Raw genomic sequence first — 115,343 nt, 5'->3', positions numbered from 1 at the left:
AATGGCTCCTGCACCGGCAGCTTCCAGCTTTGCGTTTTTAGCGGCACTGTTAGTAAGTCCCGAACTACTGATAATTACAGGATTTTTCAAAGTCAATCCCGCAAAAGTTGTTTTTAAGTCGGCCATGGTAATTATTGTTAATGGTTTTTTCAATGAATCTGTTACTTCATTGATTCAATTATTAATAAACTCTTTCCCCGAAGATTTTACTTCCTACTCTTACCAATGTACTGCCCTCTTTAATGGCCAGATGATAGTCATGGGACATTCCCATTGAAAGTTCGCAAAAAGTCGGTTCGTTGGCAAAATATTGTTTTTTCACCTCATGGAAAAAACAATTTAAAGAACGGAATTCCCGTTCGATTTGTTCTTTCGAATCTGTGTTGGTAGCCATTCCCATCAGTCCGCATATCTGTATGTTTGCCAATGCTTTCCATTCGGCGGCATTCAACATCTCTTTGCATTCGTCAAAACTGAAACCAAACTTGGTTTCTTCTTGAGCGATGTGTATTTGCAGTAAACAGCGAATAACTTTTTCTGCCTTTATGGCTTGTTTGTTCACTTCTGCCAGCAGTTTGTAAGAGTCGATTCCGTGTATCATGGACACATAAGGCGCCATATACTTGATCTTGTTTGTCTGCAAGTGCCCGATAAAATGCCACTCAATGTCTTTGGGCAGGCTTTCATACTTGCCTGTCATCTCCTGCACTTTGCTTTCTCCGAAAATTCTCTGTCCCGCGCGATAGGCTTCTTCAATGGCTTCGTTCGGATGGAATTTCGAGACTGCAACCAGTCGAACGCCGGATGGCAATTCGGCCAGGACCTGCTTTAAGTTATCAGTAACATTCATTTTTATACTGTTTTGAGTTCATTTCACCACAGATTACACGGATTTTCACAGATTGATAATTTTTTATTTCATTGAAAATTAGATTAAAACATCTGTGTTAATCTGTGTCAATCTGTGGTGAACTTAGTTCATTTCCTTATATAATATTATACTTCCGGTTTATCATTAGGCTCAGAACTATATGGATATACATCCATGATTGCTGTTTCAGCAACAGAACCTATCTGATAATCAGCCATTGTACCTTTCATGCCTTCGTCCAGCTTTTTTACAGCATCGCGCAGGTCGGCTGCCTGTACCAGAACTTGTGTCGACGTTTTTTTCTCAGCACCACTTTTTTCGTCTAGTGTGATAAAAATCAGTTTACACTTAAACCAGCGGTCAGCAGCTTCTTCTTCGCTGGGGAAAAGTTCACTATAGTTGGCTCGTTTGATATCCGATACGGTAAATTCTCCTGTAATGAACGGGGTCATCTCCTCAATAATGCGTGCTTCTGCTTCTGTAAAGCTGAGTGCATCCACGAGATAAGGTTCAGTAACTTTCTTGTTCATTCCGTTTTCCATCAATTTCTCGTAACGGATCTTACACTCAAACCAAGTATGCATTGACATATTCTCTTTTGATTTTTAAGTAGTTAATATATGATTTTCTATATAGATCTGCCTATATGCTAATCTATTCTACTACAAAGATAAAGAGAAAATCTGAAAGGTTGAGAAAATGGAGAAAGATAATTGTGAATAAGGATTTTAAAAGGAATGTGGTGATTGTAGGCAAAAACAACTAAAAATATATTTTCCATGTGAATAAGAATAAAATGTTATCTCTCTACATCTTTAATTATAGATGTGGTTTGGTGATATTTTTATGTATTTTTTTACTTGGATAATAATATCAAATACCTACTGATTTCAATATGCCAGCCTCTTATAAAATAGACCAGTTTACCAGTGTTTTTATGAAATAACATACACTTGTAAAGTAATACTTAATGGTGTTAAATATTATGGGGTGCGTAGGGACAAATCGAAGTTTCATGTTCTTAATTATAATATATGGTTACTTGTTTATTTATTGTATGAAAGTAAGGAAATGCAATACATGATTGATTATTCTTAATTAATGGCAAAGTGTTGATGAGATTCATTTTATTTATCATATTTTCTTTATGTTTGCCTTTGGTCATGCAAGGACAAGAACAAAATGTGTGGACACAAAATGACTCTTTGATGTTAAAGAAAATATTAGCAGGACAAGCTGAAATCCGAATTAACCGGGAGGCATTAAGAGAACTCGACAGAGCTTTTTCTTCTCCACGACGCTTATTTAAATCTCAATCTCGTTCTGCCATTTTACTAATCAAAGATTTCCTATTGTACAGACCTAACGTCTTTACAGGTAAATACCATATATCCACTTTTAAAGTTAATGAGTTGAATATCCGGCAAGATTCGCTCTTCATGAATGTCCACATGTTGGGCAATAAACAGTTATTTGTAAAATCCCAGTTGGATATAGGGGATCCCCGAGTATTGATAAAGAGGAAAACTGATATACAGTTTAAGTTTACAGACCATTTGGCGTATCGTGTTTATGGTGGCTATACTATTGATAAGAACCGAACAATAATATTGCCAACTACAGCTACTCCATATTATGTGGGTATAGGCTTTTCTTATAGTCTCAATAAGAAATTACAGTTAAAAACAGGGATAGAGTATCAGTACAATGTTATTTATAAGCGTTGGGAATGGGTTTGGAATTCCGGTATCCGTTTTAACTTTTAATGATTTCAGGCTAGATTCTCTACTTGTGTTGAACTATGGAATAAACCTTTATATGCTTTACTATATAAATTGGAAGATTTCGTTAAAATAGAGTGGTCTCTCTGATACAAGAAAGTATTTTTATAAATACAGTTTGTTATCCTTATAATTAACATTGTTAACTCCCTTTCTCAGCCATTTTTATTCTTGTGTGCAAATAACAAGCCTTTTGCATTTAAAACACTTGTTATTTGCATCCAAAGAATAAACTTTAACTCTGTGTTAAAACAAAGCTTTTACTGACAGATGTTTTGAACTTTGAATGGTTTGTATTTCAGTTTGTTAAGTCTGATCTTTACTTCTTAGGCCTACTGAAGATCTCTGTAGACTAAAACCGATATACTTGCTTTTTTGTCAACTATGAAAAGAGGGGCTGTACTGTTCCCTCTCTTTCATAATCTGACAGTCTGAGAATGGCATTTACTTCGTTCACCTCGTTAATGCCTAATCTTTTCAGGATATCTGCCAGACCCAGATAATTGTGGGCCATTGTATTAAAGGCGTATCCTGGTATTGGTAGAGGAACAGAATCCTCTTTCCCCTCGGGGGAGGGGAACTGCAGTTACGGATGCTCTATTCTATGGGAATGGTACGAGTGAACGTTTATTTAATATCGGTCTGTGTCTGCCTTCGGGACCTACATTGACAGATGAGGATATCAGGAGAGTGGTGGATACGATCAGGAAGATGTAGTGAAACTATAATATTCATTACAAAGAGAATCGGCTGGAATGTTCTAAATGTTTCAGCAGATTTTTTGTATTCAGTTTACCGTTCCGGTTGTTTGCTCGTATAACTTTTATTTGTGGTGCGTTGCTTTTGGATATATTTTTTTTACCTTTGTGGAAAATAAATAAAAGAATATACTTATGGAAAAATTGCATATCCGGAAGATTGCTTCATTGGGGTTGATGCTTTGCTTTTTTACGGGGGGAGGAGCACAGACACCTGTCAAAGTGGAAAAAAGGAAAGAGCATAAATCGAATACTGTAATACCTGTTGTCAAGGGAAATGTGACAGATACCTTGTCACTTGTATCATTTAACGATTTTCATGGAGCCTTTGCCTGCGATAAGGGTGTTCCCGGAGCCGGCCAACTGGTACAAACAGTGTTGACACAGAAAGAGAAAAATAAAAATACCATCGTGCTTTCTGTCGGAGATAATTTCAGCGGAAGTTATTTCTCAAGAATAACCAGAGGCAATCCGTTACCGGAAATGTTTCAGGAAATGGATGTAAGAATGTCCGCTGTAGGTAATCACGAGTTTGATTGGGGATTACCCTATCTGACGGATACGGCGAAGGTATATATGAATTTTGTGGCAGCCAATATTATAACGGATCGGGGAGATACGTTGGAGTGGGCTAAACCTTACCGGATTGTGACTCTGAATCTGAAGAATGGAGGAACGGTGCGGGTGGCTTTCGTAGGGTTGACAACGACTGATACGGCACATAAAACGAGTCCGGAAAATATAAAGGGACTGGCTTTTGTGCATCCTGTATATGCAGCCCGTGTCGAGACTGCCTGTCGGTTGAAGAAAGAAGGCAAAGTGGATATGGTAGTCCTCTTGATGCATATCGGCACTAACATGAAGAATAGAGATATTATAGAAGAGGAGAATGCTAAATTGCTGCCTTTCCTGAAAGGAGTGGACGCAATCATTTCCGGGCATTCTCACGAAGTTGTTCTTAGTAAGGTGAACGATGTACCCATTATCCAGGCAGGGGTAAACGGTACTCATATCGGTAAGTTGGATTTTAGAGTAGTGAAAGAAGAGGGCGGCAATCGCATCTCTTATATAGGAGGCGATACAATTCGGACAGAGGGGCCGTCTAATGCACATATCGATTCGTTGGTCGATAAAGTATTGGCGGTATACGGACTGTCGGAAAAGCTGATTTTGGCAAAAGATGCCCTGATCCACGATCGTACCATTAATAAATGGGAGTACACTCCGGTGGGAGCTTATGTGACAGCTGCCTACGTCCGGAGTTTCTTAGAGAATGAAAAAGTGCCTGCCGAATTGAAAGTGTTGCCTGTCATTGGGGTAAATCATTTTGGTGGTTTACGTGCCAGTATTCCGGCGGGTGAGGTCACAAGGTTGCGTGCCGGCAATGTGCTTCCATTCGGTGGTAACGTGGTGGCTTATGAATTTACGGGTGAACGGTTGAAGCAATTATTGGACGATGGACGCAGGAATAAAAACGGTTTTCTGCAAACTTCTTATTTAAAACTACATTTGAATTCGAAAGGAAATGTTGAAACGATAACCGACTGCCGTACCAATAAGATAATCCGTGATGACGATAAATGTATCGTTGTATTGGATGCTTTCATCACCTCGGGTGGCGACGGTTATGACAGCAAATTATTTTCAGGTTATGAAATAGGAGATTTTAATAGTCAGAATCTTGAAACAACTGTGGCTTTTATCGATTATTTGAAGAGTCTGAAAGGGTTTGTCTCCTCTGAGGCTGCGCCGATACCCATAGTACAAAAGTAAAAAATCAGAGCTAAGACAAAAGCGATCAGGCGGCTCAAAATGTATAATTACATTTTGAGCCGCCTGATCGCTTTTGTGTTTTTTAAGTTTTTTATCTTTCACTTATTAATAAATTATTGCTAAATTCGAACGATTTTTTGCAAATCGACATTGTTTACTAATAATTTAATTATATGGAAAATTTGGAAACAGCGCTCCTACTGATGGTAGTCGGGATGGCAACTGTCTTTGCTATCCTCCTCATTGTGATCTATTTAGGAAAGTTACTTATCTCGTTGGTTAATAAATATGCTCCTGAAGAACAGCTTCCTGCAAAGCAAGGTGCCCAATCACCGGTTCCTATTCCCGGAAATATTGTTGCAGCCATTACGGCGGCCGTTAATGTGGTGACTCAGGGAAAAGGGAAAGTGGCTAAAATCGAGAAAATCTGAAAATTAATCTTATAGAATAATACCGAAAACGGAAATGAAAAGAGAAGTAAAATTTAGTCTGGTTTTTAGAGACATGTGGCAGTCTGCCGGTAAATATGTGCCTCGGGTAGACCAGTTGGTGAAGGTAGCACCTGCTATTGTTGAAATGGGATGTTTTGCCCGGGTAGAAACAAACGGCGGTGGTTTTGAACAGGTAAATTTATTGTTTGGTGAAAACCCGAATAAATCGGTGCGTGCATGGACAAAGCCTTTCCATGAAGCCGGGATACAGACACACATGTTGGATCGTGCTCTCAACGGGCTTCGTATGAGTCCTGTTCCGGCCGATGTGCGTAAGTTGTTTTATAAAGTAAAGAAAGCACAGGGGACGGATATCACCCGTACATTCTGTGGGCTGAATGATGTACGCAATATCGCTCCTTCTATCACTTATGCCAAAGATGCAGGAATGATTTCGCAATGTTCGCTTTGTATCACCCATTCGCCAATCCATACGGTGGAATATTACACCAATATGGCACTGGAACTGATAAAACTGGGGGCGGACGAGATTTGCATTAAAGACATGGCAGGTATCGGACGCCCCGTTTCTTTGGGCAAGATTGTGGCAAATGTCAAAGCTGCGCATCCCGATATTCCTATTCAATATCACAGCCATGCAGGACCGGGCTTTAACATGGCCAGCATTTTGGAAGTATGTGAAGCCGGGTGTGATTATGTAGATGTCGGAATGGAACCGTTGTCGTGGGGCACAGGACATGCCGATTTATTGAGTGTACAGGCCATGTTGAAAGATGCGGGATTCCAGGTACCTGAGATTAATATGGAGGCCTATATGAAGGTGCGTGCCCTGATTCAGGAATTCATGGACGACTTTCTGGGACTGTATATCAGTCCGAAAAACCGGTTGATGAATTCATTGTTGATAGCTCCGGGACTTCCGGGCGGAATGATGGGAAGCCTGATGGCAGATTTGGAAACGAACCTGGAATCTATTAATAAGTATAAGGCAAAACACAATCTTCCTTTTATGACACAAGATCAGCTTCTGATCAAGTTGTTCAATGAAGTGGCTTATGTATGGCCCCGCGTCGGATATCCTCCTTTGGTTACTCCTTTCAGCCAGTATGTGAAAAATCTTTCGATGATGAACGTTATCGCGATGGAGAAAGGAAAAGAGCGTTGGGGAATGATCGCTGATGATATTTGGGATATGATTCTGGGCAAAGCCGGACGTCTGCCGGGCAAGCTCGCTCCTGAAATTATAGAGAAAGCCGAGAGAGAAGGACGGAAATTCTTTGAGGGAAATCCGCAGGATAACTATCCGGATGATCTTGAGAAATATCGCAAACTAATGAAAGAAAAGAAGTGGGAGACAGGCGAGGACGATGAAGAACTCTTTGAATATGCGATGCATCCGGCTCAATATGAAGCTTATAAGAGCGGAAAAGCGAAAGAGGATTTTTTGGCTGATGTAGCAAAACGCAGGGCTGAGAAAGAGCAGGTGCCTACGGAAGAAGCGAAACCTAAAACACTTACGGTACAGGTAGACGGGCAAGCTTACCGGGTGACAGTTGCTTACGGAGACACGGAACTGCCTGTTGCACCGGCTTCACAACCGTCTGCTGCTGCAGGTGAAGGGAAAGAGGTACTTTCTCCGCTTGAAGGAAAATTCTTCCTGGTAAAGAATGCGCAAGAGACTCCGCTCAAGGTAGGCGATGCGGTGAAAGAAGGTGATGTGCTTTGCTACGTGGAAGCAATGAAAACCTATAATGCCATCCGCGCCGAATTTGGTGGAACGGTAACAGCTATTTCTGCAAATCCCGGTGATACGGTTTCTGAAGATGATGTATTAATGAAGATAGGATGATGAACGGAATATTTGAAAAATTATATGATATGACTGCCTTCAGCAATATTGTTGCCGAACCGCAGTTTCTGGTGATGTATGTCATTGCCTTCGTTCTCTTGTATCTGGGTATAAAGAAACAATACGAGCCTCTTTTATTGGTGCCGATTGCCTTTGGAGTGCTGTTGGCTAACTTCCCCGGCGGAGGAATGGGAGTGATACAGGCTGACGAGAATGGCATGATCCTGGTGAACGGAGTAATGAAGAATATCTGGGAGATGCCTCTCCATGATATTGCTCATGAATTGGGACTGATGAACTTTGTGTATTATATGCTTATAAAGACAGGGTTCCTTCCCCCGATCATTTTTATGGGAGTGGGGGCCTTGACGGACTTCGGACCGATGCTTCGCAATCTGCGTCTGTCTATATTCGGGGCTGCCGCTCAATTGGGTATCTTTACTGTGTTGTTGGTAGCTATCCTGATGGGATTTACACCCAGTGAAGCAGCTTCTTTGGGAATTATCGGTGGTGCGGACGGACCTACGGCCATCTTTACCACCATCAAGTTGGCTCCGCATCTATTGGGCCCGATCGCGATTGCCGCCTATTCTTATATGGCATTGGTTCCGGTTATCATTCCACTGGTCGTTCGTCTTTTGTGTACCAAGAAGGAACTGAGTATCAATATGAAAGAGCAGGAGAAGAAATATCCATCGAAAACGGAAATTAAAAACCTCCGTGTATTGAAAATTATTTTCCCGATTGTGGTGACTACGGTCGTGGCTCTGTTTGTACCGAGTGCAGTGCCCTTGATCGGTATGCTGATGTTCGGTAACCTGGTGAAAGAGATCGGTGCCAATACTTTCCGTCTGTTTGACGCAGCTTCGAATAGTATCATGAATGCGGCAACCATTTTCCTGGGTTTGTCGGTAGGAGCCACGATGACAAGTGAAGCTTTCCTGAACTGGACGACTATCGGTATTGTGGTAGGAGGATTCCTGGCTTTTGCTTTGTCGATAGCAGGAGGTATCTTCTTTGTGAAACTGGTGAATCTGTTTACGAAGAAAAAGATTAATCCGCTGATTGGTGCTACGGGACTTAGTGCGGTTCCTATGGCCAGCCGTGTAGCCAATGACATTGCTTTGAAATATGATCCTAAAAATCATGTATTGCAATATTGTATGGCCAGCAATATCTCGGGAGTGATCGGGTCTGCCGTAGCGGCAGGGGTGCTGATCTCTTTTCTGTCTTAATCCGGGCTGACCGGTTGCTATTTTGTTTGGCTATATTCTGTTGGCCTTTATTTCCTGGACCATAACAGATCAGGCTGAATCTTAAATAGGAATCTGCATAATTAATTTGTATAAAAGCTTCCGGTTCCTTTTTTTAAAAGAAGGACCGGAAGCTTTTTTTATACTTTATCGTTGAAACATTTGGTATGAATCTTTCATTTTAAGGTTGAGATTGGTGACTTGGACGAGATAGTCTTTAAAGAAATTTTCGGATTGGATCTTGAATCACAAGTTGTAGAATACGGGCATAAAAAAATGTTCCTCCGACCACGCCTGGCCGGAGGAACACACACAAACAAAACAAATAAAAGCAGTCACGATTCGCATCGGGACGCCCCTACACCCGGTATTATAACCGGGATTTATAAATATTGAAAGGGATCAACATTTATTCTTTTGAGAAATCTTTAATTCGTTGCTCTTCTGATAACTGGCATATTAATAATATATTGTCTTTTTCGGCTATGATGTAATCGTTCAGCCCTTGTATGACTACTCGTTTTTCCTGTGAGGCGTGCACCATGCAGTTTCGGCTTTCATACATCCGGATATCCGGTCCTACTGTTGCATTGCCTTCTTTATCTTTTGGCAACAAGGTGTGTAATGCTCCCCAGGTACCTAAGTCCGACCACCCCATTTGGGCAGGTAATACATAAATCTCTTCCGCTTTTTCCATCACTGCATAATCTATCGAGATACTTTCGGCAGTGGGGAATAGCTTCTTCACGCTTTCTTCCTCGCGTTCTGTATAAAAGTCGGGATATATCCGGTCGAAAATCTGAGCTATCCCCGGTGCATATACCCGCATTACGGCTGTGATCGTTCTCACATTCCAAACGAATATTCCTGCATTCCAGAAGTAGTTGCCTGCTGCCAGATATTTTTCAGCAGTTTCTTTATCAGGCTTTTCCTTGAATGCTTCTACGTGGAATATTTCTTTGTCTCTCGTTATCGGTTCACCTGCGGCGATATATCCATATCCGGTTTCCGGACGGGCAGGTTTTATTCCCAATGTGATGATGGCACTGCTTTTATCAGTGAACAAAAGCGCTTTCTCAATCACCCTGCGAAATTCAGTGGTATCGATTACCACTTGATCGGAAGGAGTCACGACAATGTTGGCTTCCGGATATTTCTTTTTTATTTTCCAGCAGGCATACGCAATGCAGGGAGCTGTATTTCTGGGACAGGGTTCTGCCAGTATATTACTTTCCGGGATACCCGGCAGTTGCTCCCGAATAGTATCTATATACTTTTCCGAAGTGACCACCCACATGTTCTCCTGTGGACAAACATTACCGAATCTCTCTACAGTTAGCTGAATCAGTGTTTTCCCACATCCCAATATATCTATGAATTGTTTGGGACATTCCGGTGTACTCATGGGCCAAAATCGACTTCCTATGCCACCGGCCATAATTACTACATGATTGTTCATTGTTAACCTCTTTCTTTATTTGTTACGTTTGCCGAGCAGTTTCTCTATCCAGCTTAAATCGCCGGTCGGTTTCTGCCTGTCACATAGAACAGGTTCGTATGGCTTTTGTTCATGGATCATCTGGTAGATGGTTCCCCAGTCAGGCAAACCTCCCAGGTTCCGGTCATCAATAAACAGGTCTGCTTTCAGTTTACGGGAGAATCCGTTATGACTCTTTTCTTCTTCCGGATAGTCCTTGTTGACAGAATAGAAAAAGACTCCCCGTTGGCGGCACCATTCAATCGCTTCTTCAAGCAATTCTCCTTCGCGTACGGTCCATAAGATAAGCTTATGTCGCTCCTGAGCCAATATTTTCAGGGTTTCTGTTGCGAATGGAATTTCTTCTCCGATCTTCGGATAGCGGTGTTCTACGATGGTACCATCAAAATCAACAGCAATCGTCATGTGATTAGTGTGTGTGAATTGTGATTATTATTTGTTTTCAGGAATGTATACAATCATTGCATTACATCCCGTTTTGTTTTCATATCCCATCGCTTCCGGTGTCGATTCCGAAATGCGTTCGGGAGAGATGTGATATTTCTCTATCAATATCTTCCGGATGGCTTCCGAACGACGTTTACGCAGCTCCTGATCCGCTTTTTTGTCGGTCAGGTTATCACTGAAAGCAATGATCCGGATACTTGCGTTATTATTCTTCATCCATTCGCCAATTCCGTCTATTTTCTGTCCCTGCTCTTCGCTAACGAATGAACTGAATTCGTCGAACATAATATCGATGGAGAGTGCATCCTTTGGCGGAACAATCATCAGGTTTTGCCCGTCTGTTATTTTCCGGCGTTCCTTTAATTCCTGCTTCATTTGCATTACCTCTTCACAGAGCATCCCTATTTTCTCCTTTATCTCCAGTAGATCCGCTTCCGGTAGATAGAGGGGGTGGATGCTGTTGTCCACGCTCTTCCGATATTTATCTCTGAAAGTATATGCAAGTCCTATTGTGAGGTTGCTTTGCATATAAATTTTGTTGTTCAGTTCTTTGCTGTAGTATTTGGGTAAAACCTTCAATCCCGGTTCTATAAATACGCTGAATTTTCTGTTTACATTGTACGAAGCCTGAATCGAGAAGTTACCCGAAATGGTGTTGACTCTTGTATATTTCGGATCATTGTCCCCAAAGTCATAATAGTTGAAACCGGCACCCAGAATAGCCGCCAGATTAAATCTTTTGAATCCATTGTTTCCTATCAGAGTCAACATATAATCCAGGTTTGCGCTGAGTTGCGTGGCTTCTGTGTCATTCCCTATCCGGTTCTTACCGATCTCCGCAGTGGCTCTGAATCCCGAAAGAGGCGTCAGATATACACCTCCGGAGATTTTGCCGCCTGCATATACGTTACCGATTGTCTTGGTCAGCCATTCTCCATTCAGGCCACCGGATACAAACCAATTTCCTCTTTCAAACTTTTCCCTGGCGTTTGGCTGTTCCTGTGCCTGTAAGTTACAGGTTGTCAGCAGCAGTACTGCCCCAACGATCCATCTGTTTTGTTTCAATCCCAATATATTTGTCATGGTTGTGTTATATTAATACGACATTGATTGATGCAATCTGTTTCTTTTTGTTTCCCGGACCGGTCACAACAATCGAAGTGATATAGAATTTATCTCCTTTCTCCAGTTGTCTGATCAGTTCCATTTGCCTGGCCGAGAATTTGTTCCCGGTGTTGGGTATTGAAGTTACCGCTTTACTGCTTCCTTTGATCAATACCATTTCAAAGCTGCTGATCTCGTAGTTGGCTTTCGGACCATCGCTGATTGAAGCTCCCAGCTGTGTCATGTTGGATACCAGCCGTTTGTTAATGGGCACATTTCCCCGGTATTGCACCGTTCTCCCGTTTTCATCCGTGCAGAGTATATAGGGTGTCGGATCGGGCAGTGCCTTTACGGTATACCGGTATTCGGCCAGTTGCCTTGCCACCCCGTTTTTTATCTGTGTGGCGGTAACTGTCGCTGTCTGTGCTTTTTCGTCGGGAACGGCTATGCAATGGTTTCCTCTTTTGAGTATCTTTCCGTTCGTCATCCGGAATGTCACCTCGTTGAACGGTATTCCCGCAGTCAGTATATTTAGCGGGTTTTCATAGTCGGTATACAAGATACTTGTTAAGGCGGGTGTGATCTGTACTACAGGCAGGTCCACCGTTCCATCTTTATTTACTATCATCTGGTCTTCATTGATGAATACAAAAGCTCCGCCTTTTCCATCTTCTGCCTCTTCGTACAGCAGTGACCGATATACTTCATTCACGCACAGCAACACCTCTTCCTGCATTTTATTGATAAATGTCACTCCACCGATGGCAGGAAGATAAGAGAAGGTTTCCTTTTCCCAGGATATTCCGGTACCCGGACTTTCCGTATTGAGGTAAGTGCCTACCAGTTGTCTGTGTGCATCATTCTTGATCAGCGATAAAGCGTCTTCTTTGAATGTATCCAGTGAGAGCCTGAGTGTTTTCCCTTTCCCCCCGGTGACCGACAGAAATACCTCCGGCACAGCGTTCAAGTCATCTTTTGCCTTTAGCTTGCCGGCTTCATATTTCTCTTTGTCCGCTTTCCGGGCGATATCTTCTTTCAGTTCCTCCAGTGTATCCATTAGTTTTCCTGCCGCCGCATCTATGTTCTGTGCAGATAAAGCCGCTTTATCATTTCGGCTGTTAATTCTTTCCAGTAAAGTCCGGTTATATTCTTCCAGCTTTTTTATTTGTGGAAGGTAGTCGTTGTTCATTTGTCCATACCCCTCTAAGACATCCGACGATATATTGATGGCCAGCATAGCAATCAATACCACGTACAGCAGGTTAATCATCTTTTGCCTTGGCGGCAATGTATATTTAGCCATGTCTCTTCGTCTTATTTCCCGGTTTTTACATTCATGGCATTCAGCATCTGACTATATTGCTTGTTCAGTAATTCTATGTATGCTGCCATTTTTTCTGTCTCCTTTTTCAGTTCCTCCGAATTCATCTCGTTCAACGACTTAGCGTGTTCCGTCATTCCCTTTATTTGCGCTTCGTACGTTTCATTGAGTTTACACACGTTGTTTTCCAGTCTTTTCAGCTGCTGTATGTACTTTTCTGTCATCAGTGTATCCGATACTCCTGTATGGGGATTTATGTTTGCGTTTTTATCATTCAATAGCGGAAACACCCTTTCCCATTTGTACTCTCTAGCCGGTTCGTCAAATCCGGAGATGAAGAAGATGAATACCTCCGTAAATAATCCGATCATTAAAAACAGATTATCATAAGGCATGTGAGCGATTTTGAATACGGCTCCCAAAATAACCAGACAGGCTCCCCAGCAATAACAGAGGTTATAGAAACGTTTTCCTGTTCTGCTCGATAAGAATTTACTTAATTTCATTGTAGTCAATCCGTTTTTTTGATTTCACCACGGAGTTTACACAGATCGTTTCACGGATTAGTCTCGTGGAATGATCTGTGCTAATCTGTGGTCAATTTTATGCTATTAGAATTTGTATATCACACCTACGGTCATCATTCCGCCGGCAAACACATCATCTTTGTTTTCGATGTCATAGAACTTGGTACTGATTTTGATTCCCGGTTCAGCAAAGATGCTCAGATGCGAATTCAGCCTGAAAGCAGCTTGCAGAGAGAAGTTACCGCTCATGGTATTCGTCTTTGACAGTCTGGGATAATCATCACCAAACGAATAGTAGTTGTACCCTAATCCGAAAATGGCGTTCAACCGGAATTTTCTGTCTTCGTCGGTATAATTCTTCATCAGGTTCACCAGGATATCCGCTCCGGCACCAACTGTCACGGCATTGTATCCGCCTTTCAGCCATACGTTGCCGGCTTCTGCATCGACGCGCAGACCGATGATCTTATTTAACCACACGCCGCCGGAGACTTTCCCTCCCAATATGTTGTTTGCCGAACCATTTAAAGCTGTGACCCCGTTAATACCTCCCGATACAAACCATTCCGGTTTGAATGGATTATCCTGTGCCTTTACATTTCCGAATAGCAGCAGCAATCCGGCCAACAGCAATCCTGTTTTTATATTATTCAGCTTCATGATTTATTTGTTTTTTAGTTAGTGTTTATCGGACAACTTTTAAATCTTACCTCCCGAGTGCTGGCTTGCTTCCACGTTGGTGTAAGTAATCTGCATTCCTGTATAGAATTTCAGGGTGATGGTCACTGTTCTTCCGCCACTGATTTTGAATGTATATGTCTTTTCGCAATATTTAGCCTGATTCAGGTAATAAAGGATATGGTTACCGCTGATACCCGCTATCAGTTCGTGAGCCACTTTATAAGTTCCCGTCGTTCCTTCCTGCGCTTCAATGGCACTGTTGATCGTCGTGGCCATGCCTTGGGCATCCGCAGCGTCTACGCCTGCATTCATCAGCGCCTTTTCCGGACTGACAGTATATTCCCATCCGGCCGTAGCCTCAAAGTTGATTTTGTATTCCGGAATGGCAGTCATATTGCCTTCATTGCTTTTTTTCTCTTCCTTGTTTGTCTCGCCTATCCGTTCTTTTCCTGTGGTCTTGCTACTCTTGACGCGCATCGAATATTTTCCGGACAGTGATGCGCCTGCGGGCAATGTGAACTTATAGCTGTTCGTTTCCGAGTCATAAATGGCATCTGCCACTTTGTTCCAGTTTTCTCCGGCCCTTGTGGTTGTTTTCTGATTGTACACTTCCACATTTTCGAACGTTGTATGTTCCGAAGCTTTGTTTATGATTGCCAGTGTTACCGGTTTGGCCAGAGTGACCTCTTTGGCTGTTTCCACTTCGATGTTTGCGATCGCTACCGGAGTCTCCACATTATTTCCCGGTGTCACGGTTGTTGTCACGGCAGCCGGTTCTTCATACGGGGTCACGCTTACGGTTGTAGTTGTTTCTATGGCTTTGGGAGGAATAATTACAGCTGCTTCTGCCTGAGAGATATTGCTGTCTCCTTTATCGGTTACCACCACTTCTTCTTCCGCATCGGCCTTCACTTCTTTTTCCGGAGCTTTCTTGCTTAATTTCACACTCAGACTCACCATACTGCGGTTTGCCGCATTGTCTGCGATGGTTGCCGTTGCATTGTCTATGCTCATATACCCTTCTTTGCTGAATGTCACGGTGTACATCTTCTTGCTGTCCACTGTCAGTTTATAAGCCCCTTCCGCATCCGTCGTAGCCGTTACTTCACCGGCTTTCACTTCTACACCGGACAGCGCGGTCGTTCCTTCCGTCACTTTACCTGCAATGTAGTATTCTATTGTTTTTTCGGCAGGATCCACTACAATTTCCGGTTTCTTCTCGTCTTCTCCGAAAGAGCATCCGGTTGTTCCCAAGGTCGTTGCCATCAGCAACACACCTATCTTAAATAAGTCACTCTTTTTCATAATCATTTTTGTCATTAAGAAAATATTAAAACTGTTTTTTGTTTCTCTCTTTTTCGATACTTTTTATCAGGAAATGCCGTATATATTCCGGCTGAAAGAATCCGCTGCTCCGGTTTTCTGCCGGTCGTGTCTGATAGGTATATCCCATTTTCCTATCGGCATACTCGCCCCACGACACCATGCTATATTCGGCGGCAAAAACCTCAGCCGGCTTCATCCTGACAGCATGATTCCGGTTCCATTTCTTTCCGGGCAGGGGGATGGCAAAATGAAATCCTCCGTTAACTTCTCCTTCCACATACATGGCATACACTCCTACGGCATACTCTCCGAAGTGGCGTGTGCAGTCTCCTCTCAGCCCATAGTCTCCATACAAATATCTTCCGGCCTGTAGGTCGAGTTGAGTATTGAATTGCGGTACATAGAGCGAACCTTTCACGGCTGCATTGATTCGTTGACGGGTACCGATATACCATCCATCGTCCGTGATGGCCGAGTATCCGGTTGTGCCTATCTGCGCTCCCAGCTCCACCCGTCCGTTGCCGGTACGATATTTCACTTCAGCCTGTGCTCCGATCCGATGATTGGTGAAGTTGCCTGCCACGATGCGGGCCAGAAAATTATTCCGGAACCTTATTTCCTGTGAAATCGTCATTACCCCCGGACGTATCTTTTTGTATTCGCCCTTCATATTGGTTGCGATGGGGAAGACCACCTGTGCCGTTGCTTTCGCTCCTTTCCACAAGTCCATTTCTACAGCCGGCGACAGATTGACTCTGTACGAATACAGTTTATCGAAAGTGGAGTTTTCCAGTGACACTTCCGGATACAGGACGATGTCCGCTTTCCATGCCGAGCGGTTGATCACCCCTGTGCTTCCTTTCAATAGTCCCATAGGGCGGTCGGTATCATAACTCATCTCCATCCGTTCGTACACCTCTTTCAATGAAATCCCACCGGATTTATAGCCCGCTATCAACGTATCCGGCAGACTGATGCTGAGTTGTGGAATACCGTTTCCGTCCAGTGCCACCAGTTCCAGGTTGCCGTTGCCCATCCCTTCCATTCCTGCGATGATTGCTTTTCCCACTCCGCGGTAGGTTCCTCTGTATACATTGTCCTCAAAGGCGGCAACAGTCGTTCCTCCCGTTTCAATGGTCCGGATATTTTCCATACCCAGCTCCCTGAGCTTTTGGGCGACCTGTGCATGGACAGTGATAGAGGAGGAGAGGAGCAGGCCGATTATTATTGTCAATTGTTTCTTCATACAGCTTAATGGATTAAGACACATTCATATCGTATTCCTCCGGAGATACATTTAAATTCGCGGGTAAACACGTTCAGTGAGAGATGTTTCCACAACTTTGCGGCTGCTCCTACATTGAATCCGTCGGAGTCATATTCGGCCATGATGGACAGTGGCTTGCAAAAAGAGGGAGTATAGCTGAGGCCGCCGAATATGCCGTCCTGCAAGGTATACTTGTCTTTACTTAATGGATAGTAATATCCTGCGGTTGCTGCCAGCCGGTGTTCGCCTATCATGAAACTTTTTGTGGCCACTCCATATACGGATGCGAAATAATTGTATCCTTTATCTTTGAACGGATCGTTACTGCCAATGACAATTGCCGGCCAGTATTTACCCTCCTTCAGCGGGCGGAGCCTTACAGATAACGATCTGTCTTGCTGATTGAATTTAGGCTTTTTAGCCATGTAGTCACTTTTCAGCAAGATGCAACGGTAATTCAATTCCAGGAATGAAAAGAAGGTGATGTTCACGAAATAGTTTCCGGAGTTGTATTTAAAAGGATTCAGTTCTTCAGGCAAATAGTTACCGCCGATCATGAAGGTACCTGTCTGTTGCATCTCGGCGGTCGGAATGTTCATCATTCCTGTTGTCCCCATGGTATACTGTGCCTTGATTCCTGATGTTATCATCATTACACAGACCGTTAATACTGCTTTTTTTAGCCTCATTGATTGATGTTATATAGAGAATTTTTCTTTGGTGATGTTCCACAGGAACAAGGCATTCCCGATGATATACCGGCGCCACATGCGCCTAGGCTCTTTGATCAAGCGATACAGCCATTCCAGTCCGTGCTCTTGCCACCGGACCGGAGCACGTTCCACCGTACCCGCAAAGAAGTCGAATACCGCTCCGATAGTTCCTATATGTCCGTTCACCTCCAGTGCATCCAGATGCGTATACGCCCATTTCTCTTGTTTGGGAGCCGTCATGCCTATCCACAATAAGTCCGGCTTTACCGCATTTATGGCATCTATCATCATTTGATTTTCTTCTTCTGTAAATTCCGGTTTGTAGGGTGGGGAGTAAGTCTCTATTCGAATATTCGGATATACGGTTTTAGCTTTTTCTTTGATCAGTTTAAGTGTATTTTTGCTGCTTCCCAGAAAGTAGCAAATACCTCCTTTCCGGTTCAGCCGTTCCATTTCATATTCAAAGAGATCCCATCCGGCAGTACGTTCTATGCTCTCTTTTCGGAGCCATCTAAACGCCAATACCATGCTTGCTCCGTCAGGAATCAGTGCTCCGCCTTTGAGTAAGGCTTCTGCAAACCCGGCATCTTTCAAGGCTGTATTATATGAATGGGCGTTAATTGTGTTTATCAATAATTTACCTTCGGGCAATATAGATAAGTCGCTCCTGTGCTTCAGGAGTGAAACTGTTTTGAGCTTCAACATGTTTCTGAGATGGAATGGGTAGTTATAAGTACGCTACGCTGCTACCTGTCACAAAGAGCAGGCTTTGGAATTATGGGGTAAGAATTTCTTTGCAAAGGTATGCTTTTTCCGATAAAGAGGAAAGTATTTATTAAAAAAGATATCATACATATTATTTTTATAGCTTGTATCTTTTACTCATTTTTGTGACAATACTTTTTTATATAGACTGACCATCTGTTTGGCTTTATTGTCCCACGATAGTTCCTCTTGACGGACTCTGCAATTTTCAGACATTTGCTTAAGTACGTCTCTATGGTTAAACAGATATGTTATCTTCTCCGCAAAATCGTTGATGGATTGTTGCGGAGTAGATAGGGGAATTTTTATCCCTACTTGTTCATTAATTGAGTCACCATGTCCACATATGTCGAAACAGATAACAGGAAGGTTATTGTTGATGGCTTCTAAAACAACATGTGGAGTTCCTTCAGCTATGCTGGTAAAAAAGAAAATATCTGCTTTCTGCATGAGTTCCTGAACTTCATTATGTGAGATAACCCCATGCCAGATACATTGATGTGATATGTTCAATTCCATCGCTAACTTTTGATAGGAATTATTGTTACCACCTACGATATGGAGTTTTATATGTGGATTAGCCAGTCGTGCTATGGCCTTTATCGCTAAAGGCAATTGTTTTCTGAAATCTAATTTACCTACCCAAAGCAAATTTAAATCACCTTTTTCTTTTGTACTGTTTATTATTGTTGTTTTAGGATAACACCCTGTTTCATTTAATAAGGGAGCGTCAATATGAAAATATTTCTTGAAACTCTTCTGAGATTCAGAAGATGCGGATGTTACTACAGAGGCTTTTTTTACAGCTTTTTTTACTCGTTGTGAATATCGTAACTGTAAACCGGTTATGTGATTTTTTAATCTGATGAATAAGTTTGCTTTTATCCCTGCATCTCTTAGATATGCTGTCGGAAATTTTTCTTTAGCATCTACCGGTCCCCAAACAAATGGCTTATCTAGTTTCCAAAGGTATCCGGGTTCTCTAAAGCCAATCATATTTAATTGGTGTACAATATCTATATGTTGTTTGACTATTATTTCCTGTGCCATCTCGTAAGTCTTCCATTGCCATTTCTTATAGTGTTTATAGAAACGCCAATCTCCTTGATTCCAACACATCTTCCGTACTTCTTCCGAAACCGGATTATAGTAAAAGTGCATGTGTTTCCCTTGAGGCAGGGTAGGGAGCACTGCCTCTATTTTGTCTCTGAATTCACCTTCAGTGATAATGTATAGTTCACAATGCCTGGCTAGGTTTATGCACCAGTTCCAGGCCATACCCGGTTCACTGCCCATGTTGGGAGAACAAGCGTAAGCGTTGATAAGGATACTTAGCATTTTTGTTCTTTATTCTCTATTATACTTTTGAGGTAATCTATTGAGTTGTTGACCAATAATCTCAAGTGATTGTTGGTCACTTCACTACATGCAGTCATTACATTTAATTCTGCTATGGAATCTTCGTATAGTATGCGATTACTCATATCTACTTTGTCCAGAAATGAAATCATCCGTCCATTGTTTTTCCTTTTACGGTTTAGTACGCAACAAAAAGGTGTTGCAAAATTCACAGAGAATGCAGTACCATGAAAAGAATTGGTCACCATACAAGTAGCGTTAGCTATCAGCCAAAGGAATTCTGAAGGACCGGCATCCAGGATATTGTTGATTCCGACAATTTTTTTCATTCCGTAAGCCCGTTTACAAATATTATATACTGGGAGATTTTTCTCTTTGCCTATTTTTAATGCTACATCTATTACTGTTTGTGATGGAAATAATTGGTAAATCAATATGTACTGGGTAGATATTTTTGCTAAAGGTTTCATATAAGGTTCCCAATCTGCTTTACTCAATAGTAGAGTGGGATCAACAACTAATTTTGCCTCACGTCCAGTCAGTTGTTTTACGAGTTCAACTCCGCTCTGTTCCCTTACTGCAATTGTGTCTAGATTGTTCAACAGCTTTGCATAGCGTTTGCTTAGATTAGGTGCTATTGATGCTACACCAAATGAAGAAGCATAAGTCACTTTAGGAGCATTTTTCGGAGCAAAAGTTAGAAAGTAAGGTTCAATAGAAGAAGAAGCTGAAGGATTCCATACTTGATCACTTCCTACCATATAAATGTCATACTTAGGGTAAGTCTTGTACAACTCATCCATTGATTTGTATTGAGCTGAAAAGCGCTCACTATCTATAAATGATTGATAGTTGTGTAACCTTCGTCTCATGTTCCCATTGAATATAGGTAATACCTTATTTACTACCCAACTCATTAGTCTGTATTTTATCCAGTAGCTTAGTTTACCTTTCATGTCTAAAGGTACAAATGGTTGTGATAGGGGAGTGTCTTTAAAATGCCAGTCTTTATAATAAAGGTAATTTATTATCTCTGCATTATGTCCCATTTGTTCCAATTTCTTCTGCGTTGCAAAAGCTTGTAGCTCTGCTCCATAGTTGTTTACTTTGCAAATAGTGATTATTCCAATTTTCATTTGTATATTTTTTTGTTATTGTAATTGGGCTTAGGCCATTTTACCCCCCCCCCTATTTGCATTATTTAACAATTTAAGTAGGTTATCATCTTTCTGAAATTTACTGATTAATTGTTTCTTTTGGTACTTAACCAGATATATTGTTCCCAATTTATAGAGTGCCCAAAATAGTTTGTATGGCATTCTGTTGGTTAATATCTTGAACCGTATTCGTTTAGGAAGAATCTTTCGGAAGAAGTCAGGCCACATCACTATTGGATGGAATTGAATTAGTTTGTACCCTGTAAATAAATGCGGATTTCCATTAATTGCTGTACGTAGTGATTCTTTGAAAGTATAAATCGCATCCGCTGCTTTTATCATGGTATCTGCTTTGTTATTGTTGGCTATGATAAGTGATACACCCTGTTTATAATAGTCTGGTACCTGTAATCCCCAAAAATCTGCTATTGTAATATCCGCTACCCTATTTATTTCCGCAAACTGGCAATTGCTACAACTCTTTCGGTCGAGCATCCATCCTGCATAAATAGCGTAAAACATGTCATCCTTCCGTTTCAATTTTATTTCTTCTCCATTCTGTTCAATAGTAGTACATTGCGACTGTTTCCAATCTTGTGTGCCGTGTCGTTTATCTCGAAAACGATATATACGTGAGGAGTTATAGTATTTTAAATGAAGATCAAGAGCTTCATAACTGGCAATACCGTGACATACAACCTCAATTGTTATAAGCCGTTCACTATCCCTCTTTTTACCTAAAAAGCCATATAATCCTGCTATTTGACATGGACACCCTGAAAATAATATCCAATATCCGGTTTTTAGTCTCTCTATAACTTCTTTATATATTCCTTGAGTATCGCTTTGTATATATTTGCTATTAGTTAATAACACAATATCCTTTTCCTGCTCTATTAATTGATGATATACTCTATTGTTTGCGAGTGTAGCTCCAATGACGGCAACTTTATCTTCTTTATGCAGGTGGAAAAAGCTTTGTGCTAAACCAGAAAAACCACCTCCGGAGGCTGCATCAATGCGGGTCTGTTCATCATTGGCCCAACCTCCATATACATTCATTTCTTCAGCTCTGTTCTTTTTTACAGGAGTTATTATCGGACATGCTTTTTCACACAAATGACAATTCATGCATTTATGGGTATCTACTTTCACAAATGGCATACAGTTCTTTTCCACAATCTTGATAGCATCATGTGTACATGCATCACTGCAAGCCATACATCCGGTGCAGTATTTTTCTTTTGCTAGGCGAGGACTACATGTTCTCATATATTTTTTCAATTTTATTGCAAATAGTGATGATATTAAAGTCGCTACATACCAATTTATCTGCTTCGTTTACTATACTATTCCTATAAGTCTCCGATTTTATTAATTGTTCTAATTTGTCAGCCAACATCTTTAAATCGTAAGTTTCATAAATCATAGCATCAATACCGTCGTGAAAAACTTTTTCTAATCCTCCTACAGGAGTTGTAATGACAGGAATTCCATAAGCAATTGCATCTATTACTCCCATGGGAAATCCTTCTCCCCAACTGGGCAAACAATAAATGGAAGCATGTTGAAATATACTCTCTTTTGTATTGCCGGCTATCCAACCCAGGAATTCAGTTTGTTGTTCTATACCAAATTTAACAGCCAAGGATTTACCTTTTTCAATTTCTCCATTTCCTGCGAATTTTATTTTCCAATCTGGATATTTTGCAGCAATTTTACTGAATGCTTCAATAAGTCGGTTGTAGCCTTTTCTGTCTGATAGAATCCCTGCATATAGAATATAATTTTCTCTTTGAATGCTTCGTTTCACACTCGGGCATGGATTATAAAGCACTTGTATATTATATTTATTCCCTCGGTATGCTTCGTTTATCCATTCTATCCATTTGGGAGATAGTACAAGAAGTTTATTAGATAGTTCGAATAAATACTTTATATTGCCACTAAACATAGGATCGAATAGATGCTTTTCCGTTGCTGGATGAAAGTGAACAATAATTTTCTTTCTAAACAGAAGAGCAATCCGTGCAAATATAAGTTTTCTATTGACTGATGTTCTTAATCCTACATGTATATGTACAATATCATAGAAAGGTAGAAGACAAATATATTCTATTAAGGCTGTAGCTAAATACCATAATTTTCTTACGCTATTTCCATCCCGATGTGTTTCAATCCATTTACAATGAAACTTTTTCCATTGTTCTCCTGTTTCATGTGCTTTTACTACAGAAGTGATTCCTCCTTTGGTTTTACGAGAGGTGGCCACTACTAAAACTTTAGGCATAGATAATAATGGTTTTATAGTATATTTATTTCTTTGAATCTTAATACTTTTGCTGGTATCCCACCAACTATGGCGTTATCTGGAATATCCTTTGTGACCACTGCATTTGCTCCTATGGTAACGTTGTTTCCTATTATAATGGAACCGAAAATTTTGGCTCCGAGTCCAAAGTAGCAATTGTTGCCTGCAATTATTTGTGTGTCAGTTGCTTTCTCATACTTGTTACCAAATACTACTCCAGGAAGTAGTGTGCAATTATGTCCTATATGACACTGTGCCCCAATATGAATAAAATCTCCCACATGATAGATCCTTAAACCTGCTCCAATAGTATTAGGATAAATAGTTATTTTTAGTTTGAAACCTAGTCGTTTATAACGGAAAAAATGGTAGAAAAATAGAATTTTATTTTTGTTGGTGTTTTTATAATATTCCACATAACGCAAATGACGAATATAGTGGAAGATATACCATATTTCATTGTGTAATAACCAGTCTTTTATATTAGGCTTATGATTATTGAAACGCTTCAGGTCCTCGGATAAATAATATTTTAAGTCTTTTTTTGATTGTATCATAATATTCTTATGTTAACTGTAAAGTTTGGTTACAGCCCGCCAGTCATAATCCCCATCTTTAAAAGTCTGACTCCATATTCGGGAAAGACAGCGGAGAAGGTAAGCTGTAACAAGAATAGTGGAAAATATTACTAATAGATTTAATGGGAAAATATTATTAAGTTTGTCAGTGAACAAGTTGTATTGTACTAAATATATCTCCAAGCAGAGCCCACTGATGAAACGAATGATAGGACCTGTCAGATGATGATGATATGCTTGGGTTAATAATTTTGTGTTGGACAATCTCCAAAAATAATATGTAGTGCCCAATAGAGGAATTAGTGATGATATTTGCAATAGTTCCCATCCTATACCTGTTTGGCACTTAAACCAACATAATCCAAAAAATAGAACTATACATATCAATAGTTTTAGAAAGATTGGGATAATATGGATGTGTTTGTCATATAATCCTTCGAAAAACGGATATGTTTTTTTATTCAGGTTTCTTTTTAATCCCATCATAGATCCTAAAAGCATAAATAAGAAATAATAGCACCATTTAAAGTAATTCCATCCATACATATTATTACCGCTTTTTTCACCAAAGCCTAGTACAAAGTACCACAGAAGCGTTATAGTTGCTGCCATGAAAAACACCCATTTAAGATGTTTCTTAAGAAATTTACGTATAAACCACAGTACTACATAATAAATCATGATGCAGCTTACAAACCAACCACCGCCTTTGATTAGTATTTCTGGCATATCATAACGCTGATCGAAAAATACCGCTGCAATTAGCGCCCATGTAAACACTGTCGGATAGATACGGTTTATTCTTCGTTTATACCAGTTAAAGAAATCCATATCCCGACCTAAAAATAAGGTGTAACCAGAGCAAAAAAAGAACAGTGCATCACCTATCGCCCCACCAGTGGCTAGATAGGAATAGTCTCCATATAGAATATCCATATGTGAGTTGGTTATCATAATAGCTGCGATACATTTTAGAATGTCAATGCTGATGTCTCTTGGGGGAGCCTTGTACATATGATTATTTCTTGATTTTTGCTAATACTAACAGTAATGAATAGAAATTATGACGCATAGCGAATGTAAATATTCTATGTGGTAAAGGCATTACTGACAGAGGATATGTTTTCCAAATGGGTTTCCAAATACCGTCTTTACATATTGAAGAAGTAATTTGTTTCTTCTCAATGTTTGTTATGCTAGAATTGAGTATGTTGCATATATAGTTGCGTGTGTAACCGAGGAACATTCTTTGTATCCGTAGTTGTACATTGTCTTCCACTCCTAATCGATGGCAACGGTCGGTTATCTCTATATATAATTGTTTAAAAAGGCTGAATTTATCTTTTTTTATTGTGTGCGAAATTGAGATCGGATTTGTCCGATAGTTATAGAAGGTTTGTGGTAGTACACATACAATATTACTATTAGCCAATACATCTACATTGAATATCAAGTCTTCGGAAGGTAATATACGTTCTGATACGAATCGTAGATGTTTTTTTTCTATCAAATTACGACGGTAGAGGACTACCTTAGCGGATACTTGAATAGCGCGCTCCTCGCGTGCATAAGGATCTGAAGCTATTAAATCTTTTAGAAGCGTATGAATTTCATTTTTATTTTTGTATAGTTTAAATTCTTTTTGATGAGTCACTGTTCCTGTAGGGATGCCAGCCATTGTTATTCGTTTTAAGCCTGTAAAAACAGCATCACAGGTATATTTTTGGGCTACATTATACATGGTCATATACATGTCAGAATCTACATAATCATCAGAGTCGCAAAATGCCACATACTCTCCCGTAGCTACATCTAAGCCACTGTTACAAGCCATACCCAGCCCTGCATTTTTTTTATGAATAACCTTTATGTTAGGGTATTGAGCGGCATAATCATCACATATCTTTGGACAATTGTCAGGAGACTCATCATCAATTAGAATAATTTCTATATCTGATAGTGTTTGTGCAAGAAGTGCCTGTACACATTGGTCTAGATATTTTTCTACATTATATATTGGTACTATAACTGAAACTTTAGGTATCATAGATTATGTTATTTTTGGGGGTACGTGGTATTTTCAGTGACTTATATAAATTTGAAAAAAGGATAATGGGTATCCCAGATGAACATAGTACGCCCACTGAAGAATAAGTATTTTACGTAGTAATAAACAAACCAAAGGAGACAGACATAGGCTACTTTTTGGATAGGTTTTAGTTTAATTGTTTTATAGGATACTACTATTGCTAAAGCAAAGTAACCTACAATATCTAGAGTTTGTCCTATACGATGCAAAATTTCTAGTTTTACGAATATAGACTCTATACACAAACCAATAATAAAGGTATTAAGCATTGTTATCAGAGCATAATGTTTGGGTAACTTTTCTATGATTAGTCTATATCCGAAATACATCAATGCAGAAGAGCCTATCACTTGAATAATTTCCACGATAAAATTTTTATCATACTGATCGTTCTCACCCTTTTCTGAAAACCAATAGTCAGCATTCTTCACATATTCTGCTGCACGTTCGTTTGTGTCTGCTGCAAAGCTTAAAATGGGTTCCAGCCAATTGAAATTAAATATATGTGGTAATATGTAGACACACGCAACATATATCGGTATGGCAAACTGTGGCTGGAAAGGTTTACGCCAAAATATATAGAGGGTGGTGATTACAAATAAGCTTATAATATTGCCAGTGTGTATGGCTAATGTTAGTATGGCAAATATTATGCAGTATATTAATTTTTTATGGTTATGCAATATATCCTTTGGCTTGTTAAATTTCAACTTAAAGAGATATTTCAAATATAGGAAGAAAAAAGAGTAGCTGAATGCCTGGCGTATCATGCTTTCTTCGAAGTTCATGAAGCCTATCAAGAATAGTGGGAACATATATCTGGCATACGTGCGATAGTCTTTCATAAAAATCATGGCGCACAATGCAAATGTGAACGCATACACCATAAAACAACTATACTCATTAATACCAACTATTCTGAGTAATTCATTAATGACTGAGAAAAATGGATTTTCGACATGCAGGCTACCTTCACGGAAAATTCTGGAGTACGCAAAGTAATCATTTCCTCTGGCAAATCGGCAGCCTTGTACAATAGAGAATAGGATTACGCACAATCCGGCATTATGCCAGTAATCCATGCTTTGCGAGATATTTCTACCGGCTTTCCAGAATGTATATAATAACAGTAAATTTAGTAATATGAAGTCAAGGTCCAAATTCATTATAATGCGCTTATTTGTCTCACAAACTTCTCAATAGTAAATTGTAATCCCATATTGGCTGCCGATTGTTGCATTGTATTCAATCGTATTCTATCTGTTTGTAATGCGGTTATAGCCTGAGAGAAGTCTTCTACATTAGAGTTATTACAAAATATAGTGTTACTATCATCACAATAGTCTTTGATGGAACCAACATTGCTACAAATCATAGCTAATCCCATAGCTAATGATGTGACAATTACATTACTACCTACGGTATCTTCCATGACATTTAGCGATATATCGGCATTAGCCATGTGCTGTCGTAACTCGGATTCCTCAACAAATGGGATGAGTTCGACATTTGTATTTTTCAGGAAATAGGATGACAAATCATTTACCCCTTGGCAAATGGTAAAATTGACATTAGGGTTATTATCAACGATTGTTTTTAGTAGTTTGAGGTTTCTCATCTGATTACCCATGGCTATTACACGGATATTCTTATGCAAACGTACAGGTCTTTTATTATGGTAATATTCATCCACATAATGAAAGGTGGTAACAACTTTATCTTCAGGTAGCCCTTTGGTAATAAGGAATTGGGTTAATGAATGGCCAAGGGTAAGAAATTTATCGATGCAGATTGTCCATTCATCAAATGTTTTCTTGTCTGAGAATCCTTTTTCCAACCGGCTTGGAACAAGGTGAACCATTGCGTAGAGAGGTATGTTGAATTTATATCTTTTCACTTTTTGTGCAAAATGGAGCATGGGAAAAAATTTCTCCATGTATTCCATAAGAATTATTTTATCTCCTTTTCGTAGCTTTGATATTATGTGATTGTACAACTTTTTCGTGTATAGTCTGTGCTTGTATCGAGCAAAGTGATATTGTAAACTTGCTATGATTCGAATGGGGGATTTTGACCTGTCATTCCAAAAGGCAGGAATAACGAAGGTTTTATAGCTTTCAGGATACATCTCCTGAATTTGGTTGCATAAGTATTTTATACCTGCATGATTATTGCTGGTATTTGACCAGTCCTGGCAAATGAGATATATCATATTTTCTTTATAATTTTTGCAGGTACACCCGCTACTATACAGTTGTTTGGTACGTCTTTTATTACAACAGCATTGGCTCCGATGATGACATTATTGCCAATAGTGACACCACCTATAACTTTGGCTCCACAACAAATTTCTACGTTGTCACCTATTATAGGAGCCTGCAAAGTATGGTCATACCCAATGGTAACTTGCTGATATATTTTGCAATTCTTTCCTATTTGTTTAGCTGATATAATAGTGGCAAAACCATGCTGTATGATAAGTCCGCTATCCACATCGGAGCGAGGAGTGGTAATATATAAATTTGTCATGCGGGGAAAAATCCACTCTATCAGATGGTGGAGATATCCTATGCGGTAATAGAATAGGTTGCGAAACTCCTTGAAACCTATAAATAAACTACACATGTTCCATAATGTGAAGTTCTTATGTTGCCACTGACACCAAGCTTGTCCATCAACTTGAATCTTGTGCATATCTTTGCTTACTTTGAAGAGTAGCCAAAAAAGCGGGAGAGCAAATGCTGTTTTTATTTTCTTCATATTAGTTATTCTCTTAATTCTTATACATCTTCTTCAATCTCGACAATAGTGGATAGAGTGAGTAATAAATTATAGGAAATGTTAGTGCAATTTGAAGGTGCGTCATTCGTTGCGTATAAGAGAGTGAGCGGATATATATTCTTATCTGATGATAATAAAACATATATTCTTTATATCCTAAACTAATAGCAGATTGTATTGCAAGTAGAGCCCATAATTGTAAACGCTTGGTTAGCACTGGAAGTAAATCGGAAAAGTCTTTATGCTTTTGACAAAAAAAGATTTGTTCCCGGCTGTTTAAACATCCATCTATGTAACTCTTAATGGCTTTGGAGGTATTTAGTTCAGAGGTAATGTTACCTTCACGTTCCAATTCATAAAAATAGAGGCAATCAGCGATACAATAGATTCTTTCACATTTGTGCGTAAGCTTGTATGTGGTAGCAGTGTCTTCGTAATGGCGACCTACAGGAAAACGAATTTCTTCAAAAAGGGATGATTCAAAGATTTTAGCACAAACGAAGTTAAAAGGAAAAACATCTTTTAATAGTTTTCGGGTTATATCGATGCCTGTAGAAAGTGTAGATGTTAGAGTTCTGCGATAATCATAAATTTGATTATTTTTATCAATTATATTCATTCCAGCAACTACCATATTACATTGATACAGTTTTACTGTTTCGATGAATTTCTCGATCATGTTGTCTGCGATATAGTCATCGCTATCTACGAAAGTGACATATTGTCCTGTCATTACATTTAGTGCAGCATTACGGGCATCAGAGAGGCCGCCATTGGATTTATGGATGACACGGATACGATTATCTTGCATTGCATATTTATCGCAAATGAAAGGACAATTATCTGGACTTCCGTCATCCACAAGGATAATTTCTAAATTATTATAAGTCTGACGTAATAAGCTGTCTATTGAACGGTGTATGTAGCGTTCTACTTTATAAACCGGTACTATGATTGATACTAAAGGATTGGTGTTGTTCATCTTTGGGGGTTATAGCATTCTTGTAATTTTATTTTTTATTTGTACTAGGAATTTGGCTACAAACATTCTTCTTCTTGCAGTTTTGAAATTGTAGCCACGAAGAACTAATGTTAGGCCATAGTAGTTGGATTTTTCATAATCATGTCCATATCTAGTTACATACCAATCATTGATTTCTGGAAAAAGAGAACGAATTGCTTGTTCATTAAGCAATTGGTTACGAAAGGCCGTGATAAGGGTTATACCTTTTAGTTCATTGAGTTCAGGCAGATACTCTGGTGATATTTTGGCCTGCATAAGTCTGCAGAAGTCTATCTGTGCCTGAAGACCACGCATATCAGTGTGGCGTACCATACTATTATCGTTTGTATAAAAGTCGTAGTGATATAATGCGTGGGGTACATAAGCTAATTTACATCCATGTAGCAGAATGGAACAGCAGATATAAAGATCTTCCCAACATATCATTTTTTCCGGGAAATGTAGTTGGTATTTATGGTAAAGTTCGGTACGTATAAGCTTGTTACATAAACTGCCATGGCGTTCCTGCTGAAGGAGTTGGTGCATGAAACTGCTGGAATCTAATAATTGTGGCTTTTGACAATTGTGTATCTGACGGTTAGGGTATTCCATCATAAAGTCGCATATGACCATGTCAGCTTGTTCTTTAACAGCTTGTTGGTAGAGTTCTTCTAGTGTATTACTGTCAATCCAATCATCTGGATCTACATGAATAGAGTATTCGCCTCGCGCCTGTTGCATACCAAATTCACGTGCGGAAGCAACGCCTCCGTTTGGTTTGTGGAAAGCTTTTATTCGGGACTTGTAGGCGGAAGCATATTTTTCACATAACTCACCGCTATGATCGGGACTTCCGTCATCCACCAAAAGGAGTTCCCAATCAGTAAATGTCTGGGTAATGATACTATCTACACATCGGTGTAGATAGGATTCTGCCATATAAACTGGTATGATAATAGATATTTTAGGCGAACTCATAAAGATTAATGCTTTAAGATTGAAAGGAATATTAAGAGCACATGGGCCATCGTGTAATGTTTGCTTTTTACCAAGTAATGTATCAAACGCATCTTGTAGGAATACGAGAGTAACTGATTGGTTGGTATAGTAAAAAAATGATGTAGACGTTGCATGAAGAGTTTACCTGCACAATATTCTTTGTCAACATAGAGCGTTTCCAGTTCCACGATACCCCAAAAAATATAACTAAGTTTATGGTTGGCAAAAAAATGCTCCGGTGGTAATACATCGTGTGTGCGGGTATACATCTCGAAGGTGTCGTAATCTCTGAATTTTTCATATAATCCTTTTAGCATGGCTACATGATAGCCACGATATGTCAGGTCTATCCGACAGTTAAAGTGTTGATTTATATCATGCAGCGTCGTAATTTCTGCTTTATCTAGATATTCTACTTCCTGTCGTGTTAGTACATACTTTTTATAGCCACCCCACACGCCGTCATAAAAGTAGCTGTTTGATGCCACTACCTTTATGGAAGAGCAATAGAGCAGGTACTTATAACAAAAAATAGTGTCCTCACCTAAACGAATTTCGGGATCAAAGCGGTGTTGGTGTTTTTGGATAATATCACGACGAAAGAGTTTGCACCAAGGGGAATAAAGTAAATAGTCATTCTCTACGATGGCTTGTATATTTTTACTAAGGTCATCTCCAATGAGGTATTGAGGTTCTGGTGTGAAGTCTATTCCCGTGGAACTACGAAAGCCACATAATACTAAGTCTGCTTCCTGGCCTTCTACCAATTTCTGAAGGTAGTCCGGCTTTACATAGTCATCTGAATCGATAAAAGTTATGAACTCTCCCTTAGCTATCTCAATTCCTGTATTTCTGGCTGAACTGACACCACCGTTTTCTTTGTGTACGGCATGAATATGAGCATTGTTCTTTGTAAAGCTATTGCAAATATCCCATGTGTTGTCTGTACTCCCATCATCTATTAAAATAAGTTCCCAGTCTGTGAAAGTTTGAGCCAATAGATTATGCACACATCGGGGTAGTTTTGATGCAACTGAGTAACAAGGAACTATAATGGAAACTTTCATGACTAAAAAAATGTCTTTTGGAAATATTGATGCTTATTGTTCTTGTCTTTCGTGTAATGACTGTCTTAAAAAATCACATGACTGTTTTCTCAAATGCTTCAGTCTTTTATTCGCTTGTTTGAAATCAATTAGACTTATTTCAAACTGTTCGTCGGGGCATACTAAACGCTCGGTGAGATTTACTGACTCAAGGAGGGAAGCTGAACGGGAGTCAAAATTATCTCCAAGAGAAAATGTGTAAAATGGACGATTGAAAATAAGTGAGAAAGCGGTTCCATGGAATGAGGTGGTGACTACATAGGTTGCATATCGGATGTAAGTGACAAAATCTGCAGGTGAGGCTGTTTGATACTTAGTGGAATAATGACAGTCGATACGTGCTGTCAGTTCTACTACTATGCCTCCAATAGATTGGGCTATTTCGAAAGCTTTCATCCGGACTGCTGGGTTTTCACGAACTTGATATAATACAACGTAAGGACGATTTTTAGGGCATTTGCCTATTAATGGATTCCAAGCTGTCGCATCTAATAAAAGTGTCGGGTCAAGTACTTGTTGGATGGGCTGGCTGACGAGAGGCTGTAGTATGGGAATAAGTGATGATTCACGTACAGAGAGAGCATCGAAACAGTTAAGAACACGAGTTAGGTATTCTGCTTCTTGTGTAGATAATCTGCTGATTTCCATACTGGGGGCATACGCAATGAACCGACTCTTTCCTTTAGGAAAACAAAAATCGCAGAAATAGACATCATGAAAGCCATTAGTGAGTTGGGGATTCCAAATCTGATCGCTGCCTACAATATAAGCATCATAGCTTTGTGGTATATTAGTACGAGTAGCCGGTATAGACATGTAGAGGTGGCGATTGTGAAAATCAGAGAATGCGGCACAACGTTTGTTGAAAAGATAATAATTATAATAGATACTTTTCATTGTGCGTACTGGATTTTTCCCTATCCACGGGCATAGACTGTGACGATGGTATTGCTTTTGATAGAATGCCGGTCTGTAGTCAATCACTTCTACGTTGTATCCTTTTTTAAAGAGGAACTGTTGGAGAGCGTAGCATTGTAGCATGGCACCATAGTTATGAGCATCATGAAAAGTAAGTATTCCTATTTTCATGTAAACCGTTTTTTGAGAGTTAGTAAAATCATATAAAAGCGATTTTTCAAGAGATCTTGATGTGTGATCCTATAGTATTTGTTCATTATTTGAAAGAAAGGCATTGAAGCATAATCCTGCCAGAATGTAGCTTTGTTGACTGGTTCGGGTACAGGATACTTTAGATTAGGTTGTATGCATTCTTTGATGTTGCTTTCTAGATAATTGAAGTCATCTTTTATATGATTCCATACGATTTCAGCTTTAGTATTATTAAGCATAATAAGTGAGATCCCTCTACTATCAGTGAACTGAGGATGATGTTTCTCGATTCCCCAAAAATCACCTATAGTGATATCGCCAGGGCGCAGATAGTTGGTAAAACGGCAGGCATGGCATGAAGGACGTGTTGTGAGATGGCTATAAAAGATGTCATTCCAAAGACGAGAAAGTACTGTATTGAACTGGCTGGCATTCTTGCCAAAGAAAAGGCGAGAATTCTGATATCCCCAACCAAAAGTCTTGTCTTTCATAAAAATACCTGTGAAGTGAAAATCTGAGTTTTGACGAATAAAATTGAGGTAGTCATGAAACACTCGGGGTGAGGGTACTCCATGACAGAGGATATCTACTGTGAGTAGGTTGTCGTAGGATCTCTGTAAGTATCCTTTGAGCCCTTCCACTTGGCAAGGAGTACCACTGAAGAGAACGAAACGTTGCTCTTGGAGATAAAACTTAACTTGTTGATAAATACCAGTTAAATTACTTTGCACATATTTGGAACCTCTGAATTTCAGTGTGTCTTCTTGGGTTTCTGCTCTGCGATGAACTACTACAAAATTGTCATCATATATAGCTCCGAATATTACACCGGCTTGCCGAAGGGCATAGTCTGTAAGGGAGGCAAATACACCACCACTAGAGGAGGATATCCAAGTTTTTTCATTATGATGATGAAGAGCGAGAATATGGGGATTTACATTTTTTTTATTGCTTATAACATCGTATCGGAACACAGGACAAACTTTATTACAAAGGCCACAATCGATGCATTGTGTAGTGTTGATATGTGGATAAAGGAATCCTTGTTCATCCTCCTGCATGATAATAGCACCCCTATTACAAGCGGAGGTACAGGCTGTACACCCGCAACAGTCGTATTTGGAAGTAAGTGTTATCACGTTAACTGATATATTTAGATACAAAATGGTTCCATATATAGAGACGTATCTTATCTATTAAAATAGCTGCTGTAAAGAATGTTAATAATAGACCCGTGATTACCAACAGGCATGATATACCATTGTAGGTAACTGCTAGTTGTTGGATGTGTGGTTTCATAAAGTATTCCCATATGAAGAAATGGAATAGATAAACAGCAAAACAGGACGCCGCAATCCAATTGATTCCTTTGTTTTGAAAAGCGAACCTATTAAAGAAAAGGAGCAGATAAAGTGCACCTGCTATCACTAATGGGCTCGTATAAGTCCAAAACATACAAAAATATCCAACTTTGTCAAAGTAGCATGTAATGATTAGCATTAGGGCTGTAAAAGTAGACAAACTTATGTACATAAGGAGATTCTTGCTTTTTGACCACTGTGTATAAGATGGTTGATAGATACGAACGTAGCGCGCTAAAAGATACAGCCCCATAAAAGAGAAGGCAGAATATCCTTTTTCAAAATAGGGGGCCCCATTGGAAAACCAGCCATATATTGTCTGGAAGATAAAAAAAGAGAGCAGCACTGTACTAAATGTTCTTTTGTCAGTTTTTTCAACGAAGGCATTGAGGATGGGAGCCATAATAAACATACCTAAATAACACTTCACAAACCAAACATTATTAGTGAGCATCAAACATCTTTTAATACCACTTATCGATAATGGTTCAATGCCAATCAATATTGTAAAAGTATAGATACCAATTAAAAAGAATGCACACTGAAAAAGCAGATTACATAGACTTTTAATGTGGAAGTTTATGCCAAACCAGCCTGATAATAAGACGAAAGAGTTGACACAGACGATAGCAAATGCTTCTATAATAATTCGAAATACAGAAAATAAAGGAAGAATTGTCATTTCTGTCCTGTCAGGCATACCAAGAGCCTGAAAATCGGCATGTACTACCAAAACGAAAAACATTGAAAGCAAACGTAACAACTCCAGATTGGAAGAACGAACTTTTTTAACTGTGAAGTTATTGACTAAGGACATATTATTTATAGCGTTTTGATACTTTGTTCACTATTACCTTAACTTTACTAAATACCATGACACGCTCTTCACTACTGCAACCAATATATAAAATAGAGAGAAGTGTACATGAAAATGAAACTACACTTATGAGAGTAAAAGTATAAATATTTTCTTCAAGTATAAAGTGTAGGTACAGAGGGAGTATAGAGGCTGTGATGGTGACAAATATTACATTGAAATATACCTTTTTAAGGAAGGAGCGAGCAGGAAAGTGTATCATATTACGTAACATAATAACACGGGCCATTTCGCATATCATAGATATGATAATAGCTATTATCACAACTGATTCTGGAATGCATCCTAAACGAAGGCAGATATAAGATAAAGGTAAATTGACCAGATTAAGTCCACCGACTATAATTTGAAATTTTTTGATCTTCCCAGTAGCCAGCATAGCGTTTATTAGAGGATTGGCTAAAGATTCACTCATAGTGAAGAATAGGACAAGCTGTACGAATAGTACAGTATGTTTTGGTACTTGCCCCAACCATAATTGAAGAATAAAATGGGTATTACTGATGATAGGTAAGGCAAGGATAAGTAAAATGTAATAAGAAAGTCGTGCACCTTGAAAGATGAGTTGCATCATGTAATCATAGTTGCCAGAAGCATAACTTTTTGTAATTTGTGGATTGAGTGCTGTCTGAAAGTTGGAAACAAAACCACTGACTGCATTGTTGACTTGCATGGCAACTCCACGAGCTGCATTTACGGCTGGTCCACAAAACATATTGATGACAATGTTTCCGCCTTGGTCACGGAGAATAGCTGCTATAGAGCCGATAAAATTCCAACCGGCGAAACCGAACATATTTTTGAGTAAAGACTTATCAAAAATGAAATGGTAAGTACATTCCTCAAAATGGCGTTTACAATAAAAAATATATATACTTTGTATGATGGTAGAATTGAATACAATGAAGCCTGCGAACCAAATTAGTTTATCTATTGGAGCTATAGAAATGGTTAGAGCGACAGCCAGTTTCCCTATGACATCAAAAATACTGATATAGGCAAAAGCTGACATTTTTTCGTGTGCTACTATTGTTCCGGTATAGGGAATACTCATTAACGAAAGTGCAAAAGATATAATAGAGAACTGATAAATGATATTGGCGGCAAGTATACGTTCTTCGGGTATTACCATTTTGTTATTTAGAAACCAAAGTCCAATGGTTTCGGCAAGAATAACCACGATGATAACCAGAAAAAACTGTATAGAAACAGCTGTTGAAAATACTTTTTTTAGTTTTTCTTTATTTTCTGTTCCAAGTTCAAAGGTGATAAATCTGCTGATGGATGACACCAGAGAGCCCGATATAATGGAGAACATAGCGACAAGGCCGCCTACTACGTTGTATATACCAAAATCCTCTATACCTAATGCATTTAGGTTGACACGGCTGGTATATAAGCTAACCAGCATTAAAAAGAGCATTCGAAAATACAATAACAGTGTATTTTGGGCTATGCGTTTGTTATTTTGAGAATCGCTTGGCATATGATATTAGTGCTCTTTACGTAGCTGAGTAAAATTTAGGCAGCCTCCATTGGGGATAGTTTTCCCATAAAATAGGGGTTGCCTAGCTGTATTAATAGGGGGAAGGCTTTTATTGAGGAGGCTACTGATCTATTCAAAATTTCAATATTGTATTTCAGTGGGTGGAACATGTTCATCTCACCGCCTCCATCTTTCCCACTCTCTCCACGAACCCCACCGGCATATCCACATGGGCGCAGCCCAGCATATCCAGCCTTACCGCCACCTTGCTTTTGCCGTCGATGGTCACCAGCTCGCCTTCCAGTCCGGCGAGGGGGCCTTTGATGACTCGCACCTGTTCGCCGGGGGCGAGGGGGGAGGAGCACACTTCGATGGCTTCTTCGGAGTAGTCGAGCATGAAGCGGAAGCGCTCCATCTGCTCGTCGGGGATGACGGCGGGGGTGCTTTGTCCGCGCAACACCATGTAGCGGCTGACGGACGAAAGGGTCAACACTTCGGCACGTTCTGCCGGGTCGACGTGTACGAAGATCATCATCGGGATGACTACGCGCTCGATCTTTTTGCGGCGGTCGCTCCATTGATGGATTTCTTCCTGCACGGGGAGGAAACTTTCGATGCCCATTGCCGTCAGGCGGTCACGGGTTTTCTTTTCGTGATAGAGACGGACATAGGCGGCAAGCCAGGATTTCATGTCTGATTGGGAGTATGGTTTGAGAAAGGGGAGGGAGGGTCGCTCCCGGATACGCTACGCGGTTACCTGTCACAGTTGCCTGCTGGGGTAAACCGAATCTTACGTTTGATTTTGCTGCAAAGATAGATATAATTTTACTAAATACAACAAATTGTTTATGAAAATAGAAAAAATAATGAATTTTTAATCTTTAGGTGTTACTTTTGTAAGTTTTAATAATTAACATATCTTTTAATTTTAATGATTATGGAAAAAAAACGACAAGTTTAAGAGTCCGAACGAATTGCTTAAAGAGTTGTCCGGACAGGTGTTTGCCCTGGTGCGTGAGCTTCCCAAACCGCTTTCGAGAGAAGAGATGCGGGAGTTGAAACGGTTGTGCCGCTTCCTGAACAATACGGTGAAGGATCAGGAGCGGAAACAGGAGGTGAGAAAATAAATCCGGGTGTTAAAAAGAACCGGGAAACGGATGGCGAAAGTGGGGTGCGGGTGGGTGTGGAGGCTTTCCGAAGAGACTTTTACGGCGGTTTTAACATTCGGAAGTGTAAAAAGTTTGTTGTTCTTTTGCATCATGGTTCATTGCAGAGGATGCGCAGTAGCAAGGGTTTTGCTTTGTGCGCTTGGCGGCGGATCGGGATTAAAAACATTAAAATTTAATACTCAATGAAAAAGAGAGAGTTTAAAATTTCCTTTTTCCTCCATGTGTGGGAAAAGAAAGCGGAAGAGATTTCGCTGGAAGAGTTTCATAATGACCTCAGGGGAGCACGCTGGAAGGTGCTTGCCGAGTCGTACCGGCGGTGGATGCGGACGGGCATGACCGAGGAGGGCAAAAGGCTGAAAGGGGCTCTGAATGCGGTGGTAGTGGCCGGCAAGTGCCGGGGCGGACATGCGGCGAACCAGGTGACCGAGCTGAACGGACTGGCGCTGTTCGACTTTGATCATTGCCTCGAGATGCTGGCCGGGATGAAGGAGAAGGCCGGGGCGCTGCCTTATGTGGTGGGGGCTTTTGTCAGTATCTCGGGTGAAGGGTTGAAGCTGATTGTGCGCATCGATGCCGAGAATGCCGGGCAATATGCGGTGGCTTATCCTGTCGTTGCCCGTGAGTTGGAGCGGGTGCTGGGGCATCCTTGCGATATGTCGTGCCGCGATCTGGGACGGGCGTGCTACGCTTCGTATGATCCGGAGGCGTACTATAATCCCGGTGCCGGGGTGTTTCCGTGGCGGGAGCAGGTGGACGGGCTGTTGCAGGCGGAAGGGGAGTGTTCCGCGCAGTCGGTGGGCAAGGCTTGTCTGGCGGGCGTTGCTTCCGAAGCGGGGGATGGCTTTATGCAGGTTTTCCTGAATGATTTTGATGCCCGGAATCCGTTTGTGGCGGGAGGGCGCCATGCGTTTGTGCTGAAGCTGGGACGTGTTGCCCGGTATAAAGGTTTTTCGCCGGAAGAAATGCGGCTGTTGCAAAAAGCAGTGGTTGAGAAATACGCGCAGGCTGATTTCGGGAGCGGAGAAATAGAGAAAACATTATCGTCTGGTTATCAGTATGTTTCTGCCAGGAGGGCGGACGCTATGACGACTGATTTGGGTCCAAAGGTCCAAGGTCCATTCTATGGGATGCCCGAGGAGGAGGAAGAAGAGGATTTGGAGGATATCTTGTTCGGAAAAAGTGAAGGATTTCGGCGGAGTGCACCTTATTTCCCCGACGAGGTGTTTGAGCATCTGCCTGCCTTGCTGGCCGAAGGGGTAAGGGTGGCGGGAAGTCCTCGTGAGCGGGACATGTTGCTGGCAGCCATGATTGTCAATATCAGTGCATGCCTGCCCGAGGTGCGTCTTTTGTACGACCAAATGTATTATTCTCCGCATCTGTACTATATGGTGATAGCCCATGCCGGGGGTGGAAAGGGAGTGGTGGGGCTTGCCGGAATGCTGCCTGCCGAGATTCATAAGTTTTATGAGAAACAGAATGATGAGGTGCGTCTGGTGTACGATAAAGCGTTTTTCGAATGGGAGCTGGAGCAGAAGAAGGCGCAGGCGGAGAAGCGTTCGCCGGACTTTGCGTTGCGTCCCCGGGAGCCGTTGAGAAAGTTGTTGATGCTTTCGCCCAATGTGTCGAAGAGCTTGATCATTAGCGCTTTGGAAGAGAGTGGAAAGCTGGGGTGCTGCATCAATGCTACGGAGCTGGACATGGTGTCGGGTGCTATCCGGAATGAGTGCGGAAAGCACGATGATGTATTCCGGGCTGCTTTTCAGCACGAAGTGGTATCGGCTGATTTCAAGGTGAACGGGCGCCAGGTGGTGGCTCGTCATCCGCGTCTGGCTTTGTGTCTGGCTGGCACTCCCAATCAGTTGGTGCGTTTTATTCCTTCATTGGAAAATGGGCTGTACAGTCGTTTTCTGATATATACGGGGCAGAGTGCCTGGGAGTGGCGTTCGGCTGCTCCGCGGGCAGGGTGCGAAGATCATCGTGCGGTTTTTGCCCGCCTGAGTGCCCGCCTGCTCGAGTTACATCAGTTTCTGCTTCAGTCTCCTACGGAGGTAACGTTTACTCCTGGGCAATGGGAGGAACATACATTGCGGTTTGCTTCTCACTTGTCTGAGGTGGTGAACGAGCGGGATGACTCACCAGGTGCGATCGTGCTCCGACACGGGTTGATGGCGAGCCGGATAGCCTGTGTGCTTACGGTGCTGCGGAAGGGGGAGTGTGCTTGGGCGATGCCCGAATATGCATGTTCTGACGAAGATTTCCATACCGCTATGTTGATGACGGATGTGTTGCTGGAGCATAGTTTGCTGCTGTCTACCTGTATGCAGAAAAGCGAGAGTAAGCCGAAGCCTTTAAAACCTTATTTCAGATTGCGTCCGGTGTTGCAGGTTCTTTCAGGAACTTTTACTTTTACTCAAGTGGTGGATAAGGCTGTGGAGATGGGGATTCCTAAAACCACTGCCAAACGGCTTTTCAGGAAGACGGTCGAGCTTAAACTCGTTGTAAAAGAGGGAGATGTGTGTCGAAAGACGACTCGGAGCTGGGGAGCGGGCATCCCATAGAATGGACCTTGGACCTTTGGACCCAAAAAGAGGGTGGAAGGGTGCCTGTCTTTGTATGAAAAAACTCTTAAGCCTTTTCCGAAAAGACTTAAGAGTTTAGAGGAAAAGACTTGGATGTTTCGAGGGAAACGTCTAAGTCTTTTTCGTGTTTTTCACCACAGAGGACACAGAGTCTCACAGAGAATCTATATTTTCATTGGATATGCTTTTAGAAAAAAAACTCTGTGAGACTCTGTGTCCCTCTGTGGTGAATTCCCCTCTGTGGTGAATTCAAGGTTCTCCCAGGTAATACACGATCAGCCGGACTTCCCGTTTAAGGAAGCTGTGGCGGTATTTGTTGTAATTGACATCGGACAGTGCCTGTGTCAGGGCGGTGTTTTTACGCATCCAGCGGTAGAGTTTCTGCAGGGCGAGCACGGGGTCGAGTCCCGGGCAGTAAAGCTGTGCAAGTTCGGCTTTGGTGTACGAGCGGATGATGAAATCGGCTTCGGTTGTGTCTTCTTCTTTTCTTTGATTCATGGCTTTGATTATCTGATTGTTACATACTGTAAATGTACGGAAAAATATCCGGAATGCAGTGTGTTTTTATATTCTTTTTTCCTCAAACTTTGTCATCGGTCCTCTTTCTTTGTCATTGGAGCATCGGGGGTGTCGTATCTTTGAAATGTGATTGAAAAACAGATGTTTAACTCTAAAAAGAAAGTACGATTATGAGTAAAGAAGTTACGTATTCGGTAGTGGCGCGCAAGAACATGCTGAAGAAGGATGATCCCGCCAAGTATTATGCCCAGGCACAGGCCAGCGGCGATGTGGGGCTGGACGAGATCTCGACCCGGGTGGAAAAGGCCTGTACGGTACATTCGGCGGATGTCGTGGCAGTGCTGAAGGCGCTGGAGGATGAAATGGTGGATGGCCTGTCGAGGGGAGAGATTGTCAGGCTGGGGAATATCGGCACCTTCCAGGTGGGCCTGCGAAGCAGGGGAGCGGAGAAGGCGGAGGATTTCAAAGCGGCGAATATCAGCAAGGCGAGAGTGAACTTCCGTCCGGGGCCTGTGCTGGCGGATGCGATGAAGACGCTCAATTTCAGTAAGGTGAGTACGCGGGCGGCGCAGAAAGGCGATGGCGGCGGGGACGGGGATATTGTGGATGACCCGACAGCATGACCCGACCACAGAGTGACACAGAGTCTCACAGAGGAGGAATTTCAACGACCTTTCTGTAAATCCGGAAATTAAAATTCTCTATACTATAGTCCCGGGGATTAAGATTCTATATCAGCTTGAAAATAAAGACTCTGTGTTGCTCTGTGTCCTCTGTGGTGTAAACGTAAAACAACTTAATATAGCAAAACAACGATGAAGAAGTTACAAAGAATCTTGGAATGGGTGATTGCATTCCTGATGTTTCTCAGTGGGAGGAATGTCGAAAAATGAAGGGGGAAGTATGAGGAAAATCGATTTGATTGTGATTCATTGCTCGGCAACGAGAGAAGACCGGTGTTTTACGGAGTTCGATCTGGATGTCTGCCATCGCAGGCGGGGATTCAACGGGCCGGGATACCACTTCTATATCCGGAAGGACGGGCGGATTGTGTCTACCCGTCCGGTGGAGAAGATCGGGGCGCATGCCAAGGGGCACAATGCGACGAGTATCGGTATCTGTTATGAAGGCGGGCTGGATGCGAGGGGCCGTCCCAAGGATACCCGGACGGAGTGGCAGGTACATTCGATGCGGGTGTTGGTGAAAACGTTATTGAAACAGTATCCCGGCAGCCGTGTGTGTGGCCACCGGGATCTGAGTCCGGACCTGAACGCCAATGGGGAGATCGAGCCCGAGGAATGGATAAAGCAGTGTCCGTGTTTTAATGTGATTGAAGATAAAAAATTACATTGATGTTTTAGAATTGATTATGAATCGTCAAAAGGGTTAATTAAATTAACTCTTTTGGCGGTTTGCTTTTCATGGAATAAGTGTAACAAATAATTAATTCATTATATTTTATAAAATCATAGAGATACTTTTCTAATTATGCTTTTGTCCGTAGCCGTAGCCATAACCGTACTTCTTTCCGTATCCGTAATAGCGGCCGTATTTTCCGTATCCATAGTAATAGCCGTATTTCCGCTTTTTCATGTCCAAGCCGTTGATTACGGTACACAGGTTGGGGAGCTTGTTGCCCAGGCGGAGATCTTCGAGCAGGGTATAGTCGGCTTTGTGGGTATAGTCGGCGCGGCAGACATAAACCGATAGGTCGGCCACCCGTGCGATGATCTGTGTGTCGGTCACCATTCCGATGGGAGCGGTGTCGAGCACGATATAGTCGAAGTGCTTTTTGAGGATATCGATGGCTTCCACCAATGCCTGGCGTGCCAGCAGTTCGGTCGGGTTGGGCGGTACGGTTCCGCCGGGGAGGATGCTCAGGGTGCGGGATATCCCGGAGGGCTGCACCATAGACATCAGGTCGGTGGTCTGCGGGCCGGCCAGGAACTGGGTGATTCCTTTTTCTTTCTGCGAGAGGTTGAAGACCTTGTTGAGTCCCGGCTTGCGGATGTCGAGCCCTACGATGACTACTTTTTTGCCCAGCAGCGAGAGGCTGATGGCGAGGTTGGTGGCTACAAATGTTTTTCCTTCGCCGCTGATGGTAGAGGTGACCAGGATGACTTTATTCTCTTCGCCCAGCATAAACTGCAGGTTGGTGCGGATGCCCCGGAAGGTTTCCGCCATCAGGCTGTTTTCGTTTTCGCGGACAGCGATGCCTCCCGCTTTCCCGTTACCCTCTTCGGCCAGGGGGATGTCTCCGATGATGGGGGCGGAGGTCAGCTTTTCCACATCGGCCCGTCCTTCTATCCGGAACTGGAGCAGCCCCATGACGTAGATGATGGCTACGGGGATGCCCATCCCCATGACGAGGGCTATCATATAGATCGTTTTGGTCTTGGGAGAAACGGGACCGTTGTCCGCCATGGCCTCGTCTACGATCTTGGCGTTGTTGGCAGTGGCGGCCAGTGCGATGGAGTTTTCTTCCCGTTTCTGCAACAGCATCAGGTAGAGTCCGGCTTTGATCTCCTGCTGCCGGGAGATGCTGACGAACTGGCGTTCCTGCGCGGGCGCATTGCTGATGCGGCGGTTGAACTTGCTGGCCTGACGGTCGAGGTCGGCCTTGGTGATCAGCAATCCTTTCTGAACGCTGTGGATGGTGGTCAGGATGTTTTCGCGCATGGCACGGATGCCGCTATCCAGGTTCACGATCACGGGGTTGCTTTCCGAGGAGTTGCGTAGCAGGCGGTTGCGCTGAAGCACCATTTCGTTGTATTGCCCGATCAGGGAGGAGAGTGACTGGTCGGTCAGGCCGACGTTGACGGGCAGTACGGCGTTGATCTTGTCCGGAGCGGAGATATATTCGGCGAGGTAGCGTACGAGGTTGAGCTGGGTGCCGTTCTCGACCCGTTGTTTCTCGTAGGCGGAATTTTCGCTCACAGCCAGTTGGGCGTCGCTGGCAAGGTCCGTCAGTCCGGCATCCCGTTTGAAGGTTTCCAGCTCCTTCTCGGTACTGAACAATTCGTCGTTGATGATGCGGATACGTCCGGCGATGAACTCTTCCGTTTTCTCCGCCACTTCGTTTTTGTCGTTGTTGGTGTTCCGGTTGTAGACTTCGATCAGCCGGTTGATGAAGTCCTCGCCCCGACGCTTGTTGGTGTTTTTGAGCGAGACGATGACGATGGAGGTGGTTTTGGAGGTAGGCTCTACGCTGAGCGCCGCCGCATACCTCTTTGCCGTCTGCATGGGGTTGCTTACAACGGCGGTGAGTGTCTGCGGTTCACTTACTCCGGCGGAGTCGCCGGCAAGGGTGAAGGTGAACGTTCCGGCCGGAGTGACGAGCAGGCCCGGCAGTTTGGAGAATTTTTTGTTGTAGGAGGTTTCCCCGACGGTGGCTTTCACGTCGAGCCGGTTGCCGGGCGACAGGGTGAGTTCGAATACGGCCGGCCCCGGCAGCTTGTCTGCTTCTTGCGGGGTGAGGCCCACCAGTACCGGCGAACTTTTATAAAGCTCTACTTCGTTGAAACTGCCTTTGACGGAGTAGGTGGTGTAGAGGTTCAGCTCGCTGATCACATGCTTGACCAGCGTTTTGGAACGTAGTATTTCAATCTCGTTGTCGATGTTCGATACCGAGTTGACCAGCCCCAGGCCCTCGAGCGCGGCGAGATTTCCGCCACTGTTGCCCCCTTTCTTATCGTCCTTGATGATGACCGAGGCCGAGATGTTGTAGACCGGAGTGGTCTGCCGGAGGTGTAGCCATGCTCCTGCCAGGCAGATGATGACCGAGGCTACAAACCAGGGCCACCGGATGACGTAGCGGAACAGGAGGGCATGGAAGTCTATTTTTTCTTCTTTCTCTTCGTATAGATCGTCGTATAAGTCTTCTTTCATTGTCGGGGTTTCTTTATTTGGCGATGGTGATAATTAAACTGGCAAGCGACACGAGCGTGCCTACCACGGAGAACCAGATGGTGGTGCTGGCGCTGATGTCGGCTGTCTTTGCCTTGGTCTTATTGGGGGTGACATAGAGGATGTCGTTCTGTTGCAGATAGTAGTAGGGCGATTGGATGATGTCTGCCCGGTTCATGTTCAGCGTGATGATGTGCTGGTGTCCGTCGGCGTCCTCGCGGATCAGGCGGACATTGTCGCGCAGTCCGTACACGGTCATGTCGCCTGCCATGGCAAGGGCTTCGAAGAGGTTGACCTTTTCGTTGCTGATGGTAAACGTGCCCGGACTGTTCACTTCGCCGATGACGGAAATTTTATAATTGGCCATGCGAACCGTCACAATGGTGTTTTCTTTGATGTATCCTTTCAGCTTTTCCCTGATCAGACTTTCCGCTTCGCCTTTGGTCAGTCCGCCGATATGGAGGGTGCCCAACACGGGGAAGTCGATGTTGCCCCGGTTGTCGACCAGATATTGCTGAAGGGCCGGTTGGCTGGTCAGGCTTTTTTGTGTATTGCTGACAGGGGTGGATACGGTCAGGTTGAACGGTTCTGCCAATTCCGGATCGCTGCACGATACAACGATGGTGAGCAGATCCTTCGGCAGGATGCGGGCATCATAGAGCTTGGCCTCTGCAACGGCACGTTGCGCCTCTCCCGGGTCTTGCAAGTAGGGTACTTTCTTGTAGGACTGGCAGGAAGCCAGCAAAATACAGGTTAACGTGAAAAAAAGTAGTCTTTTTGTCATTTATCTTAATTTTAGAATATTACTATGGGGTGGCTCACCACAGAGTACACAGAGTTTCACAGGGTTTTCATCTTTTGTGTGATGGGGGAAAAAAAATTCTCTGTGAAACTCTGTGTTCCTCTGTGGTGTAATCTCTTTTATTCATTTTCTTTATTTTAATAAGCTTCTTTTTCTCCTTCCAGCGCATTTCTTACGGTTTTATATATAATATATAGATCGAGCATGAAGGTCCAGTGCTCGATGTACCAGATGTCGCGTTGCACACGTCCTTCCATTTGCCATAGTTCGTGAGTCTCTCCGCGGAAGCCGGTGACTTGCGCCCAGCCGGTGACACCCGGTTTTACGAAATGGCGGACCATGTATTTGTTGATCAGTTGTGAGTATTGTTCCGTGTGTTTCAGCATGTGGGGGCGGGGGCCTACTACCGACATGTCGCCCATCAGTACGTTGATGAACTGCGGGAGTTCGTCGATGCTGCTTTTACGCAGGAAGTTGCCGAAGCGCGTTTTGCGGGGATCGTGCAAGGTGGCCTGCAGGGTGTCGCTCTGCGTGTTCACCTTCATGGAGCGGAACTTGTAGCACCAGAATTCCCGTCCGTCTTCTCCACTGCGCTTTTGCTTGAAGAAGATGGGACCCGGCGAGGTGATTTTGATGGTCAGCCCGACAATGACATAGATAATGGGGAAGAGGGTGCAAAGAAACAAGAGCGAGAAAGCGATGTCGAACACACGCTTCCTGAATCGGTTTTCGGCAAAACTGAGCGGCTCCTGGCGGATGCAGAGTACGGGCACGTTGCCCAGGAGCTCGAAGTACATGCGCCGCTTCAGATAGCTGCGCACGTTGGGGACACTGAAAAAGCGTATCAGGTGATTTTCGCAATAGTCGATGATGGGGAGAATCTCTTCGCTGCGGGCCGAAGGCAGGCAACAATAAACCTGCTCGACTCCTCCCTGCTTCAGGCGGTCCACAATCTTACCGGGTTTTCCCAGATAGTTCACCTTTTCGGGGAAGCGGCTGCCTGGCTGGTCGTCAAAGTAGCCGATGACACGGAATCCGGAAGTGACGTCGTCCGTCATTTGATGGTAGAGTTCGATTATATTGCTATTGCTTCCCACCAGAATGATGCTGCGGGAGTTGCCTCCATGCTTACGATAGGACTTCAGGATCTTGCGGAACAATAACCGGTAACAAACCAACAGCAGAGTGAACGCAATGTAGAACAGTAAGAAAAAGCGGGCGGAAAGGATGCCGAAGTTTCCAAAGGTGAGCGCGCAGGAAAAAAACAAGGCGTGTCCCGCACTGTTGCGTAAGGCACGCCATACGATTTGCTCGGGACGTACTACACGGCGGTGCAATATGATACCTGAAGACATGTTGCTAACCAGGTAGCATAAGTTGAGCAATACCAGTACTTGGGGAAGTGAGTGAATGAATGGATCTGCAAAAAATTTGCTCCCCAATAGGGTGTACAAGGACAGAAAGGTGCCATTCAAGAGAATGAGATCTCCGGTGAATACAATCCTTTTAATGACTTTATTGAACCGCAATACCTGTTTCATACTGTACTTTTAGAAATGTTTGCGATAGTTGTCGTTAATGTTTGAATAACTACCATCTTGCTGTGTGCATTGCAATTTGTTCCCTTACTTATTAGGTAATAGAACAAAGTGATCCCTTACTTATTAGGTAATAGAATGCGGAATAGCGAAAAGATATGAAATATAACTTTTAGAGGTTAACTAAACATAAAACAGGGGCTGGATTATATAATTCTGATGTCAAATTATTGCAAATTGTAAACTCCTGTTTGAGTAATTACATCAAACAGGAATTATGACTAATATTTCTATTAAGTGAATAAATTATTTCAAACTGATACTTCAACTGGTTATAATCCACTTTTATAGAAAAGAAATTATCATTTTGTTTGTGGAGTTTCAATTATTATCTCTATTTTTGCAGCGATAAAACAAATGAATCTGTTCTATTACCTAATAAGTAAGAGAACAGCTATTATCACTCCTCCTCCTCTTTCTTAAATCTCACGGCGGCAATCACTTTTTTATTTGCGTTACTGAGCGTTTTGTTATCAAAAGATGCCAGATAAATGTATGTCACCTTCTCTGAAGCATGCCCCATTCCTGCACTGATCACTGAAACCGGAACCCCTTTCTGCAGGGCCGTGGTCGCCCAACTGTGGCGTGCCACATAAGAGGTCAGCGGAGTCTTCAATTTCAGTATTCCGGATATCTGGTTGAGGCGTTTGTTGTATACCCTCAATGCACTTCGGTACTGCTTGTGCCCCTCCTCTCCGGCTGCGCTGATGACGGGCAGCAGATAGACGGATTCTTTGCAAAGCGAGGCATACTTACGCAAGATCACTTTGGCGCAGTTTTCTATGATTACCGTAAGTTGCTGTCCCGTTTTCTGGCGGAAATAAACGAGCATGTTTCCCTGCACATCGGTCTTGCGGAGATGTACCAGGTCGACAAACGGGATTCCCCTCAGGTAGAAGCTTAGCAAGAAGAGGTCGCGGGCAAAATCGAGCCGGCTGTTCTTGCTGAAATCTGCTTCGAGCAGGCGGGAAATGAGGACGGGTGAGATGGCACGCTTGGCAGTGGGTTCGTTGCCGATAAAAACATTCTCAAACAGCTCGCGGGTGTTGAGCGAAGCTATGTTCTGCTCCGATGCCTGATTGCAGATGGAACGCAACATGCGCATGTAGAGCGAGATCGTGTTGTACCGTTTCCCGTTGAGGATTAAGTATTGCTCGTACTCCTTGATACTCTCGGGAGTGATCTCTTCAAAAGTCAGTGAGGCTTTTCCCGCAAACTTCTGAAAACTGTGCAAAGTGTAGAGGTAGGTATTGGCTGTGCTGTAACGCCCGCCTAACTTCGCTTTTCTTGCTAAAGATTTAATGAATTTTTCTATTTCCATTTTCTTGTTCTTTTTAGTGTGTTCAAGAACACGGTTTATAATAAAAAAGATTTTGAGTGACAGATTGGAAAATATGCTGGAAATTAGTAAAAAATCAATAGCATAAATGTATAGACGAATGAAAGTTTCAGAAATACCCAAGTGGCATGAGAAAAAAGGAACGTAAAAAAGTGTCCCGTATTTGAATGAATAGCCGTTTTTTCGTGGTGTATTAATCATTTAAAAACATGAATTATGGTAATAGCTTATTTGAGAGTAAGTACGGAAAAACAGTTTTTGGCTAATCAGAAGGAAGAGATTATGCGATTTGCAGAGAAGAATGGGTTGTCGATTGACAAGTGGTACACAGAGACCGTAAGCGGAAGCGTGAGCACAAAAGACAGAAAGCTATCAGAGTTATTGAAGAGAATGCATCCCGGGGATACACTGATTGTAACGGAGATTTCGAGATTGAGCCGTACACTGCTCGAGATTATGACTATCCTGAATTTTTGTATTAAGAAGCAGGTAGTGCTCTATAGCACCAAAGAGGGCTATGTGTTTCAGGACGACATCAACAGCAAGGTGCTGGGATTCGCGTTCGGACTGATGGCGGAAATAGAAAGGAACCTGATTTCGATGCGTACCAAAGAAGCTCTCGCACGCAGAAAGCAGGAAGGAATGACTTTAGGCCGAAAGAAAGGGGATACGCCTAAAATAAAATTGCTGCGTGCCAATAAGCGCGTACTTACCAAAGAACTTGACAAAGGAACTACTTACTCGGAATTGGCGGAGAAGATGGGGGTATCCAGAACAACCCTGTTCCGGTTTATGAAAACGATGTATTAGTAACGGTTAGGGGAGTCATAATTCACCGCAGATTACACAGATTCTCACAGATTAATAATTTATTTTACTGAGAGTTTAATTAAAATATCTGTGTTAATCTGTGTAATCTGTGGTGAATAGGGGTTCATTCAATGTTTATCATTTACCGTTCATCACCGTTGATCGTTTATGAAGGCTTTTCAGTTCGAAGGACAACATGACACGGAAGAATCCGATGATCAGGAAAGTGAATGCCAGCATATATATAACGTAGAGGGCACCTACGGCCGGCTGCCACAGGATGATCAGCGAACAAATGATGGCGAGGATGCCGAATCCCATGTACCATCCCCACTCACGGGTGCCATAACGCTTCAGGTCCATAGAATAGCCTGTGGCGGAGAAACCGCGGAACATCATCCAGAAGGCGACTATGAACGGTATGACTTCCATGCTGAGCAGCGGATAGGCTACCAGGTAGATGCCTAAGATCAGATCGATGATACCGCCTGCGAGGTACCATCCCCAGGACGAGATGCCTCGCCGGTTACTGATGGAGAAGATGATTTCGATGATACCACTTATCAGCATCGAAATGCTGAAGATGACGCTGAGGGCAATGTAACTGCTTCCCGGTGCGAATAGCAGACAGAGAGCCACGATGATGTACAGAATACCCAGAATAAGAGATAACCACCAGTTTTTGACTGCGTGTTCCATCTCGTCGAATAAAGTTTTCATATCAATTTTATTTTTTAGATTATTGTCCATCGTGAACAAAGTTCTTGCACCGATTGTTTAGAATATAGTAAATAAAACTTAGAGTTATCAATTATGGCAACAACAAATTTCAAAGGACAACCGGTAAAGCTGATTGGCGAATTTATACAGGTTGGAAAGGTGGCTCCCGATTTCGAGCTGGTGAAAAGTGATTTATCTTCTTTCGCACTAAAAGATCTGAAAGGTAAGAATATTGTTCTGAATATTTTCCCGAGTCTGGATACCGGTGTGTGCGCCACTTCGGTGCGTAAATTCAATAAAATGGCAGCCGGAATGAAGGATACCGTGGTATTGGCCATTTCGAAAGACTTGCCGTTTGCGCAGGGACGCTTCTGCACGACAGAGGGTATCGAAAACGTGATTCCGTTGTCGGATTTCCGCTTTTCGGACTTCGACGAGAGCTATGGCGTGAGGATGGCTGACGGACCGCTGGCCGGACTGCTGGCGCGTGCGGTAGTGGTGATTGGGAAAGACGGGAAAGTAGCTTATACAGAGCTTGTGCCGGAGATTACTCAGGAGCCGGATTATGAAAAGGCATTGGCTGCTGTGAAATAATCTTTTTTTTTTGAATGGTTTCAAGGAACAGAAAGTCCGTGTTCACTCCGGGGGGGAGAGCACGGACTTTTTCATGCGGGTATAAAGCCTGTCTTTACAGGCTTTACCCCCTATGACTACTGCTTGTTACGTGTGTTGAACAGGCAATCACTTCTTTTTGGTCATACCGAAGTCGAACAGGGTCTGAGGAACAGGTACCGCTACGCCTGCCAGTTCCACTTTATCGGCGCTGAGCTTCAACTTCAACTGATTTTTCTTGTAAGCAAAGCTGCCTTTGTCCGGAGACGAAATGGTTACGGTAACAGTCTGTCCTTCCTGGCCTTCTACGGCTGCAGGCAGTTGAAGGGTCAACGGTTTCGGATCGAAAGCAAGGTAGATGCTGTCCTTCTCTGTGTTGAGAGCCGGCTTGTAGCCTACTTTGTATTTTACGTCACCGATGGCTTTGACAATGGCTTCCGCTTTGTCTTTATCGCCTACAATGGAGGTAATAAGTTCGGTTACCGGCAATTTGTCGAAGAACACCGTGTCATTTTTCACCGTAGCGTTTACGTCTTGTCCCTGGGGAGCTTCTCCGGCATTTTCTTTTACAGTGGCGGGAGTCACCGGAGTTATCAGTACTTTTCCGTTATAGGTGCCTGCCACATCGTTGGTGGATGGAGGAGGAAGCGGAGAATTGTCATCGTTGTTGCAAGAAGACAAGGTTACCACTGAGAAAGCAATCGCAAAAGAATAAAAAAGCTTGGTTAAGTTGAAATCTTTTTTCATTTTTTTAAACATTAAATTTGTTACATAAATTGCTTTTTCATCAAACAACTGTAAGGCCTAGGATTTGTTTTTTTGATGAATTGTCAATAACTGGTTTGGTGTACGTACAATAAGTAAATGCAGAAAATATAAAGGTACTGCATGGAGGACGAAAAAAAAGAAAGATTTTTTTTGAGGGAGGGATGAAGGCGGAGTTTTACCACGGAGTACCACAGAGTCTCACGGAGTAATAGAGAGTAGAGAGTAATACAGAGTAATACAAAGTTCTTAGAGTTCACTACCATTCGTTATCGATAGATTAAGTTCACTCTGTGTTGCTCTGTGTTACTCTGTGGTGAATGCTGATTCTTGCTGTGGAGGCACTATTTCTTTTTCTTCATTCCTTTGTAGACAAGGAAACCTACGATGAAGACTCCGATGACGATGAAGCAGTAGCCCAGTTCATGGCTGTATTCTGTTACTTTGGCAAGCAGTTGCTCTTCGCTTTCGATGCCGGGTACGGTGGAAAGGTAATAACCGATGGCAGCGAGGATAGTGTTCCATAATCCGGCACCCAGAGTGGTGTAGATCAGGAACGTGTGCAGCTTCATGCGGGCAAGTCCTGCAGGAATGGAGATCAACTGGCGGACAGCGGGAATCAGGCGACCGATAAAAGTGGAGAGTGCTCCGTGCTTGTCGAAATATTCTTCGGCATGCTGCACTTTGGCTTCATCGATCAGGCACATGTGTCCGAAACGGCTGTTGGCGAACTTGTAGACGATGGGACGTCCCAGCCAGCGGGCCAGATAGTAATTGATAATAGCACCGAGGTTGGCTCCCAGGGTGGCGAAGAGCACTACCAGATAGATGTTCAGCTCTTCGTTGACTGCCGCTTTGTAGGCTGCCGGAGGAACGACTACTTCGGATGGAAAAGGAATGAAAGAACTTTCAATGGTCATTAATAAAGTAATGGTCCAGTAATTGAGGTGGTCTAAGCACCACTGAATGAAGGCTACAGATTCCATTTGTTTAATTTAGATTGAATTGATATAGTTTTGTTTTTTTTGATTTACCACAGAGTACCACAGAGTTTTTTAATCTCTTGTTTATAAGATATGAAGAGAAAATAATCTCTGTGGAACTCTGTGGTGAACTTGATTATTTTTCGTCTTTTAAAAAATCGTCCAGTTCGCGAAGCATCTGTTCTCCGTCGACACCCATTTCCAGTATCGTATCCCGGAGGGAGTCGAGATTGATGGAATCGCCGGACATCGCGTTGTATTTCTTGAATCCTTCATGATCCTGAAGGACGAGGCATACGGCGGCCAGTTGTTCGCAGATCTTGGGGTACTCGGGATCTTCTTCCAGCACCTGCTCGAAGCAGAAGCGTGCGTTCTCGAGCATGCGGAACTCGAGGCTGTAGTTGCCTATTTCCATCCAGGTATCTGCTTCGGGGGCATAGCGGAGAGCCAATGCCCACTCTGCACGGGCCAGGTCGAAATTATCCTCTTCCATATAGATGCGTCCCTCGAGCAGGTAGGGTTCTGCATCCTGGGGGGCGAGCTCTTTTGCCAGTCGGCAAAGCCGGTGGGCTTCTTCCGAGTCGCCCTGGCGGGAAGCGCAAAGTGCTTTGTTTGAATAGATATCGGACAATAGCGGGGAAGAACCGTTACCGTTTTCTTCGATCGCCCGGAGAGCCATGCTGTAACTTTCGTTGGCTTCAGCCCAATTTTCCTGCTGGGTGTAGGCCAGTCCGATGAACATATATGTAAATTCGGGGGAGAGCGTTTTATACTTCAGGGCTTTCCGGTATTCAACGATGGCTCCCTCGATGTTCTCAAGATGAAAGAGGCTGTGTGCCTTGATGATGTGGGCTTCGCCGAATTCTTCGTCGGCTGCGATGGCAAAGTCACAGGACTCGATGGCTTTATCGAAATCTTTGGTGGCAAACTGGCATTTGGCCAGGCCTACCCAATAAGCCGGGTTATAGGGATTCTTGTCGATCAGCTTGTTGAAGACAACGATGGCTTGCTCTATGTATTCTGCTCCGGCCGCACCGTAGCAATCGGCGGTGGCTGCCAGGAAGTCTTCGTCATCTTTGTACATCTCCGCACCCCGTTTGAGCCATTGTACGCCTTTCTCCGGATAACCTAAGTCGGTGTACAGGTAGACAATATCGACCAAGATGCCCAGGTCGTTTTTCTCTTCCTCTTCTATACTGTCGAGCATTTGGTCGGCGGCATCCAGTTTACCTTCGTTCAGCAGCAGTTCGGCCAGGAGTAGTTTTACGTTGGAGGAGTAAGTGTCGGTGATGAGTTCGGCCACCTCTTTGGCCTTTTGGGGTTGATTGAGATCCAGGAACAGGTAAGCCTGTTCGACCATGAGGTCGGTGTGTCCCGGATGGAGTCCGAGTCCGTATGTTATGACCTCCTGGGCTTCCTTAAACTTACGTTCGGAGGCATATAGATCGGCAATATCAGCCAATTGGTCACCGTCCAGGTATAGCGATTCGTTTTTGGCTTTTACCGCTTCGTATTGTGCGATAAGGTTCTGTAATTCCCGCTCTCTTTCGGACGGGGAGTTTTTTCTGCCCAATTTAATTAGCAATTATACAGTTAATAATCATTCGATTCGACGGAGGGGGAGGTGTGTCCCCTGTGGTGAGTTCCGACACACGCTCCCTTGCCCAAAAATTATTTATTGATCTTTCCCCAGGTATCTTTCAGTCCTACGGTGCGGTTGAATACCAGATGTCCGGGGGTGGAATCTTTGTCGATATTGAAATAACCGATACGCTGGAATTGCAGATAAGAGAGCGCGGGCATGTCGGCCACGTACTTCTCTATATAGCAATGGGGCAGTACGGTCAGTGAATCCGGATTGATCATTTCCTTCATGGCTTCGAGGGCGTCGCAACCTTTGGCTTCACGGATGGCTGCCATTTCGTCGCGCGGGTTTTCCACTTTCCAGAGACGGTCGTACAGACGCACCTCTGCCGGCAGGCAATGGTTGCAGCTGAGCCAATGGAGGGTGCCTTTCACCTTGCGGTTGGCGTCGGGCATGCCGCTTCTGGTGTTGGGATCGTATTCGCAGTATACCTCGGTCACGGTGCCGTTCTCGTCTTTCTTGCAGCCTGTACATTTCACGATGTAGGCATTCTTCAGACGCACTTCCTGTCCCGGAGTCATGCGGAAATATTTCTTCGGGGCATCTTCCATGAAGTCATCGCGTTCCATCCACAGTTCGCGGCTGAACTCGATGGTATGGCTTCCGGCTGTCGGATCTTCGGGGTTGTTGATGGCTTCCAGTTCCTCAACTTGTCCTTCGGGATAGTTGGTGATGATCAGTTTCACCGGGTTCAGTACGGCAGATACACGGGTGGCACGGGCATTCAGGTCTTCGCGTACGGCGCTTTCGAGCAGGGCGAAGTCGTTGAGTGCATCGTAAGTGGTGTAACCTATTTTATCGATGAACTTACGGATGGATTCGGGAGAATAGCCGCGACGGCGGAATCCGCAGAGAGTCGGCATACGGGGATCGTCCCAGTCGTTCACCAGTCCTTCCTTCACCAGGATCAGCAGGTTGCGTTTACTCATCAGCGTGTAGTTTAGGTTCAGTTTGTTGAACTCCGTCTGACGGGGACGGTTGTCGTCCAGGTCCTTGCCTTCTTTCAGCCAGTCGATGAACAGATCGTAAAGAGGACGGTGAGGCACGAACTCGAGTGTACAGAGTGAGTGGGTGACTCCTTCGAAATAGTCGCTCTGACCGTGTGCAAAGTCATACATCGGGTAGGCTTTCCATTGGGTTCCGGTGCGGTGGTGTGCCACATGCAGGATGCGGTACATGATCGGGTCGCGGAAGTGCATGTTGGGGCTTGCCATGTCTATTTTGGCACGAAGCACCATGGAACCTTCCTTGGCTTCGTCGCTATTCATCTTTTCGAACAGGGCAAGGCTCTCTTCGATCGGACGGTTGCGGTACGGACTCTCGACACCGGGTTGGGTGGGAGTGCCTTTCTGTTGCGCTATCTGTTCTGAAGTCTGCTCGTCTACGTAGGCCTTGCCTTCTTTAATCAGAGTGACGGCAAAGTCCCATAATTGTTGGAAATAATCTGAGGCATAATATACGTTGCCCCATTGGAATCCCAGCCACCGGATATCTTCCTGGATGGCTTCTACATATTCCATATCCTCTTTCGTCGGGTTAGTGTCGTCGAAACGAAGGTTGCACACACCGCCGTGTGCGGCAGCGATGCCGAAGTCGAGACAAATGGCTTTAGCGTGCCCGATGTGCAGGTAACCGTTTGGTTCCGGCGGGAACCGTGTTTGTACTTTTCCCCCGTTCTTTCCAGCTTTCAAATCATTTTCTACTGCCTGTTCAATGAAATTGAGGCTTTTCTTTTCGCCTGCTTCTTCGTTTTTTATATCTGTCATATCTGTCATTATTATAAAAGCTCGTAGCTAATAAGTTGCTGCAAAAGTAGGATATTTTTTTTGTATATCCTTATTTCACGGGTATATATCCACTCTTTTTTATAATATCCTGTCCTTCGGGAGAGAGAATAAACTCGAGCAGGGGAGCGATTTGTGTTTTGTTCTTTGCATCATAATAGTAGTAGAGGGGGCGGACGATGGGATAAGTCTTGTTGGTGGCGTTCTCTACGGTCGGGGTGGCATAGTGCTCGCCATCATACGAGATGGACAGAGTCTTGATGCGCGGCGACACATAAGCGAGCCCTACATAGCCGATTGCCCCTTTGGTCTGGCTGACGGATTGGATAATGGCTCCGGTGGCGGGCATGGAGAGACTGCTGCTCATATAATTCTTGTTCTTGAGGACGCTCTCTTTGAAGAACTCGTAGGTGCCGGAAGAGGTCTCGCGAGAGTAAACCACGATCTTGCGGTCGTCGCCTCCCACTTGTTTCCAGTTGGTTATTTTTCCGCGGAAGATGTCTTCCAGTTGCCGGCGGGTGAGTTTTTTCACCGGATTGGACGGGTGTACAACGACAGCCAGCGCATCGTAAGCGACGATCACTTCGTCTATATCCCGTTTGGCGGCTTTGGCTTTCATCTTTTCGCTGAATTTGATGGGGCGTGAAGCCATGGCGATGTCAGTGGTGTTGTCCATCAGGGCGGAGATGCCTACCCCTGTACCGCCTCCGGTGACTGTGACACGGGCGTCGGGTTCACGGTTCATGAAGCGTTCGGCGGTTTGCTGGGCTACGGGCAGTACGGTGTCACTGCCTTTGATGCGCTGAGCGTTGGCATGCAATGCTGCGAGTGAGAGGGCGGCGAATAAGATAGTTCTAACTTTCATATGATTAAGTTTTGAGTTTGATTCACCACAGAGTAACACAGAGTTCCACAGGTCTTTAATCTTTTGTTACAGTATTTTAGAGAAAACGAATTTCTCTGCGAGAGTCTGTGTTCTCTGCGAGACTCTGTGTACTCTGTGGTGAATCCTGTGGTGGATTCTATTTTATGTGCAAATAAAGCAATAGCGTGTTACATTCCTGTTTCAAAACGTGCTGCATCTTGTCTTGTAACAGAAACGTAACAGGTTTGAAACAGTTCCTTCAAACCGTATTCACACCTCCTTAATACTTACTCCGTTTCTTTGCATCATGAAAATCAAAAGGTATGAAGAAGGTTTTTGAAAGAATTATAGAAGGAATATTGACCTGTAGCGGTTTTGTAACGAGTATTACGATTCTGCTGATTGTGCTTTTCCTTTTTACCGAGGCATTCGGCCTGTTCAGCAGCAAGGTTATTGAAGAGGGATATGTGCTGGCGCTGAACAAAGATAATAAGGTAAGCGAACTGACACCGATGCAAATTAAAGATGTCTTTGATGAAGAGATCACCAACTGGAAAGAGTTGGGGGGTGAAGATCTCCCGATCCGGGTGTTCCGTCTGGAAGACATCACGCACTACTACTCGGAAGAAGAACTGGGAGAAGCCTACGAGAATGCAGGGGAAAAGATTATGGAGCTGATTCAGAAAACACCCGGTATCGTTGCTTTTATTCCTCAGAAGTTTGTGGTACGGCCGGATGCGGTACATTTCATAAAGGATAACACCATTTCTGTGAAGGAGGTCTTTGCCGGAGCGGAATGGTTTCCGACGGCTACTCCCGCACCTTTGTTCGGCTTTCTGCCGCTGATAACCGGTACGCTTTGGGTGAGCCTGTTTGCCATATTGATTGCTTTGCCGTTCGGACTTTCGGTATCGATCTATATGTCAGAGGTGGCCGATTCGAAAGTACGTAGTTGGCTGAAGCCGGTGATAGAGTTGCTGAGCGGTATTCCTTCGGTGGTATATGGCTTTTTCGGCTTGATCGTGATTGTACCTTTGATTCAGAAAGTATTTGATTTGCCGGTGGGGGAGAGCGGACTTGCGGGAAGCATTGTGCTTGCCATCATGGCATTGCCCACTATCATAACGGTGACTGAAGACGCCATGCGCAACTGTCCCCGTGCCATGCGCGAAGCCAGCCTGGCACTCGGAGCTTCGCAGTGGCAGACCATTTATAAAGTAGTGATTCCTTATTCGATCTCGGGCATTACCTCGGGGGTGGTGTTGGGTATCGGACGCGCTATCGGCGAGACGATGGCGGTTTTGATGGTGACCGGAAATGCCGCCGTGATTCCCACTACCATTCTCGAACCTTTGCGCACAATCCCGGCAACCATTGCGGCCGAACTCGGAGAAGCACCGGCAGGGGGACCACACTATCAGGCTCTGTTCCTGCTGGGGGTAGTGCTGTTCTTCATTACATTAATCATCAACTTTAGTGTGGAGTACATTTCATCTAAGGGCGTAAAACGTAGTAAGTAATATGGAAATACTGAATAATACAAAAGCTAAAAGACGTTCGCAGGGGATCGCTTTCGGCATATTCCGGCTGCTGAGTTTATGCATTGTGCTGATTTTGTTCGCGATTCTGGGATTCATCATCTATAAGGGTATCGGCGTGATCAGCTGGGATTTTCTGACCACCGCTCCTACTGACGGGATGACGGGAGGAGGCATCTGGCCGGCTATCGTGGGTACATTCTACCTGATGGTGGGCAGTGCGCTGTTTGCCTTTCCGGTGGGTGTGATGAGTGGTATTTACATGAACGAGTATGCGCCGAAGGGCAAACTGGTACGCTTTATCCGGGTGATGACCAACAACCTGAGCGGTATTCCGTCGATTGTTTTCGGTCTCTTCGGTATGGCGCTGTTTGTTAATTATATGGATTTCGGCGATAGTATTCTGGCGGGTTCGCTGACGTTGGGGCTGCTTTGCGTACCTTTGGTGATCCGTACTACGGAAGAGGCATTGAAGGCAATACCGGACAGCATGCGCGAGGGAAGCCGTGCACTGGGAGCTACCAAGCTTCAGACCATCTGGCACGTGATTCTGCCTATGGGAATGCCGAATATCATCACCGGATTGATTCTGGCCTTGGGACGTGTGTCGGGAGAAACGGCTCCGATCCTGTTCACTTGTGCGGCGTATTTCCTCCCGCAATTGCCCACAAGCATCTTAGATCAATGTATGGCATTGCCCTATCACTTGTATGTGATATCGACCAGCGGAACGGATATGGAGGCACAGTTGCCTCTGGCTTATGGAACGGCCTTGGTACTGATTGTAATCATACTCCTGGTGAACCTGCTGGCCAATGCCTTGCGAAAGTATTTTGAGAAGAAAGTAAAAATGAATTAGAAACTGTTTCTTAGTGACGGAGTACAACAAAAGATATGGATACAACAGTAAAAATTGATGCGCGTGATGTGAACTTCTGGTATGGTGACTTCCATGCACTGAAGGGGATCAGTATGGAGATTGAAGAAAAATCGGTAGTCGCGTTTATAGGTCCTTCCGGATGTGGGAAATCTACTTTTCTACGCCTTTTTAATCGGATGAACGACTTGATTCCTGCAACCCGCCTGACGGGAGAGATCCGCATAGACGGCGAAAACATCTATGACAAGGGAGTGCAGGTGGACGAGCTGCGTAAAAATGTAGGCATGGTGTTCCAGCGTCCCAATCCTTTTCCGAAAAGCATTTTTGAAAACGTGGCTTACGGGTTGAGAGTGAATGGAGTGAAAGATAATGCCTTTATCCGTCAGCGGGTGGAGGAGACCCTGAAGGGTGCCGCGCTTTGGGATGAAGTGAAGGACAAACTGAAAGAATCGGCTTTTGCCTTGTCCGGCGGACAGCAGCAGCGCCTTTGTATCGCACGCGCAATGGCTGTATCGCCTTCGGTGCTGTTGATGGACGAACCGGCTTCGGCGCTCGACCCTATTTCGACGGCAAAGGTGGAAGAGTTGATACACGAGTTGAAAGAACGGTATACCATTGTGATTGTGACGCACAATATGCAGCAGGCTGCACGTGTCAGTGATAAGACGGCGTTTTTCTATATGGGGCAGATGGTGGAGTTTGGCGACACGAAGAAGATCTTTACGAACCCGGAGAAGGAAGCGACACAAAACTATATAACCGGACGTTTCGGATGACATACGATTGATCGGCATGCAGCTCGATGTATCATTTAATATTGTATATTTGCTTAATAATAAATTTAATAGAATATGGTGAAGTTTATAGAATCAGAACTTGTTCTGCTGAAAAAGGAAATAGACGAGATGTGGACATTGGTTTACAACCAGTTGGACAGGGCAGGGGAGGCAGTGTTGACCCTGGATAAGGAACTGGCCCAGCAGGTGATTGTCCGTGAACGCAGGGTGAATGCTTTCGAATTGAAGATAGACAGCGACGTGGAAGACGTGATCGCTTTATATAATCCGGTAGCTATCGACCTTCGCTTTGTGTTGGCCATGTTGAAAATCAACACCAACCTGGAGCGTCTGGGCGACTTTGCAGAAGGAATCGCACGTTTTGTAGTGAAGAGTGAAGAGCCGGTTCTGGATGAAGAGTTACTGAAACGACTCCGTCTGGAAGAGATGCAGAAACAGGTGCTTTCGATGCTTGAAGTGGCAAAACGCGCATTGAACGAAGAGAGCCTGGAGCTGGCAACCTCCGTATTCGCTAAAGATAATTTATTGGACGAGATCAATGCGGAGGCTACGGCTGTTTTGGCAGAGTATATCAAAGAGCATCCGGAAAGCACTCTCTCGTGCCTCAATCTGGTGGGAGTATTCCGTAAATTGGAACGTTCCGGCGACCATATAACGAATATTGCAGAAGAGATAGTCTTTTTCATCGATGCTAAAGTCTTGAAGCATAGTGGCAAGGTAGAAGAGCATTATCCTGCTAAATAATAAATCGCAAATTTTTAAACAAAAATTAGTGCTACTTAAAAAAATGTCATATATTTGTCTCCTGTAACGGTTCGGTTACAGGAGTTTTTTTTGAAATGATAATAAATCCAAAGAAAAATCAAAAAGATGTTATATGACATGTTTTTATATTTGGTTCATAACGAGAAAAGCACCTATATTTGCATCGTTATCCTGAAAACAATCTTTTTACCTTAAAAAAAAACTAATACCTATTGAAAACTGAAAAGCGGGGCTTTGTGAAAAGCCCCGCTTTTTTATGTTGATTCTTTATCCAATCCCATTTTCTTTGTATCTTTGACCCCTGTGAGGGGGTGGGCGAATGTGAGTCGCATCACACCTCTGTTTTAATTGTGAATCCTAAATTAAAAATAGAACTATGTTTTCCGGAATCGTAGAAGAGTATGCTACCGTTGTGGCACTGGTGAAAGACCAGGAGAATATACATTTCACACTGAAGTGTTCGTTTGTAAATGAATTGAAGATAGATCAGAGTATCTCTCACAATGGGGTCTGCCTGACCGTGGTCAGCATGACTGAAGATACCTACACTGTGACTGCCATGAAAGAGACACTGGACCGGTCGAACCTTCGTCTGCTGAAAGTGGGGGACAAGGTGAACGTGGAACGCAGCATGATGATGAACGGACGTCTGGACGGCCATATTGTGCAGGGACATGTGGATCAGACCGCCGAATGTATCGATATCAAAGATGCAGACGGAAGCTGGTATTTTACGTTTAAATATGCTTTCGACAAAGAGATGGCCAAGCGCGGCTATATTACGGTCGATAAGGGTTCGGTTACGGTCAACGGTGTCAGCCTGACGGTATGCAACCCGACTGACGATACTTTTCAGGTGGCGATTATCCCATATACCTACGAGCATACCAATTTCCATACTTTCGGGAAGGGCAGTGTTGTCAACCTGGAATTTGATATTATCGGCAAGTATATCAGCCGGATGATCCAGTACAAATAAGGTGGACCGGGGAGTAGAGGTGAAAAAAGTATGAACGACTTTCTGCAATTGGTAAATGCCCGGCAAAGTGACAGGGCTTACGATAAATCGCGTCTTGTGGAGGCGGATAAGCTGGAACGCATCCTTGAAGCGGGACGGCTGGCACCTTCTGCCTGCAATGCCCAGCCTTGGAGGTTCGTGGTAGTGACCGATCCGTCATTGGCGGAGAAGGTCGGTAAGGCTGCTGCGGGCTTGGGAATGAATAAATTTGCCAAGGATGCTCCGGTGCATATCATCGTTGTAGAAGAGTCTGCCAACATTACTTCGCGGCTGGGCGGAAAACTGAAGGGAAAACATTTTCCGTTGATCGATATCGGTATTGTGGCTGCACACATGGTGCTGGCTGCCGAAAGCGAAGGGCTGGGATCATGTATACTCGGCTGGTTCGATGAAAAAGAGATAAAGAGCCTGACCGGTATTCCCTCTTCCAAACGTGTATTACTGGATATCCTGATCGGATATCCGGTGAAAGAGAAACGAAAGAAGATCCGGAAAGAAAGCGGGAAAATTATTTCTTATAACAGCTATTAATGATCTGAGTGATACAGAATGGGCTCTGCGGGTAGGAGACATAAAGAAAACCCATATCGCTCTTATCGGAAACGGAATTTATTTCACCACAGATTACACCGATTTTCACGGATTATATCATCCGGTTCTCGGTGGAAGAAATTATTAATCTGTGTCAATCTGCGTAATCTGTGGTGAAAACCCTCCGTGAGACTCCGTGTCGCTCTGTGGTGGAAAGAGTTTGGATACCGTTTCCCGTGCTGAACTACAAGTCCTTCAGCAATACTTTGCTTGCCTTTTTATAATATTCTTCCCTGGAGTCAAGCAAAACCTTCCATTGCTCGCTGAATTCCTCGTCTTTATCGACTTTAAAATCTTCTGAGCCGTATGTGTCCAGCCGGTCGAGCAATAGCGCTACATTCAGCTGATTGATGTCGATGGAAGGCTGGTATGCGATATCCTCGCTTTTTTGATCGGTGACTACTTCGTGAATCAGGTGTATCTCCTGCAGTTGGTAAAGTATCTGATTGGTCAGCCGAATCGGGATGCGATGTTCTTCGGATATCTCTTCGGCGGTGTAAGGCGTTTCGTTGTTTTCGAAACGTTTGGCTATAAGAGACATGATTAAGATAGATATGAAATCGCGGTAACGGCGACTGATGTTCTGCGTATCTCTGTCGAAACTGAAGTTGCGGATGTTCTGGCCGGCATACGTCAGCTCGGCACCGAACAGGCAGATGGTCCATGATATCTGCAACCATAACAAGAACATCGGGAGAGCGGCGAAACTACCGTAAATGGCATTGTATTTGGACACCCACAACTGACTGCTGATGTACAGGAACTGAAATGCCTGATAAGCCGAACCGGCCAGGATGCCGGAGATCAGTGCATGCTTGAATTTCACCTTGGTATTGGGCATGAAGATATAGAGTCCCGTAAACATCAGCCAGGTCAGCACGAACGGAATCAGACGGATCAGGAATTTCAGGATAGGGGCAAGTAAAACAAAATCCGCCATACTCTTCAGCATTGTGCCTACAAAGATGGAAAGACCGCCCGATACTACGATCAGGATCGGCATCAATAGGAACATTGAAAAGTAATCGGTGATTTTGCGGTACATGCTGCGCCCTTTCTTTACCTGCCAGATGCGGTTGAAGGTGATTTCAATGTTACTGACCAGGTTGAGTACGGTCCACAGTAACATGACCAGGCCGACTCCGATAAAAATACCGTTTTTGGTCTGTGACAGATACGAGTCTACGAATTGCAGGATAATATCCGTCGCCTCGGTGGACCCTCCGAAGCCATCACGAAACTGGCTTTCCATCAAAGTGGAGACCCCGAATCCGCGCGCGATGGCAAAGACGATGGCGAGTATGGGCACAATGGCGAGCAGGGTGCTGTAGGTCAGCGCTGAGGCTTTATTGACAATGCGGTCTTTGTTGAAGCGGTTGACGCAGAGATAGATCGTTTTGATGATATTGTATATCGAGAACTTGGTGCGGGTGACTTCGCTTTCCGTGATCCGCCAGATATCATAGGTAATGAATTTCCATATATCGGAGAGACGCTGATTCATAGGTCTGGTATTTGAAATTAAAAAAAAGAAAAGCAGTCAGCCTATAAGCCGAGTTCTGTACCCTGAATAAATCAAGGTGCCTGTCATTTATCTGAGTGGGGTGTCACCACACCACTTTAGCGGTCTACCCTCCGACATGGAGCGAGCAGCTCTCATAGCGCCGGTTTACATGACCTTACAACTCCTAAGACGTACAGCCCGATATGTCACCATACGGCTGGTGGGCTCTTACTCCACCTTCTCACCCTTACCTCTCCCCGGAGGGAGGGGCGGTTCTTTTCTTCTACGTTACTCTACCCTCACGGATAGCTTTCTGTTAGGAAGTAGGATGCTCTGTGTTGCCCGGACTTTCCTCCTGCACCGAAGTACACGCGACAGACCGGCCAACTGCTTTGGTCAGCAAAAGTACAAGAATTATTTTGTTTGAGCAAACGGAAGGGAGGATTAGTTCGGTTCACCACAGAGTAGCACAGAGTTCCACAGAGTTCCACAGAGTTTCACGAATGACATAAATTCACCACAGATTACGCAGATTATCACAGATTAATAATTTATTTTACTGAGAGTTAAATTAAAATATCTGTGTTAATCCGTGTAATCTGTGGTGAACTCAAAACTCTGTGGAACTCTGTGCTACTCTGTGGTGAACATCGTATGACTCGATTTCAGTTCTTATTCTTAATGTTTCTGAAAATATATATCTAAAATGGAAAGAGTTTCTATCTTTGCTAAAAATGTAACCCCCAAATCTTTCTTTCATGAAGAATATGATTCCTTTTGTATCGCTGCTTTTGGCAGTGTCCGCCTGTACGGGTATTCCTGAAAACAAGAAAAATGCCCTCCCTCAAGATGTAGAACGATTGTCCGGTGAAGTCCGCGACCGCTTCATTCCCGATAAGCGTGTCATCCTTTGGGATGTGGATTACGATGTATCCGGAAAGACGATTACCGTAAAGGGGGCAACTACTTCGCCGGAAGCTAAGGCGGCTTTGTTATCGGGGCTGGAAGAGAAGGCTTATGAAGTAAAGGACAGCCTGCAACTGGTTCCGGACAGTGCGGCTCTGGAAGGAAAGATGTACGGCATTGTCAATCTTTCCGTATGTAATATGCGTGTAGAGGATGATTTTTCTTCGGAAATGACCACTCAGGCATTGATGGGAATGCCCGTTAAAGTGTTGCAACATCGCAACTGGTACTGCATCCAGACGCCCGATAATTATATCGCATGGGTACACCGGGTAGGAATCCATCCGGTCACCAAAGCCGGGCTGGATGCCTGGAACAAGGCAGATAAAATTGTAGTGACGTCGCATTACGGGTTCACTTATCAGCAGCCGGATGCAAAGTCTCAATCCGTGTCGGACGTGGTAGCCGGAAACCGTCTGAAGTACGAAGGTAAGCAAGGAGGATTCTATAAAGTCTCTTATCCGGACGGTCGGCAGGCTTATATCTCACAATCGATATCGATGCCCGAAAAGGAGTGGCGTGCCTCTTTGAAGCAAGACGCTTCAAGCATCATCCGAACCGCTTATACCATGATGGGGATTCCTTATCTCTGGGCGGGTACTTCTTCGAAGGGAGTCGATTGCAGCGGCTTTGTACGTACCGTCTTATTCATGCACGATATCATCATTCCCCGTGACGCCTCTCAACAGGCTTATGTGGGCGAGCATATCAACATTGCACCGGACTTCGGCAATGTTCAGCCGGGAGATTTGATTTTCTTCGGGCGGAAGGCTACTGCCGAAAAGAGGGAGCGTGTGGTTCATGTAGCCATTTATCTGGGTGATAAGAAGTTCATCCATTCGCAAGGCGATGTGCATGTCAGCAGTTTCGATCCGGCAGATGCCGATTTTGATGAGTACAATCTGAACCGCCTGCTGTATGCGGTCCGTGTGTTGCCATCTATAGATAAGGAGGAAACTTTAAATACCACCGTTACGAATCCGTATTATAACTAAACTCAAAATAGGTATGCAAAACCGAAGAGATTTTCTCAAGACGGCTGCCTTTGCCGCTATCGGTTCGGGACTGTCATTGCAAGGAGCTTTTGCCGGAGAGAAAGCCCCTGTTTCGTTCGCGATCAATCAACTCGGCCTGGGGGCAAAGATGAAATTGCGTTTTTTCCCTTACGAACTGAAGTTGAAGCATGTATTTACCGTGGCCACTTATTCGCGCACCACCACTCCCGATGTGCAGGTAGAGATAGAATATGACGGAGTCATCGGCTACGGTGAGGCTTCGATGCCTCCTTATCTGGGACAGACGGTAGACTCGGTGATGGGGTTTCTGAAGAAAGTCGATCTGGAACAGTTCGACGATCCGTTCCGGCTGGAAGATATACTGGCTTATGTAGATGGTCTCACTCCGGGAGATACGGCTGCCAAAGCTGCCATCGACATTGCATTGCACGACCTGGTGGGTAAACTTTTGGGAGCACCCTGGTACAGGATCTGGGGGTTGGATAAGGCGAAAGCACCTTCGACCACCTTCACGATAGGCATCGATACACCGGAAGTGGTACGTGAAAAGACGCTTGAAGTGGCCGGGCAGTTCAATATCCTCAAAGTGAAGCTGGGGCGTGAGAATGACAAACAGATGATTGAAACGATCCGTTCGGTGAGCGATCTGCCTATCGCGGTCGATGCCAATCAGGGATGGACGGATAAGAAATATGCATTGGACATGATTCAGTGGCTGAAGGAGAAAGGGATCGTGATGATTGAACAGCCCATGCCCAAAACACGGTTGGACGATATTGCGTGGGTGGCCCAGCATAGTCCGTTGCCGGTTTTTGCCGATGAATCTTTGCAGCGGTTGAGCGATGTGGCCGGGCTGAAGGGGGCTTTTACCGGAATAAATATCAAACTGATGAAGTGCACCGGTATGCGGGAAGCCTGGAAGATGGTGACGTTGGCGCGTGCATTGGGAATGAAAGTGATGGTAGGCTGTATGACGGAAACTTCGTGTGCGGTCTCTGCCGCCGCACAATTCTCTCCGGCCGTCGACTTTGCCGATCTGGACGGAAACCTGCTGATAGCGAACGACCGCTTCAAAGGGATGGAAGTTGTAAAAGGTAAGATCACCCTCAACGACCTTCCGGGGATCGGGGTGGTTAAAATATGAACACAGGTAAACTTTTGAAACTTATTTGGATATGAGAAAATTGCTTTATATTGTGATGATATTCATCGGCGTCTCCGCCTGCACCTCCCGGCAGGAGTCCAAGCCTTACGACTGGGACGACGACCTGCATCAACGATTGCTGGCGGATTTCTGCCTGACCGAATCCCAGGTGAAAGACTATATCCGCAAATACATTCCCGACGTGACGGACGAACAGATGCGCCAATGGGAAGAGAGCAAGGCGCTTGAATGCCGGGTGATCGACGGAGAGAAACGTTATTTCCGCAATGCCGGTCCCAACCTGTTCCGGATAGACTCTGCCTGCTGTGCCGTCAAAATGGAGAAAGAGGGTACTTCACTGAGCACGAGCGAACAGGTCAATAAAGAGCATCTGCCCGAAGTGATGGCTGCTGTCAGGAAAGAAAAAACTCCTGTGGTGCAGCCCAAACGCATGCGGGTCACTTACACGCTGACGGTGGACAGCAATGCCGTACCTGCCGGAAAAATGATTCGTTGCTGGTTGCCTTATCCCCGGACAGACCAGCCCCGCCAGCAAAATGTAAAATTGCTCCATGTCAGCGAACCCCGTTACACATTGTCCCCGCCTTCATGTCGGCACAGCACCCTCTATATGGAGAAGCAAGCCATCCCCGGTGAGCCGACGGTCTTTTCGGAAACCTTTGAGTACACCTCGTGTGCCGAATGGCATCCGTTGAAGCCCGGGAATATTCTGCCTTATGACACTGCCGGTACTCTTTATAAGGAGTATACTGCCGAACGGGAAACCCATATCCGCTTCACCCCCCGCATCAAGGAGCTGGCTGCCAATCTGGCAGTCGGTGAAACCAATCCTTTGTTGAAGGCACAGCGCATTTTCCGTTGGATAAACGATCATTTCCCCTGGGCTTCGGCCCGCGAATATTCCACTATTGAGAATATTCCGGAATATGTGCTCGACAATCGTCACGGCGATTGCGGTCAGGTGAGCCTGCTGTTTATCACCCTCTGCCGTTGCAGTGGCATTCCCGCCCGTTTCCAGAGCGGCTTTATGATGCATCCGCGTGCCTGGAACCTGCACGACTGGGCGGAAGTCTATTTCGAAGGCGCAGGCTGGGTGCCGGTAGACCAATCGTTCGGTATTCCCACATTTGCCGACAATCCCGAAGAAAAGATGTTCTTTATGGGAGGTATCGACTCCTGGCGCATGATAGTCAACAGCGATTATTCCATGCCGCTGGTGCCGGAGAAGAAATATCCGCGTAGTGAAACCGTTGATTTCCAGCGTGGCGAGGTGGAGTGGGAAGGGGGCAACCTGTACTTCCCGCAGTGGAGTTATCACATGGATATAGACTATCTGAATTATTAAGTTCGTTTTCCATAAAAGACTTAAGCGTTTTCCGGAAAGACTTAAGCGTTTCTCAAAAAGACTTTAGTCTTTCGAGGGAAACGCTTAAGTCTTTTTTCTGTCTTCTAAATCCTTGTGTGTCATGCAACGAATGCTAATTTGTCAGTCTCTGCCGTTAACCGCTGTTAAGCTCCGCAGACTCACTGTTAAAAGAGAACAAAAAAGAGTGACAAGGAGAATAACAGAATGATTTTTGTCGTTATTTTAACGTCGTAAATGTTAAATGAAAGTAGAATATTAACAATTAAATGAATAAAAAGAATAGTATGAAACAGACAACAAAAAACATTCTCGGGATAGGAGCAGTAGTTCTTCTCAGTGCAGGAGTTGCCGGAGTGACAACCTATACGATGTTGAAGCCGGAGAACAGAGACAGCCTGTCGTTTAATGAACAGTTCCGTCAGAATCCCGGTGCTCGCTTGGCTGCTTATGACGCCATTAATGCCCAGCCTGTAGATCTGACGCAGGCGGCGGAAAATTCGCTTCATGCTGTAGTACATATAAAATCGACTCAACAGGCTAAAGAACAAACTGTGACCGTACGCGACCCGTTTGCAGAGATATTCGGGGATATCTTCGGTAATGGTGGCAGACAGCAGCGCCGTGTACAGACCCAGCCGCGTGTCGGCTTCGGTTCCGGTGTCATCATTTCCAAAGACGGTTACATCGTCACCAATAATCACGTGATCGACGGTGCGGACGAAATTATCGTTAAGCTGAATGACAACCGCGAGTTTAAAGGTCGCATGATCGGTACCGACCCGAATTCTGATTTGGCTCTGGTCAAGATCGAGGGAGACGATTTCCCGACCATCCCCGTGGGCGATTCTGATGCCTTGAAAGTAGGAGAGTGGGTATTGGCGGTAGGTAACCCGTTCAATCTTACCTCGACTGTAACTGCCGGTATCGTCAGTGCCAAGGCACGTACGCTCGGTGTGTACGGCATCGGGGGAGTAGAATCGTTCATCCAGACAGATGCCGCCATCAATCAGGGAAACAGCGGTGGAGCTTTGGTGAATGCAAAAGGTGAATTGGTAGGTATCAATGCCGTGCTTTCTTCGCCCACAGGCGCTTATGCCGGATACGGTTTTGCCATTCCGACCAGTGTGATGACCAAAGTGGTCAGCGACCTGAAACAATACGGAACCGTACAACGTGCGTTGCTGGGTATCAAGGGTACTTCGCTTGCGGGTGACGGTGATATGATGTCCGATCAGCCGATCGACAAATCGGGAGCCACACTGTCCGATAAGCGCAAAGAGTTCGGCGTAGTGGATGGCGTTTGGGTACGCGAAATCGTAGATGGAGGTTCTGCTGCCGGTTCCGATATCAAGGTAGATGATGTCATCATCGGTATCGATGGCAAGAAAGTGCAGAACTTTGCCGACCTGCAGGAAGCCATTGCACAGCATCGTCCGGGCGATAAAGTGACCGTGAAGGTGATGCGTGACAAGAAAGAAAAGAATATCAATATAACATTGAAGAACGAACAAGGTACAACAAAGATTGTGAAGGATGCGGGTATGGAGATTCTGGGCGCTGCCTTCAAGGAGTTGCCGGACGACTTGAAGAAACAACTCAATCTCGGATACGGCTTGCAGGTTACCGGAGTCACTTCGGGCAAGATGGCGGATGCCGGTGTGCGGAAGGGCTTCATCATCCTGAAAGCCAACGATCAGCCTATGCGCAAAGTCAGCGACCTTGAAGAAGTGATGAAAGCTGCTGTGAAGTCACCGAACCAGGTACTCTTCCTCACAGGAGTATTCCCTTCAGGAAAACGCGGCTATTACGCTGTAGACTTGACTCAGGAGTGATTTAGCTGAAAGGTGCTGTGCCAGAACTCACCACAGAGCAGCACAGAGCAGAGTATCACAGAGCAGAGTATCACAGAGTTTTTTACTACGAATCAACAACTTAAAATCGTCTCTGTGTTACTCTGTGTGCTCTGTGGTGAGTATGGCCATACCAGCGAATCGCCTGCCGAAAAAGTATTCGGTAGCTTAATAATAGCTAAGGAAATCGAAAAGAGGGTACCGGCAATCAACCAGTCGGTACTCTTTTTGTTTATATTAGTAGATAATAATGGTGAAAAAGTTGTGAAAATTTATACGTTAACAAATAAATAGTCGTAACTTTGCACTCCAAATCTGTTTTATAAGAATGAGACAACTAAAGATTACCAAAAGTATCACTAACAGAGAGAGCGCTTCTCTTGACAAGTATTTGCAGGAAATCGGTCGCGAGGACCTCATTACTGTAGAGGAGGAAGTAGAACTCGCTCAACGCATTCGTAAGGGTGACCGTGTGGCATTAGAGAAACTGACACGCGCCAATCTTCGTTTCGTCGTATCCGTAGCTAAGCAGTACCAGAACCAAGGCTTGAGTTTGCCCGACTTGATTAATGAAGGCAATTTAGGACTGATCAAAGCTGCCGAGAAGTTTGATGAAACACGTGGCTTCAAGTTTATCAGTTATGCTGTATGGTGGATTCGCCAATCTATTTTGCAGGCATTGGCAGAGCAGTCCCGTATCGTTCGCCTTCCGTTGAACCAGGTCGGTTCGTTGAATAAGATCAGCAAAGCCTTCTCTAAGTTTGAACAGGAAAACGAGCGTCGTCCGTCGCCCGAAGAGTTGGCAGGTGAACTGGATATTCCGGTCGACAAGATCTCCGATACGCTGAAAGTATCCGGCCGCCATATCTCGGTGGACGCTCCTTTCGTTGAAGGAGAAGACAACAGCCTGCTCGATGTGTTGGTGAACGATGATTCGCCCATGGCAGACCGTTCTCTGGTTAATGAGTCTCTTGCGAGGGAAATTGATAGAGCTCTTTCTACGTTAACCGATAGGGAAAAAGAAATCATTCAGATGTTTTTCGGTATCGGACAGCAGGAAATGACATTAGAGGAAATCGGCGACAAATTTGGTCTCACACGTGAGCGTGTTCGTCAGATTAAAGAAAAAGCAATCAGAAGATTAAGACAAAGTAATCGTAGTAAATTGCTCAAATCTTACTTGGGATAAGCAAGGTATATCAGTTTCCGAAAAAGTATTTAAAAAACGCTTCATCTTTTGGTGGGCGTTTTTTTTTGTTATCTTTGCGAAGTTAAAAATATAACAGAATATGAAATACGTAAAAATACTGTTTGCTGTGGCATTGGTGTTTACATTGTGCTCGGCGTTTTCGTTGAAAAAAGGGGGACATAAACCCGTTTATGCCTTTGGGGTATCGGCTTCATTTACCGATACGGTGATATACTACACCGAAATTCAGATGCTTGACAGCGTGGCGCTGGATAAAAACGGATTCCTGCCGCATAGAGAACTGTACAGTTATCAGTTGAAGAATTATTTGGAATTCGATAAAGGACTTCCTAACCGTACTTGTATGATCTATTTCTCGGAAAATAAAAAGAAATTAGGAAAAGAGGCCGCCAAGGTTGTGGGGAAATTCAAGAAGAATAAAACGGTGGCTGTCGAGAAAATCGATCCTCAGAATTTCCGGTTCAGTAAACCAGAAGAGTAACTTATACGTTATATAAAATATAGCAAAGAGATGCCGTTTGTTTGCATCTCTTTTTTTCTTTATTATAATATCTCTGGATAATATTAATTCATGAAACTGAAAATAACCTTGTATTCCGTATGTCTGCTTATGCTGCTTGCTGCCTGTCAGCAGGATGGGCCGACACCTGAACCGAGTGTAGGTTCGCGTACCGTGTTAGTGTATATGATAGCCCAGAACTCTTTGGCACCGTTGGCCTCGGCCGATATTGAAGAGATGAAAGAGGGAATGCGGCAGGTTGATGCCACATCCGGTAATCTGCTGGTGTATATAGACGATTATTCGGCTCCCCGGCTGATTCGTCTGGGAAAAGACAAAAAAGGAAAAGTGGTGGAAGAGACCATTGAAAATTACCCGGAGCAAAATTCGGCCGATGCAAATGTGATGAAAAAGGTTATATCTACTGCCTTCAATCAATATAAAGCGGAGAAGTATGGCATGGTCTTCTGGTCGCACGGTGAGGGATGGATACCTTCTCCGGCAAAGACACGTTGGTTTGGTCAGGACGGCAATAACTATATGGATATAGCTGATTTGCACGCAGCCTTACAGGTGGCGCCCGACCTCGACTTCTTGTTTTTCGATGCATGTTTTATGGAAGCTGTAGAGGTGGCGTATGCGTTGCGCGACTGCGGAAGTTACCTGATCAGTTCGCCTACCGAGATTCCGGGGCCGGGCGCTCCTTATCAGACAGTGGTTCCCGCGATGTTTTCTGCCGAAAATGCAGCTTTGAAGATTGCTTCCTGCTATTATGATTACTATCAAAGCAGATATAATGACGGAATCGGTATGTCCAATGAAGATTGGACCGGTGGTGTTTCTGTTGGGGTTGCCAAGATGAGTGAACTTGAGAATCTGGCTGTTGCAACGTCCAAAGTGCTGCCCAGGTATATCACCGGGAAACAGAATTTTGATCTTTCCGGAGTGATGTGTTATGATCGCCGCACTGATAAGCAATATTATTATGATTTAGATCGGTTCATCTATCAGATAACTGCAGGGAACGGCGATTATGATAGTTGGCGGGAGGCGTTCGATAAGGTAATGGTTTACTGGAAATCCACTCCCCGCAACTATTCTGCCTACGCCGGGATGTTCACGATGAATCAGGATGCGAAAGGGCTTTCTACCTATATTCCCCGTATGTCCGCTCCGTCGTTGAATGCTTCTTACCAGCAGACTGAATGGTATAAGGTATCCGGTTGGGCGGATACCGGTTGGTATAAGAATTAGAAAAAGCAAAGAGGTGTGTCATCTGTGGTGAATGATGACACACCTCTTTGTTTATCAGATAAACTCTCCTTCAGCGTTCACCTTTACTTTCACTTCCAATTCTCCTTTTTCCAGTTCAACCAGATAATATTCTCCTTCGGGTGTTTCAACAAAGTCTGCGTCATCGATTTGATATCCCGCATATTTCTCTGAAGAAGCGATCGCATGGGTCACTGTTTTCGGTAGTTCGTTGCGGCGTACGTCCCAAGAAGTAGATATCCATTCGTTAGAGCTGTTGAATACAATTTCTTTACTGATATTACCGTCGATGATGTCTACTTCAGTCATCCCGTGCTCCACTTCGATTTCGACCAGGCGTGCGTTTGGATATTGCTTTTTGATAAAGGTCTCAATGGCTGCCGGAATCTCGGCAGGCAGATAGTTCTCTGAATCGTTGTCCGTATCCGCAACGCTTTTCACCAGGATGCCCTCTTCCGAGTAATACAGGTCGAATTCCTGCTTTCCGGACTCTACCTCGATGACGTATACCTTCTCCATGTCCGGACGTTCCAACATGTCCACATCGTCTACTTTCCACTTGGCGTATTCACTGCTTTCGAATGCACTCTTCACAGCTGCCGGCAGAGCCTGATAAGGGAGGTCGGTCTCTGTCATTTGCCATATTCCGTTCGGAGTAAACCAGGCCGAGGTTTCGTAGTTCTGTTGACGGAATTCCGCTATGTAATAGTTGCCTTTTGTTTCCCACTTTTCGTTGCTGACAGACGGATACTTTTCGGTAAATGCGTTTTTCAGTTCCGTGGGCACGGAAGACAGATGATCGTCATCGTCATTACAGCTTTGTAATCCCAGGGCACCCAGTGCTAGAAGAAGAAAATACATTTTCAATTTCATATCTACTATACTTTTTTAGTTATCAATATCGATTAAATTAAATTTAGAGTCAAATTTTAGTTCCCAACCATTGGATAGTTTCACTTCATAATCCGTTTTATCGCGTTCTATTTTCAGAACTTTAGCGTCCGGATAATTAGTGGCTGTATATTTTTGGATAGGAGAGGGGATGATGCCCTGTGGCACTACACTGAATTTGCAATTTACTTCAGTCCAGTTTCCTTTCTTGTCGAACTCTACTTTGTTGCCGTCGGTGAAGATGACATCGTAGCTTTTCTGTAAGAAATCGCTTTCAACTTTGGCCATGGCAATGTTGCTGCCGGCAAAGTGTTGTTTGATGAACTGCTGTGCCTTCTGCGGCATCTGGCTTACTTGAATCGGTTTATCATCGTCCGCTCTTGCGATGGTTTGCAGAGTGAACAGGCATACGAATAAAAGAAGTAACTTTTTCATAATCGTCTTTTTTTTATTGGTTTTTATTTTTAGCAATTAATTTATAATGCAAAGATGAAGGTCGATTCTGAAAAGAATTGGGAATTCTCTCCATTTTGATACTTTTTTCTAAATAAAAGTTTGATTACTCTTGTTCATCCGGTTGGACTTATACTGTATATTTACACAATATTTAACGCTGAGCGGGAAGTCCTTCTCGCAACAGGTATGAAAATGATTTGTACAGGCAGGTGTGCCGGGGAGTCGTATCCACCACAGATTACACGTGTTTGCGCAGATGAATGTCGCCGGTTCTCAGTGGATTAAATTCGTTCTGTGTTAATCTGCGTAATCTGTGGTGAAATTGTTCTTCCGCAATTCGAAACAGTGTTCATCTTTCTCAAAATAATACCTGAGTGTGAGATGCTGTAATTTGCAGATGGAGTCGGCTATGGCAAGTCCCAGTCCGGTCGAACCTTCCTTTTTGCTTCCCTGATAGAATCGTTCAAAGATATGGGTCGCATCCAGGGGGCGGCCTGCGCCGCTATTCCTGAAGGTCATGCTATGACCGGTTATTTCAATCCGGATATGCCCACCGTCTACGTTGTGTACAAACGCATTTTTGAGCAGGTTCGTTATCAGGGCTACTGCCAGCGATTCATTCATCTCCGCCCGGAATATTCCCTGTTCATCCAGCGTCAGCTCAATTTCCCGATAGCCGTATACTTCTTTATAATCTTCTATATATCGCTTGAGCATGCTGTTGAACTCCACCGTTCGGGTATCGGAGAATTGTCCGTTATCTATTTTGGACAGTAACAGCAGCGATTTATTGAGCTTAGTGATATGCTCCAGGGTCTGGTGCGTTTTTATCAGCTCTTCCAACTGTGCTTCAGACAAGGAGTCGTCTTCCATCAGCATTTCCAGGCGATTCCGACAGATGGCCAACGGTGTTTGCATTTCGTGTGAAGCATTGCCGATGAATTGCTTTTGCTGTTCAAAGATGTGCTCGCTTCGTTCCGCGTTGCGGATGGCTGCCTCGTTCAGCTTCCTGAACTCCGTAATTTGCGTTTCATTCTTCAAAGGGCGATTGGGACGACCTATCCTGTAGGCATCCAGCCAGCGCAGCAGGTTGTAAAGTGGCTTCATGCTGCGGTGAAATATCCAGATGCAGACAATCAGGATGGTGAGCAGCAGGACGATGTACAGAAAAATAATCCATCCCAGCATGGCGTCTTTCAGGTCGTCCTTCTCGATCGTCGGTGTCGATACGGTAAGCTCGTAATATTGTCCTTCGTCATCTTTGAATAAGGTGGTCAGTATGCGTGCCGGTTCGGTCTCTTCCTTCTCCACAATGTAGACCATGGAGTCTTTGTAGCAGATATCTTCGCGTTCGTCGGCATACTCTTTGCTTACTTTTCTAAGATAGTATTGATTGTTCGACCCATTGTTTTTCGAGGGCAGTTCTTCTCCGGCCAGGGCACGGATAATGATGGTTTCCGAGTAATCCTCCAGAGAGTCGTCTACTTCGTCGTTCACTTCATCTATTACGGCTATATAGAAAAATACAGCCCATGCCCCGAGAACAACTGTCAGCATGAGTGCGATGCGGATGATAATGCGGTATATCAACTTCATGGAGGTAGGGTCTTTTTTTATTCAACAGTCATTTTGTAGCCGAATCCATATACAGCCTTCAGTTCTGCCAAGGCACCGGCATCTTTGAGTTTCTTTCTCAGGTTCTTGATTTGCGCATAGATGAAATCAAAATTGTCTACCTGGTCGATATGATCTCCCCACACCGATTCGGCAAGCGTGTTTTTGTTTACCAGTCGTCCGGGACGGTTGGCAAAGTAGAGAAGGATATCATACTCTTTGCGGTTTAATTCTATTTCCTTGTCATCTACGAATACCTGGAATGTATCGGGGACAATACGTATGTTGGCCAGGCGTATGTCCATTTCTCCGTCGCGGCGCTGGCGTCGGATCACACTTTTGATGCGGGCATTTAATTCGGCCAGGTGAAAGGGTTTGGGCAGATAGTCGTCGGCACCCAGTTCCAGTCCCAGTACTTTATCGTCCAGGGAGTCTTTGGCCGAGATGATAATTACGTTTTCCCGTTTACGCATCTTTTTCAGTTGCTCCAGCAGGTTCAGCCCATTGCCGTCAGGCAACATAATGTCCAGCAAGACACAGTCGTAATCGTAGTCCTCTATCTTGCGTAATCCCGACTGGAAGTCTGCGGCAGCTTCCACTACATAGCGTTCTTTTTCGAGCGAACGCTGGATCAGTTCCCTCAGTGAGGGTTCGTCTTCGATAATTAATATTTTCATAGGGCTTTTTATTTCTACCTGCAAAGAAAAGGCTTATTTCTGAAATAAAACTGAAAAGAAAAGCTATTTTATTTTTCTATCTCAACAGAAGTGTCTAATTTTGTTTCCAATAAACAAAAATAACACGAGTATAAATCTCTAATACTATAATTTATCATGTTGACTCAAATTATCAATGGACGCATATTTACTCCGCAAGGTTGGTTGAACGAAGGTTCTGTGTTGATGAGAGATGGAAAAATTCTGGAAGTAACTAATTGCGACCTGGCGCTGATCGGTGCCAATCTGGTGGATGCCAGAGGAATGTATATTGTTCCCGGCTTTGTTTGTATGCATGCCCATGGTGGGGGAGGACACGATTTTACAGAATGTACCGAAGAGGCTTTCCGTACGGCGATAGCTGCACACATGAAGCACGGTGCCACCAGCTTTTTCCCGACACTTTCTTCTTCTCCGTTCTCCGAAATACGCAAAGCTGTAGATATATGCGAAAAACTGATGGCCGAACCCGATAGCCCGATACTCGGCTTACATGTGGAAGGCCCTTACCTGAACCGTAAGATGGCGGGAGAACAGTTTGCAAACCAAGTGAAAGAAGTCGATGTGGCAGAATACACCTCTTTGCTTGAAAGCACCGATTGCATCAAGCGTTGGGATGCCTCTCCCGAACTGCCCGGAGCACTTGACTTTGCACGTTATCTGAAGTCGAAGGGAATTGTAGGAGCTGTTTCGCATACGGAAGCCGAATATGATGGCATAAAGGAAGCATACGAGGCGGGATTTACACATGCTGCGCACTTCTACAATGCAATGCCGGGCTTTCATAAGCGTCGCGAATATAAATACGAGGGAACGGTTGAGAGCGTCTACCTGACCGATGGCATGACTATCGAGCTGATTGCTGACGGCATTCATTTGCCTTCCACTATTTTGAAACTGGCTTATAAGCTGAAGGGTGTGGAGCATACTTGTCTGGTGACCGACGCGCTTTCATATGCGGCTGCTGAAGGTAAGGCGATCGACGATCCCCGTATTATTATAGAAGACGGTGTGTGCAAGCTTGCCGACCGTTCGGCCTTGGCAGGTAGTATTGCTACCATGGATCAGTTGGTACGTACGATGGTGAAGGCTGATATTCCCCTGGCAGATGCCATACGTATGGCTTCTGAGACTCCTGCCCGTATTATGGGAGTTTATGACCGTAAAGGATCTCTCCAGAAGGATAAAGATGCGGATATTCTGATTCTGGATCGTGATCTGAACGTCAAGGCGGTATGGGCTATGGGGCAGTTGGTGAAAGAGTCGTAAATAGTGCACTGCGGATTGAGGCTGCACCCATATATCATATTCGTACACATCGAATTCATTCATATCTTCGTGACGCCTTGCACCTTCCGGTCGCACCGATTTGGCGGTCTTTATCCATTCACGGGAATATGCTATGGCCATGTCGGAAGCTATTCAAGAGATGCATTGGAAAAGGAAATATAAACGTCATAACGATTGGTTTTTGAATAATTAATCGGATGTTCGCAAACAAGATAGTGAAATTCCAAGTTATCGTTTAGCCCCGCTAGGGGCACACTGCGAAGGCGATGGGAGTTTCACTATTTTCGTTTCATGTAATACAAGTAATAGCCGCTCGGTTCAGCTTGCACTTCAGCTCAAAGATTTTGGGGTATAGCGTTTGTCTTTCAAGGGAACAGACGTATATTTGTAAAAAAGAGGATACTGATAAGTATCATCGCCTGAGAACGAGTCATCCACTGACAGCCCATACTATGCGTGGGTGTAAACCTGTGTAATCCTATGTAATCTCTGTGTCGAATACGAATGTTGACACATCTTTATCTCTTCTCAAATTCGTACATTCCCTTATTTCTTCTTTTCCTCTGACCATTTCTCTTTTTTTCGAAAAACGGCCCCATAACCCTCTGTGTGGCCCTCTTTTTACCTTTTAAACCAGCACCCCTTTGGTTTAAAAGGTAAGGGGGCTTGGTTTAAAAGCTAGCCCTCCTTGGTTTAAAAGGTAAGCCTCTTTGGTTTAAAAGGTAGGATCCGCCCGTTTTCGCCCCAAATTTCACTTGTGAAAATCCTGTACAACGAAACTTCCCGGATCGTAAATGTGTTCTTCCGGATTGCCCCGGCGCTTGCTTTCATCGCATTTATACTTGCTTTCATCGCATCTTATACTTATCTTTCATCGTATTTATACTTACTCTAATCGCATTATACTTACTCTAATTGCATTATACTTGCTATAATCGCAACTATCCCTTTCGGCCCGTCGCTTATCCTTTTTCTCGGCAAACACTTCCTTCCTTTTCTATCGTCTTCATCCTCAATGCTTTTATACCTCTTGTTTCCTCTCTTCCCATTACTTGATTTAACGCACTGTTAAAACAAGTCTTTTGTCTTCAAAGAACAAGTCTTTTAGAAGCAAAAGCTTTGTCCTTTCCATCTCTGAAATAAAGGTCTCTCCAATCGCATTAACAATGTTAACGCAAGATTCCGTTCCATTCTTGTTTGATTTGCGTTTGATTCCTGTCTGATCCCTGCTCAATTTCCGTTCAATTCCCGTCCATCTTCCCTCAATTCTCCGCCTGCTTTTTAGTTTATCTCTCTCCCGATCCCAATTCCCTCCGCGATTTTCCTCCCCGAAACGTCTCTTTCCCTTCCCCGAAACATCCCTTTCTCTTCCCCGAAATGCCCCTTTTCCTCCCTTTCTCGGTAAATTCCCCTCCCTTCTGCATCTCCTTTCCCTCCCTTTCGCAACAATCCCCCTTTTCCCTCTCCCCGATAAATTCCCCCTATATAATATAATAATGTGTCCCTTTTCTTCCCCGGCCTTTTCCTTTTCCATAATCAATTATCAGAACCGTCCTCTCCCTCAGCCCTTTACGCTTCCATGCAAAATTTATTCAAAAAAATCCCCTTTTATATTTGTCTCGTATCATATAATCCCGTACTTTTGCATCCGCTTTCCAAGAGACGGAAAGTCTTTAGATTTTGACATGTTGCAACGGCGTAGGATTTGCCTTAAAGAATAACAAAAATAATTTCCTTTTTATTTGGATCATTATTATAAAAGTCGTTATCTTTGCAGTCCGATTCGCAGAGCGAGGGCCTTTGTCCGACACTTCTTTCCCTTTCGCACAGAGAGGCTTGGAAATAAAAGACGGGCATTGAAAAAAAAACTTCCCAAAATATTTGGCAGTTTAAAATAAACCCCTTACCTTTGCACCCGCTTTTGAAACGAAGCAGAAATTAAAAAAGAAGAGTTCTTTGAAACATTGATAAACAATACAAGTAGTACAAGTCAAATTTAGAACCGTCAATACTTATTATATAGGTATGTAAAAAATGACCGTCAATAAATTTTCGACATCCTGAACAGAGCTAATATCATCCCTTATGGGATATATAACAATACTTTTACAATGAAGAGTTTGATCCTGGCTCAGGATGAACGCTAGCTACAGGCTTAACACATGCAAGTCGAGGGGCATCAGGAAGAAAGCTTGCTTTCTTTGCTGGCGACCGGCGCACGGGTGAGTAACACGTATCCAACCTGCCCTTTACTCGGGGATAGCCTTTCGAAAGAAAGATTAATACCCGATAGCATAATGATTCCGCATGGTTTCATTATTAAAGGATTCCGGTAAAGGATGGGGATGCGTTCCATTAGGTTGTTGGTGAGGTAACGGCTCACCAAGCCTTCGATGGATAGGGGTTCTGAGAGGAAGGTCCCCCACATTGGAACTGAGACACGGTCCAAACTCCTACGGGAGGCAGCAGTGAGGAATATTGGTCAATGGGCGCTAGCCTGAACCAGCCAAGTAGCGTGAAGGATGAAGGCTCTATGGGTCGTAAACTTCTTTTATATAAGAATAAAGTGCAGTATGTATACTGTTTTGTATGTATTATATGAATAAGGATCGGCTAACTCCGTGCCAGCAGCCGCGGTAATACGGAGGATCCGAGCGTTATCCGGATTTATTGGGTTTAAAGGGAGCGTAGGTGGACTGGTAAGTCAGTTGTGAAAGTTTGCGGCTCAACCGTAAAATTGCAGTTGATACTGTCAGTCTTGAGTACAGTAGAGGTGGGCGGAATTCGTGGTGTAGCGGTGAAATGCTTAGATATCACGAAGAACTCCGATTGCGAAGGCAGCTCACTGGACTGCAACTGACACTGATGCTCGAAAGTGTGGGTATCAAACAGGATTAGATACCCTGGTAGTCCACACAGTAAACGATGAATACTCGCTGTTTGCGATATACAGTAAGCGGCCAAGCGAAAGCATTAAGTATTCCACCTGGGGAGTACGCCGGCAACGGTGAAACTCAAAGGAATTGACGGGGGCCCGCACAAGCGGAGGAACATGTGGTTTAATTCGATGATACGCGAGGAACCTTACCCGGGCTTAAATTGCAGTGGAATGATGTGGAAACATGTCAGTGAGCAATCACCGCTGTGAAGGTGCTGCATGGTTGTCGTCAGCTCGTGCCGTGAGGTGTCGGCTTAAGTGCCATAACGAGCGCAACCCTTATCTTTAGTTACTAACAGGTTATGCTGAGGACTCTAGAGAGACTGCCGTCGTAAGATGTGAGGAAGGTGGGGATGACGTCAAATCAGCACGGCCCTTACGTCCGGGGCTACACACGTGTTACAATGGGGGGTACAGAAGGCAGCTAGCGGGTGACCGTATGCTAATCCCAAAATCCTCTCTCAGTTCGGATCGAAGTCTGCAACCCGACTTCGTGAAGCTGGATTCGCTAGTAATCGCGCATCAGCCACGGCGCGGTGAATACGTTCCCGGGCCTTGTACACACCGCCCGTCAAGCCATGGGAGCCGGGGGTACCTGAAGTACGTAACCGCAAGGATCGTCCTAGGGTAAAACTGGTGACTGGGGCTAAGTCGTAACAAGGTAGCCGTACCGGAAGGTGCGGCTGGAACACCTCCTTTCTGGAGCGATGTTGAAAACGACGTTCATTGGTTCTAAATTGTACTACTGGTACTTGTTTATTTATAGAATATAGATCAACCATCTATAGCAATATAGATAGAGATAAACAAGAGAAAAACAGAAGCCGAGTCTAAAACAGGACACGGTTGAACTAGTCCTATAGCTCAGTTGGTTAGAGCGCTACACTGATAATGTAGAGGTCGGCAGTTCAACTCTGCCTGGGACTACCAACAGATAGATATTTTATCTTGTATGATTGGGGGATTAGCTCAGCTGGCTAGAGCATCTGCCTTGCACGCAGAGGGTCAACGGTTCGAATCCGTTATTCTCCACTCCGATACCGCGACCTAACAGGCTTGCGTGTAATCAAACGATCTTTGACATGATGTACAGAAAAAAGTAAATTTAGTAAGAGCTAAAAGTATATATCGAACCATTTGGTTCAGATCCTTTTTAAGAAAAGGAGATGAATCTGGCGATAAAAGAAAGTAAATAAGGGCGCATGGCGGATGCCTTGGCTCTCGGAGGCGATGAAGGACGTGATAAGCTGCGATAAGCTTCGGGTAGGTGCAAATGACCTTTGATCCGAAGATTTCCGAATGGGACAACCCGGCATTCTGAAGGAATGTCATCCAACTTGGTTGGAGGCTAACGCAGGGAACTGAAACATCTTAGTACCTGCAGGAAAAGAAAATAAATAATGATTCCCCTAGTAGTGGCGAGCGAACGGGGATTAGCCCAAACCACCCATGTTACGGCATGTGTGGGGTTGTAGGACCACGCTCTCGCAAGACAGTTATTGAGAAGAAACGACTGGAAAGTCGTGCCATAGACGGTGATAGCCCGGTATTCTAAGGTAACCGAAGCGTAGTGGTATCCTGAGTAGCGCGGAGCACGAGGAATTCTGCGTGAACCAGCCGGGACCATCCGGTAAGGCTAAATACTCCCGAGAGACCGATAGCGAACCAGTACTGTGAAGGAAAGGTGAAAAGCACTTCGAATAGAAGAGTGAAATAGTCCCTGAAACCATGCGCCTACAAGCGGTCGGAGCAGCTTAAGCTGTGACGGCGTGCCTTTTGCATAATGAACCTACGAGTTACTTTTTCCGGCAAGGTTAAGCATCTTGAGATGTGGATCCGAAGCGAAAGCGAGTCTGAACAGGGCGGATAGTCGGAAGGAGTAGACGCGAAACCAAGTGATCTACCCTTGGGCAGGTTGAAGGTTAGGTAACACTAACTGGAGGACCGAACCGATAAGCGTTGAAAAGCTTCCGGATGACCTGAGGGTGGGGGTGAAAGGCTAATCAAACTTGGAGATAGCTCGTACTCCCCGAAATGCATTTAGGTGCAGCCTTGAGAGTTACTAATGTGAGGTAGAGCGACTGATAAGATGCGAGGGCTTCACCGCCTATCAAGTCTTGATAAACTCCGAATGCGCATTAGTTCTATCTCAGGAGTGAGGGCATGGGTGCTAAGGTCCATGTCCTAAAGGAGAAGAATCCAGACCATCAGCTAAGGTCCCCAAATAAACACTAAGTTGAACTAACGAAGTCAGATTGCTAAGACAGCTAGGATGTTGGCTTGGAAGCAGCCATTCATTTAAAGAGTGCGTAACAGCTCACTAGTCGAGGAGTTTGGCGTGGATAATAATCGGGCATAAGTGTTTTACCGAAGCTATGGGATCCTAATGGATCGGTAGGGGAGCATTCCACTCAGCGTTGAAGGCGAAGCGTGAGCTTTACTGGAGCGTGTGGAAAAGCAAATGTAGGTATAAGTAACGATAAAGGGGGTGAGAAACCCCCTCGCCGCAAGACTAAGGTTTCCTGATCAACGCTAATCGGATCAGGGTTAGTCGGGTCCTAAGGCTCAGCCGAACGGTGAGGCCGATGGCAGAACAGGTTAATATTCCTGTACTACCTATAAGAGTGATGTGGAGACGGAGGAGTGACAACGCCGCGGACTGACGGAATAGTCCGTTAAAGGGTGTAGATGTTGATTATCCCAGGCAAATCCGGGATAAGAGTCGAACCTGATAGTATACCAATTTCCTCGGAAAACGGTAATAGTGCGTGTAAACATACTCCCAAGAAAATCCGCTAAACTTAATCTTATAGGTACCCGTACCGTAAACGGACACACGTAGTCGGGTTGAATATACTCAGGCGCTTGAGTGAATCACGGTTAAGGAACTAGGCAAATTGACCCTGTAACTTCGGGATAAAGGGTCCCTACCCGGTGACGGGAGGGCGCAGAGAATAGGTCCAGGCAACTGTTTAACAAAAACACAGGGCTGTGCAAAATTGAAAGATCACGTATACAGCCTGACACCTGCCCGGTGCTGGAAGGTTAAGAGGAGATGTCATCGCAAGAGAAGCATTGAATTGAAGCCCCAGTAAACGGCGGCCGTAACTATAACGGTCCTAAGGTAGCGAAATTCCTTGTCGGGTAAGTTCCGACCTGCACGAATGGTGTAATGATCTGGACACTGTCTCAACCGTGAGCTCAGTGAAATTGTAGTATCGGTGAAGATGCCGATTACCCGCGATGGGACGAAAAGACCCCGTGAACCTTTACTATAGCTTAACATTGAATTTGGGTAATTGATGTGTAGGATAGGCCGGAGACTTTGAAGCAGGCACGCCAGTGTTTGTGGAGTCGCTGTTGAAATACGGCCCTTTGGTTATTTGAGTTCTAACTCGCTGGTGCGAGGACACTGTTTGGTGGGTAGTTTGACTGGGGTGGTCGCCTCCAAAAGCGTAACGGAGGCTTCTAAAGGTGCCCTCACGCCGATTGGTAACCGGCGGTAGAGTGTAATGGCATAAGGGCGCTTGACTGGGAGACTTACAAGTCGATCAGGTAGGAAACTAGAGCATAGTGATCCGGTGTTTCCGTATGGAAGGGACATCGCTCAAAGGATAAAAGGTACTCCGGGGATAACAGGCTGATCCCTCCCAAGAGCTCATATCGACGGAGGGGTTTGGCACCTCGATGTCGGCTCGTCACATCCTGGGGCTGGAGAAGGTCCCAAGGGTTGGGCTGTTCGCCCATTAAAGTGGCACGCGAGCTGGGTTCAGAACGTCGTGAGACAGTTCGGTCTCTATCTATCGTGGGCGTATGAAATTTGCGTGGCTCTGACACTAGTACGAGAGGACCGTGTTGGACTGACCTCTGGTTTACCGGTTGTGCCGCCAGGTGCATTGCCGGGTATCTAAGTCGGGATTGGATAAGTGCTGAAAGCATCTAAGTACGAAGCCAGCCACAAGATTAGATTTCTTTTTAGGGTCGTTGTAGACTACAACGTTGATAGGACGCAGGTGTACAGGTGGTAACATCACAGCCGAGCGTTACTAATTGCCCGATGACTTTCTTTTATCCGCCTTCAATGGTTTATATATCCGTTTAGCTTCACTATTTATATAATAGACCGCTGAATTTACTTTTGTACATTATGTCTACCTTATTCAGGTGACTATAGCATCAGGGTTCCACCTCTTCCCATTCCGAACAGAGAAGTTAAGCCTGATCACGCCGATGGTACTGCGTAACAGTGGGAGAGTAGGTAGTCGCCGTTTTTTTCAGATGGTTCATCCCCTTCGGTCGAAAGACCGGAGGGGATGACTTGTTTTATGCCATACCCTGTTTAACAAGGATTCCCGACCACCTCTTTCTTGGTTCATCCGGTATATTCCAGATTCAACCTTCAGTTTTCCGGCTTTATCATAATTATGTCTTTGATGTATTATCAGGCTCCTTATCTTTGCCGTTGCCTTAAAAGATGAAACGTGAAGATAAATGTGTCCGTATCGTCATATCCTTTACTTTTTGACGATTCTTTTCTTGATAATGAACAGTTTTCTTGCTCTTTTCTCTTTTATTATCAGATTGAATTTTGTACTTTTGGCGAGAATCTGATAAGAAACACTTAGATATTATAATATAAACTTCTAAATAGTCCGTGAATATGGAAAACAAAATTCAAGAGTTGACCGATAAGATTTATCGTGAAGGCGTGGAAAAAGGTAATGAAGAGGCCCGCCGTCTTATTGCGAATGCTCAGGAAGAAGCTAAAAAAATTGTTGAAGATGCCCATAAAGAAGCTGAATCAATTATTGCCTCCTCTCGTAAATCTGCCGACGAACTGACAGAAAACACCAAATCAGAACTGAAACTTTTTGCCGGTCAGGCTGTGAATGCTTTAAAATCGGAAATAGCCACTATGGTGACTGACAAGATTGTGACTGCACCGGTAAAGGAGTTTGCACAAAATAAAGATTTTCTGAATGCATTTATCGTAGCTCTGGCTTCTAAATGGAGTGTAGACGAACCGATTATCATCTCAACTTCTGATGCGGAGTCTTTGAAAAAGTATTTTGCTGCCAATGCTAAAGCATTGTTAGATAAAGGTGTTACCATAGAACAAGTGAATGGCATAAAGGCATTGTTTTCCGTATCTCCTGCAGACGGTTCATATAAAGTGAATTTCGGAGAAGAGGAATTTATGAATTACTTTAAAGCATTCCTGCGTCCTCAGTTGGTAGAAATGTTATTCTAAAGGGATGCGTTATGAGTAAATATTATTACTTGGTAGCCGGTTTGCCGGAACTCACACTTGAGGACAGCAAGCTGAGCTATACAGTAGCTGATTTTAAAACGGAAATTTACACGGGCTTGTCAGTTTCAGATCAGAAATTGATTGATCTGTTTTATTTGAAGTTTGACAATGCCAATGTGCTGAAGCTCTTGAAAGATAAGGAAGCCGCTATTGATACTCGGGGAAATTTTTCCGCGGAGGAACTGGCGGAATATATTTCTACCCTTAAAGAGGGAGGAGAAGTCAGTGCCAAGGAGTTTCCCACTTATCTTGCTACTTTCATTTCCGCTTATTTTAATACTCCGGCAGAGAATGCTGTTTTATTGGAAGATCATCTGGCTGCACTTTATTATGATTATGCGATGAAGTGTGGAAATAAGTTTGTGGCTTCCTGGTTTGAATTTAATCTCACTATTAACAATATTCTCGTAGCATTGACTGCGCGTAAATATAAATGGGATATTGCCTGCAATATTGTGGGTGATACGGAGATCTGTGAGGCATTGCGGACTTCCGGAGCCAGAGATTTCGGACTGTCGGGCGAAGTGGACTTTCTTGACCAGTTGGTGAAAATCAGCGAAATAACAGAACTGGTGGAACGTGAGAAAAAGCTGGATGCTTTGCGGTGGAACTGGATGGAAGATGCTATCTTCTTCGATTATTTCACTATCGAACGTATTTTTGCTTTTCTGTTGAAACTGGAAATGATTGAACGTTGGATCTCTCTGGATAAGGAAAGAGGCAATCAATTGTTCCGAAGTATCATAGAGTCACTGAAGAATGAAGTGCAGATTCCTGCTGAATTCAGGTAATACTGCCAAACTCGGATAAATAAACTAAAAAAATATATGGCAACAAAAGGAACTGTTAGTGGCGTTATTGCCAACATGGTGACCCTCGTCGTTGATGGGCCGGTAGCTCAGAATGAGATCTGTTATATCTCAACCGGCGGAGACAAATTAATGGCGGAGGTGATTAAGGTCGTAGGTACACATGTATATGTCCAGGTGTTCGAAAGTACTCGTGGACTGAAAGTGGGAGCCGAGGCCGAATTTACCGGACACATGCTTGAAGTGACTTTAGGTCCCGGTATGTTATCAAAGAATTATGATGGTCTGCAAAACGACCTTGATAAGATGGATGGAGTATTCCTGAAGAGAGGACAATATACTTATCCGTTGGATAAAGGAAGTGTATGGCATTTTGTTCCCCTTGTCAGTGTGGGGGATAAAGTGGAAGCATCTGCCTGGTTAGGACAGGTGGACGAGAACTTCCAGCCATTGAAGATTATGGTGCCTTTCACTCAGAAAGGTGTTTGCACGGTGAAGTCGATTGTTCCCGAAGGCGATTACAAGATTGAAGATGTGGTTGCAGTTTTGGTGGACGAAGAAGGAAATACCGTTGAAGTGAATATGATCCAGAAATGGCCGGTGAAGCGGGCTATGACGAATTATAAAGAAAAACCGCGTCCGTTCAAGTTGCTTGAAACCGGTGTGCGTGTGATCGATACTGTCAATCCGATAGTGGAAGGCGGTACCGGATTTATTCCCGGTCCGTTCGGTACGGGTAAGACGGTACTTCAGCATGCCATTTCAAAACAGGCCGAAGCCGATATCGTGATTATCGCTGCTTGTGGGGAGCGTGCAAATGAAGTTGTGGAAATCTTTACCGAATTTCCGGAATTGGTGGACCCGCACACGGGACGTAAGCTGATGGAGCGTACCATTATTATCGCAAATACATCGAACATGCCGGTAGCAGCGCGTGAAGCTTCTGTGTATACGGCCATGACGATTGCCGAATACTATCGTGCCATGGGATTGAAAGTCCTGCTGATGGCAGACTCCACTTCCCGTTGGGCGCAGGCATTGCGTGAGATGTCGAACCGTATGGAGGAGTTGCCCGGACCGGATGCATTCCCGATGGACCTGTCCTCAATCATTTCTAACTTCTATGGCCGTGCAGGCTACGTGAAACTGAATAACGGCGAGAGCGGTTCTATTACCTTTATCGGTACAGTATCACCTGCCGGTGGTAACTTGAAGGAGCCGGTGACAGAGAACACCAAGAAGGTAGCCCGTTGTTTCTATGCTCTGGAGCAGGATCGTGCCGATAAGAAGCGTTATCCGGCTGTAAATCCGATCGATTCTTATTCCAAGTATATCGAATATCCTGAATTTGAAGCATACATTGCCGAGCATATCAATGATGAGTGGATCGGTAAGGTGAACGAAATCAAAACTCGCTTGCAACGCGGTAAGGAGATTGCCGAGCAGATCAATATCCTGGGTGATGACGGTGTACCGGTAGAGTATCACGTAATCTTCTGGAAGTCCGAGTTGATAGACTTCGTTATCTTGCAGCAGGATGCGTTCGACGAGATTGATGCCGTGACTCCGATGGAGCGTCAGGAGGCTATCTTGAATATGGTGATAGACATCTGTCATACGGAATTTGAGTTTGATAACTTTAATGAGGTTATGGATTACTTCAAGAAGATGATTAACATCTGCAAGCAAATGAACTATTCGAAGTTCAAGTCGGAACAATATGAAGGTTTCCAGAAGCAATTGGAGGAGTTGGTTGCCGAGAGAAGTGTCAAATAGTAGATTGAAACTAAATTGTAAATAATAACATGGCTACAAAAGCATTTCAAAAAATATATACTAAGATTACTCAGATTACCAAGGCCACCTGTTCGCTGAAAGCTACAGGGGTAGGATATGATGAGTTGGCCACTGTGAATGGTAAACTGGCTCAGGTTGTAAAGATTGCCGGTGACGAAGTGACTTTGCAGGTGTTTGAGGGTACGGAAGGTATCCCGACCAATGCCGAAGTTGTATTTCTGGGTAAATCGCCTACGCTGAAAGTGAGCGAGCAACTGGCCGGACGTTTTTTCAACGCTTTCGGTGATCCTATCGACGGAGGACCGGAGATCGAAGGGCAGGAGGTACCGATCGGAGGGCCGTCTGTAAACCCGGTACGGCGTAAACAGCCTTCCGAGCTGATTGCAACCGGTATCGCAGGTATCGACTTGAACAATACACTGGTTTCCGGTCAGAAGATTCCGTTCTTCGCCGATCCCGACCAACCGTTCAACCAGGTGATGGCTAACGTGGCGTTACGTGCAGAAACAGATAAGATTATTCTGGGCGGTATGGGTATGACAAACGATGACTACCTGTATTTCAAGAATGTATTTTCCAATGCCGGTGCGCTCGACCGTATCGTCAGTTTCGTGAATACCACGGAGAACCCTCCGGTAGAACGTTTGCTGGTACCGGATATGGCTTTGACTGCGGCTGAATATTTCGCAGTACAGCACAATCAGAAAGTATTGGTTCTGCTGACCGATATGACTTCGTATGCCGATGCTTTGGCTATCGTGTCAAACCGTATGGACCAGATTCCTTCGAAAGATTCTATGCCGGGTTCGCTCTATTCGGATCTTGCCAAGATCTACGAAAAGGCTGTACAGTTCCCCGATGGCGGCTCCATCACGATTATTGCCGTGACTACATTGTCCGGTGGTGATATTACGCATGCTGTGCCGGATAATACAGGCTACATCACCGAAGGACAGTTGTTCCTGCGCCGTGACAGTGACATCGGTAAGGTTATTGTCGATCCGTTCCGTTCATTGTCCCGTCTGAAACAGTTGGTAACCGGTAAGAAAACCCGTAAAGACCATCCGCAGGTGATGAATGCTGCCGTGCGTTTGTATGCCGATGCCGCTAATGCCAAGACTAAATTGGAAAATGGTTTCGACCTGACCAACTATGACGAACGTACTTTAGCTTTTGCCAAAGATTACTCCAATCAGTTGCTGGCCATCGACGTCAATCTGGATACGACCGAAATGCTCGATGTAGCCTGGGGACTGTTCGGCAAATACTTCCGTCCGGAAGAAGTAAATATCAAGAAGGAACTGGTAGATCAGTATTGGAAAAAATAGTAAATAAACGAGATGGCTATAAAGTTTCAATATAACAAAACCTCCCTTCAGCAGCTTGAGAAGCAACTGAAAGTGCGGGTACGTACTCTCCCGATTATCAAAAACAAGGAGAGTGCCCTTCGCATGGAAGTGAAGCGCTGTAAAAGCGAAGCTGCCGATCTGGAGGAAAGGCTGGAAAAACAAATCCAGGCTTATGAAGCCATGTTCGCACTTTGGAATGAGTTTGACACCTCATTGATAAAAGTAAATGATGTTCATCTTGGTGTCAAGAAAATAGCCGGTGTACGGGTGCCTTTGCTCGAAAATGTGGATTTCGAGATCCGTCCGTACAGTCTGTTTAATGCTCCTAAGTGGTATGCCGACGGTATACACCTGCTTAAGGAGTTGGCACATACCGCTATAGAGCGTGAGTTTACGCTAGCCAAGTTGGGCTTGTTAGAACATGCGAGGAAAAAGACCACTCAGAAAGTGAATCTTTTTGAGAAGGTTCAGATACCGGGGTATCAGGATGCTTTGCGCAAGATCAAACGATTCATGGAAGATGAAGAAAATTTGTCTAAGTCGTCGCAAAAGATTCTGAAGTCACAGCAGGAAAAAAGGAAGGAGGCAGAAGCATGATTACGAAAATGAAGAAACTCACGTTCCTGGTTTATCATAAGGAGTACGAAGATTTCCTGAACAGTCTTCGTGAACTCGGAGTGGTCCATATTGTAGAGAAGCAGCAGGGAGCGGCGGAGAATGCCGAACTGCAAGATAATATTCGTCTTTCTGCCCGTTTGGCCGCCGCATTGAAGTTGCTTCAGAACCAGAAGCACGAGAAGGATGCGGTCATTGCTGCCAATGGCGGTAGTGCCGAACGTGGTTTGCAGGTGCTCGATGAAATAGATGCCTTGCAGACCGAACACAGTAAACTGTTGCAACAGCAGCAAACCTGTGGCAAGGAGAAAGACGCTTTGGAGGCTTGGGGCAACTTTGAGCCGGAAGGCATACAGCGTTTGAAAGATGCCGGTTATGTAGTCGGCTTCTATACCTGCTCCGAAGGTAACTACAAGGAAGAATGGGAAGCGGAATACAACGCTATGATCATCTGCCGCATATCCTCAAAAGTCTTTTTCATCACCGTGACCAAGGACGGGGAGGAAGTCGATCTGGATGTAGAGCAAGCTAAACTGCCATCGCAGTCACTGGCCCAGCTCGAGGCGCAGTATGCGAATACAGAGACCGCACTTGAAGAGAATGAAAAGAAGTTGGTCGCTTTGTCCGAAACCGATATCCCTTCGCTGAAGGAGGCTTTGAAACAGGTGCAGACTGAAATAGAATTTTCAAAAGTCGTATTGAGTACAGAGCAGACTGCGGGTGACAAATTGATGTTGCTCGAAGGATGGGCCCCTGCTACCAGCAAGGTAGAGATAGAGGCTTATCTGAACGATGCACATATTTATTATGAGATCACAGATCCGACACCGGAAGACAACGTGCCGATCGAACTGAATAACAAAGGTTTCTTTGCCTGGTTCGAGCCCATTTGCAAACTCTACATGTTGCCCAAGTATAATGAACTGGACCTGACCCCGTTCTTTGCCCCGTTCTTTATGATCTTTTTCGGGCTCTGCCTGGGAGATTCCGGTTATGGATTATTCCTGTTTGTAGGAGCTACGGCTTATCGTCTATTGGCGAAAAAACTGAGTCAGTCGGCTAAATCGATCATTTCGCTGATTCAGATACTGGCAACTTCCACTTTCTTCTGCGGATTGCTGACCGGGACTTTTTTCGGAGCCAATATTTACGATCTGCCCTTGCCGTTCATCCAGCGCCTGAAGAGTGCCGTTTTCATGGATAATAATGACATGTTCCAACTCTCACTGATTCTGGGTGCGGTACAGATCCTGTTCGGCATGGTACTGAAAGCTGTCAATCAGACTATCCAGTTTGGCTTCAAGTATGCCATTGCTACAATCGGATGGATCATCCTCTTGCTATCGTTAGCCTTCTCGGCACTGTTGCCGAAAGTGATGCCGATGGGAAGTACGGTTCATTTGATCATCATGGGTATTGCCGGCGTTATGATTTTCCTGTTCAACAGTCCGGGGAAGAACATCTTCCTGAATATCGGGCTGGGCTTATGGGATTCTTATAACATGGCGACAGGTCTGTTGGGCGACGTTCTGTCATACGTCCGTTTGTTCGCTCTGGGATTGTCGGGAGGTATCCTTGCCGGCGTATTCAATAGTTTGGCAGTGGGCATGAGTCCGGACAATGTGATTGCCGGCCCCATTGTGATGGTATTGATTTTTGTAATCGGCCATGCCATCAATATCTTTATGAATGTGCTCGGAGCCATGGTTCATCCTATGCGTCTGACCTTCGTGGAGTTTTTCAAGAATTCCGGTTACGAAGGTGGTGGCAAAGAGTACAAACCATTCAGAAAATAAAAAGAAATTAATAGAATAATAAATTAAAAAATAAAATTAAGATTATGGAAATGAATTTGTTTATTGCTTACATTGGCATCGCGGTTATGGTTGGTTTGTCAGGCATCGGAAGTGCTTACGGAGTGACTATTGCAGGTAACGCTGCTATCGGCGCATTGAAGAAAAACGATAGTGCATTCGGTAACTTCCTCGTACTGACAGCTCTTCCGGGTACACAGGGATTGTATGGTTTCGCAGGTTACTTTATGTTCCAGACTATTTTCGGTATCCTTACTCCGCAGATTACCGCCATTCAGGCTTCTGCCGTTTTGGGTGCGGGTATTGCTCTCGGATTGGTGGCTCTGTTTTCCGCTATCCGTCAGGGACAGGTTTGCGCCAATGGTATTGCAGCCATCGGACAAGGCCACAATGTATTCAGCAACACATTGATTCTTGCTGTGTTCCCCGAACTTTATGCTATCGTGGCATTGGCTGCTACCTTCCTTATCGGTAGTGCGCTTGCATAAACTAATGATTTATAAAAAACACTTAAGCGTTTTCGACAGAACGTTTAAGTGTTTTCTGAAAAGACTTAAGCGTTTTCCGAAAACACTTAAGTCTTTTTTTATGCTCTGAAATCTCGTTGTAAACGCTTGTTTGTGCTATTTTGCTTATATTTTTTGCATAAAGCATTATTTTTCAATAAATAATGCGTACTTTTGCACCTGCGTAATAAAAAGAGTTTTAAACATTTATATGGTAAAAGATTTATTAACCCCCGATTATATCTTCGAAGCCAGTTGGGAAGTGTGCAACAAGGTAGGAGGAATTTATACTGTTTTGTCTACAAGGGCAAATACGTTGCAAACTAACTTCCGTGACAAATTATTTTTTATAGGGCCGGATGTATGGCAAGGAAAGGACAATCCCTTGTTTATAGAATCTGACAATCTTTGTGCGGCATGGAAAGAACATGCCCTCAAGAAAGATGACCTTTCTGTCCGTGTCGGACGTTGGAATATTCCGGGTGAACCCATTGTTATTCTCGTTGACTTTCAGCCTTTTTTTGAGAAAAAGAATGAAATCTATACTGAAATGTGGAATCACTTTCAGGTCGATTCATTGCATGCTTACGGCGATTATGACGAAGCATCCATGTTTTCGTATGCTGCCGGAAAAGTGGTGGAAAGCTTCTATCGCTACAACCTGACCGAAAATGATAAGGTCATTTATCAGGCACATGAATGGATGACCGGCCTGGGAGCACTGTATCTGCAATTGGCTGTTCCCGAAATAGGAACCATCTTCACCACCCATGCCACTTCTATCGGCCGTAGCATTGCCGGAAACGATAAACCTTTATATGACTATCTGTTTGCTTATAACGGCGATCAGATGGCACAGGAGCTGAATATGCAGTCGAAGCACTCGATTGAAAAGCAGACTGCGCATCACGTTGACTGCTTTACGACGGTGAGCGAAATCACCAACAACGAGTGTAAGGAACTGCTTGATAAAGCCGCCGATGTAGTATTGATGAACGGTTTCGAGGACGATTTCGTTCCTCAGGGAAGCGCTTTCACCGGTAAGCGCAAACGTGCGCGTGCATTGATGTTGAATGTGGCCAATAAGCTTCTGGGTACCCATATGGACGATGACACATTAATTATCGGCACCAGTGGCCGTTACGAGTTTAAGAACAAAGGGATCGACGTGTTTCTGGAATCATTGAACCGTTTGAACCGGGACAAGGACCTGCAGAAGAACGTGCTGGCATTTGTCAATGTACCGGGTTGGGTGGGAGAGCCCCGCGAGGATTTGCAGACACGGCTGAAAAGCAAAGAAAAATTCGATACTCCGCTCGAAGTACCTTTCATTACCCATTGGCTGCATAACATGACCCACGACCAAGTTCTGGATATGCTCAAATATCTTGGTATGGGAAATCGTCCGGAAGATAAAGTGAAGGTGATTTTCGTTCCGTGCTATCTGGACGGAAAAGATGGAATCCTGAACAAAGAATATTATGATCTGATATTGGGAGAAGACTTGAGTGTCTATCCTTCTTATTACGAACCTTGGGGATACACTCCGCTTGAGAGTGTGGCATTCCGCGTACCTACTATTACAACAGACCTGGCAGGCTTCGGCCTTTGGGTGAACAGCCTGAAAAATCAGCATGGCATCGATAATGGGGTAGAGGTGTTACACCGTTCGGACTATAATTACTCAGAGGTAGCCGACGGTATCAAAGATACGATCGCACTGTTCTCGGGTAAAACAGATAATGAGGTGAAAGAGATCCGCAAACAAGCTGCGGCTGTGGCCGAACAGGCTCTATGGAAGCATTTCATCAAATATTATTACGAGGCTTATGACATCGCCTTGCGTAATGCCATGAAACGTCAACTAAACTAAGTATTTATTCATCAACAAGTAAACAATAACATTATGAAAATTAAAGTAAGTAATGTGAATACTCCGAATTGGAAGGAGGTAACTGTAAAGTCACGTGTTCCTGCGGAATTAGAGAAACTATCTGAACTGGCACGCAACATTTGGTGGGCGTGGAATTATGAAGCTACTGAACTCTTCAGAGACTTGGATCCGACTCTCTGGAAAGAAGCCGGTCAGAATCCTGTGCTTTTGCTTGAACGTATGAGTTACGAAAAACTGGAAGCTTTATCAAAAGATAAAGTAATCCTGAAACGCATGAACGACGTATATGCTAAATTTAGAGACTACATGGATGTGACGCCCGATAACAAACGTCCGTCAGTGGCTTACTTTAGCATGGAATATGGTTTGAATCATGTTCTTAAAATATATTCCGGGGGTCTGGGTGTATTGGCCGGCGACTATCTGAAAGAAGCTTCGGACAGTAATGTAGATCTGTGTGCAGTAGGTTTCCTGTATCGCTATGGTTACTTTACACAAACCCTGTCGATGGACGGACAGCAGATTGCCAATTACGAGGCACAGAACTTCGGACAACTCCCTATTGACCGCGTGACGGATGCAGACGGCAAACCGTTGGTAGTAGATGTGCCTTATATGGATTACTACGTACATGCAAATGTATGGAGAGTGAACGTAGGACGCGTTTCTTTGTATCTGCTCGATACAGACAATGAAATGAACAGCGAGTTTGACCGTCCTATCACTCACCAGCTGTACGGAGGTGACTGGGAAAACCGTTTGAAACAAGAGATCCTGCTGGGTATCGGCGGTATGCTGACACTGAAGGCATTGGGTATCAAAAAAGATATTTATCACTGTAACGAAGGACACGCCGCCCTGATCAATGTTCAGCGTATCTGCGATTATGTAGCTACCGGCCTGACTTTCAACCAGGCTATCGAGTTGGTTCGTGCATCTTCACTGTATACGGTTCACACTCCGGTGCCTGCCGGTCACGACTACTTTGACGAAGGCTTGTTCGGTAAATATATGGGCGGATATCCCGTTAAGATGGGTATCAGCTGGGACGACCTGATGGACCTTGGACGTAACAATCCGGGTGATAAGGGCGAACGTTTCTGTATGTCTGTATTTGCTTGCAACACTTCTCAGGAAGTGAACGGTGTAAGCTGGCTGCACGGAAAAGTTTCTCAGGAGATGTTCTCTTCTATCTGGAAGGGATACTTCCCCGAAGAGAGCCATGTGGGTTATGTGACCAATGGTGTACACTTCCCCACATGGAGCGCTACCGAATGGAAACAGCTTTATGCTAAATACTTTAACGAAAACTTCCTGTACGATCAGTCAAATCCGAAGATCTGGGAAGCTATCTATAATGTGCCCGATGAAGAGATCTGGAAGACTCGCGTGACGATGAAGAACAAGCTGGTGGATTATATCCGTAAGCAGTTCCGTGAAACGTGGTTGAAGAACCAGGGAGATCCTTCACGCATTGTATCGCTGTTGGACAAGATCAATCCGAATGCATTGCTGATCGGTTTCGGCCGCCGTTTTGCCACTTACAAACGTGCTCACTTGTTGTTCACCGATCTGGAACGCTTGTCTAAGATCGTTAACAATCCCGATTATCCGGTACAGTTCCTCTTCACAGGTAAGGCTCACCCGCACGATGGTGCAGGCCAGGGACTGATCAAGAGAATCGTTGAGATCTCTCAGCGTCCGGAATTCCTGGGTAAGATCATCTTCCTTGAAAACTACGATATGCAGTTGGCCCGTCGTCTGGTGACCGGAGTTGATATCTGGTTGAATACTCCGACCCGTCCGCTCGAAGCATCCGGTACATCGGGTGAGAAAGCGTTGATGAATGGTGTATTGAACTTCTCTGTACTCGACGGATGGTGGCTTGAAGGTTACCGCGAAGGTGCAGGTTGGGCATTGACCGAAAAACGTACTTATCAGAACCAGGAACATCAGGATCAGCTCGACGCAGCTACTATCTACAGTATCCTCGAAACAGAAATCCTGCCGCTGTATTATGCACGCAACAAGAAGGGATACTCTGAAGGCTGGATTAAGAGTGTGAAAAACTCGATCGCCCAGATCGCTCCTCACTATACCATGAAGCGTCAGCTCGACGATTACTACAGTAAGTTCTACTGCAAGGAAGCTAAACGTTTCAAAGAACTGTCTGCCAATGACAATGCAAAGGCAAAAGAGATAGCAGCCTGGAAAGAAGAAGTCGTTGCTAAGTGGGACTCTATCGAGATTGTTTCAAAAGAGAGGGAAGCAGACATTGCACAAGGCGATATCGAAAGCGGCAAAGAGTATACCATTACAGTTGTCGTTGACGAGAAAGGATTGAACGATGCAGTGGGACTGGAGTTGGTTACAACTTATACGACTCCGGAAGGCAAGCAGCATGTATATTCGGTAGAACCATTCAGTGTGATCAAGAAAGAAGGCGACCTGTATACATTCCAGGCTAAGCACAGCTTGTCGAATGCAGGAAGCTTTAAAGTGGCATACCGTATGTTCCCGAAAAATCAGGATCTGCCTCACCGTCAAGACTTCTGCTACGTACGTTGGTTCGTCTGATTGATGTAGAGTAAAGAGAGATTTACCAGATTTATTTTGAAGGGCTGTTTTGAAGTGTATACTGTCAAGACAGCCCTTTATTGCTTAAAGTCGATGTATTATGAGAAGGATTTTTATTTTTATTGCTTTTGCACTGTGCAGTTTGTGGCAATTGAGAGCTCAGGCTGATACGGCTTCGTTCCTGTTTGATAAGTATGAAGATGCCCAAGTGCTCCTGAGAGCCGGAGGCGAATTGAAGTCTAAAATGAACTACAGTATAGTAGTCAATAAGTTTTATTTTATAGACCCTCAGGATAAGCAGGTGAAAGAGCTTGCCAATCCGGGAGATATTCTGCTGATCAAGATAGCGGGACGTACATTTTATCCCGAATCCAACGGAGCCGGTATAGAAATGTTGCCGACCAAACCGGTGGTTTACGTTCAGTATAAAGCTACCGCCCGTAAGGAGGCTCCCATGGGGGCTTATGGTACCCGTTCGGAAACAACGGCAGTTCAGAGCTATGGCACCATAACGAGCAACGGACAGTCTTACAAGCTGGAAGGTGAAAAAATTATTGTCAGCAATCGGCACCATGTCTATTGGGTGGAGAAGGATGATAAAATGAAGCAGTTCCGTAACTTTAAGCAACTTGCCAAAATCTACTCAAAACATCGTGCGGAGGTGGAGAAGTATATTGAAGATAATAAGGTGAATTTTGAAGATGTGGATCAGATTGTGAAGCTCTGTGCTTATGCCGATTCACTGAAATAAATCGAAAGCCCGTACCTGATTCATATTCACCACAGATTTACACAGATAAATAGGATGGGTTGTCAGTAGATTAAAGCTATTCTGTGTGAATCTGTGTAATCTGTGGTGAATTATGATATGGTATTCCGCTGATTACTTATTCAGCACTTCTTCCAGTTTGGTCTGAAGCTTTTCGCCGTGCAGGCCGCGTGCCAGGATCGTTCCGTCAGCGTCCACCAACATGGTGTGGGGGATACTGTTTACAGCATACAACTGTGCACCTTCATTTTGCCAGCCTTTCAGGTCGGACATCTGAGGCCATGTGATGTTCAGCTTCTTGATGGCATCTTTCCATTTATCGGCATCCTGATCCAGAGATACACCTACGATTTCGAAGTTTTTGCCTTTATATTTAGCATAAGCTTCTACAATGTTAGGCATTTCGCGGCGGCATGGGCCACACCAGCTTGCCCAGAAGTCAACCAATACCACTTTGCCTTTGCCTACATAGTCAGACAGTTTCACCGGTTTTCCGTCAGGTGTCAGCATTTCGAAGTCGATGAATTTCTGTCCGGCGGCAGTAGCTTTCTGCTTTTCAGTGATATCCTTGATTTTCACAATCGTTTCGTCATTCTGATAGTTGGCGGGAATTTGTTTCAGCAGAGCGTCGTTATCCTCGGTAGAGTTTTCATAGAAGCTTTGTTTGAACAACATGATACCTACCGGATTGGTGATATTCTTTTGTACGCCTTCTTTGATAGCCTGGCTGTACGCCTCTTCCAGTTCTGAAAATTCTTTTTGTTTAGCCATCTTCTGGTCATCGGTCAATGTGCTGTCGCCCATAGCCTGATAGATAGCGGCTTGTTTCTGGTCGATTGCATTTATCTTGTTCCGTATCTCCTGATAAGCATCGTTGTTCGGAGTACCGGTTGCCGATTTATCGTCTTTAGACAGGTTTACCTTGATTTTACCGTTTTCGAGGAAGAAATCCACATAGACTCCGTCGCCGTCTTTAGAATAAGTGATGTAGCGGTTCACTACGGAATCCTGTGCGCCTTCGAATGTAAATGTTCCGTTAGCGATGATAGCTGTGTCCAGTTTGTTGAACTGTCTGTTCACACGTTCCTGGATAAATACAGTATCTCCGTCGGCAGCGCCTTCCACAGTACCTGTTATTACATAACCGGGTTTGTTGGTGTTACAAGATGCCACTCCGAGAGCAACTGCTGCAACAGCCAGATAAGTTAACTTTTTCATTGCTTTAGTATGTTTAGTGAATAAATATTTATGCAAAGATAGGTGTTTTTTTAATTCCGGATAGAATTTCTCTGTTATATTAGATTAACATGTATGTACGAATCGGATAAATGTGTACCTTTGCACCCCAAATTAGTATGAATATGCAAGAAAGCAAATCCATTATTGAGGTGAACGGTGTGTCTAAATTCTTCGGTGAGAAGACTGCCTTGGATCATGTGACCCTGAATGTAAAGAAAGGTGAGTTCGTCACCATTCTGGGGCCTTCGGGATGTGGCAAGACTACTTTGTTGCGCCTTATCGCCGGCTTCCAGACAGCTTCGGAAGGCGAGATAAAAATATCGGGGAAAGAAATCACACAAACTCCTCCACACAAACGTCCGGTAAACACGGTATTCCAGAAATACGCTCTGTTCCCGCATCTGAATGTATATGATAATATCGCTTTTGGGCTGAAACTGAAGAAAATGCCCAAGCAGACCATTGAGAAGAAGGTAAAAGCCGCTTTGAAGATGGTGGGGATGACCGATTACGAATATCGTGATGTAGATTCGCTGTCCGGCGGACAGCAGCAGCGTGTGGCCATTGCCCGTGCCATCGTCAACGAACCGGAAGTGTTGCTGCTTGACGAGCCCTTGGCAGCTCTCGACCTGAAAATGCGTAAAGACATGCAGATGGAGTTGAAGGAGATGCACAAATCTCTGGGGATCACTTTTGTGTATGTCACTCACGATCAGGAAGAAGCACTGACGCTAAGCGATACGATTGTAGTCATGAGCGAGGGACGCATCCAGCAGATTGGTACTCCGATCGATATATATAACGAGCCTATCAATTCGTTTGTAGCCGATTTCATCGGAGAAAGTAATATCCTGAACGGAGTGATGATCCACGACAAACTGGTATGTTTCTGTAATACCGAATTCGAGTGTGTAGACGAAGGTTTTGGCGAGAACATGCCCGTGGACGTAGTGATCCGTCCGGAAGACCTTTACATCTTTCCGGTTTCGGAAGCGGCGCAACTGACCGGTGTGGTGCAATCGTCTGTCTTTAAAGGCGTACATTACGAAATGACGGTTCTCTGCAATGGCTATGAATTTCTGGTACAAGACTATCATCATTTTGAAGTCGGGGCTCTCGTCGGGTTGCTGGTGAAGCCGTTCGATATTCATATTATGAAGAAAGAGCGTGTGTGCAATACTTTTGAAGGCAAGTTGATCGACGAAACCCATGTGGAGTTTTTGGGATGCAACTTCGAGTGTGCTCCTGTCACGGGGATCGAAGCAGGCAGCGAGGTGAAGGTGGAAGTCGGTTTCGACAACGTGATTCTTCAGGACAACGAAGAAGACGGTGCACTGACCGGAGAGGTGAAGTTTATCCTTTATAAGGGTGACCATTATCATCTGACTGTGCTTTCGGATTGGGACGAGAATGTGTTTGTAGATACGAACGACGTATGGGACGATGGCGACCGTGTAGGTATCACCATCCCCCCGGACGGTATCAGAGTAATTAAGAACTAATAAAATAAGAGTTAAGAGTGAAAAGATTATCGGTCTTTTTTTCATCACGTAAGAGTTGGACACTCCCTTACATTATCTTTTCGGCGATCTTCGTCGTTATTCCGCTACTCCTTATCGTGGTCTATGCTTTCACCGATGACAGCGGACATCTGACTTTGGAAAACTTTGCGAAGTTTTTTCAGCACCACGAAGCTATCAATACCTTTGTCTATTCTATCGGTATTGCCATTATTACCACCATTGTCTGTATCCTGCTGGGCTATCCGGCAGCATGGATACTGAGCAACGCAAAACTAAACCGGTCGAAAACAATGGTCGTACTGTTTATTCTTCCCATGTGGGTCAACATTCTGGTACGTACGTTGGCTACGGTAGCCTTGTTCGACTTCTTCAGTGTTCCGCTCGGTGAGGGTGCCCTGATATTCGGTATGGTCTATAACTTCATACCATTTATGATTTACCCCATCTACAACACTTTGCAAAAGATGGATCACAGTTATATTGAGGCTGCGCAGGATCTGGGTGCCAATCCCGTTCAGGTCTTTTTTAAGGCCGTGCTTCCGCTTTCCATGCCGGGGGTGATGAGTGGCATCATGATGGTTTTCATGCCTACTATCTCAACCTTTGCCATTGCCGAGTTGTTGACGATGAACAATATCAAACTGTTTGGTACCACAATCCAGGAGAATATCAATAACAGTATGTGGAACTATGGCGCGGCCCTGTCGCTGATTATGTTGCTGCTGATTGCCGCGACCTCTCTGTTCAGCACCGACGACAAAGATAATACGAACGAAGGAGGTGGGCTATGGTAAAGAAGATTCTCGCTCAGACCTATTTGTGGATTCTGCTTTTGCTGCTCTATTCGCCTATCGTGATTATAATGATTTACTCTTTTACCGAGGCAAAAGTGCTGGGCAACTGGACCGGATTCTCCACAAAACTGTATTCGTCACTGTTCACTACCGGCACTCACCATTCGCTGATGAATGCGCTGATCAATACTGTGACCATTGCTTTGATTGCAGCTACGGCTTCCACCCTGCTGGGGAGTATCACTGCTATCGGCATCTTCAACCTGAAGGCACGTTCGCGGAAGGCCATCAGCTTTGTGAACAGCATTCCTATCCTGAATGGGGATATTATTACCGGTATTTCACTGTTTCTGTTGTTTGTGTCGCTGGGGATATCGCAGGGATACACGACCGTTGTACTGGCACACATTACTTTCTGTACTCCTTATGTGGTACTCAGCGTGTTGCCCCGTCTCAAGCAGATGAATCCTAATATTTACGAAGCCGCCCTCGATCTGGGAGCGACTCCGATGCAGGCACTCCGCAAAGTGATTGTTCCGGAGATTCGTCCGGGAATGATTAGCGGTTTCATGCTTGCGCTGACACTTTCTATCGATGATTTTGCAGTAACGGTATTTACGATCGGTAACGAAGGTCTCGAGACACTTTCCACCTATATCTATGCCGATGCCCGCAAAGGAGGGCTGACTCCGGAACTGCGTCCGCTTTCGACCATTATTTTCGTGGTGGTGCTGGCCTTGCTGATTGTCATTAACCGGCGTGCCGGAAAAGAGAAAAAGTGATACCTGACGTTGGTCGGCCTCGCCGTTTAAAGCGAGAGACCGCCGGTTTAAACCCCAACTGTCATTGCTTTTAAAGATAGTGTCCGTTGGTTTGAAACCCACGTCCTTTGGGTTTTAAACCAAAATAGAAGAGAATTTACGAGAATCAAGAAATAGTATAAAGTGTTAATGAATAAGCTGTTAATAACTCTTTGCCTTGCAGCGTCGTTTATGCTTTCCGGTTGTTACAATTCCGGTGAGCCCCGCGAAAAGGTATTGAAAATTTATAACTGGGCCGATTACATCGGCGACGGAGTGCTGGAAGATTTCCAGGCATATTATAAGGAGCAGACAGGCGAGGATATTCGTATTGTCTATCAAACTTTCGATATCAACGAAATCATGTTGACCAAGATCGAAAAAGGGCACGAAGATTTTGATGTGGTATGCCCTTCGGAATACATCATCGAGCGGATGTTGAAGAAAGACTTGCTGTTGCCCATCGACACCGTTTTTCCCCATTCGCCCGACTACATGAATGACGTGTCTCCTTATATCCGGGAACAGATCGATAAGTTGAGTCAACCCGGACGCGTTGCCAGTCATTATGCCGTGTGTTACATGTGGGGAACGGCCGGGATACTGTATAACAAGGCTTTTGTTCCCGATGCGGATGCCGAAAGTTGGAGTTGCCTTTGGGATCGGAAATATGCCGGCAAGATATTGATGAAAGACAGTTACCGCGATGCGTACGGGACGGCCATCATTTACGCACATGCCCGTGATCTGGCCGGAGGCAAGGTGACAGTAGAGGATCTGATGAACGACTATTCTCCCCGTGCAATGGAGATTGCCGAAAAATACCTCAAGGCGATGAAACCCAATATAGCCGGTTGGGAGGCAGACTTCGGTAAAGAGATGATGACCAAAAATAAAGCATGGCTCAATATGACCTGGAGCGGAGATGCCAAATGGGCCATCGAAGAAGCGGATGCGGTAGGAGTGGACCTGGACTATGTAGTGCCTCGGGAAGGAAGCAACATCTGGTATGACGGCTGGGTGATTCCTAAGTATGCCGGCAATCCGGAAGCTGCCAGCTATTTCATCAACTTTATGTGCCGTCCCGACATTGCTTTGCGGAATATGGAAGCGAGCGGTTATGTGAGTGCTGTGGCTTCGCCTGAAATCATGGAGGCGAAGACAGACACCACCCTGACTTATTATTCGGATTTGAGCTATTTCTTCGGACCGGGAGCAGACAGCCTGCAGATTGACAAGATACAGTACCCGGACCGTAAGGTGGTAGAACGTTGTGCCATGATTCGTGATTTCGGCGATAAGACGAAAGATGTTCTTGAAATCTGGTCACGCATTAAGGGAGACAATCTGGGAGTGGGCATTACGATCCTGATCTTCGTAGTAGTAGGTTTGATGAGCGGCTGGATGATTTATAAACGGATACAGCGCTATAAACACAAGAAGATGCAGAGGCGCCGGAGCCGTAGGCGGAAGAAACAGAGGTGAGACTAAAGCATCGTCAAAATCTCAATTTTAATAAAAAAAATAAAAGAAAATGATGATTTTGTTTCTCAGTCTGTTGTAAATGTCTATATTTACCGCGTATTAAAGATTTCTGATAGGATGTGTTTTATTTCCAAGGTACTTGTAGAGTAATTTATCTCCTTATTAAGACTTCTCTAAGATAACAAATTTTATTAATTGTATTAATTATTTTTTCAATGAACATTTTTATTGCAGGTATCAGCTATAATCTTAGCAATGCTGATTTAGGAGAATTATTCGAAGAGTTTGGAGAAGTTATTTCAGCCAAAATCGTTATGGACAGAGAAACTGGCCGTTCTAAAGGATTCGGTTTTGTAGAAATGCCTAATGACGAAGAGGGAAATGCTGCCATCGCAGCACTGAACGAAAAAGAAATAGACGGAAAGACACTTGCCGTATCAGTTGCACGTCCGAGAGAAGAAGGCCCGCGTCGTAACAGCAATTACGGTGGTGGTAATCGTGGCGGCTATGGTAACAACCGTGGTGGTGGTTACGGTGGTGGTAATCGTGGCGGCGGCTATGGCGGCGGTCGTGACAGATATTAATCGAACAAGATTACCTGTTTGTCAAAACAGACTTATAGAGGAGATGCCCGGGATTTGTTCCGGGCATCTTTTTTTATGATTTTTGTCGCTACTCCCTTTCCGTGTATATAGATAAATTCTGAAACGAATCAAAAAAAACTACGGAGTATTCGTAGATTATTCGTTTTTATTTTTATCTTTGCATGATATAGAAATGGAGAGTTTATGAAGAATATCAGGCAATTTCATCTCCTAAGTTCAATTCTGGGGGGAGTATTTTTATTTTCTTCCTGTTCGGTCGTTCCCAAGGCCGAAGAGAAAAATCTTTCGGAGCAATGGCCGGTGGTCGCTTCCTATCAATGGGCCGGTCAAGACTCGGTTGTGGTATGTGACCTCAGCTTGCTGAAAGATACGGTTGACTTACCGTTCAGTTTCTTTTTGAAAGACTTTCAAATCATCAAGCTCGATAACCGTGATGAAGCGATGGTCGGAGAAAACAATCTGTGTGTTTCCGAAAATTACATCCTTGTCTACGGTTCTGTTTATGAACTCCATCCTTGCCGATTATTTACTAAAAAAGGAGAGTTTGTTACCAATATAGGTGCTATCGGGCAAGGGCCGGGAGAGTATCGTGCCGTATACAAAGCGGAGATTGACGAAAAACATAATTGTATCTATCTGATGCCTTTCGCTAACAGCAACGCCATCTATGTCTATGATCTGGCTGGGAAACCGTTGCGTTCCATTCCGTTACATCAGCCGGTCTCCAAGGCTGTATTCAAGGTCGATGCCGATAAACGTGAACTTACGGTGGGGGCACTTCCCTTTACCGGATACCCTTTTGTGGCATGGGTACAGGATTTTGAAGGACATCTGCTCGATTCGGTTCCTGCTGCCAGGCATCTGTCTGTTCTTCCCGATTATAGCAATGAGGTGATGTACGGTGCCAATACGGAAGTATTCGATCTTTATATCAGCACCTTCTTTGAACTGCGTCCCGATACGCTTTATCATTATATCCGTTCGGAAAGCAGGCTGAAGCCCCGCTTCACACTCAACATTGGAGACAGGAAACGTTCGATAACCACATTCTATGAGTTGCCTCAGGCCTATGTCGGCAGATTGATGGTAGAGGAACAAGTGGGTGATGGAATGTGGGAGACGAAATCACCTTCGAACTTTATAGTGGATAAGGCATCGTTGCGCGGAACTTTTTTCCGGGTGATCAATGACTTTGCGGGAGGGATGCCGGATCGGTTGTGGACCCCTTGGTCACTCCGTAACAAACAATATATAAGGCTGGTGGAACCGGGAGTGCTGAAAGCGGAAATAGAGTCTTATCTCTCCTCGACAGATGGTAGGAAGGGGAAGAATAGGAAAAAGTTACAGGAATTGTGTGAGTCGATCGGTGAGGAAGATAATAGTTATGTGATATACGCTAAACAGAAAGGAGTTCAGTAATGAAAAAAGTATTTGGAATATTGTTGTTGGTTTTATTCGTTTGCACTTCGTGTGGCGATAAAAGTGAACCTTCATTTAAAGTGTACGATGAATACTCTAAGGAGAAGAAGGTAGAGAAAAAGAATAATATCGGGAAGGCAACCTATATCTTTTGGATAAACAAAACGGAAGCCAAAAAATTGCGCGGGTTGACTTTCAATATAAAATGTAAAGTGACGATCAACGAGGATGGTAGTATAAAGATTCTCGGGTATGAAAAAGAACAGCCCTATACGGTAACGAAAAGTTTAAAAAAATACTTGAAAACTTTCAGGGTAGACAAGGAGGCTTTGGCAGATGGAAGAGTTAAGGTCGGCGATCAGGTGGTCTTTCTGCGTTATGTCGTGCTGAAGTAGAGCGTTCTCTGTGGGCCATTCCGTAGCCGGGATGATCCAATAAAAAATCCTCCCCAGCGGACCGGAGAGGATTTTATTGTTTTAATCCTATTTACGAATGATAGATACTGCCGATTATTCAGCAGCAGCTTCAGTTGCAGCTTCTTCTGCCGGAGCAGCTTCTTCTGCGGGAGCTTCAGCAGCAGCCTTAGCAGCTTCTTCAGCAGCTTTCTTTTCAGCCAATGCTTTTGCTTTTACTTCGTTTACTTTCTTTTCAGCTTCCAGACGTGCTTTTGCTTCAGCTTTCTTAGCTTCCTCTTCTTTAGCTTTCAGAGCAGACAGACCTGACTGTTTGTTGTTCTTCCAAGCTTCGAATTTAGCTTCAGCTTCAGCTTCACCAAATGCGCCTTTAGCTACACCGCCGAGGAGGTGTTTCTTCATGTAAACGCCTTCACGTGAAAGGATGTTGCGAACTGTGTCTGAAGGTTGTGCACCTACCAGCACCCAGTGCAAGGCACGTTCGAAATTCAAATCTACTGTAGCAGGATTGGTGTTAGGGTTGTAAGTACCAATCTTCTCTGTAAATTTACCATCACGTGGTGCTCTGCTGTCTGCAATAACGATAGAGTAGAAAGCGTAGCTTTTACGTCCATGTCTTTGCAATCTAATTCTTGTTGCCATTTTAAATAAATGTTTTTTTAATGAATGATTTGAATTAATGCTACTAACTCGTAATAGCGGGTGCAAAGATAAGGGTTTTGTTTTGATTGACAAAGACTTCCGGTTCTTTTTTATAATTATCGGGATGTTCGGAGCTTTTTCACTCTGTCCGATTATTCTTCTCTGATTAATTTTAGCATGTACACCAAAGTCTGTTCTTGGGTCAGAAGCCGTTTATCCTTACCTGCGAAACGAGTCTTGATGGTTAGCGTATATTCTCCGGTGGGCAGTGAATCCGGTATCTTGAATTTGAGGATATGCGGTTCGTTCATTTCGAACGGTGGGTCGATGCAGATAACTTCTCCATTTTGGTGGGAGAGTTGGATTGCTTCACAGACAGGTTTGTTTCCGTTCTCTATTTTAATATTACATCCGGTAACTAAAACCATTCCACCCGGAGTGATTTTTCCGTCTATTTGTCCTGTTGTCAGATCGGTTACCAGACCGATATGCGGAGTTGCTTTTTCTTTAATCATTGTTTTGCTTGTAGTTTTTAAGGGGCTTGATTATGGGGGCAAAAGTACACATAAAGAGAGTTGTCCGGTAGAAAAGACGATAGATGGTTTAATAGATTATTGGTTTAAAACACGTTATTTGAGGCTATATACGGACTTTCCCGCTTTGAGGTTGGTTCTCTTCTCGCACAAATAGCATATATTTGCTGTCATTCATTTATTGTACTTCTTATATGCGATATTGTATTTTGATATTTGGGTTTATTCTACTCTTTTTTTTGCCTGTCGGATGTAAACAATCATCCACAGTGACACCACTTTCTTTTAAAGAGTGGATGACCCATCATCCCGGGGAGTGTATCGAACATTATATGGGGCTGCACGATTCGCTTTTCGAAGCGGGACGTTATGATATGCTCACGGACATTTACAGCGGGATGTTTCTCTATATGCCTTCCGATCCGGATGGTAATCCGGATACACTTCGCAGACAATTATTGCGTATCATGCCGTTGTACAATCAAGTTTTATCAAAAACAGGAGCTTATGAAGCTGCCGTACAGTTGCTCGACAGTATTCGTCTTTCCGGACACCCGTTTCTGACGGGATATTGTGCTTATCCTCTTTGGGCTTTCGAAGCGCAGAACAGTTTGATGACGGATGATAATAGACGCACAGAGGCATTGGCCGATTCTTTTGCCGTGCTATTGCCACCGGACGATCAGTCGGTCGTCATGCTGTGTTGCCACATGGTTTCGTGGGCTTACCACTTCAGCAGTGCTCGCCCGAATGTAGCGTGCCGGATGCAGGAACGGGCTGTAGAGGCTTATCGGCGGGGTGGGGAAACCCAAGATGTGGGAGCCATATTGGCACGGTTGGGATACTATTACAGGCGCGAAGGGCGATATGTAAAAGCTGTTGATCTGTCCCTCGCAGCTGTTGAATGGTATGATAAACATCCCGGTATTGCTACGGATGGCATGATACGAGCCTATGCCGATCTTGCTGCCTTATATTCTACCCTTGCCCTCACCGAGAAAGCTTTGGAGATCAATGCGAGAGTGATTCGGATGGCTGCCCGTGAAGACAGCATGGCGCTGTGCGGGGCCTATCGTGTGCGTTCTTCTTTTTTTATGGATCTGGAACAGGTTGATTCGGCTGCTTTTTATCTGGGTAAAGAGAGAGAAGTGGCGCAACGGATGGGAGAGAGAAGTTTAAAGACGTGGCGCAGAGACCGGGCTAAATATTGGTTACAGATGTGTCCCGACTCCAATGCGGCGGCACTGCGTGATATGGAAGCTATTTTTGCCGACAGTGCCGGTGTACGCCCTGCCACCCATTCAGGCACCCGATACTGGCTGGGATTGGCTCTGGTAAGAGACGGACAGGAAGAGCGTGGTCTTGCCATGATGGAACAAGCGCATTGTGAATTTGCCTATATGGACTGGGATGAAATGGAAGCCTTTGCGGCAAAAGGACTTTTGGGAATCTATGCTTCACGCCATTTGGGTTCGAGGATGTTGGAGTTTTATCCCCGATATGCCGCTTTGCAAGATTCGCTGAATGAAAAAGACAAGTTGCGCTATACCGCTGCGGCCAATGTGCGTTACGATACCGGACGAAAAGAGCAGGAATACCGTGCATTGATGGCTGAGGTCGAATTGAAGGAGCGTACGTTGACCTACATTGGAATTGTGGTTGTATTGCTTTTCATGTTGTTGGGACTGGTAGTGGTATATATGTTACAACGCCGCCGCCATTACCGGCGTGAAGCACATCTCCATAGAGAGCGGCTTTCCCGTCTGATTTCCATCCATCAGGAACTGAACGGGCGCTACGAATCTCTCAATAACGAATTAGAGAAGGTGGCACATGCGGACGTGATTGATAATGTGCGCCAGAAACTGAACCCGATGCTGCTGAGTGGGGATGACGAGATACGGTTCCGTCAGTCGTTCGCAGCACTTTATCCCCACTATTTACCTGTATTGCGTTGTCAATGTCCCGAGTTGACCCGTAATGACGAATTGCTTTGTATGTTGATCCGGTTGAATCAGAGCACTGATGAAATAGCTCTCGCTTTGGGGATTTCGCGTGCCAGCGTGAATTCCGGCCGTAGCCGGATACGCAAGAAACTGGGATTGGGCAAAGATGAATCTCTTGAAGCCTATTTGCAAAATATCAAAAAGTAGGTTGGGCTTTATTCAGGAATACTTTCTCGGATACCGGAATAGGATGGCCAATAGTGCGCAAATACCCATTGTAAACGGATAATACAGATTCCCGATGATGCTGAGCGGGGAAATCTGTGCCAGTCCGGCAGCAATCAGCATTTGTGCTCCATAAGGGATGATGCCTTGTATCAGGCACGAGAATGTGTCGAGGATACTTGCCGTTTTTCTCCGGTCCAATTGAAATTTTTTTGCAATATCTTTGGCAATCGGTCCGGTAGTGATGATGGCAATCGTATTATTAGCCGTACAAAGATTGGCGATGCTTACCAAAGCGGCAATACTGAGTTCCGCTCCCCGCTTTCCGTTTACGTGGCGGGTCAATTTGCGGATAATGAAATCTATTCCTCCATTGTAACGGATCGTCTCAAGCATTCCGCCTGCCAGTAAGGTAATAATAATCAGTTCGCCCATTCCGGTGATCCCCGTCCCCATAGCACCAAACCAGTCGAAGAATCCGAGGCTGCCTGTAGCAATACCGATAACACCGCTGGTAAAGATACCTATTATCAAAACCAGCATAACATTCATTCCGGCTATGGCCGTTCCCAATACGATAAGGTAGGGGATCACTTTGACCCATTCAATCTCCTGCACCAGTGGCGGGGCAGAGACTGAAAGCCCCTGAAAGATATAGATACCCAATACGACCAGTGCGGCAGGTACCACAATCATGGAGTTGACCCGAAACTTATCGCGCATGACGCATCCTTGAGTCTTGGTCGAAGCAATGGTTGTATCGGAGATAAACGATAGATTGTCACCGAAAAAGGAGCCGCCCACTACCACTGCTACCATGAAGGGCAGATCGATTCCGGTTTTCTCTGCCAACCCGATAGCGACAGGAGTCAGAGCCACGATAGTGCCTACACTGGTACCGATGGATAGCGAAATGAAGCAAGAGGCCAGAAAGATGCCTGCCAATAAAAGGTTATCCGGCAAAATATGGAGTGTCAGGTTTACCGTAGCGTCAATGGCTCCCATTTGCTTGGCACTTTGTGCAAAGGCTCCTGCCAGGATGAATATCCACACCATCAGCATGATGTTTTTATTGGAAGCTCCTACTGAAAATTGATAGATCCGTTGTTCCAGATTCAGTCCTCGCGTGATGGCAATGGCGTAGCATGATGAAATCAGGAAGGCTACCGTTATAGGTACTTTGTAGAAATCGTTCACCAGGATAGAAGTGACCAAATAGAGACACAAGAATACAAATAAAGGGCTGAGTGCCCACCATCCGGAAGTGCTTTTATGTATCTTTTCTTCGTTTATCATTGAATAGTTCTTAAAATTTTGAGGTGCAAAGATAGTGAATGATAGGGAGAAAAACGGTAATTTTGCATCGACAATATAAAGATTAACGCTAACCGCTTCATGCATTTAAAAATAAATCTCCGGAGGCGGACGCTGTGAGGCGGGAACCTTTGGCGCGAGTTAGCAATAGGAGCGGTGCGAAGTGATTCGTGCCGTTTTTCTATAAATATCACTACTGTGCCTGAAAAAAAATGTCTTTTCGTTTTGTGAAAATCAAAAGAACCATTACTTTTGCCGCCGATAAACAGAGTATTCACCCTTTAAATGATGGAAAGGGTTTTTAATTATGTCAGAGAAATAATATCTTCAGTATCGGAACTAAGTTGCCCCATCGGGAGGATGGGTCTTTATAACTATATCTTTTAGTATGCGTCGCAATTCTGCTGCTGGCGATGCAAGTTGATTAGTTCCACAATCACATTTAATTTATTTATTATTCACCTCAATGCTGTGAAGAGGAGTGGTTATATCCTTTTCTAAAGTATTGGTATCTCGCATATTGTCTTTTGTCTGTCCAATGGCAGGCAACCGGTGTCTTGTATGCGAATGGAAAAAACAGTATGGGAATACGTTTAAAAGATTTAAGTAAACTGGGATATAGAGATAATGTAGCTCGTAGTCTGGCTGTTGCTCTCGTTGGCAAATATTGTAAACACGAAACAAAAGAGCAGATATTAGCCGCCTTGGGCGATATTCTCAAGAATCCCGAGGTATATAAAAACAGTGAGATATGGAGTAAACTGGCCGAACATCTTTCTCCTGTATTTATCGAAAAAAGATTGACGCCGTATGATTTACTTGATGAGCCCTTGGGTTATAAAACATATGGAAGCAAGTACATTGAAACATTAGCCAAACAGCAGATGAATCTCGCCATGCGGCTGCCGATTACTCTTGCCGGAGCATTGATGCCCGATGCACATGCCGGTTACGGGTTACCGATAGGGGGAGTATTGGCTACAGATCATGCGGTTATCCCGTATGCTGTGGGGGTTGATATCGGTTGTCGGATGAATCTCACCCTGTTTGATGCCGGGGAGGATTTTCTGAAACGCTATTCGCACCATATTAAAGAAGCGCTGAAGGAGTTTACTCATTTTGGCATGGATGGCGGATTGTCTTTTGCACAAGAGCATGAGGTGCTTGACAGAGAAGAGTTCCGAATGACCGAATTGTTGAGAGGACTTCATGGCAAGGCGGTACGGCAATTAGGTAGCTCCGGTGGTGGAAATCATTTTGTGGAATTTGGTAAGATGAGCTTACAGGCCGGTAATGTCTTGGGCGTTCCGGAAGGAAACTACGTGGCTTTGCTGTCCCATTCCGGTTCGCGTGGTTTGGGTGCTGCCATTGCCAAACACTATAGTATGCTGGCACGCGACCTCTGCCGTCTGCCTCGCGAGGCTCAGCACTTTGCCTGGCTGGGGTTGGATACGGAAGAAGGACAGGAATACTGGCTTAGTATGAATTTAGCGGGTGATTATGCTCGTGCCTGCCATGAGCGGATTCATCTGAATTTGTCAAAAGCTTTGGGGCTGAAACCTTTGGCCAATGTGAACAATCACCACAATTTTGCATGGAAAGAGGAAATCGCTCCCGGACAGACAGCCATTGTGTATCGTAAAGGAGCAACACCTGCACAGAAAGGCCAACCGGGACTGATCCCCGGAAGTATGGCAACGCCCGGTTATTTGGTATGTGGTAAAGGGATAAGTGAGGCCCTTTGTTCTGCCTCGCATGGAGCGGGACGAGCTATGTCCCGCCAAAAGGCAAAAGACAACTTTACCCGGTCGGCATTGAGAAAGTATCTTTCTCAGGCCGGAGTCACGCTGATTGGTGGCAGTGTCGAAGAAATGCCGTTGGCTTACAAGGATATTGACCGGGTGATGAAAACCCAGGAGGAACTGGTTGAAGTCCAAGGTACCTTCATGCCCTGCATCGTACGAATGAATAAAGAATAGGATAATGGAAAAGACGTATTTACAAATCACTTCAGGACGTGGTCCTGTAGAGTGTTGTCGTGTAGTGGCTTTGGTACTCGAAAAAATATTGAGAGAAGCACAGAAACGGAAATTGAGAGTAGAAATCCTGGAAAAAGAGACTGGTCCTGTCAATCGCACTTTGTTGTCGGTAGTCGTTGCACTCGAAGGTGCAGGTTGCGATGTATTGGCTGACGAATGGGAAGGGACTGTGCTATGGATTGCCCGTAGCCCGTATCGGATTCATCACAGGCGGAAGAACTGGTTTGTCGGTGTGCAGACTTTCCTCCTGTCCGAAAGTTGTGAGGCTACCGAAGATGATATCCGGTATGAAACCTTACGGGCGTCCGGACCCGGAGGGCAACATGTCAACAAGACAGAATCTGCCGTAAGAGCTGTTCATATCCCCAGCGGAATCAGTGTAGTGGCATCCGACCAGCGTTCGCAATGGCAGAATAAAAAACTGGCTACTGAACGATTGTTGGTCAAGCTGACCGCTTGGAACATAGAGCAAGCGATGATTCAGGCACAGACCAATTGGAGCAATCACAACAGCCTTCAAAGGGGAAACCCGGTGAAGATCATTCAGGAAGAACTCCGGTTTTAAGTATTAACGATTAAAAGAAAAAACTATGTTATCAGAAAAATATGGTCGTACCTATCACTATCCGTTCTCTCCCGGGACGACGAGTGACGACCGGATCAATCATACATATTGGGAAGATATCCGGAAGATAAGCACCTTGGTGCATACCGAGAAGCTGGATGGAGAGAATAATTGTTTGAGCAGATATGGAGTCTTTGCCCGTTCGCATGTCGCACCTACCACTTCGCCATGGACAAGCCAGTTGCGTCAACGCTGGGAGTTGCTGAGAAACGATCTGGGAGATATTGAACTGTTCGGTGAAAATCTGTATGCCGTTCATTCCATTGAGTATAAGCGGCTGGAAACACATTTTTATGTATTTGCTGTCCGTTGCCTGGACAAATGGCTGTCATGGGATGAAGTGAAATTTTATGCTGCACTGTTCGATTTGCCAACCGTGCCCGAATTGTGCACGGAGTGCGTGGACGGATTAACAGTAGCATCTTTGGAACAGCATGTTGTCTGTTTGGCGCAGGAGCCGAGTGTCTTCGGCTCCTGTGATGCACTGACCGGTCTGGACTGTACCCGGGAAGGAGTGGTTACCCGGAATATCGGTGAATATGCTACTGCCGATTTTGCCCACAATGTGTTTAAGTATGTCCGTAAAGGTCATGTACAAACAGGGGAGCATTGGACACGTCATTGGAAACGTGCCCGTCTGGTATGGGAGTTGAAACAAGAGAAAGGAGGTAATCGATGATTTGGAAATTGAGCGAACGGAAAGACTGGAACTCGTTGGAACAACAGTTCGGGTGGGTACGGGATATGAACCAAGTTCCTCAGCATACGGTGCATCATGCCGAAGGAAGTGTGGCTGTACATACCCGCATGGTGCTCGAAGCATTGCTGCGACAACCTGCCTATCCGATGCTTCCGGAACAGGAACGGGAAATACTTTGGGCAGCCGCTTTGCTTCACGATGTGGAAAAACGTTCGACTTCAGTCGATGAGGGTAATGGACAGGTTACCTCTAAGAACCATGCTAAACGTGGGGAGACTACTGTCCGTACTCTTCTTTATAGAGATATACCTGCTCCTTTCAATATACGCGAGCATATAGCTTCACTGGTACGCCATCATGGTCTGCCTATTTGGTTGATGGAACGCGAAGATCCTTTAAAGCGTGCTTGTGAGGCTTCGCTGAGGCTGGACACCTCGTTGCTGAAACAATTGACTGTTGCCGATATTTGCGGACGTATCAGTACAGACAAAGAAGTGTTGCTGGAGGCTACCGAATTTTTTGAGATGTTCTGTCGGGAGCAGCAATGTTGGGGAAAGGC

The 115,343-nt window shown here is 44.5% G+C and carries 99 protein-coding genes, 2 tRNA genes, 3 rRNA genes, 1 other RNA gene and 1 pseudogene (2 of these 106 cut by a window edge); 52 read left to right on the top strand and 54 right to left on the bottom strand.

The genetic code is table 11. The features are described 5' to 3' along the window. From BF9343_RS13530 to BF9343_RS13520, 3 genes are all read right to left on the bottom strand, one after another. Positions 1-126, bottom strand: partial view of a dihydroorotate dehydrogenase-like protein gene (locus BF9343_RS13530; protein WP_010993147.1) — the 5' end (the start) only. Its footprint begins 849 nt before the window's first position; 126 of the gene's 975 nt are visible here — the first part of the coding sequence; its start codon is at positions 124-126; its stop codon lies off the left edge, out of view. Between the two features lie 55 nt (positions 127-181). Next, positions 182-850 carry a YggS family pyridoxal phosphate-dependent enzyme gene (locus BF9343_RS13525; RefSeq protein WP_010993146.1) on the bottom strand — a complete coding sequence of 223 codons (669 nt, stop codon included), beginning with the start codon at positions 848-850 and terminating at the stop codon, positions 182-184. A gap of 146 nt (positions 851-996) precedes the next feature. Next, positions 997-1,461: a DUF4494 domain-containing protein gene (locus BF9343_RS13520; RefSeq protein ID WP_005788684.1), complete on the bottom strand. Its 465-nt coding sequence runs from the start codon at positions 1,459-1,461 to the stop codon at positions 997-999. 525 nt (positions 1,462-1,986) lie between these two features. Here BF9343_RS13520 and BF9343_RS13515 point away from each other — a divergent pair. Beyond that, positions 1,987-2,637: a DUF4858 domain-containing protein gene (locus BF9343_RS13515; protein WP_032575744.1), complete on the top strand. Its 651-nt coding sequence runs from the start codon at positions 1,987-1,989 to the stop codon at positions 2,635-2,637. Between the two features lie 418 nt (positions 2,638-3,055). Here the strand turns inward: BF9343_RS13515 and BF9343_RS24120 are convergent. After that, a pseudogene (locus BF9343_RS24120) lies at positions 3,056-3,220 on the bottom strand (DUF4373 domain-containing protein); the annotation flags it as partial. Between the two features lie 325 nt (positions 3,221-3,545). Here BF9343_RS24120 and BF9343_RS13510 point away from each other — a divergent pair. The 4 genes from BF9343_RS13510 (at position 3,546) to BF9343_RS13495 (ending at position 8,719) form a co-directional block, all read left to right on the top strand. Then, positions 3,546-5,183 (top strand): bifunctional metallophosphatase/5'-nucleotidase, encoded by a 1,638-nt coding sequence (locus tag BF9343_RS13510; protein WP_010993144.1) that lies wholly within the window; start codon positions 3,546-3,548, stop codon positions 5,181-5,183. 173 nt (positions 5,184-5,356) lie between these two features. Next, entirely contained in the window at positions 5,357-5,614 is a 258-nt protein-coding gene (locus BF9343_RS13505) for an OadG family protein (RefSeq protein ID WP_005798575.1), read from the top strand. A gap of 34 nt (positions 5,615-5,648) precedes the next feature. Then, the gene (locus BF9343_RS13500) at positions 5,649-7,484 is read left to right on the top strand and encodes a biotin/lipoyl-containing protein (RefSeq protein WP_008769755.1); all 1,836 of its coding nucleotides are present in this window, start codon (positions 5,649-5,651) and stop codon (positions 7,482-7,484) included. Beyond that, complete coding sequence (locus tag BF9343_RS13495; protein ID WP_005788673.1) at positions 7,484-8,719, top strand: sodium ion-translocating decarboxylase subunit beta; 1,236 nt, start codon at positions 7,484-7,486, stop codon at positions 8,717-8,719. The genes BF9343_RS13500 and BF9343_RS13495 overlap by 1 nt, the downstream gene beginning before the upstream one ends. Positions 8,720-9,146: 427 nt before the next feature. Here BF9343_RS13495 and BF9343_RS13490 read toward each other — a convergent pair whose 3' ends face one another. From BF9343_RS13490 to BF9343_RS13355, 28 genes are all read right to left on the bottom strand, one after another. Beyond that, positions 9,147-10,196, bottom strand: a complete 1,050-nt coding sequence (locus BF9343_RS13490) for a mannose-1-phosphate guanylyltransferase (RefSeq protein ID WP_005798572.1) — start codon at positions 10,194-10,196, stop codon at positions 9,147-9,149. Between the two features lie 15 nt (positions 10,197-10,211). Further along, entirely contained in the window at positions 10,212-10,640 is a 429-nt protein-coding gene (locus tag BF9343_RS13485; RefSeq protein WP_005788667.1) for a BT0820 family HAD-type phosphatase, read from the bottom strand. 27 nt (positions 10,641-10,667) lie between these two features. Beyond that, a complete protein-coding gene (locus BF9343_RS13480; RefSeq protein ID WP_008769758.1) occupies positions 10,668-11,765 on the bottom strand; it encodes an OmpA family protein in 1,098 nt (365 codons plus the stop codon). A 7-nt stretch (positions 11,766-11,772) separates the two neighbouring features. Continuing rightward, the gene (gene porM / locus BF9343_RS13475) at positions 11,773-13,089 is read right to left on the bottom strand and encodes a type IX secretion system motor protein PorM/GldM (RefSeq protein ID WP_005803170.1); all 1,317 of its coding nucleotides are present in this window, start codon (positions 13,087-13,089) and stop codon (positions 11,773-11,775) included. Between the two features lie 11 nt (positions 13,090-13,100). Further along, positions 13,101-13,613 carry a type IX secretion system motor protein PorL/GldL gene (gene porL, locus BF9343_RS13470; protein ID WP_005788660.1) on the bottom strand — a complete coding sequence of 171 codons (513 nt, stop codon included), beginning with the start codon at positions 13,611-13,613 and terminating at the stop codon, positions 13,101-13,103. A 105-nt stretch (positions 13,614-13,718) separates the two neighbouring features. Then, on the bottom strand, positions 13,719-14,294 hold the full coding sequence (locus BF9343_RS13465) for a hypothetical protein (protein ID WP_005788659.1): 576 nt from the start codon (positions 14,292-14,294) through the stop codon (positions 13,719-13,721). 39 nt (positions 14,295-14,333) lie between these two features. Further along, a complete protein-coding gene (locus BF9343_RS13460; protein ID WP_008769759.1) occupies positions 14,334-15,620 on the bottom strand; it encodes a peptidase associated/transthyretin-like domain-containing protein in 1,287 nt (428 codons plus the stop codon). Positions 15,621-15,645: 25 nt separating this feature from the next. Further along, positions 15,646-16,887: a hypothetical protein gene (locus BF9343_RS13455; protein ID WP_010993141.1), complete on the bottom strand. Its 1,242-nt coding sequence runs from the start codon at positions 16,885-16,887 to the stop codon at positions 15,646-15,648. A 5-nt stretch (positions 16,888-16,892) separates the two neighbouring features. Further along, a complete protein-coding gene (locus tag BF9343_RS13450; protein ID WP_005788653.1) occupies positions 16,893-17,561 on the bottom strand; it encodes a YjbH domain-containing protein in 669 nt (222 codons plus the stop codon). 45 nt (positions 17,562-17,606) lie between these two features. Next, on the bottom strand, positions 17,607-18,326 hold the full coding sequence (locus BF9343_RS13445) for a WecB/TagA/CpsF family glycosyltransferase (RefSeq protein ID WP_008660803.1): 720 nt from the start codon (positions 18,324-18,326) through the stop codon (positions 17,607-17,609). A 177-nt stretch (positions 18,327-18,503) separates the two neighbouring features. After that, the gene (locus BF9343_RS13440) at positions 18,504-19,724 is read right to left on the bottom strand and encodes a glycosyltransferase family 4 protein (RefSeq protein ID WP_008769762.1); all 1,221 of its coding nucleotides are present in this window, start codon (positions 19,722-19,724) and stop codon (positions 18,504-18,506) included. Continuing rightward, positions 19,718-20,881 carry a polysaccharide pyruvyl transferase family protein gene (locus BF9343_RS13435; protein WP_008660799.1) on the bottom strand — a complete coding sequence of 388 codons (1,164 nt, stop codon included), beginning with the start codon at positions 20,879-20,881 and terminating at the stop codon, positions 19,718-19,720. The genes BF9343_RS13440 and BF9343_RS13435 overlap by 7 nt, the downstream gene beginning before the upstream one ends. Positions 20,882-20,911: 30 nt before the next feature. Beyond that, positions 20,912-22,174: a Coenzyme F420 hydrogenase/dehydrogenase, beta subunit C-terminal domain gene (locus tag BF9343_RS13430; protein ID WP_008769763.1), complete on the bottom strand. Its 1,263-nt coding sequence runs from the start codon at positions 22,172-22,174 to the stop codon at positions 20,912-20,914. Continuing rightward, positions 22,161-23,192 carry a glycosyltransferase family 4 protein gene (locus tag BF9343_RS13425; protein ID WP_010993139.1) on the bottom strand — a complete coding sequence of 344 codons (1,032 nt, stop codon included), beginning with the start codon at positions 23,190-23,192 and terminating at the stop codon, positions 22,161-22,163. The genes BF9343_RS13430 and BF9343_RS13425 overlap by 14 nt, the downstream gene beginning before the upstream one ends. A 14-nt stretch (positions 23,193-23,206) precedes the next feature. Continuing rightward, positions 23,207-23,770: a serine acetyltransferase gene (locus BF9343_RS13420; protein WP_005815296.1), complete on the bottom strand. Its 564-nt coding sequence runs from the start codon at positions 23,768-23,770 to the stop codon at positions 23,207-23,209. Positions 23,771-23,782: 12 nt separating this feature from the next. Next, positions 23,783-24,805, bottom strand: a complete 1,023-nt coding sequence (locus BF9343_RS13415; RefSeq protein ID WP_005815298.1) for an acyltransferase family protein — start codon at positions 24,803-24,805, stop codon at positions 23,783-23,785. A gap of 4 nt (positions 24,806-24,809) precedes the next feature. Further along, entirely contained in the window at positions 24,810-25,838 is a 1,029-nt protein-coding gene (locus BF9343_RS13410; protein ID WP_005815300.1) for a glycosyltransferase, read from the bottom strand. Between the two features lie 41 nt (positions 25,839-25,879). After that, entirely contained in the window at positions 25,880-26,962 is a 1,083-nt protein-coding gene (locus BF9343_RS13405; RefSeq protein WP_008769765.1) for an EpsG family protein, read from the bottom strand. 83 nt (positions 26,963-27,045) lie between these two features. After that, entirely contained in the window at positions 27,046-27,825 is a 780-nt protein-coding gene (locus tag BF9343_RS13400) for a glycosyltransferase (RefSeq protein WP_224223147.1), read from the bottom strand. 263 nt (positions 27,826-28,088) lie between these two features. Beyond that, positions 28,089-28,640 carry a serine acetyltransferase gene (locus tag BF9343_RS13395; RefSeq protein ID WP_005815310.1) on the bottom strand — a complete coding sequence of 184 codons (552 nt, stop codon included), beginning with the start codon at positions 28,638-28,640 and terminating at the stop codon, positions 28,089-28,091. A 13-nt stretch (positions 28,641-28,653) separates the two neighbouring features. Beyond that, entirely contained in the window at positions 28,654-29,643 is a 990-nt protein-coding gene (locus BF9343_RS13390; RefSeq protein ID WP_005815314.1) for a glycosyltransferase family 2 protein, read from the bottom strand. A 9-nt stretch (positions 29,644-29,652) separates the two neighbouring features. After that, a complete protein-coding gene (locus tag BF9343_RS13385; RefSeq protein ID WP_232304429.1) occupies positions 29,653-30,603 on the bottom strand; it encodes a glycosyltransferase family 2 protein in 951 nt (316 codons plus the stop codon). A 44-nt stretch (positions 30,604-30,647) separates the two neighbouring features. After that, positions 30,648-31,730, bottom strand: coding sequence for a glycosyltransferase family 2 protein (locus BF9343_RS13380; RefSeq protein WP_005815318.1), 1,083 nt, complete (start codon positions 31,728-31,730; stop codon positions 30,648-30,650). 33 nt (positions 31,731-31,763) lie between these two features. Then, complete coding sequence (locus tag BF9343_RS13375) at positions 31,764-32,810, bottom strand: polysaccharide pyruvyl transferase family protein (RefSeq protein ID WP_225538780.1); 1,047 nt, start codon at positions 32,808-32,810, stop codon at positions 31,764-31,766. Between the two features lie 44 nt (positions 32,811-32,854). Continuing rightward, positions 32,855-33,940, bottom strand: coding sequence for a Coenzyme F420 hydrogenase/dehydrogenase, beta subunit C-terminal domain (locus tag BF9343_RS13370; protein ID WP_008769768.1), 1,086 nt, complete (start codon positions 33,938-33,940; stop codon positions 32,855-32,857). Positions 33,941-34,019: 79 nt separating this feature from the next. Then, a complete protein-coding gene (locus BF9343_RS13365; protein ID WP_005815323.1) occupies positions 34,020-35,057 on the bottom strand; it encodes an acyltransferase family protein in 1,038 nt (345 codons plus the stop codon). Position 35,058: 1 nt separating this feature from the next. Continuing rightward, complete coding sequence (locus BF9343_RS13360; protein WP_008769770.1) at positions 35,059-36,603, bottom strand: MATE family efflux transporter; 1,545 nt, start codon at positions 36,601-36,603, stop codon at positions 35,059-35,061. A gap of 172 nt (positions 36,604-36,775) precedes the next feature. Next, positions 36,776-37,294: a UpxY family transcription antiterminator gene (locus tag BF9343_RS13355; RefSeq protein WP_005788621.1), complete on the bottom strand. Its 519-nt coding sequence runs from the start codon at positions 37,292-37,294 to the stop codon at positions 36,776-36,778. A gap of 283 nt (positions 37,295-37,577) precedes the next feature. Here BF9343_RS13355 and BF9343_RS23750 point away from each other — a divergent pair, with 283 nt between their 5' ends. After that, on the top strand, positions 37,578-37,730 hold the full coding sequence (locus tag BF9343_RS23750; protein WP_162837783.1) for a hypothetical protein: 153 nt from the start codon (positions 37,578-37,580) through the stop codon (positions 37,728-37,730). 224 nt (positions 37,731-37,954) lie between these two features. Then, positions 37,955-40,330 carry a DUF3987 domain-containing protein gene (locus tag BF9343_RS13345; protein WP_010993136.1) on the top strand — a complete coding sequence of 792 codons (2,376 nt, stop codon included), beginning with the start codon at positions 37,955-37,957 and terminating at the stop codon, positions 40,328-40,330. A 270-nt stretch (positions 40,331-40,600) separates the two neighbouring features. On the opposite strand, the gene BF9343_RS13340 is transcribed toward BF9343_RS13345, so the two are convergent. Next, positions 40,601-40,849 (bottom strand): DUF4248 domain-containing protein, encoded by a 249-nt coding sequence (locus BF9343_RS13340; RefSeq protein ID WP_005798527.1) that lies wholly within the window; start codon positions 40,847-40,849, stop codon positions 40,601-40,603. Between the two features lie 191 nt (positions 40,850-41,040). Between BF9343_RS13340 and BF9343_RS13335 the strand changes: the two genes are divergently transcribed. Together BF9343_RS13335 and BF9343_RS13330 are read left to right on the top strand one after the other, a co-directional pair. Next, a complete protein-coding gene (locus BF9343_RS13335; protein ID WP_005788616.1) occupies positions 41,041-41,493 on the top strand; it encodes an HU family DNA-binding protein in 453 nt (150 codons plus the stop codon). Positions 41,494-41,773: 280 nt separating this feature from the next. Then, positions 41,774-42,223 carry an N-acetylmuramoyl-L-alanine amidase gene (locus BF9343_RS13330; protein WP_005788614.1) on the top strand — a complete coding sequence of 150 codons (450 nt, stop codon included), beginning with the start codon at positions 41,774-41,776 and terminating at the stop codon, positions 42,221-42,223. 129 nt (positions 42,224-42,352) lie between these two features. Here BF9343_RS13330 and BF9343_RS13325 read toward each other — a convergent pair whose 3' ends face one another. From BF9343_RS13325 to BF9343_RS13310, 4 genes are all read right to left on the bottom strand, one after another. Then, on the bottom strand, positions 42,353-44,758 hold the full coding sequence (locus BF9343_RS13325) for a GumC family protein (protein ID WP_010993134.1): 2,406 nt from the start codon (positions 44,756-44,758) through the stop codon (positions 42,353-42,355). 13 nt (positions 44,759-44,771) lie between these two features. Then, positions 44,772-45,560 carry a polysaccharide biosynthesis/export family protein gene (locus BF9343_RS13320; protein ID WP_010993133.1) on the bottom strand — a complete coding sequence of 263 codons (789 nt, stop codon included), beginning with the start codon at positions 45,558-45,560 and terminating at the stop codon, positions 44,772-44,774. A gap of 155 nt (positions 45,561-45,715) precedes the next feature. Beyond that, on the bottom strand, positions 45,716-47,119 hold the full coding sequence (locus BF9343_RS13315; protein ID WP_005788605.1) for an undecaprenyl-phosphate glucose phosphotransferase: 1,404 nt from the start codon (positions 47,117-47,119) through the stop codon (positions 45,716-45,718). Between the two features lie 457 nt (positions 47,120-47,576). Then, the gene (locus tag BF9343_RS13310; protein ID WP_009293248.1) at positions 47,577-48,497 is read right to left on the bottom strand and encodes a Tsr19 family tyrosine-type DNA invertase; all 921 of its coding nucleotides are present in this window, start codon (positions 48,495-48,497) and stop codon (positions 47,577-47,579) included. 234 nt (positions 48,498-48,731) lie between these two features. Between BF9343_RS13310 and mpi the strand changes: the two genes are divergently transcribed. Then, positions 48,732-49,325: a serine-type multi-promoter DNA invertase Mpi gene (mpi, locus tag BF9343_RS13305; protein ID WP_005803229.1), complete on the top strand. Its 594-nt coding sequence runs from the start codon at positions 48,732-48,734 to the stop codon at positions 49,323-49,325. A 138-nt stretch (positions 49,326-49,463) separates the two neighbouring features. Here mpi and BF9343_RS13300 read toward each other — a convergent pair whose 3' ends face one another. Continuing rightward, the gene (locus tag BF9343_RS13300) at positions 49,464-50,045 is read right to left on the bottom strand and encodes an HdeD family acid-resistance protein (protein ID WP_005788598.1); all 582 of its coding nucleotides are present in this window, start codon (positions 50,043-50,045) and stop codon (positions 49,464-49,466) included. A gap of 93 nt (positions 50,046-50,138) precedes the next feature. Between BF9343_RS13300 and tpx the strand changes: the two genes are divergently transcribed. Then, complete coding sequence (gene tpx / locus BF9343_RS13295; RefSeq protein WP_005788597.1) at positions 50,139-50,639, top strand: thiol peroxidase; 501 nt, start codon at positions 50,139-50,141, stop codon at positions 50,637-50,639. A 147-nt stretch (positions 50,640-50,786) separates the two neighbouring features. Here the strand turns inward: tpx and BF9343_RS13290 are convergent, their stop codons facing one another. The 5 genes from BF9343_RS13290 to BF9343_RS13270 all read right to left on the bottom strand — a co-directional run bounded on the left by BF9343_RS13290 (position 50,787) and on the right by BF9343_RS13270 (position 56,699). Further along, a complete protein-coding gene (locus tag BF9343_RS13290) occupies positions 50,787-51,404 on the bottom strand; it encodes a DUF4840 domain-containing protein (RefSeq protein ID WP_010993132.1) in 618 nt (205 codons plus the stop codon). A 362-nt stretch (positions 51,405-51,766) separates the two neighbouring features. Further along, positions 51,767-52,408 carry a DedA family protein gene (locus BF9343_RS13285; protein ID WP_005788593.1) on the bottom strand — a complete coding sequence of 214 codons (642 nt, stop codon included), beginning with the start codon at positions 52,406-52,408 and terminating at the stop codon, positions 51,767-51,769. Between the two features lie 133 nt (positions 52,409-52,541). Further along, complete coding sequence (locus tag BF9343_RS13280; protein ID WP_005788591.1) at positions 52,542-53,978, bottom strand: tetratricopeptide repeat protein; 1,437 nt, start codon at positions 53,976-53,978, stop codon at positions 52,542-52,544. Between the two features lie 98 nt (positions 53,979-54,076). Further along, the gene (locus BF9343_RS13275; RefSeq protein WP_005798520.1) at positions 54,077-55,816 is read right to left on the bottom strand and encodes a glutamine--tRNA ligase/YqeY domain fusion protein; all 1,740 of its coding nucleotides are present in this window, start codon (positions 55,814-55,816) and stop codon (positions 54,077-54,079) included. 70 nt (positions 55,817-55,886) lie between these two features. Continuing rightward, the gene (locus tag BF9343_RS13270; RefSeq protein WP_005803239.1) at positions 55,887-56,699 is read right to left on the bottom strand and encodes a PstS family phosphate ABC transporter substrate-binding protein; all 813 of its coding nucleotides are present in this window, start codon (positions 56,697-56,699) and stop codon (positions 55,887-55,889) included. A 323-nt stretch (positions 56,700-57,022) separates the two neighbouring features. On the opposite strand from BF9343_RS13270, the gene pstC reads away from it, so the two are divergent. From pstC to BF9343_RS13240, 6 genes are all read left to right on the top strand, one after another. Then, a complete protein-coding gene (gene pstC, locus BF9343_RS13265; RefSeq protein WP_005788582.1) occupies positions 57,023-58,219 on the top strand; it encodes a phosphate ABC transporter permease subunit PstC in 1,197 nt (398 codons plus the stop codon). 1 nt (position 58,220) lies between these two features. Next, positions 58,221-59,096 carry a phosphate ABC transporter permease PstA gene (gene pstA / locus BF9343_RS13260; RefSeq protein ID WP_005788578.1) on the top strand — a complete coding sequence of 292 codons (876 nt, stop codon included), beginning with the start codon at positions 58,221-58,223 and terminating at the stop codon, positions 59,094-59,096. 35 nt (positions 59,097-59,131) lie between these two features. Beyond that, complete coding sequence (gene pstB, locus BF9343_RS13255) at positions 59,132-59,893, top strand: phosphate ABC transporter ATP-binding protein PstB (RefSeq protein ID WP_005788575.1); 762 nt, start codon at positions 59,132-59,134, stop codon at positions 59,891-59,893. 75 nt (positions 59,894-59,968) lie between these two features. Beyond that, positions 59,969-60,658 (top strand): phosphate signaling complex protein PhoU, encoded by a 690-nt coding sequence (gene phoU / locus BF9343_RS13250; protein ID WP_005788573.1) that lies wholly within the window; start codon positions 59,969-59,971, stop codon positions 60,656-60,658. 397 nt (positions 60,659-61,055) lie between these two features. After that, positions 61,056-61,658, top strand: a complete 603-nt coding sequence (locus BF9343_RS13245) for a riboflavin synthase (RefSeq protein ID WP_005788568.1) — start codon at positions 61,056-61,058, stop codon at positions 61,656-61,658. Positions 61,659-61,688: 30 nt separating this feature from the next. Next, positions 61,689-62,228: a nitroreductase family protein gene (locus BF9343_RS13240; protein WP_010993131.1), complete on the top strand. Its 540-nt coding sequence runs from the start codon at positions 61,689-61,691 to the stop codon at positions 62,226-62,228. 244 nt (positions 62,229-62,472) lie between these two features. Here the strand turns inward: BF9343_RS13240 and BF9343_RS13235 are convergent, their stop codons facing one another. Both BF9343_RS13235 and rnpB read right to left on the bottom strand, forming a co-directional pair. Further along, positions 62,473-63,792, bottom strand: a complete 1,320-nt coding sequence (locus BF9343_RS13235) for a YihY/virulence factor BrkB family protein (protein ID WP_005798509.1) — start codon at positions 63,790-63,792, stop codon at positions 62,473-62,475. A gap of 28 nt (positions 63,793-63,820) precedes the next feature. Further along, an RNA gene (rnpB, locus tag BF9343_RS21640) (RNase P RNA component class A) lies at positions 63,821-64,183 on the bottom strand. A 367-nt stretch (positions 64,184-64,550) separates the two neighbouring features. Between rnpB and BF9343_RS13230 the strand changes: the two genes are divergently transcribed. From BF9343_RS13230 to BF9343_RS13200, 7 genes are all read left to right on the top strand, one after another. Then, positions 64,551-65,753: a C40 family peptidase gene (locus BF9343_RS13230; RefSeq protein ID WP_010993130.1), complete on the top strand. Its 1,203-nt coding sequence runs from the start codon at positions 64,551-64,553 to the stop codon at positions 65,751-65,753. Between the two features lie 13 nt (positions 65,754-65,766). Then, entirely contained in the window at positions 65,767-66,918 is a 1,152-nt protein-coding gene (locus tag BF9343_RS13225; RefSeq protein WP_041926235.1) for a dipeptide epimerase, read from the top strand. Between the two features lie 31 nt (positions 66,919-66,949). Then, positions 66,950-68,284 (top strand): transglutaminase-like domain-containing protein, encoded by a 1,335-nt coding sequence (locus BF9343_RS13220; protein ID WP_010993128.1) that lies wholly within the window; start codon positions 66,950-66,952, stop codon positions 68,282-68,284. A gap of 305 nt (positions 68,285-68,589) precedes the next feature. Next, a complete protein-coding gene (locus BF9343_RS13215) occupies positions 68,590-70,137 on the top strand; it encodes a trypsin-like peptidase domain-containing protein (protein ID WP_005788554.1) in 1,548 nt (515 codons plus the stop codon). Positions 70,138-70,483: 346 nt separating this feature from the next. After that, positions 70,484-71,344, top strand: a complete 861-nt coding sequence (locus tag BF9343_RS13210; RefSeq protein WP_005779810.1) for a sigma-70 family RNA polymerase sigma factor — start codon at positions 70,484-70,486, stop codon at positions 71,342-71,344. Between the two features lie 100 nt (positions 71,345-71,444). Next, positions 71,445-71,846: a hypothetical protein gene (locus tag BF9343_RS13205; protein WP_005788549.1), complete on the top strand. Its 402-nt coding sequence runs from the start codon at positions 71,445-71,447 to the stop codon at positions 71,844-71,846. Positions 71,847-71,936: 90 nt separating this feature from the next. Beyond that, positions 71,937-73,118 carry a fragipain gene (locus tag BF9343_RS13200; RefSeq protein WP_032528661.1) on the top strand — a complete coding sequence of 394 codons (1,182 nt, stop codon included), beginning with the start codon at positions 71,937-71,939 and terminating at the stop codon, positions 73,116-73,118. A 54-nt stretch (positions 73,119-73,172) separates the two neighbouring features. Here BF9343_RS13200 and BF9343_RS13195 read toward each other — a convergent pair whose 3' ends face one another. The 4 genes from BF9343_RS13195 to BF9343_RS13180 form a co-directional block, all read right to left on the bottom strand. Beyond that, positions 73,173-74,009, bottom strand: a complete 837-nt coding sequence (locus BF9343_RS13195) for a PepSY-like domain-containing protein (protein WP_010993125.1) — start codon at positions 74,007-74,009, stop codon at positions 73,173-73,175. 15 nt (positions 74,010-74,024) lie between these two features. Further along, the gene (locus tag BF9343_RS13190; protein WP_005788539.1) at positions 74,025-74,462 is read right to left on the bottom strand and encodes a PepSY-like domain-containing protein; all 438 of its coding nucleotides are present in this window, start codon (positions 74,460-74,462) and stop codon (positions 74,025-74,027) included. Positions 74,463-74,780: 318 nt separating this feature from the next. Further along, on the bottom strand, positions 74,781-76,079 hold the full coding sequence (locus BF9343_RS13185) for a sensor histidine kinase (RefSeq protein ID WP_005788537.1): 1,299 nt from the start codon (positions 76,077-76,079) through the stop codon (positions 74,781-74,783). 17 nt (positions 76,080-76,096) lie between these two features. Continuing rightward, on the bottom strand, positions 76,097-76,774 hold the full coding sequence (locus BF9343_RS13180; RefSeq protein ID WP_005788535.1) for a response regulator transcription factor: 678 nt from the start codon (positions 76,772-76,774) through the stop codon (positions 76,097-76,099). Between the two features lie 156 nt (positions 76,775-76,930). Between BF9343_RS13180 and nagA the strand changes: the two genes are divergently transcribed. Then, positions 76,931-78,082 (top strand): N-acetylglucosamine-6-phosphate deacetylase, encoded by a 1,152-nt coding sequence (nagA, locus tag BF9343_RS13175; protein ID WP_005788533.1) that lies wholly within the window; start codon positions 76,931-76,933, stop codon positions 78,080-78,082. 1,078 nt (positions 78,083-79,160) lie between these two features. Here nagA and BF9343_RS13170 read toward each other — a convergent pair. Continuing rightward, positions 79,161-79,637, bottom strand: a complete 477-nt coding sequence (locus tag BF9343_RS13170) for a hypothetical protein (protein ID WP_010993124.1) — start codon at positions 79,635-79,637, stop codon at positions 79,161-79,163. 574 nt (positions 79,638-80,211) lie between these two features. Between BF9343_RS13170 and BF9343_RS13165 the strand changes: the two genes are divergently transcribed. The 15 genes from BF9343_RS13165 (at position 80,212) to BF9343_RS13095 (ending at position 98,464) form a co-directional block, all read left to right on the top strand. Beyond that, positions 80,212-81,740: ribosomal RNA gene (locus BF9343_RS13165) — 16S ribosomal RNA — on the top strand. 154 nt (positions 81,741-81,894) lie between these two features. Beyond that, positions 81,895-81,971 (top strand) — tRNA-Ile (locus BF9343_RS13160). Positions 81,972-81,999: 28 nt separating this feature from the next. Further along, positions 82,000-82,073 (top strand) — tRNA-Ala (locus BF9343_RS13155). Positions 82,074-82,223: 150 nt separating this feature from the next. Then, positions 82,224-85,111, top strand: a 23S ribosomal RNA gene (locus BF9343_RS13150). A 90-nt stretch (positions 85,112-85,201) separates the two neighbouring features. Continuing rightward, positions 85,202-85,312 (top strand): 5S ribosomal RNA (gene rrf / locus BF9343_RS13145). The 16S, 23S and 5S rRNA genes sit together here with 2 tRNA genes alongside, the layout of an rRNA operon. A 389-nt stretch (positions 85,313-85,701) precedes the next feature. Further along, the gene (locus tag BF9343_RS13140; protein ID WP_005788438.1) at positions 85,702-86,292 is read left to right on the top strand and encodes a V-type ATP synthase subunit E family protein; all 591 of its coding nucleotides are present in this window, start codon (positions 85,702-85,704) and stop codon (positions 86,290-86,292) included. A gap of 11 nt (positions 86,293-86,303) precedes the next feature. Continuing rightward, entirely contained in the window at positions 86,304-87,143 is an 840-nt protein-coding gene (locus BF9343_RS13135) for a DUF2764 domain-containing protein (protein ID WP_010993123.1), read from the top strand. Positions 87,144-87,179: 36 nt separating this feature from the next. Next, a complete protein-coding gene (locus BF9343_RS13130) occupies positions 87,180-88,937 on the top strand; it encodes a V-type ATP synthase subunit A (RefSeq protein ID WP_005788434.1) in 1,758 nt (585 codons plus the stop codon). 29 nt (positions 88,938-88,966) lie between these two features. Next, positions 88,967-90,286, top strand: coding sequence for a V-type ATP synthase subunit B (locus BF9343_RS13125; RefSeq protein ID WP_005788433.1), 1,320 nt, complete (start codon positions 88,967-88,969; stop codon positions 90,284-90,286). A 12-nt stretch (positions 90,287-90,298) separates the two neighbouring features. Continuing rightward, positions 90,299-90,904 carry a V-type ATP synthase subunit D gene (locus BF9343_RS13120; protein ID WP_005788431.1) on the top strand — a complete coding sequence of 202 codons (606 nt, stop codon included), beginning with the start codon at positions 90,299-90,301 and terminating at the stop codon, positions 90,902-90,904. Further along, complete coding sequence (locus BF9343_RS13115) at positions 90,901-92,718, top strand: V-type ATP synthase subunit I (RefSeq protein WP_010993122.1); 1,818 nt, start codon at positions 90,901-90,903, stop codon at positions 92,716-92,718. Before BF9343_RS13120 ends, BF9343_RS13115 begins: the two co-directional genes overlap by 4 nt. Before the next feature lie 44 nt (positions 92,719-92,762). Continuing rightward, positions 92,763-93,224, top strand: a complete 462-nt coding sequence (locus BF9343_RS13110; RefSeq protein WP_002562679.1) for a V-type ATP synthase subunit K — start codon at positions 92,763-92,765, stop codon at positions 93,222-93,224. A 229-nt stretch (positions 93,225-93,453) separates the two neighbouring features. Beyond that, the gene (locus BF9343_RS13105) at positions 93,454-95,115 is read left to right on the top strand and encodes a glycosyltransferase (RefSeq protein ID WP_005793275.1); all 1,662 of its coding nucleotides are present in this window, start codon (positions 93,454-93,456) and stop codon (positions 95,113-95,115) included. A 33-nt stretch (positions 95,116-95,148) separates the two neighbouring features. Next, positions 95,149-97,713, top strand: coding sequence for a glycosyltransferase family 1 protein (locus BF9343_RS13100; RefSeq protein ID WP_005803825.1), 2,565 nt, complete (start codon positions 95,149-95,151; stop codon positions 97,711-97,713). Between the two features lie 100 nt (positions 97,714-97,813). Then, positions 97,814-98,464, top strand: a complete 651-nt coding sequence (locus BF9343_RS13095) for a hypothetical protein (protein WP_005788422.1) — start codon at positions 97,814-97,816, stop codon at positions 98,462-98,464. 132 nt (positions 98,465-98,596) lie between these two features. On the opposite strand, the gene BF9343_RS13090 is transcribed toward BF9343_RS13095, so the two are convergent. Continuing rightward, the gene (locus tag BF9343_RS13090; protein ID WP_005815367.1) at positions 98,597-99,700 is read right to left on the bottom strand and encodes a TlpA disulfide reductase family protein; all 1,104 of its coding nucleotides are present in this window, start codon (positions 99,698-99,700) and stop codon (positions 98,597-98,599) included. A gap of 137 nt (positions 99,701-99,837) precedes the next feature. Here BF9343_RS13090 and potA point away from each other — a divergent pair, with 137 nt between their 5' ends. From potA to BF9343_RS13055, 7 genes are all read left to right on the top strand, one after another. Continuing rightward, the gene (gene potA / locus BF9343_RS13085; protein WP_010993120.1) at positions 99,838-101,223 is read left to right on the top strand and encodes a polyamine ABC transporter ATP-binding protein; all 1,386 of its coding nucleotides are present in this window, start codon (positions 99,838-99,840) and stop codon (positions 101,221-101,223) included. A gap of 17 nt (positions 101,224-101,240) precedes the next feature. Continuing rightward, complete coding sequence (locus BF9343_RS13080; RefSeq protein WP_005778456.1) at positions 101,241-102,038, top strand: ABC transporter permease; 798 nt, start codon at positions 101,241-101,243, stop codon at positions 102,036-102,038. After that, positions 102,032-102,820, top strand: coding sequence for an ABC transporter permease (locus BF9343_RS13075; protein WP_010993119.1), 789 nt, complete (start codon positions 102,032-102,034; stop codon positions 102,818-102,820). The genes BF9343_RS13080 and BF9343_RS13075 overlap by 7 nt, the downstream gene beginning before the upstream one ends. Before the next feature lie 168 nt (positions 102,821-102,988). Further along, positions 102,989-104,323, top strand: a complete 1,335-nt coding sequence (locus tag BF9343_RS13070) for an ABC transporter substrate-binding protein (RefSeq protein WP_005788414.1) — start codon at positions 102,989-102,991, stop codon at positions 104,321-104,323. Positions 104,324-104,538: 215 nt separating this feature from the next. Then, positions 104,539-104,907, top strand: coding sequence for an RNA recognition motif domain-containing protein (locus BF9343_RS13065; protein ID WP_005788413.1), 369 nt, complete (start codon positions 104,539-104,541; stop codon positions 104,905-104,907). A gap of 204 nt (positions 104,908-105,111) precedes the next feature. Beyond that, a complete protein-coding gene (locus BF9343_RS13060) occupies positions 105,112-106,347 on the top strand; it encodes a 6-bladed beta-propeller (RefSeq protein WP_010993117.1) in 1,236 nt (411 codons plus the stop codon). Continuing rightward, complete coding sequence (locus tag BF9343_RS13055; protein ID WP_005793288.1) at positions 106,347-106,742, top strand: DUF4891 domain-containing protein; 396 nt, start codon at positions 106,347-106,349, stop codon at positions 106,740-106,742. Before BF9343_RS13060 ends, BF9343_RS13055 begins: the two co-directional genes overlap by 1 nt. A 114-nt stretch (positions 106,743-106,856) precedes the next feature. On the opposite strand, the gene BF9343_RS13050 is transcribed toward BF9343_RS13055, so the two are convergent. Next, a complete protein-coding gene (locus BF9343_RS13050) occupies positions 106,857-107,402 on the bottom strand; it encodes a 30S ribosomal protein S16 (RefSeq protein WP_005788406.1) in 546 nt (181 codons plus the stop codon). A gap of 152 nt (positions 107,403-107,554) precedes the next feature. After that, the gene (locus BF9343_RS13045; protein WP_005788404.1) at positions 107,555-107,917 is read right to left on the bottom strand and encodes a DUF4469 domain-containing protein; all 363 of its coding nucleotides are present in this window, start codon (positions 107,915-107,917) and stop codon (positions 107,555-107,557) included. A gap of 314 nt (positions 107,918-108,231) precedes the next feature. On the opposite strand from BF9343_RS13045, the gene BF9343_RS13040 reads away from it, so the two are divergent. Beyond that, positions 108,232-110,088 (top strand): transcriptional regulator, encoded by a 1,857-nt coding sequence (locus BF9343_RS13040; RefSeq protein WP_009292502.1) that lies wholly within the window; start codon positions 108,232-108,234, stop codon positions 110,086-110,088. A 12-nt stretch (positions 110,089-110,100) separates the two neighbouring features. Here the strand turns inward: BF9343_RS13040 and BF9343_RS13035 are convergent, their stop codons facing one another. Continuing rightward, a complete protein-coding gene (locus tag BF9343_RS13035) occupies positions 110,101-111,402 on the bottom strand; it encodes a Na+/H+ antiporter NhaC family protein (RefSeq protein ID WP_008769051.1) in 1,302 nt (433 codons plus the stop codon). A gap of 599 nt (positions 111,403-112,001) precedes the next feature. On the opposite strand from BF9343_RS13035, the gene BF9343_RS13030 reads away from it, so the two are divergent. The 4 genes in view from BF9343_RS13030 to BF9343_RS13015 are tightly spaced (at most 25 nt apart) and all read left to right on the top strand, a layout consistent with a single transcriptional unit that may run on beyond the window. After that, complete coding sequence (locus BF9343_RS13030) at positions 112,002-113,399, top strand: RtcB family protein (RefSeq protein ID WP_010993115.1); 1,398 nt, start codon at positions 112,002-112,004, stop codon at positions 113,397-113,399. Positions 113,400-113,403: 4 nt separating this feature from the next. Continuing rightward, positions 113,404-114,024: a peptide chain release factor H gene (gene prfH / locus BF9343_RS13025; protein ID WP_010993114.1), complete on the top strand. Its 621-nt coding sequence runs from the start codon at positions 113,404-113,406 to the stop codon at positions 114,022-114,024. 25 nt (positions 114,025-114,049) lie between these two features. Continuing rightward, a complete protein-coding gene (locus tag BF9343_RS13020; protein ID WP_010993113.1) occupies positions 114,050-114,763 on the top strand; it encodes an RNA ligase family protein in 714 nt (237 codons plus the stop codon). Next, positions 114,760-115,343: the 5' portion of an AAA family ATPase gene (locus tag BF9343_RS13015; protein WP_010993112.1), read on the top strand. It continues 529 nt past the right edge of the window; only the first 584 of its 1,113 coding nucleotides appear in the window; its start codon is at positions 114,760-114,762; its stop codon lies beyond the right edge, outside the window. Before BF9343_RS13020 ends, BF9343_RS13015 begins: the two co-directional genes overlap by 4 nt.

It is taken from the genome of Bacteroides fragilis NCTC 9343, from assembly GCF_000025985.1.
Taxonomy (GTDB): domain Bacteria; phylum Bacteroidota; class Bacteroidia; order Bacteroidales; family Bacteroidaceae; genus Bacteroides; species Bacteroides fragilis.
This window is presented reverse-complemented; position numbering and strand designations above follow the sequence as displayed.

Bases quoted from the DNA above. Each gene is read 5' to 3' on its own strand.
- BF9343_RS13035 (WP_008769051.1), bottom strand. From the start codon at position 111,402: ATGATAAACGAAGAAAAGATACATAAAAGCACTTCCGGATGGTGGGCA.
- BF9343_RS13520 (WP_005788684.1), bottom strand. From the start codon at position 1,461: ATGTCAATGCATACTTGGTTTGAGTGTAAGATCCGTTACGAGAAATTG.
- pstB (WP_005788575.1), top strand. From the start codon at position 59,132: ATGGATACAACAGTAAAAATTGATGCGCGTGATGTGAACTTCTGGTAT.
- phoU (WP_005788573.1), top strand. From the start codon at position 59,969: ATGGTGAAGTTTATAGAATCAGAACTTGTTCTGCTGAAAAAGGAAATA.
- tpx (WP_005788597.1), top strand. From the start codon at position 50,139: ATGGCAACAACAAATTTCAAAGGACAACCGGTAAAGCTGATTGGCGAA.
- BF9343_RS13140 (WP_005788438.1), top strand. From the start codon at position 85,702: ATGGAAAACAAAATTCAAGAGTTGACCGATAAGATTTATCGTGAAGGC.
- BF9343_RS13240 (WP_010993131.1), top strand. From the start codon at position 61,689: ATGAACGACTTTCTGCAATTGGTAAATGCCCGGCAAAGTGACAGGGCT.
- BF9343_RS13090 (WP_005815367.1), bottom strand. From the start codon at position 99,700: ATGAAAAAGTTAACTTATCTGGCTGTTGCAGCAGTTGCTCTCGGAGTG.
- BF9343_RS13445 (WP_008660803.1), bottom strand. From the start codon at position 18,326: ATGTTGAAGCTCAAAACAGTTTCACTCCTGAAGCACAGGAGCGACTTA.
- BF9343_RS13055 (WP_005793288.1), top strand. From the start codon at position 106,347: ATGAAAAAAGTATTTGGAATATTGTTGTTGGTTTTATTCGTTTGCACT.
- BF9343_RS13125 (WP_005788433.1), top strand. From the start codon at position 88,967: ATGGCTACAAAAGCATTTCAAAAAATATATACTAAGATTACTCAGATT.
- BF9343_RS13480 (WP_008769758.1), bottom strand. From the start codon at position 11,765: ATGACAAATATATTGGGATTGAAACAAAACAGATGGATCGTTGGGGCA.
- BF9343_RS13515 (WP_032575744.1), top strand. From the start codon at position 1,987: ATGAGATTCATTTTATTTATCATATTTTCTTTATGTTTGCCTTTGGTC.
- BF9343_RS13380 (WP_005815318.1), bottom strand. From the start codon at position 31,730: ATGAAAGTTTCCATTATAGTTCCTTGTTACTCAGTTGCATCAAAACTA.
- BF9343_RS13095 (WP_005788422.1), top strand. From the start codon at position 97,814: ATGAGAAGGATTTTTATTTTTATTGCTTTTGCACTGTGCAGTTTGTGG.
- BF9343_RS13120 (WP_005788431.1), top strand. From the start codon at position 90,299: ATGGCTATAAAGTTTCAATATAACAAAACCTCCCTTCAGCAGCTTGAG.
- BF9343_RS13300 (WP_005788598.1), bottom strand. From the start codon at position 50,045: ATGAAAACTTTATTCGACGAGATGGAACACGCAGTCAAAAACTGGTGG.
- BF9343_RS13395 (WP_005815310.1), bottom strand. From the start codon at position 28,640: ATGAAGAAAATAAAAACAGCATTTGCTCTCCCGCTTTTTTGGCTACTC.
- BF9343_RS13235 (WP_005798509.1), bottom strand. From the start codon at position 63,792: ATGAATCAGCGTCTCTCCGATATATGGAAATTCATTACCTATGATATC.
- BF9343_RS13435 (WP_008660799.1), bottom strand. From the start codon at position 20,881: ATGAAAATTGGAATAATCACTATTTGCAAAGTAAACAACTATGGAGCA.
- BF9343_RS13405 (WP_008769765.1), bottom strand. From the start codon at position 26,962: ATGGATTACTGGCATAATGCCGGATTGTGCGTAATCCTATTCTCTATT.
- BF9343_RS13415 (WP_005815298.1), bottom strand. From the start codon at position 24,805: ATGTACAAGGCTCCCCCAAGAGACATCAGCATTGACATTCTAAAATGT.
- BF9343_RS13460 (WP_008769759.1), bottom strand. From the start codon at position 15,620: ATGAAAAAGAGTGACTTATTTAAGATAGGTGTGTTGCTGATGGCAACG.
- BF9343_RS13355 (WP_005788621.1), bottom strand. From the start codon at position 37,294: ATGAAATCCTGGCTTGCCGCCTATGTCCGTCTCTATCACGAAAAGAAA.
- BF9343_RS13210 (WP_005779810.1), top strand. From the start codon at position 70,484: ATGAGACAACTAAAGATTACCAAAAGTATCACTAACAGAGAGAGCGCT.
- BF9343_RS13130 (WP_005788434.1), top strand. From the start codon at position 87,180: ATGGCAACAAAAGGAACTGTTAGTGGCGTTATTGCCAACATGGTGACC.
- BF9343_RS13510 (WP_010993144.1), top strand. From the start codon at position 3,546: ATGGAAAAATTGCATATCCGGAAGATTGCTTCATTGGGGTTGATGCTT.
- BF9343_RS13045 (WP_005788404.1), bottom strand. From the start codon at position 107,917: ATGATTAAAGAAAAAGCAACTCCGCATATCGGTCTGGTAACCGATCTG.
- BF9343_RS13320 (WP_010993133.1), bottom strand. From the start codon at position 45,560: ATGACAAAAAGACTACTTTTTTTCACGTTAACCTGTATTTTGCTGGCT.
- BF9343_RS13315 (WP_005788605.1), bottom strand. From the start codon at position 47,119: ATGAAACAGGTATTGCGGTTCAATAAAGTCATTAAAAGGATTGTATTC.
- BF9343_RS13075 (WP_010993119.1), top strand. From the start codon at position 102,032: ATGGTAAAGAAGATTCTCGCTCAGACCTATTTGTGGATTCTGCTTTTG.
- BF9343_RS13325 (WP_010993134.1), bottom strand. From the start codon at position 44,758: ATGAAAGAAGACTTATACGACGATCTATACGAAGAGAAAGAAGAAAAA.
- BF9343_RS13370 (WP_008769768.1), bottom strand. From the start codon at position 33,940: ATGCAGGAGGATGAACAAGGATTCCTTTATCCACATATCAACACTACA.
- BF9343_RS13190 (WP_005788539.1), bottom strand. From the start codon at position 74,462: ATGAAAAAGTTACTTCTTTTATTCGTATGCCTGTTCACTCTGCAAACC.
- BF9343_RS13230 (WP_010993130.1), top strand. From the start codon at position 64,551: ATGAAGAATATGATTCCTTTTGTATCGCTGCTTTTGGCAGTGTCCGCC.
- BF9343_RS13440 (WP_008769762.1), bottom strand. From the start codon at position 19,724: ATGCTAAGTATCCTTATCAACGCTTACGCTTGTTCTCCCAACATGGGC.
- pstC (WP_005788582.1), top strand. From the start codon at position 57,023: ATGAAGAAGGTTTTTGAAAGAATTATAGAAGGAATATTGACCTGTAGC.
- BF9343_RS13195 (WP_010993125.1), bottom strand. From the start codon at position 74,009: ATGAAATTGAAAATGTATTTTCTTCTTCTAGCACTGGGTGCCCTGGGA.
- BF9343_RS13490 (WP_005798572.1), bottom strand. From the start codon at position 10,196: ATGAACAATCATGTAGTAATTATGGCCGGTGGCATAGGAAGTCGATTT.
- BF9343_RS13400 (WP_224223147.1), bottom strand. From the start codon at position 27,825: ATGGAATACATGGAGAAATTTTTTCCCATGCTCCATTTTGCACAAAAA.
- prfH (WP_010993114.1), top strand. From the start codon at position 113,404: ATGGAAAAGACGTATTTACAAATCACTTCAGGACGTGGTCCTGTAGAG.
- BF9343_RS13030 (WP_010993115.1), top strand. From the start codon at position 112,002: ATGGGAATACGTTTAAAAGATTTAAGTAAACTGGGATATAGAGATAAT.
- BF9343_RS13525 (WP_010993146.1), bottom strand. From the start codon at position 850: ATGAATGTTACTGATAACTTAAAGCAGGTCCTGGCCGAATTGCCATCC.
- BF9343_RS13060 (WP_010993117.1), top strand. From the start codon at position 105,112: ATGAAGAATATCAGGCAATTTCATCTCCTAAGTTCAATTCTGGGGGGA.
- BF9343_RS13455 (WP_010993141.1), bottom strand. From the start codon at position 16,887: ATGAAGAAACAATTGACAATAATAATCGGCCTGCTCCTCTCCTCCTCT.
- nagA (WP_005788533.1), top strand. From the start codon at position 76,931: ATGTTGACTCAAATTATCAATGGACGCATATTTACTCCGCAAGGTTGG.
- BF9343_RS13345 (WP_010993136.1), top strand. From the start codon at position 37,955: ATGAAAAAGAGAGAGTTTAAAATTTCCTTTTTCCTCCATGTGTGGGAA.
- BF9343_RS13220 (WP_010993128.1), top strand. From the start codon at position 66,950: ATGAGAAAATTGCTTTATATTGTGATGATATTCATCGGCGTCTCCGCC.
- BF9343_RS13225 (WP_041926235.1), top strand. From the start codon at position 65,767: ATGCAAAACCGAAGAGATTTTCTCAAGACGGCTGCCTTTGCCGCTATC.
- BF9343_RS13275 (WP_005798520.1), bottom strand. From the start codon at position 55,816: ATGACAGATATAAAAAACGAAGAAGCAGGCGAAAAGAAAAGCCTCAAT.
- BF9343_RS13420 (WP_005815296.1), bottom strand. From the start codon at position 23,770: ATGATACAATCAAAAAAAGACTTAAAATATTATTTATCCGAGGACCTG.
- BF9343_RS13050 (WP_005788406.1), bottom strand. From the start codon at position 107,402: ATGGCAACAAGAATTAGATTGCAAAGACATGGACGTAAAAGCTACGCT.
- BF9343_RS13100 (WP_005803825.1), top strand. From the start codon at position 95,149: ATGAAAATTAAAGTAAGTAATGTGAATACTCCGAATTGGAAGGAGGTA.
- BF9343_RS13065 (WP_005788413.1), top strand. From the start codon at position 104,539: ATGAACATTTTTATTGCAGGTATCAGCTATAATCTTAGCAATGCTGAT.
- BF9343_RS13465 (WP_005788659.1), bottom strand. From the start codon at position 14,294: ATGAAGCTGAATAATATAAAAACAGGATTGCTGTTGGCCGGATTGCTG.
- BF9343_RS13020 (WP_010993113.1), top strand. From the start codon at position 114,050: ATGTTATCAGAAAAATATGGTCGTACCTATCACTATCCGTTCTCTCCC.
- BF9343_RS13330 (WP_005788614.1), top strand. From the start codon at position 41,774: ATGAGGAAAATCGATTTGATTGTGATTCATTGCTCGGCAACGAGAGAA.
- BF9343_RS13310 (WP_009293248.1), bottom strand. From the start codon at position 48,497: ATGGAAATAGAAAAATTCATTAAATCTTTAGCAAGAAAAGCGAAGTTA.
- porM (WP_005803170.1), bottom strand. From the start codon at position 13,089: ATGGCTAAATATACATTGCCGCCAAGGCAAAAGATGATTAACCTGCTG.
- BF9343_RS13430 (WP_008769763.1), bottom strand. From the start codon at position 22,174: ATGAGAACATGTAGTCCTCGCCTAGCAAAAGAAAAATACTGCACCGGA.
- BF9343_RS13495 (WP_005788673.1), top strand. From the start codon at position 7,484: ATGAACGGAATATTTGAAAAATTATATGATATGACTGCCTTCAGCAAT.
- BF9343_RS13180 (WP_005788535.1), bottom strand. From the start codon at position 76,774: ATGAAAATATTAATTATCGAAGACGAACCCTCACTGAGGGAACTGATC.
- BF9343_RS13410 (WP_005815300.1), bottom strand. From the start codon at position 25,838: ATGATACCTAAAGTTTCAGTTATAGTACCAATATATAATGTAGAAAAA.
- BF9343_RS13040 (WP_009292502.1), top strand. From the start codon at position 108,232: ATGACCCATCATCCCGGGGAGTGTATCGAACATTATATGGGGCTGCAC.
- BF9343_RS13375 (WP_225538780.1), bottom strand. From the start codon at position 32,810: ATGCTACAATGCTACGCTCTCCAACAGTTCCTCTTTAAAAAAGGATAC.
- mpi (WP_005803229.1), top strand. From the start codon at position 48,732: ATGGTAATAGCTTATTTGAGAGTAAGTACGGAAAAACAGTTTTTGGCT.
- BF9343_RS13285 (WP_005788593.1), bottom strand. From the start codon at position 52,408: ATGGAATCTGTAGCCTTCATTCAGTGGTGCTTAGACCACCTCAATTAC.
- BF9343_RS13360 (WP_008769770.1), bottom strand. From the start codon at position 36,603: ATGCCAAGCGATTCTCAAAATAACAAACGCATAGCCCAAAATACACTG.
- BF9343_RS13170 (WP_010993124.1), bottom strand. From the start codon at position 79,637: ATGGAAAAGGAAAAGGCCGGGGAAGAAAAGGGACACATTATTATATTA.
- BF9343_RS13450 (WP_005788653.1), bottom strand. From the start codon at position 17,561: ATGATGATAACATCAGGAATCAAGGCACAGTATACCATGGGGACAACA.
- BF9343_RS13425 (WP_010993139.1), bottom strand. From the start codon at position 23,192: ATGCCTAAAGTTTTAGTAGTGGCCACCTCTCGTAAAACCAAAGGAGGA.
- BF9343_RS13485 (WP_005788667.1), bottom strand. From the start codon at position 10,640: ATGACGATTGCTGTTGATTTTGATGGTACCATCGTAGAACACCGCTAT.
- porL (WP_005788660.1), bottom strand. From the start codon at position 13,613: ATGAAATTAAGTAAATTCTTATCGAGCAGAACAGGAAAACGTTTCTAT.
- BF9343_RS13270 (WP_005803239.1), bottom strand. From the start codon at position 56,699: ATGAAAGTTAGAACTATCTTATTCGCCGCCCTCTCACTCGCAGCATTG.
- BF9343_RS13390 (WP_005815314.1), bottom strand. From the start codon at position 29,643: ATGAACAACACCAATCCTTTAGTATCAATCATAGTACCGGTTTATAAA.
- BF9343_RS13385 (WP_232304429.1), bottom strand. From the start codon at position 30,603: ATGGCAGAATCCTATCTACACCGATGTGTAGATAGTATCATTACCCAG.
- potA (WP_010993120.1), top strand. From the start codon at position 99,838: ATGAATATGCAAGAAAGCAAATCCATTATTGAGGTGAACGGTGTGTCT.
- BF9343_RS13500 (WP_008769755.1), top strand. From the start codon at position 5,649: ATGAAAAGAGAAGTAAAATTTAGTCTGGTTTTTAGAGACATGTGGCAG.
- BF9343_RS13290 (WP_010993132.1), bottom strand. From the start codon at position 51,404: ATGAAAAAAGATTTCAACTTAACCAAGCTTTTTTATTCTTTTGCGATT.
- BF9343_RS13105 (WP_005793275.1), top strand. From the start codon at position 93,454: ATGGTAAAAGATTTATTAACCCCCGATTATATCTTCGAAGCCAGTTGG.
- BF9343_RS13505 (WP_005798575.1), top strand. From the start codon at position 5,357: ATGGAAAATTTGGAAACAGCGCTCCTACTGATGGTAGTCGGGATGGCA.
- BF9343_RS13115 (WP_010993122.1), top strand. From the start codon at position 90,901: ATGATTACGAAAATGAAGAAACTCACGTTCCTGGTTTATCATAAGGAG.
- BF9343_RS13340 (WP_005798527.1), bottom strand. From the start codon at position 40,849: ATGAATCAAAGAAAAGAAGAAGACACAACCGAAGCCGATTTCATCATC.
- BF9343_RS13365 (WP_005815323.1), bottom strand. From the start codon at position 35,057: ATGTCCTTAGTCAATAACTTCACAGTTAAAAAAGTTCGTTCTTCCAAT.
- BF9343_RS13200 (WP_032528661.1), top strand. From the start codon at position 71,937: ATGAAACTGAAAATAACCTTGTATTCCGTATGTCTGCTTATGCTGCTT.
- BF9343_RS13205 (WP_005788549.1), top strand. From the start codon at position 71,445: ATGAAATACGTAAAAATACTGTTTGCTGTGGCATTGGTGTTTACATTG.
- BF9343_RS13135 (WP_010993123.1), top strand. From the start codon at position 86,304: ATGAGTAAATATTATTACTTGGTAGCCGGTTTGCCGGAACTCACACTT.
- BF9343_RS13110 (WP_002562679.1), top strand. From the start codon at position 92,763: ATGGAAATGAATTTGTTTATTGCTTACATTGGCATCGCGGTTATGGTT.
- BF9343_RS13335 (WP_005788616.1), top strand. From the start codon at position 41,041: ATGAGTAAAGAAGTTACGTATTCGGTAGTGGCGCGCAAGAACATGCTG.
- pstA (WP_005788578.1), top strand. From the start codon at position 58,221: ATGGAAATACTGAATAATACAAAAGCTAAAAGACGTTCGCAGGGGATC.
- BF9343_RS13245 (WP_005788568.1), top strand. From the start codon at position 61,056: ATGTTTTCCGGAATCGTAGAAGAGTATGCTACCGTTGTGGCACTGGTG.
- BF9343_RS13185 (WP_005788537.1), bottom strand. From the start codon at position 76,079: ATGAAGTTGATATACCGCATTATCATCCGCATCGCACTCATGCTGACA.
- BF9343_RS13070 (WP_005788414.1), top strand. From the start codon at position 102,989: ATGAATAAGCTGTTAATAACTCTTTGCCTTGCAGCGTCGTTTATGCTT.
- BF9343_RS13215 (WP_005788554.1), top strand. From the start codon at position 68,590: ATGAAACAGACAACAAAAAACATTCTCGGGATAGGAGCAGTAGTTCTT.